The sequence below is a fragment of the Hydrogenovibrio sp. 3SP14C1 genome, assembly GCF_029625905.1.
Classification (GTDB): domain Bacteria; phylum Pseudomonadota; class Gammaproteobacteria; order Thiomicrospirales; family Thiomicrospiraceae; genus Hydrogenovibrio.
In genome coordinates this window covers 1-115,343 of the sequence record NZ_JARTLM010000004.1, presented here as the reverse complement: position 1 = coordinate 115,343, position 115,343 = coordinate 1, and the positions used below count along the sequence as shown (strand labels likewise).

Here is a 115,343-nt window from a genome sequence, read left to right as displayed (position 1 = left end):
ATGATGTTGAGCAGCTTGGAGGCTCAAAATGATGTGAGTGCTTTAACGGCCAAGGGCTTATCTGATACTTTGGAGGCTTTGTACGCTTTGCCCGATGCGTCAGAAGCCAGTCAAAAGGTAGAACTGATGACGATGCATAAATCGAAAGGTTTAGAATTCGATACGGTGATTTTACCCGGACTGGGGCGTCAGCCGCGCTCTGATGAAAAACAATTGCTGTCTTGGTTGTCTTTTAAAGGACAAAATGAATATTCATATTTGGTGATTGCGCCTTTTGAGCAAAAAGGAAAAGTGGCTCAAAAACAGCCAGGCCTGGCCAGTTTAATTAAGCGTTATGAAGAAATTAAGCAAAGCTATGAACTGGCTCGTTTGTTGTATGTTGCCTGTACCCGTGCCAAACAGCAACTGCATTTGTTTGGCAGTGTGAGCGTTTCTGAAAAAGCTTTTAATGGGGATGTGGCGTTGACGCCAAAGAAAAAGAGTTTGCTAGAGTGTCTTTGGCCAATAGAAAAACCCAAATTTGAAGTGCTGTTAAGAGAGTATCAATTTATTGAAGCAGAAGAAAATTCACAGGTGTTTTTACCAAAAATCAGTCGCCTGCCTTTGGAAAGAACAGGGTTTTGGCAAACTCAAATTGTGGAGTCAGACCTGGTTAAAACAGCTCGAACGACTGCAGTCACAGAAGATGATATGGTTGAGTCGTTTGATGCTTTTGTTGAGGCATCGCAAGCAGAGCAGGCATCTTCTTTGGAAGGCGGTATTTTGGCAAAAACGGTTGGGAATTTTGTGCATGCGGTTTTTGAGCAATGGGGTCAACAGGATCTTTCCGGTTGGGATGACACGAAGCTGGAAACACAAAGAGCACGCTATCAATATGGTTTAATGCAGATGGGCTTGAATCGTGAGTTACTGAAGACCGCATTGGAACGCGTCATGGTGTCTTTAAGCCATGCGCTACACAATCCCAAAGTTCGTTGGGCGTTATCACGAGAGCATGCCGAATCGGCTGTTGAATTACCTTTGAGCGCCAAAGAAGAAACCGGACAGTCCAACCATATTATTGATCGCACATTCGTGGACGAGCAAAATACGCGCTGGATTATTGACTATAAAACCAGTGTGTTTGATTTGGACAAGCCCGAACAGGATAAAAAAGCGTTTTTACAGTCTCAAATAGACGTCTACACGCCACAACTTGAACGATATGGTCAGCTGTTGGGGGTGATAGAGAATCGACCTCAAAAAAGAGTACTTTATTTCAGTTATTTAGACGAATGGATTGAGTTGGATTGATCCTGATTTACTGGCACCTTGCAGGAAATTGAAAATGACAAAAACGTTAGAACAAACACAACAACAGATTTTGAAACACCATGGTGGCGATGGTGCTCATGCGCGTCAGATGATTACCAATAGTTACGACCGACGACATGATGAGGCCTTTTGGCAGTTTTGGGATGATATGATGGCGCTGAACCATCAGCCGAAAGAAGGGGTGCTGGATATGGGAGCCGGAATCGGGCAGTTTGTGAAAGACTGCGCAGAACGTTATCCGGAGTCAAAAATTTACGGTATTGAGGCCGCACCTTACATGCTCGAAACTCCGCTTGAGTTACCTAACAATGCAACACTTTTGGTGGATGATTTGAATCAGCCTCAAGCGGAGATTGTAGCGGGCAGTTTGAGTATGGTCATGGCCAATATGGTGGTGCACGAACTCATTCAGCCAATTAAAATGTTTAAAGCGGCGTATGAGTGGTTAAAACCTGGTGGTCGATTGTGTGTGATTGACGTGGTTCGACAGCCATTGGAAAGTTATCTGAATCAACGTTATACCGACACTCTGGTGTGGGGAGACCAAACCACTGTTGCAGATTTGGAAGATGCGTTTGAACATTTTCAGGAACATAACCGTTATCACCCTGACGACATAGTGTTTATGTTGACGTTGGGTGGATTTAAGTTGATTGAGAAAACACCACAGCGAGACGGGCGCTTTGTTCGGATTGTGGTGGAAAAATAAACTACGTCAATCGCTTGTTTAACTCCAGAAGGCATCTTGCAGCCACTCCGGTTGAGGTTGACTGTTTTCAAAACAGAGCACATCAAATCGCATGTTGTACGCTTGGTAATCCGGGTGTTTCTGCAAATAGGTTTGGGCGCACTGAATTAAGCGTTGTTGTTTTTGTGGGGTGACAAATTCCGAGGCCGTTCCGTAGGCACTGTTTTGACGGTATTTGACTTCAAAAAAGATCAACGTGCGGTTGGCATCCAACCCTATTAAATCGATTTCACCGCCTTTACAGCGGAAGTTTTGAGCGACAACCTTAATGGCTTGAGTTTTTAACCAGACCGCGGCTTGCTGTTCTTTTTGCTGGCCAATCTTTTGACTGAACCAGCCCATGGTTATTCCATCATCTCTGTTGAATTAGCTTCCGCGTCTGTTTCAGGCGTCACGGGTTCTTGCTCTTCTTCAATTGGTTGTGGCGGTACATAAGGCGGCGCTTCGGTAATATAGCCATAACGATCATATTGCGCCCAAATAAAGGTATGATCAATGATATTGTCTTGCATTGATAGCCTACCGGTCATCCCACTGTTGAGGCAAACCCCCGGCGCAAGATCTTGCTGATTTAAAACCACGGTTAGGCTGTCCCAGCCAAAAGCCTCAAAAGGCGTTTTCAAAGGTGTTTCTTTCATTGCCGCCGTCATGGTAGGGAAAATAAGATGGCTTAAATCTTTATTCGGCGGCGTTTGCTTTAATTGAGCCGGTGTAAGCTTAGAAGAACCATATGTCGGCAGATTCAACGCAAAAAACTTGAACTGAGGTTTAAAGACGGCTAAACGCTCTGTACTTCCGATAAGAATAATCGAATCTAAGTCTTGTCTAAGGCGCGGAGTGAAGTGGATGGTTTCTTTAAAAAGCCATTTTAGATTGTTTTTACGCGCTTCACTTTCAGGTTCATTAATAACACTTCCTAAAGCTTCTCGTAAATTCGGTCGCCGAGTTGGGTAGGTTTTTAGAACAGCATGGTTATTTTCCATTTCATTCCAATTATATAAAATATGCTGTGCTAAATTGGTATCTGAAGAGGCTGTGCTGGTTAAAATACCAATGCGTTTAAAATCGTGATATTGAAGTTGTTGGGTAATTTGAAACGCTTCTGAATCAGATTTGAAATTGAATTGTTTGATGTTAGGATCGTTAACCTGGTTTAAGGCCAGTAAGTTTTCCGGCTTTAAGGGAGCTAAAGTTTCAATCGCTTCTTTGCGAAGAGGACCAATGACCCATTCAGCACCTTGGTGAATCGCCGTTGAGTAAGTTTGTTTCAGCTCACTCAGGTCGCTACTGTCATAAAAGCGAATGTGAGTGGTTGATTGATTTGAAAAATGATTTTTTAAGATGCCATTTCGGATTTGTAGGCTGATATTGGCATATTCACCACTGAATGGCAGTAATACCGCGATGTTTTTGATGGGAGTCGGCTGGTTAAGTTTATTTTGTAATTCTGGCAACAGGTGCTCAACGTAAAGTGCGGTTGGATAAAATTCACGTAAGTCGCGTAAAGCTTGTTTCTGCCAAATTGCCTTTTGTTGAGTCGCCTCTACTAAACGTAGCCAATTTTGTAAATCCGCATTATTATCAGCATTGTTTTTGAGTCGTTGCAAAGTCGTTTGAGGCAAGTTTTTGAACGTTGACCACACTTGGAATTCAATCGCCAATTGGTTTGCATCGTCCACTTCTTGCCATAAATCTCGACTTAAGTCGATGTATTCTTGCCAGGCCTGGTCATTTTTAGCGTCTTGAATCGAACTTTCTAAATAATTCAACTGGCTTGGGATTTTTGGTAGCGCATCTAAAAAGCCACGCTGGATTTCTTTTAAGCGCTCGGACTGTTTTGGTGTGGTGCTGCACCCTGTTAACAAAACAACGGTAAAGACGGCAAAAATTAATGTAATCTGTTTAAACATTTTTAATAAAATGACCTAAATGAATCGTGTTAACAATTATAACGGTTAATACGGTTGGAATCGAATTATAAACAAGAGTACCGCATGTCATACCAAGATGAAAGTAAAGATAAAATAGTTGAAAACACTCAAGGCAGACTCTTTATTGTCGCGACGCCTATCGGCAATTTGAAAGACATTACTTTAAGAGCGCTTGAAGTATTAGAAAATGTGGATTGGGTGGCGGCGGAAGATACTCGGCACTCTAAGAAATTATTACAACATTATGGTTTGAATAAAAAGCTAATTAGTTTACATGAGCATAATGAATTAGAAAGACGAAATGAGTTATTGGCGTTATTAAACGCCGGTGAACAAGGTGCGCTGATTTCGGATGCCGGCACACCGTTAATCAGTGATCCGGGGTATCATTTAGTCAATTTATTACGGCAGGAACATATTCAGGTTGAACCCATACCCGGCGCATCCGCAATGATTGCCGCGTTAAGTGCCGCCGGCTTGCCAACAGACCGTTTCAGTTTTGAAGGCTTTTTACCTGCAAAAAAACAAAAACGATTACACGTATTGGAAGGTTTAACGCAAGAATCGCGCACCATGGTGTTTTATGAATCGCCCCATCGATTGCTGGAAAGTTTAGCGACTTTTGTAGCCGCTTTTGGTAATGATCGGGAGATGGTGGTCGCGAAAGAACTCACCAAACAGTTTGAGTTATTCTTTTCTGGAACCGTTGCAGAGGCGTTACGTTTCTTTGAAACGAATGCAGATAAAGTCCGGGGCGAGTTTGTGTTTATTTTAAAGGGCGCTGAAGCGGCGGAACCAAACGCCATAACCGATGCCGATCAATTGATTCAATTGCTGCTTCAGCAGGCCTTGCCTGTCAAGCAGATTTCCGAGATTGTGGCCGGGTATTTAGGCTTAAAGAAAAAAGCGGTGTATCAAAGGGTTTTGGAGATAAAGTAATTTTTTTCCTTATTTTTGAAATTGGTTTATGATGTCGTAAATTCTTCATAATTAAGGTAACTAATTAATTTTAAAGCATAAAAATCTTTAAGGTTATTAAATCTCTTTTATTTTTAGCAAAATCACTTATCTATTCGTGTTTTAAAGCCTGTAAAATCGCATGGAAATAAAGTAGAATTGCCTAATGTCTTTAGAAAGTAAATGATGATAGGAAAGAATAAATAAATGTGCGGAATTGTCGGCGGCATTGCTGAAAGAAATTTGGTTCCAATTTTGTTGGAAGGTCTTAAGCGATTGGAATATCGAGGGTATGATTCCTCCGGCATTGCGGTTTTAGATTCCAATCAAGGCATTCAACGTGTCAGAGCGTTGGGGAAGATTAAAAGCCTAGAGCAAAAAATACAGCTCGATGAATCGCCTATTTCTGGGCAGGTCGGTATCGCCCATACCCGTTGGGCCACGCATGGCATTCCTGCCGAGAATAATGCCCATCCGCACATTTGTAATAATGAAGTGGCCGTGGTTCATAATGGCATTATTGAAAACTACCAGGCATTAAAACAGCTTCAATTGGAAAAAGGGTATCGTTTTACTTCTGAAACCGATACTGAAGTTGTTGCGCATTGTATTCACAAACAATTACAAAATTCTGAAACTCTGTTAGAAGCCGTTCAAAAAGCCATTGTCCATTTTGAAGGCGCTTATGCTATCGGTGTGGTATCTGTGCATGAACCCGATACGTTAATTGCGGCGAGAAAAGGCAGCCCTCTGGTGATTGGAGTTGGGATCGGTGAGCATTTTATTGCCTCTGATGTATCTGCTCTTTTACCCGTTACGCAAAACTTCATCTTTTTAGAAGAAGGAGATGTGGCTGAAATAAAGCGTGATAGCGTCGAAATCTTTAATGCGAAAGGTCAAAAAGTCGCACGTGAGGTTAAACAGTCTTCGGTCAGTATGCATGCGATTGAGCTGGGCGAGCATCGCCATTATATGCATAAAGAAATTTTCGAGCAGCCACAAGCGGTGACCGATACGCTGGAAGGCCGCATCACACAAGATCATGTCCTGGTATCCGCCTTTGGTCATGAGGCGGAAACTCTTTTTGAATCGATTCAACAAGTGCAGATTATCGCCTGTGGTACCAGTTATCATGCAGGCTTGGTGGCCAAGTATTGGTTTGAAGATATTATCGGCTTGCCTTGTCAGGTGGAAGTGGCCAGTGAGTATCGTTATCGAAATCCAGTTGTGTTAAATAACACCCTATTTGTGACCATTAGTCAATCGGGCGAAACAGCCGATACGCTAGCGGCATTGCAACAGATTAAGCAATTAAAAGCCAAAACACCCTCACGTCATGTTCAAACGTCGTCATCCTCGGGCTTGACCCGGGGATCTCCAATCCATAAAACAGGCCTAAACATTCCAACCCTCTCAATCTGCAACGTACCCGAATCCAGTTTAACCAGAGAGTCTGACTTAACGTTTTTAACGCATGCGGGTCCAGAGATTGGAGTGGCTTCCACCAAAGCCTTTACCACTCAGTTGGTGGCTTTGTCGTTATTGGTGACCGCCGTTGGAAAAACTTTAAATTTAATGTCTGAAACACAAGAATGTAAGATTGTTCATGGCCTACAAAAACTCCCAGGCCTGCTACAGAAAGCGTTGACACATGAAGACAGTATTAAGGAGATTGCACAAGGGTTTGCTGATAAAACCAGTGCTCTATTTTTAGGGCGCGGTACGATGTTTCCAATCGCACTGGAAGGGGCGTTAAAACTGAAAGAAATAAGTTATATTCACGCCGAAGCCTATCCTGCTGGAGAATTGAAGCATGGTCCATTAGCGCTGATTGATGAGCATATCCCCGTGATTGCCATTGCACCACATGATGATTTATTAGAAAAGCTTAAATCTAATCTACAGGAAGTTAAAGCGCGTGGCGGTCAGATGATCGTATTTGAAGACGAGAAGTCTTGTATAGGGTCTGAAGAAGGATTTGAAGTAATAAAAGCAACCTCTAACGTTGGGCGTATTACTGCGCCAATCACTTTTAATATCCCTTTGCAGCTATTGAGTTATCATGTCGCTTTGATTAAGGGAACTGATGTGGATCAACCACGAAATTTAGCAAAATCTGTAACAGTTGAATAATATGAACATTCAAATAACAATGCTTGAAAAAAAAATATTTTCTGGGAAAGAGGATAAAAGTATTTTAGAGTCTGCGTTAGATGCAGGTCTAGTGTTTGAGTACAGCTGCAAAACTGGGCAATGTGGTGTTTGCAAAACCACTTTATTGAGCGGTGAAATAGCTGAACTTCAAGATCAAATCGCTTTGACACTAGAAGATAAAAAAAATCACAAGGTTTTAACGTGTTGTTGTGCCCCTAAAACAGATATTTTAATTGATGCTGAAGATTTAAGTGCTTTACACGGTATTGAAACCAAAACACTGCCCGCAAGAATTAATGCAATTGAAAAGTATACTGCTGAGCATGTTGAAGTGACTTTAAGATTACCACCGAGTGCAAATTTTAAATTCCTCGAAGGACAGTATCTAGATGTATTGTGGAATAATTTACGCCGTAGTTATTCGATTGCCTCAACGGCAAATCAAAAAGAAATTACTTTGCTGATCAAGCGATTTGAAAACGGCAAAATGAGTGACTACTGGTTTAATAAAGCCAAAGAAAATGACCTGCTTAGAATTGAAGGTCCAAAAGGCACATTCTTTCTTAGAGATACATCAATGCCGTTAATTTTTCTCGCAACAGGGACAGGCATTGCACCGATCATCTCAATTTTAGAGAGCCTAGACGCAAACCAAGAGTTTAAGCAAAAACAATCCATTACAGTTTATTGGGGTAATCGCTATCCAGAAGCGTTTATTTGGCAACCAAGGTTTAAGAAGTTGGACATTAATTTTGTTAAGGTCTGCTCAAAACCGAATGAAGACTGGGATGATGAAAAAGGTTATGTTCAAGATGCAGCTTTGGCAGAACAATCAAGCATGGTAAGATCTGCCGTTTATGCTTGCGGGTCAAACGCCATGATCCAATCGAGTAAAGCGCAATTTATGAAAGCAGGCTTACCTGAAAAGCAATTTTATTCAGACGCCTTTGTTCAAAGTTATTAAAGATTACGAAAATAAAAGAGTGATAATATGAAAGCAGTGATTCTAGCCGGAGGACTCGGCACGCGATTGAGTGAAGAGACGAGTGTACGCCCTAAGCCAATGGTCGAAATTGGTGGTAAGCCGATTCTTTGGCATATTATGAAAATGTATTCCACGCATGGTATCAATGACTTCGTCATCTGCTGTGGTTACAAAGGCTATGTCATTAAAGAATATTTTGCTAACTACTTTCTGCATCAATCGGATGTCACCTTCTGCATGAAAAAAAATCAGATGGAAGTGCATGAAAAACGTGCGGAACCTTGGACGGTTACCTTAGTTGATACCGGGGAAAATTCGATGACCGGTGGTCGTTTAGGGCGAGTGGCGGAATATGTGAAAGACGAAGAAGCCTTTTGTTTTACCTATGGAGACGGCGTTTCTGATGTCAATATTTCTGAACTAGTTGCTTTTCATCAATCGCATGGTAAACAAGCGACACTTACGGCAACCTATCCTCCAGGGCGTTTTGGTGCCTTAGATATTCAAAACAATCAAATTATGCAGTTCAAAGAAAAACCAAAAGGCGATGGCGCCCTGATTAATGGTGGATTCTTTGTCTTATCTCCAGAAGTCCTAGATAGAATTAGTGGTGACACTTGTACTTGGGAGCAGGAGCCGTTAATGGGCTTAGCAGAAGATGGTCAGTTGATGGCGTTTCAACATGAAGGCTTTTGGCAGCCAATGGATACACTCAGAGATAAAATTCATCTTGAAGAACTTTGGCAATCAGGAAAAGCGCCTTGGAAAAACTGGGAATAAGGTATGAATGTAACCCCAGATTTTTGGAAAGACAAACGCGTTTATTTAACGGGGCATACTGGCTTTAAAGGCAGTTGGCTCTCGCTTTGGCTGGTTGAAATGGGGGCAACAGTAAAAGGTTATGCCCTCACACCGCCTACTCATCCCAGTTTGTTTGAAGAAGCTAAAGTCGCTGAAAAGATCGATTCAGAAATTGGTGATATTCGCGATTTTGAAACTCTAAAAGCCAGTATCATAAGCTTTAGCCCAGATATTCTTATTCATATGGCGGCACAACCCTTAGTGCGTTTGTCTTATAAAGAACCGCTTGAAACTTATGACACCAATGTGATGGGAACGGCTAAAGTCCTAGAAGCGGCAAGAAGTTGTGAAAATCTAAAAGCCATTGTTAGCGTCACCACGGACAAATGTTATGAGAATAAAGAATGGGTTTGGGGGTATCGCGAAGACGAGCCGATGGGTGGTTATGATCCCTATTCCAGCTCTAAAGGTTGTGCTGAGTTAGTTACTTCAGCTTATCGCCGTTCGTTTATGCAAGAGCAAGGTGTTGGTTTAGCTTCGGCTAGAGCTGGTAATGTGATTGGCGGCGGTGATTGGGCAGAAGATCGTTTGATTCCCGATATTTTACGTGCTTTTGAAAAAGATCAGCCTGTGGTGATTCGCAATCCAGCCTCAACACGTCCTTGGCAACATGTTTTAGAGCCTTTATCAGGATATCTTGTCTTGGCACAAAACCTTTATCAAAACCCGAAAAAATTTGCTGAGGGTTGGAATTTTGGTCCCTATGAGGATGATGCAAAGCCGGTGGATTGGATTTTAAACCACATGGTTGCTAACTGGTCCGGTGCCCGTTGGGAGTTGGATAAAAACGCCCATCCCCATGAAGCGGGTTATTTAAAGCTGGATATATCCAAAGCCAAAGCCAGACTGTATTGGCAGCCAACATGGCGCCTAGAACAAACCCTTGCCAAAATTATCCAATGGCACCAGGCTTGGTTAAATCAAGAAGATATGCAGACTAGATGCTTGCAAGAAATTAATGATTATATGAGAGACATGAATAATGAAAACCACTGATTCCTTAAGAAAAGAAATAGCAGAATTAGTTAAACAATATGCCGCACTGCAATATGTTGATAAACCTTTTGAAGCCGGAAAAACAGTGGTTCCCCCTTCAGGAAAAGTGATTGGTGAAACGGAATTGCAGTATATGGTTGAGGCATCTTTGGATGGCTGGCTAACGACAGGGCGATTCAATGAACAGTTTGAAAAAGAACTCGCCGAATTTATTGATGTTAAACATCTTATTACGGTCAATTCAGGCTCCTCAGCCAATCTCGTCGCATTTAATACGTTGACTTCACCAAAGCTTGGGCCAAGAGCGATTCAAAAAGGCGATGAAGTGATTGGTGTTGCGGCTGGCTTTCCGACGACGGTAAATCCAATTGTGCAGTTTGGAGCCGTACCGGTCTTTGTGGATGTCGACTTAAAAACACACAATGTTAATGCAGACTTAATTGAAGCCGCAATTACACCCAAAACCAAAGCCATAATGCTGGCACATACGTTAGGGAATCCATTTAACCTTGCAAAAGTAAAAGCGATTTGTGAGAAGCATCATTTGTGGCTCGTTGAGGACTGCTGTGATGCGTTAGGAGCCAAATTCGATGGCAAAATGGTCGGTACCTGGGGGGATATTGCCACATTAAGCTTTTACCCTGCTCACCACATGACTATGGGAGAGGGCGGCGCAGTTTTTACAAATGATGCGAAGTTGGCACTGATTGCTGAATCTTTCCGGGACTGGGGTCGTGATTGTTATTGTAAACCAGGGTGTGATAATACCTGTGGCACACGCTTTAATATGCAGCTCGGTTCATTGCCACAAGGGTATGATCATAAATATACTTACTCGCATTTAGGTTACAACTTAAAAATTACCGATATGCAAGCAGCCTGTGGTTTAGCACAACTTAAACGCCTACCGGAATTTATTGAAAAGCGTAATGCTAATTTTGATTACCTCAAAAACCGATTGGCCACTGTGACAGACTTTATTAAACTGACCGAGCCGACAGAAAATTCTACGCCTTCTTGGTTTGGTTTTCCAATTACAGTGAAGGCTGCATCGGGAGTGAGTCGTGTTGACTTGACGAAGTATTTGGATCAGCAGAAAATCGGAACAAGACTTCTATTCGCAGGGAATCTTACTCGTCAACCTTATTTTGAGAATGTCGATTTTAGAATTGTTGGAGAGCTTACGAATACAGATGTGACGATGAACCAGACATTATGGTTGGGTATCTATCCTGGTTTAGGAACGGAGCAGTTAGATTATATTGCGGAAAAATTAGAAGAGTTTTTTGGGGTTGGTTTTTGATGAAAGCTTCCGATGCTGTCGCACAAGTACTTGCAGCTAATAATGTAACTTATGGTTTTGAGTTGATTGGAGGAATGATTACTCATTTGGTTGATAGTATTAACCAACTGGGGCAGACACAGCTTATTTCTATGCACCATGAACAAGGAGCTGCTTTTGCTGCAGGTGCAATTGCAAGAGGTAGTGATAATAAGCAACTGGGGGTTGCATTGGGGACAAGTGGGCCAGGAGCCACGAATTTGATTACAGGGGTAGCTGACTGTTGGCTGGATAGTCATCCTTGTATATTTTTAACAGGGCAAGTAAATACATATGAACTGAAAGGAATGCGAAAAATACGTCAACAAGGCTTTCAGGAGCTTGATAGCGTTGCCCTAGTAAAAAGTATTACAAAATATGCCTCTCAGATAACTGATGTAACGCAGTTGATTCCTGAATTGCAGAAAGCAATTGATATAGCAAAAGAAGGCAGACCTGGTCCCGTATTGTTAGATGTACCGATGGATGTTCAACGAGCTGAGATCGATGAAACCGTCTTGTCTTATCTAGACGCGAAACCGCTAACTGAAGTAAACACAGCTAAGAGTAAGTATAATTTCAATGAAGTAGAGTCAGCTATTAATGGTTCAAAATCACCGTTGTTTTTGATTGGAGGCGGTGCTGTAAATAGCCCTTCATTTAATATGTGGTTAAAAAAAATAACCTCTTTAGGATTGCCATATGTTGCTAGTCTTAAGGGGGCTGAAAAAGTATTGGCATCGGATTTTTATTTTGGAATGATTGGTGCGTATGGCACAAGAACCGCTAATTATGCAATTCAAAACTGTGATTTATTAGTTGTGATTGGTAGTCGCTTGGATGTACGGCAAACAGGTGCTAAAGTCGATGACTTTGCAAGAAATGCAGAAATTATACAAATTGATGTTGAAGATGAGCAGTTAAATAATCGTGTCGAATGTGATCAAGTTCATAAAGTGGAATCGGAAGCTTTTTTTCAAGAGTTTTTAGGGAAGGATTTTATTTATAGAAACCATTCGAACTGGGTATGTAGCTTGCAAGAATATTTCAAGATAACATTTGTAGATGAATATTCCGATTGGTCCATGAGTCCATTTGAAATATTCAGTAAATTAAATGCGGCGTTCCAAGATCGTCAGGTTCAATATGTAGCAGATGTTGGTAATAATCAGATGTGGGCTGCTCATACTTTAAGACTGTCTAACGACCAGTCTCTTCACCATTCTGGCGGACTCGGTGCAATGGGATTCGCAATACCTACAGCTTTAGGATTGTATTATGCGACAAATGCGCCAGTTGTTGTGATAACGGGTGATGGTGGGGCTCAATTGAATATTCAAGAGTTAGATATCATTGCTAGAGAAAATTTGCCAATTCTTGTTCTTGTTTTTAATAATTATTCATTAGGGATGGTTAGAGGATTTCAGGAATTATATTTTGAAGGTAGAAACTCTTCAACTTATTGGGGTGGGTATTCGTCCGAGTTTACCAAGATTGGTCAGGCTTATAATATTGAATCGGTAGCAGTTAGTAATCTTCAAAGTTTTAATTTCCATTTAAATCAATTCATAAGTGACAATAGACCATATTTAATTGAAGTTATGATGCCTGATGCTCGTGAATGCCGTCCTAGATTGGAATTTGGCAATTCAATAGATGAACAATCACCGAAGCTTGTAAAGGATGCATTATTGTGAAAATTGCAATCTTTGGTGCATCAAGCCAAATTGCAAAAGACCTTATAGCCTCTTTTGTTAAGAATACGGACTACAGTTGCGATTTGTTTGTTAGACAAATAGAAACAATGCAAGCGTGGTTGTCGTCAATTGCTGAGAGTCGGTGTGAACTTTATACTTACGAAAGTTTTTCAAAAGAAAATGTTTATGATGTAGTGATAAATTTTGTTGGAGTTGGTGATCCAGCGAGAGCAAAGGAAATGGGCGCTAGTATTTTTGATGTGACTCATTACTATGACTCATTAGCACTTGATTACATTAAGCAGCATAAATCTTGTCGATACATCTTCCTAAGTAGCGGTGCTGTTTATGGTGGAAGTTTTGAGAAACCAATCACAAATGAATCCACTGCGAGCATAGATATTAATAACCTTGTTCCTTCAGATTGGTATGCCGTCGCAAAACTACATGCAGAAGCTAGGCATCGGGCGATGTCTGATTATTCAATTGTCGATTTGAGAGTGTTTAATTATTTTAGTCATGCGCAGGATATGAGTGCTCGGTTCTTAATTACAGATATTGTTCGAGCATTAAAGAATAGTGACGTGTTGAAGACTTCAGATTTAAATATTTTTCGAGACTTTATTACGCCAACCGATTTTTATCAGCTTATTCAGTGTGTAATTGATTGTAAACCAATTAATCAAGCTATTGATTGTTATACAAAAGAACCTATTGATAAACTAACCATGCTTGCTGATCTGTCAGATAGTTATGGGTTGAAATATGAGCTTGTAGAGCAAGCAGGTATTAATGCGACAGGTCTTAAAACGCATTATTATTCCTTAAATCGAGCTGCCGAAGAAGCTGGTTATGTTCCGCAGTTTACTTCAATGGATGGTATAAAGTCAGAGATACAAAAGGTTCTTCATTAATGAATCTACCAATAGATGACTTTTCTAATTTAATCCAAATGGCTCCTTTGGTGTCTATCGATTTGATTGTTGAGAGTCAGGGAAAGTATTTACTGGGCAAGAGGTTAAACTCACCGGCAAAAAACTTTTGGTTTGTACCCGGTGGAAGAATTTTTAAAAATGAAAAAATATCGGATGCCTTAGAAAGAATTGCCAAAAAAGAATTGAATATAGATGTGAATACTGTGTCCAGTTATTTTTTTGGTTCTTTTGAGCATTTTTACAATGATAGTTATGTTTCAGAGAAAATTTCAACACACTATGTTGTGTTAGCCTATAAATTATTTGCGGATATGGATATTGATGAGTTAGCGCTTCCTTTGGCAGAGCATAGCAAGTATCAACTTTTTACAATAGATGAAATTTTAGAAAATAATTGTGTACATAAACACACACAGGATTACTTTAGGAAACTTAAGCAATGAAGAAAAAAGCCCTTATTACTGGTGTTACAGGTCAAGATGGTTCCTATTTAGCGGAATTTTTATTAGAAAAAGGTTATGAGGTTCACGGCATTAAACGTCGAGCTTCTTCATTTAACACTCAGCGTGTTGATCATATCTTTCAAGACCCTCATGTTGATAATGCAAACTTTATACTGCATTACGGTGATTTAACTGATTCTTCTAACCTAACACGCATTCTGCAAGAAGTGCAACCGGATGAAGTGTATAACTTAGGCGCGCAATCGCATGTTGCTGTGTCGTTTGAGTCACCGGAATACACCGCAGATGTCGATGCAATAGGTACTTTGCGCTTACTAGAAGCCATTCGTCTATTAGGCTTAGAAAAGAAAACCAAATTTTACCAAGCTTCAACTTCAGAGCTGTATGGTGAAGTCCAAGAAACTCCTCAAAAAGAAACGACTCCTTTCTACCCGCGTTCGCCTTATGCCGCAGCTAAAATGTATGCTTACTGGATTACCGTTAACTACCGTGAATCTTATGGAATGTATGCCTGTAATGGCATTTTATTTAATCATGAATCCCCGCGCCGAGGCGAAACCTTTGTGACCCGAAAAATCACCCGAGGATTAGCCAATATTGCCCAAGGCTTAGAGTCGTGCTTGTATATGGGAAATATTGATGCATTACGTGACTGGGGTCATGCCAAAGATTATGTGCGCATGCAATGGATGATGTTACAACAAGACCAACCAGATGATTTTGTTATTGCCACGGGCGTGCAATACTCAGTTCGCCAGTTTATTAGCTGGTCGGCTGAAGAATTGGGGCTAAAGTTAGAATTTACCGGTGAAGGCATTCATGAAAAAGCCACCATTACAGCTATTGAAGGCGATAAAGCGCCTGCATTGAAAATAGGTGATGTCATTGTACAAATCGATCCACGTTATTTCCGACCTGCAGAAGTTGAAACTTTGCTCGGTGATCCAAGCAAAGCAAAACAAAAACTTGGCTGGACACCAGAAATCACCGTGCAAGAGATGTGTGCTGAGATGGTGTCTGAAGACTTAAAAGTCGCACAGCGCTATGCATTACTAAAACAAAACGGTCATGATATCCCGGTCTCGGTGGAGTAATAGTAAGTGAAATTGTTAATTACAGGTTCTGGCGGAATGGTTGGTCAAAATATACTGGAACACCACCTCGCTTCAGGTTATGAAATATTGACACCAAATCGTGCTGAATTAAATTTATTAGATGCATCAATGGTTAAGCGTTATTTATCTGAAAATAAACCAGATATGATTATTCACGCGGCAGGTGTTGTGGGTGGCATTCAGGCGAATATTGCTGAGCCAGTCAGGTTTTTGGTTGATAATATGCAGATGGGATTGAACATTCTGACTGCTGCAAAAGATGTTGGGGTTACGAAATTCTTGAATTTAAGCAGTTCCTGTATGTACCCTAGGGATGCCTTAAACCCTCTTGCTGAAGAATTAATACTTAAAGGTGAGTTAGAACCCACTAATGAAGGGTATGCTTTAGCTAAGGTCACGAGTACACGTCTATGTGAATATATACAAAGAGAAGATAGTAACTACCTATATAAAACCATTATTCCATGTAATTTATACGGAAGACATGACAAGTTTGATCCAAACCACTCGCATATGATTCCGGCTGTGATTCGTAAAATTTCTGAAGCGAAAGAGCAAGGCAAAGAAACCATTGAAATATGGGGAGATGGTCTTGCTAGAAGAGAATTTATGTATGCGGGAGACTTGGCTGATTTTGTATTTTATGCGATCCCAAGATTTGAGGAAATGCCTCAAAATATCAATGTTGGTTTAGGGCATGACTACACGATTAATGAGTATTATCAAGCTATAGCAAAAGTGGTTGGTTTTAAAGGTGAATTTGTTCATGACTTGTCGAAACCGGTTGGAATGAAACAAAAATTAATTGATGATTCCCTGTTAAAAGAATTCGGTTGGCACTATATAACCTCATTGGAAGATGGCCTAAACCAAACATTTGAATATTTTAAGGAATTTAAATAATGTCTAATTATTCATTAGCGAGTAGTACTTGGGATGAAAAAGAACTCGCCGCAATTCAAACCGTCATTGATTCAGATATGTTTACAATGGGTAAGCATGTTGCTCAATATGAACAGGATTTTGCAGCATTTTTCGGTTCAAAGTATGCATTAATGGTAAGTTCTGGTTCGACAGCGAATTTATTAATGATTGCATCATTATTTTTCACAAAGAATGAGTCATTAAAATTGCAACGAGGTGACGAAGTGATTGTTCCAGCTGTTTCATGGTCAACAACCTATTTTCCTTTGCAGCAATATGGTCTAAAAGTAAAGTTTGTTGATATTGATCGCGAAACCCTAAATATTGATTTAACGAAGTTAGAAGCAGCAATAACTGATAAAACAAAAGCTATTTTAATGGTTAACTTATTAGGTAACCCCAACGACTTTAATCAAATCAAACAGATGATTGAAGGTAAAAACATCACTTTATTAGAAGATAATTGTGAATCGATGGGGGCTACATACCAAGGTAAACAAGCTGGCACTTTTGGTGTAATGGGCACATACAGTTCTTTCTTTAGCCATCATATTGCAACAATGGAAGGCGGGTGTGTGGTGACTGATGATGAAGAGTTATACCATATTCTATTAGCAATACGAGCACATGGCTGGACTCGAAATCTACCTAAGCATAACCTGGTTTCAGGCACAAAGAGTGATGACCCGTTTGAAGAAGCCTTTAAATTTGTTTTACCTGGGTATAACGTGCGCCCGCTAGAAATGAGTGGTGCAATTGGTATTGAACAACTTAAAAAACTCCCAAGCTTTATTCAAGCTAGACAGGAAAATGCAAAATTGTTTGTGTCGCTTTTTAAAGACCATCCATACATTCAAATACAAAAAGAAACTGAAAAAAGTAGTTGGTTTGGTTTTTCGTTAGTGCTTAAAGAAAATTCACCTTATACGCGTAAGGAGATAGTCACTAAATTACAAGAAAACGACATCGAATGCCGGCCAATTGTAACGGGAAATTTCTTGAAGAACAAAGAGGTTTTGGAATACTTTGATTATGAAGTGGCCGGTTCTTTAGAGAGTGCCGAATATATAGATCAGTATGGTTTATTCGTAGGAAATCATCAAATTGATATTAAAGAAAAAATATCTGACTTACACAAGTTGCTATGTTGATTAATATGAGGATTTTGTATGTAGATCTTCAGTATGATTATGGAATCCAATCGAGAGGACTCAATTTAATCGGTCAGGATGGATTTAAGCATAGCTTTGAGAAACTGGGGCATGAAGTTGTTGGGTTTTATTATGATGACCTTCTTACGGATAAGGAATTATTGCAGCAGAAACTATTGGATGCAGCTGACCAAGTCAAACCCGATTTAATATTTTTTTGTTTGTATCAAGATCAATTCAAACATGAAACGTTAAAGTCTTTGAAAGAAAAGTATATAACTGTTAATTGGTTTGGTGACGATCAGTGGCGTTTTGACGACTTTACAAGGCATTATGCAAATGATTTTTCTTTGTGTATCACAACAGATGTATATTCACTAACTAAATATAAAGCAATAGGCCAAGACAATGTTTTTTTAAGTCAATGGGCTGCGATTGACGCGTATGAAGAATTTGAAGAAGCCAAGGCATATAAATATGATGTTTCTTTTGTCGGTGGTTATCATCCATATAGAGCGTGGTTTATAAAACAGCTAGCTCACAATGGAATTGCAGTTGAAGCATTTGGTAATGGATGGCCTAATGGTCCACTCAGTGCCGAAGCTATGACGAAGTTATTTTCAGAATCTAAAATTAATCTAAATATTTCTAATAGTAATAGTTATGATATCCGTTACCTTTTTTCTTCACTTAAATCGATGCTATTGATGCTTAGATCTAAAAAATCTAATAGCCAAATTAAAGCGAGAAATTTTGAAATCCCATTCTTCGGTGGTTTTCAGTTATCAGATTACGTACCTGCACTTGAAAGGCATTTTGATATTGGAAGTGAAATTGTTTGCTACTCAAACGTTGAGGAGGCAGCCTTACAAATTGAATACTATTTAAATAATGATTTTGAGCGAGAAAAAATCAGAAATCAGGGGCAAAAAAAATCAAGGGAAAATGACTCTTATGGGAATAGGGTATATCAAGTGTTAAATCAAATTAAACTGAGTCGATAATGCGTAATTTTTATAAAATTGTTGAAAATGATTATTTCGTATTGGTTTATTTAATTGTTATATCTCTATTGTTTTTTCACCCAAATTTGACAGGTCATGGTACGACAGGTTGGGATACACATGACCTAATTTTTGTAAATTTTTTATATTTTACAGATGCCATTAGCAGTGGATATATACCATTTTGGAATCCTTTTATCCAGTCAGGAGTTTTTTTTCCTAACTTGAACCTTTCTGGGTTGTTTACACCTTTTCAATTATTATTTGTTTTTCTAGCTCAAATATTCAATCCAGCTATTGTTTTCGAATGGATGGTTCAATCTTATATATTATTTGGCGGGATAGGAGTTTATCTCTATTTTAAAAAGATTGGGATTTCCTATCAGATAGCTGCTTTTGGAACTGTTGCATATGTATTAAGCGTGCTAATTACATTTACAGGTCAAATATCATTTGTAGTTTCACTTTCTGGTTTTCCATGGCTACTGTTATTTGTTCACCTTGTTCGTGAAGGAAGATATTCCTTTGTCCCAGTAGCCTTGATCGGTTCGATATCAGGATGTTTTCTTGTGGCAGGTTATCCATGGATGAATTTTGTCAATGGTGTTCTTGTTGTTTTGTATGCACTTTCCATTGGTGAGAAGCAAAAAACATTTTATATCCAAGTGTTTTTCATGTTGTGCTTCATGGCAATTATATATTTGCTATTTATGCTTCCAGGAATAATGGACTTGAAATTTAACTATTCATTGTTTAATGGGGACTTTATTAATGTTGAACCAAGACTGAGAAGTATGGGGGTTCAACCTGCAACATTTGGTTACCACAGTGTCTTTCAGGCACTGGTCAATGTTATTGACCCTAGGCTAGCTAGTTATAGAACATGGGTACAAGGTGTAGGTTTATTAGTAGGATTTGCTTTCATTCTGACACTGTTTTCAAGATATTTGAATGTTACAAAGAATCAAGTTTTTTGGTTTTTTGTTGGAGTGGTGGGGGTATTCTATGCCAGCTCTTTAAGTTTAGGTATAACGCACTACATTAATGAAATTCCAATATTCAACGCAAATAGGTGGATGGCGTTGGGACTTTTTTATACATGTATAGCACTAATTTTTATTACAACTTATCGTCTAGAAAAGACAAGTTATTTTTTAAAAACATATTTTGTTAAATATGCGTTTATTTTAATCTTAACAAATATTTTGTACTTTTTTTATGCATTCACCCCACACCTTAATGATAGTTTTTATGCCCAGAAAGTTGAAAATAGAGTTAAAAGTGTAGAGTTCACAGAAAATAAACGATTCATGGTACCTAATAACCCCAGTTTTTACAGCTTTAATGATGACTGGGTATTAAAAAAGATGCTGTATAACCATGGCTATAATAATTTAGGTAACCCTTGGTACTGGCAATTTAAAGGATTTGATTTTATAGAGGAAGTTGTTTCTGTGACGAGAGATGTTAAACAGAGCGATCCTTATCAAAGAATTTCAGCTGATACCGATAATACGTTTTATCCAAAGTATACAAAAAATATAACGTATTTTTTTCCGAGTTTTGGTGTTGATGATAGTTCAATAAATTTTAGTCTAGATGAGAGTTTTAACTATAAAATCAATAGTATACTTGTGTCCCCTAATGAGACAAAAATTGAATTAGTATCATCAAATAGTGCTTTAATTTCGTTTAATTCACCATATGCTCCAGGCTGGAATGTCTACATTAATGGAGAAAAACATAAATTAGTAAAAGTAAATGGAATCTTTATGGGGGTTGTGATTCCTAATAAAGGAAGCTATGAGGTTAAGTTTAGATTTGACCCCCTTACTGCGTACATTTCATTTAGCTTGGCCTACTTGATTATTTTTATTTTAATTATTATTTTGGTCTTGCAACAAAGAACCGTCCAAAAACAAAGATAATTATGTATATTAAGTATTTACTCGTAGGAGGGCTTAACACACTATTTGGTTATCTAGTAGTAATCGCATTGCTTTTTTTGGGAGTTCATTATGCTGTTTCGGTGCTAGTTGCGACTATTTTAGGGGTCGTATTTAACTATCGTTCTTATGGGCGGTTTGTTTTTAATAATAGGTCTTGGTCTGGACGTTACTTTATTCGTTTTGTAGGCTTTTATATGGTGTTATATTCCTTGAATGTAGTGATAATAGCAGTCATGAAATATTATGGTGTTAACTTGTATATTGCGAGTTTTATTGCAGTACTTTTAATTGCTGGTTTAGGATTTGTTTTTAATCAAAGGTATGTTTATGCAACAAAAATTAATTAGTATTGTAACCCCATGTTATAACGAAGAAGGCAATGTCAAAGAGTTATATGAGCAAGTTAAAGATGTGATTAGTGCTCAATTACCCGGTTATGATTATGAACATATTTTTATTGACAATGCATCTACGGATAAAACGCTAGATATTCTTAAGGAGATTGCTTCAAGGGATAAGCAATTAAAGATCATTGTTAATTCAAGAAATTTTGGACATATTCGTTCTCCTGTATATGGCTTAACTCAAGCATCAGGCGATGTTGTTATGCTGGTTGTTGCGGATTTGCAAGATCCACCTAGCTTGATTCCCAAGTTCATAGCTGAGTATGAAAACGGTCATAATATCGTGCTTGGAGTTAAGGGAAGTAGTTCTGAGCATAAGCTAATGTATAAAGTTCGTGAACTTTACTATTCGGTATTGCATAAGTTATCCGAAGTAGATGTGTTTAAAAACTTTACAGGGTTTGGGTTGTATGACAGGAAAGCCATTAATGCTCTGAAGTCGATTAGGGATCCTTATCCTTTTTTTAGAGGCATGGTCGCTGAAGTTGGGTTTAAAGTAAAAAAAGTAAAATATGATCAGCCTGTTAGAATTAGAGGGCTAACCAAAAACAACTTTTATACGCTTTATGATATAGGTATTTTAGGTTTAATAAACAATTCTAAAATCTTATTAAGAATGGCAATTTTTTTGAGCGTCATGGTAGGCATACTTTCATTTTTGATTGGATTGGTGTATTTAATCGTGAAAATAATTTATTGGGATCAAGTGCCTGTTGGGGTTGCTCCACTAGTTATTGGAGGATCGTTTGCGTTCGCTGTTTTATTGTTTTTTATTGGAATCTTAGGCGAGTATATTGGACAAATTTACACTCAAGTATTAGATAGACCATTAGTTTTTGAACAGGAAAGAATTAACTTTGATTAAAGCCTCAATTGTTGTTCCTAATGCTTACCAAGCAAATCGATTATTTGATTTGCATAATGCAGTACTTAATAGAGATAATTGTTTATATCCATTTTATTTACTAAAAGCAAAGTTGCTGGAGAAAGGGTATGACTTGGCGACGTCGGACATTCATCCTTCATCGAATTCCGATATTGTGTTCTATAATGAAATGCCTAAACAGCTGCCTCCGATAACCGAGCATGCTAAGTCCTACCTGTTGCTGTTTGAAAGTGAACTTATTCGTCCAGATAATTGGGATACTGAAAAACACAAGGCATTTAATAAAGTATTTACTTGGAATGATGATCTTATTGATAATGTAAAATATTTTAAGATGAACTTCTCTTTTATAATTCCAAAAAGAATTTCCAAGGACCTCTCAAAAAAAGAAAAACTGTGTACTTTGATTGCGGGAAATAAAAAAGTGAACCATTCTTTAGAGCTTTATTCTAAAAGAGTTGAAATCATTCAGTGGTTTGAAGCAAATCATCTGGATCAATTTGATTTGTACGGTATTGGTTGGGATAGTTATCATTTTTCTGGACCTAAGCTCATCAGAGCATTAAACAAAATCAAACCTTTGACGAGATTGTTGGCACCAGTTTTCCCATCATATCGTGGAAAGGTAGAGCAGAAAAAACCAGTTCTGGAAAAGTATAAATTTGCGATTTGTTTTGAAAACGCTAGAGATATTTCTGGGTATATTACAGAAAAAATATTTGATTGTTTTGTGGCAGGTTGTGTTCCAGTATATTGGGGAGCTGATAATATAGATAATCATATTCCTAATAGTTGTTATATTGATATGAGAAACTTTCCAAACTATGAGTCGTTATATAGTTTTTTAATAAATATGTCCGATCATGAATATGAGAACTATTTAAATGAGATCGAGTTATTTTTAGCATCAGAAAAAGCTGAGCGTTTTTCGGCAGATTACTTTGTGCGTACTTTAATCGATCAAACACTGATTAAATGAAAAAGTTAGGGCTGTTTTTACAATCAGATCTTTTTTTACTGGCTTTTGGCAAGTTGATACAAGTTTTATTGCTGTTTGCAGCCGTTAGAATTTTTACCACCAATCTTTCGGTTAACGAAGTTGGAAATTTGATTTTAATGCTCGCTGTAGCGACTTTTTTTGGTTTGGCATTAATAAATCCAGTTGGAAGTTTTCTAAATCGAAAATTAAATGAGTGGCTACAGCAAGGAACGATGCTTCAGCACTTTATTATTTTTAATTTTTATGTTCTTTTTGTCTCATTCATCGCATTTTTAACCCCTTTTGCGCTTATTTATTTGAATATAGGTAGCACTGTAACTACGATTTATTTCTCTATTGCCGTGAGTTTGTTTGTCTTTTTTAATACTTGGAATCAGACATTAATTCCATCGTTAAATTTGTTGTTCTATCGAAAAGCATTTATATTTTTTACTCTATTGTCAACAGTACTATATTTAGCATTAGCATCGTTTTTTATACTTTCTTATAATTCTTCTGCGTTTTGGTGGTTGGTTGGGCAAGCAGCGGGGTTAGGCATCGGTTTTTTATTGGCATTAATGTTTTTTTTGAGATTTGTGGCTAGATCGGAAAGTATCAGTCTTCCTAGCTTTAATATTAGAGATGTTGGAAATATTGCTCGATTTACTGTTCCATTATCGATAGCTACACTTTTATTATGGTCTCTTGGGAATTTTTATAAGCTGATTGTTGAAGCCGAAATTTCTGCAGAAGCACTCGCATATATCGGTCTGGGATTGACGTTAGCCGTGAGTCTTGCGGGTGCTGTAGAGTCATTAATGATGCAAGTATTTCATGCACATTTCTATAAAGGGTTATCTGATGCTCAGACACAAAAAGATAGAGAAAAAGTTTTTCAGGCATTTATCTCAAATACTATGCCGATGGTGACAGGAGCGTTGTTTGTGTTGATGTGCTTATCACCATATCTTGTTAACATTTTGGCAGATCAACGGTTTTCTTCGGTTTATATTTTCTTAATGTTTGGAGTAGTGATTGAACTTATAAAGATTTTTACTAATATTCTTAGTCATGCAGCTCACAGTGAATATAAAACACATAAAAATATTATGCCTTATTTTTGGGGAAGTTTAATAGGAGTGTCTGGCGTATTTGTTGCGATGAGAATCGACGAATGGCAAGCTGGCGTTGTCGCTACTTTAATCACGGCGTGGCTTGTTTCCTTTATTATCATGAAAAAATCTTCTCAGCGATTGTTAAGTTTTAATATTCCTTGGAAAGAAATTATAAAAGTTGTGCTTTATTTAATGCCGGTTGCGGTAATATCTGTATTTTTTAAAAATTGGGAACAAGATATCTTGTTATCTATATTGATAATTTTGGTTTCTGGTGTATTTGCCGCAATGGTTCTATTTAGGCAATATAATAAAAGTGAACCCAATGCCGTATAAGCCTTTAGTTTGCATATGTATACCTTGTTACAACAATCAAGATACAATTCATGACACATTGAACAGTATAGTTCAACAGGACTACGACAACTTTAAAATTAAAATATTCGATAATGCCTCAACCGACAATTCGAGAGAAATTGTTCGTAGTTTTATTGATCAAGGTTATCCAATAGAGCTTCATACAAGAGAGCAAAACGTATCGGGTGAGGAAAACTTTAATATCTGTATCAATGCAGCTGAAGGGTCATTTTGCGCGATATTCCACTCTGATGATGTGTATGAACCTGATATTATTTCTAGTCAAGTGGCATTCTTGACTGATAGAGAGAATTGCCAAGCGGTCAGTGTTCATGCAAAAATAATTAATGAGAATGGACAATATATCGGCGATAGAATGATTCCTGAAGAGTTACGGAGAAAGGCTTCCCAAGAAATCGAGTTGTCACGTGATGAATTGATTGAACTCTCATTCAAATATGGAAATTTTATAACTTGCCCGAGTGTTCTTTTTCGAACGGATATTTTAAAAAATCATATTAAAGAGTTTAAGGGGGGGGGGTTTAAGTCTTCTGCTGATTTGAATGTATGGTTTAGGCTGACAGAAAAGGGCAGTTTTGGGTTTATTAACCGTCCTTTAATTAACTACCGACTCTCATCTTCAAGCTTTTCGTATAATCTAGCTAGAGTTAGGAAAGATGACCATGATTTGTTTCTTGTGTTAGATGATTTCTTAAAGCACCAAGAGCAAGGGAATAATTCCAATGTCAGATTACAAAGCTATCGTAATTTTTTGTTAATGAAAGACAGAGCGAACACGAATCTTAATCGTTTGATTCTCGGGAATAAAGCATTTCAGGCCATGGAATTGGGAAAAAACTTTCCAATGGCTTTGCGTTCAAGATTTCATTTTAAATATTTCATGATCGCTCTGATAACAAAAGTGATTATTTCACTTCCATTTAAACAGCGTATTTCCATTTTAATGAAGCGGGTAAAATTTGGCAATGACTAAAAAATTAAGAATATTGCAGGTTGTTGGAGATCCCGTCGGTGGGATTCGCAAGCATATCCATGATATTTTGAATAGGTTAAATGTTGAGTTCGATTTTTTTTATATTTCTTCTAAAAAGGGTGATTCAATTTATTATGATGAAATTGATGCCATTAAACAAAAAATCATTAACCATCAAACTCTAAATATTTTGAAAAAACCATCAAAAAGTGATTTAACAAATATCTATAAAATTTATAAGTTTATTAAAAAATATCAAATTGACTTAGTTCATGGCCACGGAGCTAAGGGTGGGTTGTATGCCAGAATTGCCGGTAAGTTAGCGGGTTGTAAAGTGATATATACCCCTCATGGAGGGGTTGTTCATAGCATGTTTAAACCGGTTGAAGCAAAAGTATATAAGCTGGTTGAAAAAACGCTTTGTTACTTTACCGATTTAATAATCTTCGAATCAAATTATACTGCTGAGGAGTTTAAGCGTAAGTTTGTTTGCGGAAGCGTTGAAACGTTTGTTAACTATAATGGTGTAGAGTTGCCGGAAGTTTTTACTGAAAAACGAAAATGTATTAAATCCATTCCTAAAAAACTTGGTGTATTTGCCATGTTGAGAACAGAAAAAGGGCAGCATTTGGCCTTTCAGGCTGTTAAAGAATTATTGCAGGAAGGAGAATTGTTAGAGCTTCATTTTTTTGGTGATGGTGAGCTTAGAAGTACATTTGAAAAGGATGCTGGGGAATCAATGATGAAAGAAAGATTTTTTTTTCATGGAGAAGTCACCAATGTGTATGAACATATGACAAATATGGATTTTGTTCTCATTCCTTCTTTATTTGAATCATTTGGGTATGTTGCTGTTGAAGCCATGATGGTTGGAGTTCCTGTGATATCATCAAATACAGGTGGGTTAAAAGAAGTAGTTAATAGTAAACGTGGGTTTATTTTTGAACCTGACGATATTGAAGATATGAAAAGTGCAATTAGAGTTGCGATAACCTCTTCTAGCAAGATACAGCAAGAAATGATTTTAAAGGCTAAAAGACATGCCTTAGAATTATTTTCTTTGGATAGGATGTCGAAGCAATTAGGAGGTTTATACATGAATTTATTAGAGAAAGAATACATTCGATGAATCTTTTTTTATACCATGCTGGCCACTTAATTTTAGCCCTATTTTCTTTGAAAATTTTTTCAGGGAATAAGAGCCAGTTTTCCTTCTTTGAAAAGTTACTTATGCTATCCGTTGCTTTAATTCCAATTGGAAAGTTAGTTTACTTTCCCATTCCTGGCATGTATGGTTTAAAATTCGCGTTTATGTTTGGTTCTTTAGTCGCATTTGTATGGTTGATGTTTATTGGTGTCAATCGAAATACGAAGATTTTATTTTTTACATTTTTCTTTCCTGCGCTATCGCTGTTTTATATTCAGAATTATGAATGGATATTTCTATATCAACTTAATGAACAACAAACCGAAAGTTCATTGTTGAGAGTTTTTTCTTATCTTGCCCTTCTTTTGTATAGCGCCGTTATTTATACTTCAATCCTTAAGAATAAAGACATTTACACTAAGTTTGCTGATTATTTTGTTATTGGTACAGTTCTCTCTTCTTTTGTAGGTTTTTTTGTTTTTTACTTTGTTTTGAATGGAAGTCTTTCATCTGTAGACTTAGCTCCAATCTCAGCTGGAGTCCATATTGTAAATATTAGCGGCGTTAGTTTTTATAGGTTTAACCCTGGCGCGAATGTTAATGAATTTTCGATGATATTAGCATATGCCATTTTTCTCATGCCTTTTACTAGTTTTTCTAAAAAAACGAAATTGTGGTTAGCTTTGTTGTTCTTGTTATTGGAATTTTTGACTTTAACTAGAGCTGCATGGTTAGCTTTAGCAATTTCAGCTTTGTTTTCTTTTTTCTTTTTATCTCGTTTAAAACGTAATTTTAAATACTTATTTTTAACTGTTACAGCATTCGTTATAGTTTTTATTTTTATTTATCAAGTTTCTGATCAGGTACGCTTTTTATTTGAAAGCAGGACTACCATGGACATCGGTGCTTCAGGACAAGAAAGGCTGGAAAAATTTAACTATGTCTTTAACCAGCTATATGAAAGTAGTTTTAGACTTTTATTTGGTTATGGATGGGCAACTAATATGTATGTCCATAATGTATATTTACAGTTATTGTATGAAATCGGTTTGGTAGGATTGATATTCTTTATTGTTTCCATGTTTCTATACACAAGAAATGTTTTTTTTATGGCGAAAGGTGTTATGAAAGCTTCTCTTATTGCTTGCTTAGTTTTTATTACAGTCGTTTCGTTTATGCATCATATTTTATATCATATGCAAACTTGGTTTGTTTTGGCTTATGTTGCAGCCGTTTCATTAAATGCTAGGTATGCACGAACGGATGTTGATTAATTTATATTATGAATATTTTTGTTTTAATTAATCAATATAAGCTTGAGGGGTTTATTAAATACGCACTCTTGTTTTTTTTATTTTTATCAATTGTTTTAGGAAATCAAACAGCACAGATTGAATTTTTAGGCTTAAGAGAGTCGCAATGGGTTATTTTGATTTTGTTTCCTCTTGCTTTCTATTTAGTACTCAGAAAAGAACTGTATAAAGATTTTGTTGTTCAGATATTATTGGTATTTATTATTTTGGGTTTGTTTCAGGCATATAGAGCCTATGAGAGCATTGTTCCGTTAAAATTTTGGTTAGCTGCTTCAGGACTTTATTTGTACCCATTATTTTTCTTGATAAGTTTAGTAGCTTTCGATAAAAAAGATATAAAGTTGATTTTTAATACGATTTGGTTTTCAACATTAATTGGGATCACGTTATTTGTTGGGGAGTATTTTTATAGGACTGGTCAATTGCCTTTTCTGGTACGAACTTCATCAGATATGCTTCCAGTAATTTCGGCAGGATTAATAGCTTCTCTAATATATTGTTTAAGAATTAGTTTGAATAAATATTTGATCACATTGATTCCTTTACTCCTTTTTTCGGCTTTGATGTTTGTAAAAGGGGCTATGTTAGCAATAATAGCAACTTTGCTTTTTACACTATTTCGTCGTTTCTTAGGAATGGCGGTATTGTTTTCTGTAATTGTTGCAGCTTCCGTTGTATGGTTTATGACACTTCATATTGAAGAATATATTGTTTACGCCAATCAAGGAGATATATTTTGGTATAACGTCGTAACAAGGTTGTTAGTGTGGCAGGATTACTTCAAAGACTTTCTTTATTTTCCATCAAATTTTATTTTTGGTAGTGGTATTACGCCTTTTTTTTCAACCTCAATATATGAAAAATTAACGTTATCTTTATTTTCGGACTGCAGTGGAGTAATTCACTTTAATCCCCACAACTCTTATTTGTTAATGATTCATTTCTCTGGGGTATTGTCCCTTGCTTTATTTTTTATTTTTATTTTTAAAGTGCTTTCATTAAAATCCATAGTAATGGATAAGCAACTAAGTTTACTGATACCTCTCACTGTATTTTTTTTGATGCTCGCTATGACGACTCCTGTGTTTGAGTTGCATTATATGGCACCAATATTTTGGGTGTTGCTTGGCGCCGTTTATCGATATAGGCAATCAAATTAGTATATTTAATTTTGTTAAAAGGATATAAAGTTGATCAATATTATTTTATGTGGCGGGTCAGGAACCCGGTTATGGCCATTGAGCAGAACAATGTTGCCAAAACAATTTGTTCGTCTGTTTGATGGCTATTCTCTTTTTCAGGATACGGTCATTCGAAATCAATCCGTTTGCCGCCATTCTTTTGTGATCTCCAATACCGAACAGTATTTTTTGGCCGTTGATCAATTAAGTCAAATTTCATCGCTGCCTTCTCGTTTCTTGCTTGAGCCAGAGGGAAGGAATACAGCGCCAGCAATTGCTTTGGCGTGCTTAGCTTTGGATGAAGATGATTTGGTATTTGTCACCACCTCTGACCATTTGGTTAAGGATCAGAATGCATATGAAAATGCCGTGATTAAAGCAAAAAGTTTAGCTGAGCAAGGAAATTTAGTGACTTTTGGTATTCAACCTACCTATCCTGAAACAGGGTTTGGTTATATTGAAGCTTCTGGTAATGATGTTCTTTCATTTAAGGAGAAACCGAGCGTCAAGCTAGCTCGTTCATATCTTGAGGCAGGAAATTATTATTGGAATTCGGGTATGTTTTGCTTTAAAGCCGGTGTTTTTTTAGCGGAACTGCAACAGCATTCTCCAGAAATTTATGAGGCATCGTTGCGGGCTATGCGGTCTGCCAAAGAGGGGTGTGCTTCACAGGATGACAAGGTCATCAAAATTGATTTGGACGCTATGCAGTCCATTCCTGAAGACAGTATTGACTATGCCGTGATGGAAAAGTCAGATATGGTTAAAGTCGTTCCTTGTGATATGGGATGGTCAGATCTGGGTAGCTTTGATGCCTTGTATGATGAGGTAAAAGACGACTCGAATGAAAATGCGGTATTGCCTAGAATAGATAAGTCACCGGTGCCTATTTGTATTGACTCGAAAAACAACCTTTTGGTGACGAGAGATCGTCAATTGGCACTGGTTGATGTAGAAGATTTGCTGGTTGTTGATACTTCGGATGCGATACTGATTTCCAAAAAGGGTAGTTCTCAAAAGGTCAAGCAAGTCGTTTCCATGATCAAGAAACAATCTCCTGAGTTGGCTGAAATTCATCGTTTAGCGCATCGTCCATGGGGAACTTATGAGGTATTGATTGATTCTGAGCAGTATAAGGTTAAAAGAATTGTTGTGAAGCCCGGAAGTAAGCTTTCTTTACAAAAGCATTTCCATCGAAATGAACATTGGATTGTGGTTTCGGGAACCGCTACAGTCACGGTTGATTCAAATGTTTTTTTGGTTCGAGCAAATGAATCAACCTATATTCAGATGGGCCAAGTTCATCGTCTGGAAAATCAAGGGAAAATTGACTTGGTAATGATTGAAGTCCAGGTCGGAGAATACACCGGTGAAGATGATATTGTTAGAATAGAAGATATTTACGGTCGTTAATTCGGTTTTTGTTGTGTTGAGATTTTATAGGCCAGCTTTGCTGGCTTTTTTATGGAAGAGTTATGAAAAATTTATCATGTTTTAAAGCTTATGATATTCGAGGCAAGGTGCCGGAAGAGTTAAGTGAAGAGTTGGCTTACAAAATCGGTCGTGCGTTTGTGGCAGAGTTGAATGCTAAATCCGTCGTGGTGGGGTATGACATCCGCCTGGAAAGTGAGGGGTTGGCTGAGGCATTAAAGTGTGGGTTGACAGAGGGTGGTGCCGAGGTTTTGGATATTGATCTGTGCGGAACTGAAGAAGTGTATTTTGCCACTTTTCATCATGAAACAGATGGTGGTATTATGATTACCGCTAGCCATAACCCTAAGGGCTATAATGGCATGAAATTAGTGGCTGCAGGTTCAAAGCCCATTTCTGGAGATACAGGCTTAAAAGAAATTGAGCGCCGAGTGATTGAAGAAGATTTTAAACACTCTGATAGTGCGCAAAATCAGCCAGGCTTGGTTATTTCTGAAACTGATAAGTCTGCTTATATTGATCATTTACTTTCTTACGTTGATTTGTCGAAATTAAAGCCACTGAGAATTGTCATGGATGCAGGTAATGGTTCTGCAGGCGCGGTGATAAAGCAAATTGCTGAAAAGTTCCCCTTTAAGTGCTTTTTTGTAAATGAGGCGCCTGATGGGCACTTTCCTAATGGAGTGCCAAACCCTCTGCTTCCAGAAAATAGAAGCACAACCTCTGATGCTGTAAAACAACACCAAGCTGACTTTGGTATTGCTTGGGATGGTGATTTTGATCGTTGTTTTTTGTTCGATGAAAACGGTGATTTTATTGAAGGCTATTATCTGGTTGGACTACTGGCTGAAACACTTTTGGCAAAACACCCTGGAGAAAAAGTCATTCATGACCCTCGTTTGACATGGAATACAATTGACCAGGTTCAAAAAGCCGGAGGGATTCCGGTTCAATCCAAAACAGGCCATGCGTTTATCAAAGAGCGTATGCGATTGGAGGATGCTATTTATGGTGGGGAGATGTCAGCACACCATTATTTTAAAAAGTTTGCGTATTGTGATTCAGGAATGATTCCATGGTTGTTGATTGCAGAACTAATGAGCAAAACCGGAAAGCCGTTATCTTCTTTAATAAGCGAACGAATGGAAGCTTATCCATGTAGTGGTGAGATTAATTACACTGTCAATGATGTGTCTGCAGTATTAGAAAAAGTTATGGCACATTTTGCTTCGCAAAACCCACGAATAGATAAAACCGACGGTGTGAGCTTAGAATTTGATGATTGGCGTATGAATATTCGCGCCTCTAACACTGAACCCTTATTGCGTTTGAATATAGAAAGTCGTGGAGATAATGGTTTAGTTTGGGGGAAGGTTAAAGAGATAGAAACTTTAATTAATTAATTTTTAGGTTTTAAACACGCTTACTTTTTAGTAAGCGTTTTTGTTTATAAATCCTTTAAAAACTGTTAATACAATAATCTTAGTATCTAACCAAAGTGACCAGTTATTAATGTAATGTAGGTCGTATTCTACACGTTTTTCCATTTTTTCTAGAGTATCTGTTTCACCGCGCCATCCATTAATTTGCGCCCAGCCGGTAATGCCAGGTTTAACTAAGTGGCGCTGCATGTATTTAGGGATAAGCTGGCGATATTCTTCGTTATGTGCTATGGCATGTGGTCTTGGCCCGACAATACTCATCTTTCCTTGTAGCACATTTATAAACTGAGGTAGTTCATCTAAGCTTGTACGCCTTAAAAATCCACCAAGTGGTGTAATACGTATATCATTTTTCGTGGCCTGGTTAACTACGGGGCCGTTATCTTGAGTCGTCATTGAACGAAATTTATAAACTTTGATTTCTTCACCATTAAGGCCGTAGCGTTTTTGTTTAAATATGATTGGGCCTGTAGACGTTAGTTTTATCGTGATGGCAATACTGAGAAGTACTGGGCTGATGAGTATTAAGATGATAAAAGATAATATTACATCTTCAGAGCGTTTTAATATGCGAGCTGTTGTGCTACTTAATGGCGTATCAAAAACGCTGACAATAGGAATACCCTTTAAATCAGTCCATTTCGCATGCATTAAGTCAAATGTGAATAAATCAGGAATGAATTTAACGATGATCGCGCTGTCTGTAAGCTGGTTGAGTAATTGTTTAATTCTGCTCTCCGCTCTTAATGGCAGGCATATATAAAGCTCATCAAAACGCCCTTGCTGACTGGCTTTGAAAATTTCACTTGATGTCCCGAGTATGGGAAGGTTGTCAATTTTTTGGTTTGTTAGATTTGGGTTATCATCATAGAATCCAATGATCTGGTAACCGAGCCATGGATTGCTGTTAACAACTTGGGCAAGATGTTGACCTACCTTACCTGCACCAACAATGGCAATTTTACGATTATTGAAGCCTTTTGTTCGGAAATATATCAGTGCGATTCTAATTAAAAAACGGTAACCAATAAGGCTCACGAGTGTCAGCGTCGCCCAAATGAGTAGAACACCTCTAGAAAAATTTTCAGAATCTTTTAGAAGAAAGGCAAGGATGATTAAGAAGGCCCAGGTAATAATCCAAGCTTTAATAATGAGTTGTATGCTGTTAAAAATGGGGCGGCCACGCCAGTTTTGATAAATGCCGACCATTTGTGCCGCCGTTACAAAAATAAGCCCTCCGAGCATGCCTAACACAATGTAACGATCATGCCAGGGCACCTCATAAAGCAGCAAGCTTAAAGATAGGATTAAAAAAGGGAGGATTAAATCTGTTACACGATGAATCCAGACAAAACCGGATTGGTCAGGTTTGATGCTTTCAATCATTTTTTTGAGCTTTCGTTTCAATTAATTCTGCGTATTATAACGAAAAAGTATTGTTAATTAAGATTAAAAATAACAAAGCCTTTAGGGAAAAGAGATGGATGAAAGCCAGGCCTGCCCTGTGTGTCAACCGGCGGTTGATAAATTGAAGACTGGATTCATTAAGGGAATTAAAGCAGGTTTGTAATCCCCTCGAAAAATAACCGAGGTCAAAAGTAGAATTTTCTCGTAAACTACACGCAGGAGATTCTGCATTATGAAAAAGTTAGCAAGTTAGTCCGAAAAGTGTGGAAGTTAGATGTTTGGACAGTTCATTATGACGTTTAACTCGATAAAGTGTGATTTGAAACGGTTTGTTAAACAAGGTTTGATATGAAAATTCTTTTTTCCGGTTCCAATGCCTTTTGTAAGTGGTTTGGAAATGACATTGAACGCTATCCCAGTTTCAATGCTAGTCAAGTAGGGCGCAGGCCGTTGACTTCGGATGATGAGCGTATGTGTTGGCAGTGTCAGTATTATGAGCTTGGAAAATATTTTGGAAGTGGTGACAGAGGGCATTGTGTGATTGCGGTGGAAGCGAATACACGCATGACGGTTTTTATCCCGGTCTTTTCGGCGGATAAGGCGGACTTTGAAGTGCACTTTACTCAGTCTCTAGCCGAAGCGGTGGAGCACATGCTGGCCACAGACCCCAAAAGACGGTTCGAGAAAATGGCGTTTTTAGCCCAGCTGGAACAACTCGATCAACGCTTGGAAAGCTTTGAGTGGGTGCGGAACACCGACATGAGTGTGAATGGTCATGTGGCGGATGCCGAGCAATGGCTCAGTCAAGAATACAGAGAAGCTGGCAGCTTGATAAAGACGGATTTAGCCGGTCTGCAATTGCACTTGAACACCTTGCCTAAACGCATCAAAATCAGCGACCAGCCTAAACGTCATAAAAAGGTCATTCCCGATTTAGATTTTATCGATTATTGGGCGCGACAATTTTCAGAGTCGTTTTCGGAAGGCATTTCAAATACCTTGAATGACATACCTGTGCCTGAAGCAGGTTCACCCGCTGACGCTTCTAATGTGATTTGTATGAAAACCTTTAAGCAACGAAAGTCTTTAGATAATTAAAGGTAGCCTGTTTTTAAAGGGCTAAACGGGCTTTGCTGATTTTTTTGGGAAAGCGTTAATAAGTTTTGCGCCCGTTGAACGGGTTTTTTCTTTGAATGCCCGTCGTAAAAATACCCAGGCCTGGCCGTTTTTCGGTATACTTTTGATCAGAACAATGATTCGTAATTTTGATAAATAAAAGAGTTTAAGATTTATGGAAAAACAGCCAGTACGCCCGCATTTTGAAGAAAATGCTTCGATGGAGGATGAAATTGATTTATTTGAGCTTTGGAATGGTTTGGTTGAAGAGAAATGGACGGTTTTCTTGTCTTTTTTTGTCGTGGTCGCTTTGGGCGCCATTTATGCTTTTTCGGTGACACCGGTTTATAAAGCAACCAGTTATTTATTGCCGCCTACGAAAGAAGATGTGTTGCCGATGAATGAATTGAGTATTCTATTAAACGCTAACGCTAACGCTAACGCTAACGCTAACGCTTATACGGTTAAAGATGTGTTTGACGCATTTAAAACCAATTTGGAATCTCGGCAAAATTTAACAAAATTGTTTGATCAGCATGATTTAATTCAATTATATGAACCTGATTATGAAAAACTTTCTGAAAAAGAACAAATTAAAGCCTACAAAGATGCGTTTGATGAATTTGTTCAAAACTTTTCTGTGACGCCTTTTAATAAAGAATCGGATTTGGGTGGTTTCTCTGTAAGTTTAGCGTTACCTTTGCCAGAACAAGAGGTAGCAAAAAGAGTAAACGAATTAGTCACAATGGCTCAAAAAAAGACTGTTCAACAGCTTTATACTCAAATCCATGTAGAAAAAGTTACAAGGGAGCGTCAATTAAAACAAAAAATCGACAGTGCGCGCCAGGTGGAATTAGACCGTCGTTTGGATAAATTGGCGCAGTTAAACGAAGCCATTGCCATCACGCAAAGTCTGAATATCCAAAAGCCGATTTCCAAGGGACCGAGTTTGAATATTAATAATGTCAATAGCGCTGAGTCTCAGAGCTTTCCGTTATATATGCTGGGTTCAGATTTATTGATGGCAGAAAAGAAGGTGCTTGAAGCTCGGAAGAATGATGATCCGTTTATTGAAAATTTACGTGCTTGGCAGCAAAGCTTACAACAGTTGCAAAACTTAAAAATTGCCAAGGATGAGTTTGGTGTGGTCCGGATTGATGCGGTGGCGACTTATGCCGATAAAGTCAAACCTAAAAAAGCGTTAATTCTGGCCGTTTCCGGTGTGCTGGGGTTGATGTTGGGTGTGTTTATTGCACTGATTCGTCGTGCCATCAAAAACAGAAAAGCGACGTTAGCGGCCAGTTAGTCTAAAGGGTCGGGAAGTGAAAAGGAGGCATAGGCCTCCTTTTTTGTTTCAAGCGTGTCGGTTTTAGCTAACAAATTGAAATTATTTTCTTTTTCCGAATGTTTGTAGTAGTATCGTTTTTTGTGTTTAAGAAAAAATACTTATTTTGAGTATTCTTGAACCGTGTCTTTATTAAGACGATAGCGAAAACACTACATTTAAAATATTAGAAAAGGATACTTTCATGATTAAGTTAGTTGCACTTATGTTTGGTTTGTTTTTGTCGGTCAGTGTGTTGGCGGCGCCGGTGAATGTGAATAACGCGTCAGCTGAAGAAATGGCGGCTTCACTGAGTGGTGTTGGTCAAGTGAAAGCGGAAGCCATTGTGACGTACCGTAAAGCGCATGTCGATTTTAAAACGGTTGAGTCATTAGGCCAGGTAAAAGGCATTGGCGCTAAGACGATTGCCAAGAATAAAAAAGATATTTTATTGTCTGATCCAAAATAATCCATATGCGAATTTGTCATTGTAAAAGGGGGCTTTGCCTCCTTTTTGCGTTTATAGGATTCAATTTCTTTAGCTCATTGGCAGGTGCCGGTCCGCCCAAAATGCTGTTGTTGCAAACGTATCAGGAAAACCAAGCGGTGATCGGTTGGTGGATGAGTGAGAAGCTGGATGGCGTTCGAGCTAAGTGGAATGGAAAGACATTAATTTCCAGAGGAGGGCATGAGATTCAAGCGCCGAGTTGGTTTGTTGAAGACTTTCCGCCGTTTGAATTAGATGGAGAGCTATGGACGAAGCGACAAGATTTTGAAAATGTAGTCTCCATTGTTCGGCAACAACAACCGGATGATCGGTGGCATGCTGTTTCCTATCAAGTTTTTGAGGTGCCGAATCAAGCTGGCAATTTGATGGATCGTTTGGCTGTGCTAAAAGATTATTTGGTGGAACATTCATTGCCGCATGTGAAGATTATTCCGCAAACACGTATTAGAAGTGAGGCACATTTAAAAGCGGAATTTGAGCGGCTGACTGCCATGGGGGCGGAAGGGCTGGTTTTACGAGCGCCGAATCGGTTGCATGAAACCGGGCGAAGTGATCAAGCTTTGAAAATGAAAGCTTATGAAGATGATGAGTGTCTGGTGGTGGGGTATAAACCGGGAAAAGGTAAAATTACCGGGTTGGTTGGTGTTTTACGGTGTGATTGGCAGGGCAAGATGCGATTGTCGATTGGCTCTGGTTTAAGTTTGCAGGAAAGAAAGCATCCTCCTAAAATCGGACAATGGATTACGTTTAAGTACTATGGTCTGACGGGGTCTGGAAAACCACGCTTTCCTGTTTTTATGCGAATTCGGTTAGATCAGGGGTTGTGATGAGCTCGAATGTTTTACGCTGGTTAAAGATGCCGGATCTAGTCCGGCATGACGTGGATTTTGTTATTCTCGTTCACGCATGTCACTCCTGTTCCCACATGTCATTCCGGCCCCTGGTCATTCTGGTCTCCACACGTCATTCCGGTGCAGGCCGGAATCTCTTAAGGTGTGCATAGTCGGTTAGAGATGCCGGATCAAGTCCGGCATGACGGGGTTATTATTCTAATGTACATACGTCACTCATGCCTCTATTCGTCATTCTAGCTCCCACACGTCATTCCGGCGAAAGCCGGAATCTTTTATAATTTAAAAGCTTGATTAGCGAGGTTTTTTGATGAAGCAGCCCGCTGTTTATATTTTGACAAACCAATCAAATAAGGTTTTATATGTTGGCGTCACTTCGAATTTGTCCCAACGAGTTTACCAACATAAAAATCATTTAATTGAAGGTTTTACTAAGAAGTATAACGTTGATAAATTGGTTTATTTTGAAATTCATCAAGAAATGGTAAGTGCTATCGCACGAGAGAAGCAATTAAAAAACTGGCGTAGAGAATGGAAGGATGATTTGATTTCTGGAATCAACTCAAATTGGCAAGATTTATGGAATGAAATTATTTAGGTCAGACATAAGTTCAGCATAAAGTTGTTGTTGAAGATAGAGATGCCGGATCAAGTCCGGCATGACAAGGGTGTACGTCACCGGCGCCTACGTCATTCCCGCCCATTGCACGTCATTCCGGCGCAGGCCGGAATCTCTTAAGGTGTGCATAGTCGGTTAGGGATGCCGGATCAAATCCGGCATGACGGTTACTGTGGGTTAGAAATGCCGAGGTAAGTCCGGCATGACGAGAGGGGTTGGTATGACGTTATTAGGGGGCAGATTAAATCGCTACTATGCGCGATCTAAAGCGTAAAGGTGTCTTTGGCTTCGGCATGAATCAAAAAAGGTAACACGGTTTCAAACAGTGTTTCGGTTTCCCATTCTGTGTCACTGACTCGAGTGACTATCTGGGTTGTCATCACGTGATCTTGTCCTACCGTTAGTGCCAGACGCCCGCCTAAATTTAATTTTTGTTTGTAAGCTTCCGGAACACTGGCAACGGCCCCTGTTAGAAAAATCACATCATAATGCTTGCCATCGTCCCAGTTTTGAGCGGCATCGCCTTGTTCAAAATGGATATTGTCAAACGCTTTTAAACGTGTTTTTGCGGTTTCTTGTAAAGCAGGAAAAATTTCCACTGTCGTGACCTCTTGAGCGCTTTTGGCCAATAGGGCGGTGGTGTAACCTGACCCGGTTCCGACTTCCAATACGCTTTCATTTTCGGCGGTGTCCAAGGCTTGTAAAATGCGTGCTTCAATTCTGGGAGGCAGCATGGTTTGCCCTTCGCCAATGGGCAGTTCAATATCACTGTAAGCAAGCGCTTGCTGTGATTCGGCCACAAACTCATGGCGTGGCGTCGACATGAACAAGTCGAGTACTTTAGGGTCTAATACGTCCCAAGGGCGTATTTGTTGCTCTACCATGTTAAAGCGTGCTTGTTCATAGTTCATTGTTTCGTTCCTTTTAGGTTCTTATTTTATTGGCCAATGTCTCTGTATGGATCGGCGTTGCATTAAGCCATTCACCGGTTTGGGGTGTGAATAAAAATGGCTTGCCAAAAAAATAGGCGCTTAATTATAGCTGAATTTTATCGTGAAAAACAGGTTAATAGATTGTGCCTGTTGTGAAGCAATTCAAGAAGCAGAGCGGTTTGAGATGTGCCAGCTTAAGAAGCTTACTTTAAGCCTTTATTCTAAAAAACAGCCAGGCCAGGCTGTTTTTGTTAGTGATGGTTCAAAAAGTTGTCTTTAAGGGCTTTGTGTGGGGTTAGAGAGTTGCTCATTGTTTTTGAAAAAGGTATATTTTCTTGGGTTGCTGAGTTTGCGTCAAAGCCGTGAATATTGTTAAGGTTTTTGGAATGAGGTGTGTTAGCGTGGCAACGGTTAAAAAGTTAATTCTGTTCTGGTCAATTGAAAGGAATTTGATGACGTGTCAGCAGTTCAAGACGTTCAAGAAAAAAAACAAGCAAAGCCCAATGTCAGTCGAGTTATTTTAGAAAGATTAAAAGTATTGGATGATTTGCCACGCTTCCCTAATGCCTTGATGAAATTAGAGCAGATGCTCTCTTCGAATAAGGATGTTCATTTAGATGAGGTGGCCGCTTTAGTGGCACAGGACCCGCGTTTAACCGCCGGTATTATTGGTGCGGTTAATTCTGCGCGTTATTCGCCTGGTTATAATATTACCAACATCGAAGAAGCGGTTCAGCGTCTTGGCACTCAGGATGTGCGAATGATGGCGCACGCTATTAATTACCAATCGACGGTTAAAACCAAACCGCCTTTCAGTGAAAAAGAATTTATGCGGCATGCCATGCTGTCGGCTTTTATTGCACAGGCGTTGGCAAAAGCGGTTCACTTTGATCAGGGAGAAGCCTTTTTATGTGGCTTGATGCATGATATTGGAGCGTATCTACTGGCAATAGAAAGTCGTGAGAAGTATAAACAAGTAATTCAAGAGTCTGCAGGGGATGCGGCTTTTTATGTACAAGCTGAACAGTCTGTTTTTGGGACGAACCATGCTGTCTTAGGTGGGCGTTTATTGCAACAATGGCGTTTTCCGAAAGAGGTGGTGATGGGCGTTGCCATGCATCATGCACCGCATGCTGCGCCGGAAGAATTTCAAAATTACGCGTATTTAACGTATTTAGCGGAACAGGGCGCTTTCTTTGGTGGGCTCACCAATGGCGTTGTGACGCATAAAGGGGATGTTCCGACCGATACTTTATTGAATGGATTGGAATATTTTGGATTACCCCTTGAGCACTATAATGACTTGGTGCTTAGTGCGGCAGAATGGGCAAAAGAATCGAGTTTAATTTAAGTATGAAGCACGTCTTATGAAACAAGCTGTATCAAACCATAAAGTGACCAGTGCCGATGTGATTGATGCACTGGCAGAGGTAAAGCGCTTACCCAGTTTTTCCAAAATGTTGACGGAATTTGATCGTCTGGTTGATCAACCAGAAGGCACGCATGTGGATGAAGTGGCAGATTTATTGAAGTCCGACCCACGAATGATGGCCGGGGTGATTAAAACTGCCAATAGTGCAAAATACGCCCCTTCAGGTAAAAGGGTAACCGAAGTTGCCAAGGCGGTTTATTTGCTGGGTGTTAACGATGTTCGCATTATGATTGTGGCGTTGAGTTTCTTAGACATGTGCCAAAGCAAAGTGCCGTTGAATGAGACGGATTTTTTGAAACATTCGATGGTTTCGGCTTTTATTGCGCAGTCGTTAGCGCCTTATTTTAAGGTGAATGAGTATGAAGCTTTCTTGATGGGGCTGTTGCATGATATCGGCGTTTTTATTTTAGCGACCTATTCGGAGGCGGGGATTAAAGAGGTTGAAAAAAATTCTTTAGGGCGCGCAACACATTTAGTGTCAGCAGAAAGAAACATTTTTGGGGTATCTCATGCGAGTGTCGGGGCGAGAATTATTCAAAACTGGGAATGGCCGCAATCTATAGTGATGGGGGTGTTGGGTCACAATTCCCCTGAGCGTATTGAAAGGGCGTTTCAAAAAAATGCTTATTTAACGCTGTTAGCGGAAGCCGGCGCTTTTTATTTAGGGGTTTCCAATGGGTTGGTGGTGTCAGAAACCGGTATGTTGGGTGAGCGCTCCTTAGCAGTTTTGAAAAGAATTGATTTGTCAGAGGCGGATTTTAAGGGAATGATTGAGAAGGCTTTGGAAGATGCCGCTCAAACGGGCCTGTTCTAGTCGGTGATTTGAAGCCCTAAACGCGTTACTTTGACAGGGTTTCAGAACTTTGATATTCTGAATTTGATTGATAATTCTTTTTAATCAATACGTTAGTGTTTTTGAATGAACGCTTTAATGCGTAAAGGCGGTTGCAATGTTGAATAAATTTTTTATTTTAAGCTCGGTTCTTTTTTTATCGTTTCAAGTACAAGCGGCCCACGACCTTGATGTTAAAATCACAGAAAAACTGGCTGAAGTGACCGTCAAGCATAATGGACAGCCTGTGACCATTATGCGTAATCAAGATCAGCAGAATCAAATAGATGAAGATTTTGCTTTAACCTCGCGCGCTTGCCCGCCTTTTTGTTTACAGCCGATGAACTTATTGCCGGGCGTGAAAACGATTGGTGAGTTGGAAATGTTGGACTTTCTAAAACGAAAAGCGGCCGGGGATGATTCGATTTTAATCATTGATTCTCGAACGCCGGATTGGGTCGCGAAAGGAACGATTCCGAGTGCCACCAATATTCCATGGACAAAGTTGTTTCCTCAATCGTCTAGTTTTGAACCGCTTGAGGTGGAAGGGATTTTAACCTTTCAGTTTGGAGCGTCGGTTGTCGATAATATTTGGGATTTTTCGCATGCCAAAACGCTGGTGATGTTCTGTAATGGGCCTTGGTGCGGTCAGTCACCCACCAATATCAAAGCACTGGTGAGTATGGGGTATCCCGCGCACAAAATTTATTGGTATCGAGGCGGTATGCAAGCATGGCATGCCGCGGGTCTAACGACGGTCAGTCCGTAGCCTTTCTAATAACGTGTTGATAAGCCAAGTAAACCTATCGATAAAAAGCTTAATAAGGCCGCTTAAATAGCCTAATAAAATTAAATTATTATTGGGCTGTTATGCTATAATTTTTTGCTTCGTGAAAAAGTTGATCGCCGTGGCCTTACAAAGGCTGCCTGTCGCTGAGAGAGCTCAAGGCATTAAATGCCTCTTTGAGTTTTGTTTAAACCTGTTTAAAGATATAAAGAGTAGTTAAATCATATGCCTATCATTACCTTGCCGGATGGCTCGAAAAGAGCGTTTGAAGATGCCGTTACTGTCATGCAAGTTGCTTCCGATATCGGAGCAGGATTGGCCAAAGCAACGATCGCCGGTCGTGTGAATGGTCAATTAAAAGATGCGAGTGATTTAATTACGGATGATGCTGAATTACAGCTTATTACGCTGAAAGATGAAGATGGCTTACATATTATGCGCCACTCGTGTGCGCATTTGCTCGGTCATGCGCTGAAACAGCTTTACCCAGCAGCCAAAATGGCGATTGGACCTGTCGTTGAAAATGGTTTTTACTACGATATCGACCTGGAAGAGAAGATTACCCCGGAAGATTTGAAAAAAATCGAACAACGCATGAAAGAGCTTGCGAAAACAAAATATGAAGTCATTAAAGAAATGACGCCACGAGCTGAAGCATTAGCTACTTTCAAAGAACGCCAGGAAGACTATAAGATTGAGTTGATTGAAGACATGCCAGATGAAACAGCATTTGGTTTGTATCATCATCAAGAATACATTGATATGTGTCGTGGCCCACATGTGCCTCATATGGGTTTTATTAAAGCCTTTAAATTGACGCATGTGGCTGGTGCTTATTGGCGCGGCAGCTCAGATAATAAAATGCTACAACGTATCTACGGTGTCGCATTTGCAGACAAACAAGAATTAAAAGATTACTTGCATATGATGGAAGAAGCTGAAAAGCGTGACCATCGTAAGCTAGGGAAGCAGTTGGATTTGTTTCATGTTGATGAATTGGCGCCTGGAATGGCATTTTGGCATCCTAAAGGGTCAACACTGTATCGTGTGGTTGAAAACTATATGCGTCAGCAGTTGGTAGAGAATGATTACCAGGAAATTCGTACGCCGTTAATTATGGACCGTACTTTATGGGAAAAATCAGGCCACTGGGATAAGTTCAAAGACAATATGTTTACCACGGAAACAGAAAACCGTGATTATGCCGTTAAGCCAATGAACTGTCCGGGGCATATTCAGGTGTATAACCATAACTTGAGTAGTTACCGTGATCTGCCGATTCGTTTGGCTGAGTTTGGTTTGGTGCACAGAAATGAACCGTCCGGAACTTTGCATGGTTTGATGCGTGTGCGGTCATTTACGCAAGATGATGCGCATATTTTCTGTACACCAGAACAAATTAAAGAAGAAGTTCAAGCGTGTATTGATCTTGTTTTTAACACTTATGCTGATTTCGGGTTTGATAATATTCAAGTGAAATTCTCAACACGTCCTGAACAGCGCGTGGGGGAAGATGATGTTTGGGATTTGGCAGAAGAAGCGCTTGAGCAGACATTAAAAGACGCAAATTTAGAATATGCGTTGCAGCCAGGCGAAGGGGCGTTTTATGGCCCTAAAATCGAGTTTCAATTAAAAGACTGTATTGGTCGAGTTTGGCAGTGTGGCACGATCCAGCTAGACTTCTCGATGACGCAAGAAGAGCGTTTGAATGCGGTTTATATTGGAGCCGATAATGAAAAACATCATCCTGTAATGATTCACCGAGCGATTCTGGGATCATTGGAAAGATTTGTCGGTATTCTGGTTGAGCATTACGAAGGAAAGTTCCCGACTTGGTTAGCGCCGACTCAACTTGTTATTGCATCGATTGCCGATGTGCATAACGAATATGTTGCCGAATTCGCTAAAAAATTGAAAAAACAGGGGTTTAGAGTTGAATCGGACTTGAGAAATGAGAAGGTTGGGTTTAAAATTCGCGAACATACTTTACAGCGTGTGCCATACATTTTAGTCGTCGGTGACCAAGAAATGGAAAATGGTACCGTGAATGTACGAGCCCGTGGGGGTGAAAACTTAGGCAGCTTCTCATTTGAAGAATTGATCGATTTACTGTCTGAGGACATTTCCCATTTGGGTCGTATTGTTGAATCATAGTTTTTTATTAATCAGGAGATAAAGCTATCGCAGTTAGAAGAGGTCGTGGAAGACCGCAACAACCAGAAGCACCTAAGGATAATATCAACGGAAATATTTCTGCTAAAGAAGTTCGCTTAATTGATGCGGACGGAGAGCAAAGAGGGGTTGTTTCAATTGAAGAGGCCTTAGACGTCGCGAAAGAAGCCGAGTTGGACTTAGTTGAAATCTCTGCAAAGTCTAGCCCACCTGTTTGTCGCATTATGGACTATGGTAAATATGTTTACCAACAGCAAAAAAAGAAACATGAAGCGAAGAAAAAACAAAAACAGGTTCAGGTAAAAGAAGTTAAATTCCGTCCAGGAACTGAGCAGGGTGATTACGATGTTAAGATGCGTAATCTAATGAAGTTCTTGGAAAATGGCGATCGCGTTAAGGTCACTATCTGGTTTAGAGGGCGTGAAATCACGCATAAAGAACTGGGTATGAAAATGTTAGAACGAGTACGTGATGACATTCAGGAAGTTGCGACTGTTGAGCAAATGCCGAAGATGGAAGGGCGTCAACTTCAAATGATGGTTGCGCCAATCAAAAAACAATAAATTTCAATAAAGAGAGTTTTGATTACAAAACTGCCTTTTAGAATCTTGACCCTCAAGTAAAAAAGGGAAAAAACAATAACTGGGGTGGTCTTGAAAAAGTCATTACCGGTGCAGCTCTTCAGTGCTGTTTATTGTTAAGCGTTTTAAATCGTGTTGATTTAAGACATCGTCAAAACTGATGATAATCTCGGGAGACTGGGGTTATCTGGAATGGAGTTTTAGCAATGCCTAAGATGAAAACAAATAAAAGTGCTCAAAAGCGCTTTAAAAAAACCGGTTCAGGCCGTTTTAAGTGTAAGCAATCGCATCTTCGTCATATCTTGACCAAGAAATCAACTAAGCGTAAGCGTCATTTACGTGCTGCAAGCATGATTCATGATAACGATGTGGCAATGGTTCGCCGCATGCTTCCATACGCGTAAGGAGATTGACTGATGGCAAGAGTAAAAAGAGGCGTAATTGCACGCAAAAGACATAACAAAGTATTAAAGCAAGCAAAAGGGTATTACGGAGCTCGTAAAAAGATTTTCCGTGTAGCTAAGCAAGCTGTAATCAAAGCTGGTCAATATGCTTATCGTGACCGTCGTAACAAAAAACGTCAATTCCGTCGTCTATGGATTGCACGTATTAATGCGGCAGCACGTCTAAATGGTATGACATATAGCCGTTTCATTTCTGGTTTGAATAAAGCTGGTGTTGAAGTGGATCGTAAAGTTTTATCTGATATCGCTGTTCATGACGCAGCTGCATTCTCTACAATTGTAGAAAAAGCAAAGGCAGCATTAGCATAGATATTGTCTAAAGCATTTCAAGGAGCTTTGGAAGGATTCAAAACTGCTTAAAATGTGTTCATTAGCTTTCTTAGAAAGCTTTTGAGCAGGTTTTGGGTAAGTTGATTCACTCTAGAGCTCCTTTTTTATTTTTAAAATCACTTCCTTGAGTGACGTTAAAAATAACAAATACAGAGTAGGTTGGTTGATTCTCATAAGCCAACACCGTTTACCTTCACGTGTAACCGATGATCTCTGACATATCTCAATTTAAATATTTAAAGGTCTTTTAGATCATGCAAGAAAAACTGCAAGCTATTGTTGCGCAAGCAAAAGAAACCATTCACTCGGTTTCTGAGCTGGTGCATCTCGATGAGATTCGTGTTCAGTACCTTGGTAAAAAAGGGGAACTGACTGCGATGATGAAAACGCTTGGGCAGCTCTCTGCTGAAGAACGCCCTAAAGCTGGACAGATCATTAATGAAGCGAAACAGTCGGTTCAAACCTTTTTATCTGAAAAGAAAGCCGAGCTCGAAGAGTCTATTTTAGCCGCGAAGCTAGCTGGAGAAACCATCGATGTTTCTCTGCCTGGAAGAGGCTTGGATACTGGCGGATTACATCCCGTGACGCGTACTTTGCGCCGTATTGAAACAATCTTTTCCAAGGCTGGTTTTGATGTGGCGACTGGACCAGAAATTGAAGATGACTGGCACAATTTTGAAGCACTCAATATTCCTGAAACGCATCCTGCTCGTGCGATGCATGATACTTTTTACTTTGATGAAAGTACTGTTTTAAGAACGCATACTTCGGGTGTTCAGATTCGTACGATGGAAGATCAGGATGCACCGATGCGAGTTATCGCTCCAGGACGCGTGTATCGTTGTGATTCAGACCAAACCCATACACCGATGTTCCATCAGGTTGAAGGGTTGATTATTGAAGAGAATGCCAGTTTTGCACAGCTTAGAACTTTAATTATCGAATTTTTACGTCAATTCTTTGAAGATGAGAACCTAAAAGTACGTTTTAGACCTTCTTATTTCCCGTTTACAGAACCCTCTGCTGAAGTCGATATCGCTACCAATTTATTTGGCGATGGTCGTTGGATTGAAGTATTGGGTTGTGGCATGGTGCACCCGAATGTACTTAAAAATGTCGACGTGGATTCAGAAAAATATACCGGGTTGGCATTTGGATTAGGTGTTGAGCGTTTAGCAATGCTTCGTTATGGCGTGACGGATTTACGCCAGTTCTTTGAAAATGATTTACGTTTCTTAAAACAGTTCAAATAATTACCAGGCCTGGCGAGATAAAATATGAAAGTAAGTGAAAGTTGGTTAAGAGAATGGGTGAATCCTGAGTGGGATACAAACACCTTAGCAGAAGAATTGAGTTTAGCGGGCTTGGAAGTTGACGGGATTGAGCCTGTTGCGCCTGCCTTTACCCATGTCGTGGTCGCAAAAGTCATTTCAGTTGAAAAGCATCCTGACGCTGACAAGTTGAATGTCACTCAAGTGGATATCGGTGCAGATGAGCCCGTTCAAATTGTGTGTGGCGCAAAAAATGTTGTCGCTGGTATGAAAGCGTGTTGCGCAACAGTGGGTGCGGTATTGCCAGGTGATTTTAAAATTAAGAAAGCCAAGTTGCGCGGAGTGCCTTCAAACGGCATGCTATGTGGTGCAAATGAGCTAGGACTGCCGGATGATGGTGTCGATGGTTTGCATGTTTTGCCGGATGATGCCCCTGTCGGAACCGATTTACGCGAATATTTAGATTTAAATGATCAAGTAATTGATGTCGATTTAACGCCAAACCGTGCTGATTGTTTGAGCATTGCGGGGGTGGCTAGAGATGTTGCTGCCATTGGTCATGTTGCGTTTAAACAACCTTTTGAGAATGTCATTACGGATAAATCTGGTGATTGCCCTCAAGTGATTGATATAGCGGATGCGCATGCTTGTCCTAAATATTTAGGGTGTATTGTTGAGGATTACAATACTTTTGCACAGACACCTATATGGATGAAGCAGCGCCTCGAAAGAGCTGGTGTTTCTCCTAAAAATCTAACAGTTGATATCACTAACTATGTGATGTTGGAGCTAGGGCAACCAATGCATGCGTTTGATGCAGATAAGTTAAAAGGCAACATTCAAGTTCGAATGGCTCGCCCTGACGAAAAGCTGATGACTTTGGAGGAAAAAGAACTGTCTTTGACAGCTGATACGTTAGTGATTGCCGATGATAATGGTCCGGTAGCGTTAGCCGGTATTATGGGCGGGTTGGATTCTGCGGTTTCTGATACCACCTCTCGACTCTTTTTTGAGTGCGCGCACTTTGCCCCTTTGAATATTATTGGTAAAGCACGTCAATACGGTTTGCATACGGATTCTTCTCACCGCTTTGAAAGAGGTGTAGATGCTTTCTTACCTGAAAAAGCGCTTGAACGTGCTTTGCAATTATTTAGCGAGATTGCGGGTGGGCGTATTTCAAATATCGTCTCAGCCACCAATGAATTAGGACTGCATCAGCCGAAAGCGATTCAGTTGCGCCCTGAGCGGATTGTTAAGTTATTAGGTGTTGAGATCGATGATGCAGAAGTTGAAGGTATTTTCGAACGATTACATTTTAGTATAGAAAAAAATGCTTCCGGTTGGGCTTTGACTGCGCCAACATATCGTTTTGATATGGAAATTGAGGCAGACTTGATTGAAGAAGTTGGCCGTGTGTTTGGGTATAACAATTTACCTGAAACGGAAGTTCAGGCTCCGATGCGCTTGCCGACTTTACCTGAGTCTGAGCAAGAATTGTATTTGGTCCGTAAAGCCTTAGTCAATCGTGGGTTCCATGAAGTGATCACTTACTCATTTGTAGAAGAGAAGCTGCAACAGAAAATGGTGCCTGAAATCCCACATATTTGTTTACAGAACCCGATTTCGGATGATATGAAAGCCATGAGAACTACATTGTTCCCGGGGCTTTTACAAACCATTTCTTATAACCAGAAACGCCAGCAAAGCCGAATTCGTATTTTTGAATCAGGTTTAGTGTTTACTCGCCACAATGAACAGACACAGCAAACGCCAATGATTGGCGGCGCGATTGTCGGAGACTTAAATCCTGCGAACTGGTCTGGTGAAAACCGTCCGGTTGATTTTTATGATTTAAAGGGGGATGTGGAAACCTTGTTGGCGATGAGCCATGTTCAAGACAAAGTGCGGTTTGAAGCGTGTGAATTTACGATTTTCCATCCTGGACAATCTGCAGCATTGGTGTTGAATGGTAAGACGGTTGGTTTAATGGGGCAACTACACCCAGGCCTGGTTAAATCTGCCGGCGTTTCAGGCAAAGTTTATTTGTTCCAAATGGACCTGGCAACCATTATGGAAACAAAGGTGCCGGCTGCTCAACCTATATCCAAATTTCCAGAAGTGCAAAGAGATTTGGCTTTTGTTGTGGATGCTACGCTACCGGTTCAAGCATTATTAGATGCGATCAACAACGTCCAGTCCGATATTTTAAATGTGGTTGAGGTTTTTGATATCTATCAAGGTGAAGGGATTGATGAGGCGCAAAAAAGCATTGCGTTGACGCTTAAGATCCAACACCAGGATCGCACCTTGCAAGATGAAGAAGTCGATCAACTCGTTGATCAGGTTATCTTAAACGCAAAAGAGCGTGTTAAAGCGGAATTACGTTAAATAACACGCTTGCTTTTAGCGGTACTTGATTCTAAGTTTAATGAAAAAAGAATAAGAGAAAAGGGAAGTCACATGGCATTAACGAAAGCAGATATTGCAGAAACCTTGTCTGATAAATTTGGTTTTAATAAGCGCGAATCGAAAGAATTGGTTGAACAATTTTACGATGAAATGTCTGAAGTACTGGTCAAAGGGGAGCAAATCAAGCTTTCTGGTTTTGGCAATTTCGAACTGAAAGATAAGAGTGCCCGTCCAGGAAGAAATCCTAGAACGGGAGAAGATGTTCCCATTTCTGCTCGAAGAGTGGTAACATTTAAGCCTGGACAAAAACTACGAGCTCAAATTGATAACTATGGTACAGCCTAAATCTTTTGATTCTCAAAAGCAGTTAGAAATTGATTTGCCGGATAAAAAATATTTTACTATCGGCGAAGTCAGTGAGTTTTGCCAATTAAAATCTCATGTGTTGCGCTATTGGGAACAGGTTTTTCCGCAGCTCCAGCCAAATAAACGGCGTGGTAGACGGTATTATCAGAAGCGCGATGTACAGTTGGTCTTTGAAATAAAATCCTTGTTGCATGAACAGGGCTTTACCATTCCTGGTGCGAAAGCACGCTTGAATAAAGCAGATGGAGTGGTGGAGGATACAGCCGCCACTGAATCAGAAGGGGCTTTAAAGACGCTACGTCAAATTCGTTCAGAACTAAATGAATTTCAAACCTATATCAGCCAGCGGTATTAAATTTTTTTTAAAACCTTAAGACGGTGTTCGTCTATTTTCTTTCCATGAATTCATCATCATCTTCTTCTGGGGCGGTTTCAGGATATTTCAAACGCCAGACTCGGATAAATTTCTCATCGTCCAATCGTTGTTGTAACAAGGTCAAAGCCGCAATATATTGATCAATATACATGTAGTTCTGTTTTTTCAAACTTTGCCAAAGATGGCGGTATTTTTTCGGCAGGAAATCACGAAAATGCGGAATGAGTCCTTCTTCTGTTTCAGTTTCTTTAATGCGTCGCATAATATCAAGCCGGGCTTGGTATTTGAACTTTTGTTCATATTGATCAATCATTTTACCAATAACAAATAAGATGCCTGCCGATAGAATAAAGCTGATAATAAAATGATCCGTCAGAAAAGTCCCTAATAAGGTAAAGATAACCAAAAGGATGGCGGTCACGGGCATGGTCAAGACAAACAACCATGCATTGTTGCCTTTTAATTCATTAGTGCGCTGTTCTATATCAAAATCGTCCACATCGACAGCATGTAGTCGTTCCAACATTTCTTCTGCTGTTGGGGTTTGTGGTTCAAGTGGAATATCTTCTTGAAGCGCTTCATCTTGGTCGTTTGTTTTATCTGCCATAATTTACTTAGACCCTTTTTTAGGTGTGCAGTTCATCTTACATTTTAGCGTGTGACGGGTATTGTCTTCTAAGCAATAAGCGGTTAATTCCCCCCCCCATAAACAGCCGGTATCAGTTGAATGGATATTGTAAGCATCTAATGCGCCTAAAGTTGACCAGTGTCCAAAAAAAATTTCATAATCTTTGTTTTGTCGATTCGGGTGGCTGAACCACGGTTGGTATTTCGTTTGGTCATTTGGCTTGGGAGACATTTTTTGTTTAAAGTCTAATTTTCCTTTACTGTTACAGTATCGCATACGAGCAAAAGCATTCACAATATAACGGACGCGTTCCCAACCATCCAGTGTATCTGACCACTGTTTCGCATCAGAGCCAAATAAATGATGTTTAATGGCATCTTGCCATGAATCGGACTGTAAGACTGTTTCAACCTCTGCGGCACGCTCTAATGCTTCGGTGATCGACCATTGCGGTGGAATGCCTGCATGAACCATCGCGATAGGTAAAAAGTCATGTTTAATCATTAGGGGCTGGTGTCTTAGCCAGTTGATTAACTCTTCTGAATTGGGGGCTTGTAGAATATCAGTCAGCGTATCCGATTTAGATACATACGTTTCTAATCCAGCATAAGCTGCGAGTAAATGGAAATCATGGTTTCCTAACACCATTTGTGCTTTATCTTGTTCTTGCAGCTGTTTGACAAACTCTAGGCAAGCGAGTGATTTAGGACCTCGATTGACGATATCTCCTGCAAACCATAAAAAATCGGTATTTTCATTGTATTGGAGTTGCGTTAATAAAGCTTGAAGCTCATCAAAGCAGCCTTGTAAATCTCCAATAACATAGTTTGCCATAGTATTAAGCCTGTTCCTTATGATAGATATTCGCCAATGCAACGAACGATTCAATAGATACCTTTTCTGCTCGTACAGAAGGGTTCAAGCCGCAAGCTTCTATTTGTTCATCATTCAAGAAGCCTTTCAGGTTATTTCGCAAGGTTTTACGTTTTTGTGAAAAAGCCTGTTTGACCAGTTTGGCAAAATCTTTATCGTCTATTGCCTGGAAAGGTCTTTTCTGAAAAGGTCTTAAACGGACAATAGCAGAGTCCACTTTGGGGGGTGGGGTGAAATTTTCAGGCCCTACGGTCAATAAGTATTCTGTTTCACACGTGTATTGAATCATAACGCTGAGACGACCATAGGCCTTGATGCCTGGCTGAGCAGTCATACGCTCAACCACTTCTTTTTGTAACATGAAGTGCATGTCTTGGATATGGCGTGCGTACTTTAACAAGTGAAACAACAGCGGGCTGGAAATGTTGTAAGGTAAATTTCCAACAATGCGTAAATAGGCATTGTCTTTTTCAATTAACTGACTGTAGTCAAACGTTAACGCATCGGTATGATGAAGATTGAAAGCAGGGTTCTGTCCAAACCGTCGGGTAAGGGGGGCGATCAAGTCGTTGTCAATTTCAATAATATCCAGCTTTTGCACAATATCTAAAAGAGGGCCGGTTAAAGCTGCTTCTCCAGGGCCGATTTCTACTAGATGTTGATCTGATTTTGGCGCAATGGCGGCGATAATCTGTTGAATGACTCGGTCATTATTCAGGAAATTCTGCCCAAACCGTTTTTTGTGTTGATGTTTTGCCATCGTGTTTAGGTATCCTTTCCGGTCATTTCAATTGCTACATCGAGTGCATAGTGAAAACTATTAATATCAGCCTGGCCTGTACCGGCCAAGTTAAGCGCCGTCCCATGGTCGACTGATGTTCGAATAAAAGGTAGGCCTAGTGTAATGTTCACGGCATTGCCAAAGCCGACGTATTTTAAAACGGGCAGTCCTTGGTCATGATACATGGCTAAAAACGCATCTCCTATTTCCAGATTGCTTGGACTGAAAATCGTATCTGCAGGAAGAGGCCCCACTAAATCCATGCCTTCAGATCGCAATTTTTCCATGACAGGAGTAATGGTTTCAATTTCTTCTCGGCCTAAATGGCCATCTTCCCCTGCATGTGGGTTTAACCCCATGACGAAGATTTTGGGAGAAGGGATATTAAATTCATGCGTTAAGCTCTTATTCAGGATTCGAATAACGCTTTCTAACAGTTGCGGGGTAATGGCGTCAGGTATTTCTTTGAGTGGTAAGTGAGTGGTCACTAAAGGAACTCTTAATCCTGGTGTAGCTAACATCATCACCACTTGATCGGTATGGGTTGCTTCCGCCAGTAATTCGGTATGCCCAGTAAACTTTAAGCCTGCCTGGTTGATAATGCCTTTATGGATCGGGCCAGTAACCATTGCATCAAAGGTTTGGTTTTGACACAAGTCGATAGCCGTATGGAGCATTTGAAGCACATATTCCGCATTCTCTACATCCAATTGACCTGGAATAACTCGGGCATTCAAGGGAATTTCAATGACTTTGAGTTCACCCGCTTGGTTGGCACTGGGCGGTTGGGTTGGGTCGAATGTTGTTAGTTTTATTGAAAGCCCTATCTGAGCAGCCCGCTCTTCTAACAGAACTTTATTGGCAATCACAACCCACTCATAATCCCAATTTTGTTGAGCTAATTGAATGACTTGTTCCGGGCCAATGCCAGCGGGTTCACCTGATGTAATGACTAGACGATGCATGGTAAAAAAATTCCTTATCTTCAATTAATGGGCAGCGAATACTTAATTTGAGAGAGACTCTTCATGGCTCAGCTGCTTTTTCATGATTTCAGGATCATCTAGTCGAATGTCGATTAAAGCTTCATCTTTCAGTCGGCGTAACCAGATCTCATAGGTTTCATTCGCCTTTTTCATGCGCAATGTTTGCATGGCTTGCTTGCGTTTATCCTTTAAGGAAAGGTCTTGATTACGAATACCATCTAAGAAGAGGATTACCCATCCTTTTTCAGTGGCAAAAGGCTTAGCCGCATGGCCGGGTTGAATGTTAGCAATTGCTTGAAAATATTCTGGTTGCATTTCTTTTTCAGTCTGCCAGCCTAAGTTGCCATTGGCATTCACCGAGGCCGGAATATCCGAATATTTTTCATTGAGTTGCTTGAACGACTCTAAACTCGTCAAGCTTTGTGCTAGCTGAACCAATGTCGAACTCGGTTGTTGCTTTTTTTGCGCATCTTCGGATAAAAGAATAAAGCGGTAAAGATGGTACTGTTTAACAATTTGGCTGTTTTTATTACGCTTGCCTTGCAGCTGGATAATATGAAAGCCGACGGGGCTTCGAATGATATCACTAGTCTGACCCTGTTCCAGTTGGTTCACGGCATCGCTAAAGAAAGTCGGAATTTGATCGGTTCCTAGCCATCCCAAATCACCGCCTTGCAGAGCTTTGCTTCCTTCTGAATAACGAACGGCCATTTGACTAAAATCTTCGCCAGAACGAATTTTTTGTAAAATCTCTTCAGCTTTTTGTCGAGAAGCATCACGTTGGGCTGGGGTAGCTGATTCTGGCAGACTCACCATGATATGACCAAGGCGGTACTCGGTATCACTCTGTACGAGCGCTTGTCGCTGAATAAAGTTTGAGACTTCATCTTCCGTCACTTGCGTTTTAGAGAGGACTTCGACCTCACGCAATTTTTGAAAAAGCATTTGTTGTCGAATTCGTTCGCGAAAGTTTTCAAATCCATTCTGTTGAGACATGTTTAAGCGGTCTCTCAGTTCGATGACGGTCAAGTTGTTCTGTTTGGCAATTTCTTGAATTTGAGTAAAGAGTTCGTCATCGGCTATCTTGATGCCCAGCTGGTTAATTCGTTGTAGCTGTAAACGTTCTAAAATAATTTTGTCTAAAACTTTTGATGCGAGCTCATCGGGGTTAGTGACCGGAATGTTGCGAGCCTGTAAATCTTGTTTTGCAAGACTGACTTCTTTATCCAATTCACTTTTTAAAATAATGTTGTCATTGACGACGGCAACAACACGATCGAGCAATTTCTCTTGGGGGGCAGACCAAGCAAAAAAAGGCGTGAGAATAAAAAGAAGACTGATCAGTTTGAATACATTTGAAGGGGTAAGGTTTTTCATAAATAAAATAGTTTCGCCTAGATCTATATTGTTAGGATAATTCAATGAACGTTGCTTTGCTATTGTTACGCTTGAAGCTCGGCTTGTCAAAAATCGATTAAAAATTCAGTTTATTATTTAAATATTTTTTAAATGGTGTTCCGACAGAACTGAGCCCTTTAAATTCGATTAAATATTGGATGCTGTAATTATACAGGCCGTTATCGAGTTCAGTTTCTTTAATTGACAGCTCTGACGCCCAGCAGCAACTGTCATAGCGTAACGCATTTTGAATTTCGGTTTTACGCTCTTGAGTAAAGTTATAGTTGATATAACTGCCAAATGCCCACTTGTCATTGATTTGCCAGTTTAACCCGGCCGCCACGTTTTCTTGCTCTCCAGGTAAGTTGTTATTGGTGACGGTATTTGTCATTAAAAATTTAAAGCTAGGAGAGAGGTCGTATTTTAAACGATTATTCGCATTTGTTAGCTCGTAATTGTGATAGGAATATTGGCTGGTGGAAGCAAACTGGAAAGGCCCTGCAGTCATGCCCAGTTTGATAAAGTAGTCTGAAACATGTGCCGTATTTTGATTCAATTCTGTCTGGGTTGGTGTGTTATTTAGCGTGACTTTTCGATCATCTAAGTAAAAGATTTGTCCGATACCGGCTTCTGCAACAGGGCGACCATCTTGCTTTAAAAAACGAGTGGTTAAGGCCGCTGATACCTGGTTGGTATCACCAATACGGTCCATTCCCGAAAAGCGGTTGTAGCTGAACAGATTGCTGAAATCTAAGCTTTTATAAACCGTATCAAATAAAGGGATTTGAGATTGTTTTTGATACGGCACATAAAGATATTGTAACTCTGGCTCCAGTGTTTGAACCATGGCAAAATCACCAAGCGTTAAGTCCTTTTCAAATACGAGTCCACCTCTTAAAGCGTATTGAGCGACATTAATACTATGTTCCGAGCTTCCAGTATTGTTAAAGCCGTTGTCTTGCATGAAGTAATTGACTTTGTTGGCGACAATTTCCGCTTTCAAGTTGCCATAAGGTTTGAGAAGAGTGTATTGCGCGGAAGGCGACAGTACGGTTCTCAAAGCTTCCGGCTTGGTGTGGCCGGTGGTTGAAATTTGAAACTCGGTGGATTCGGCGGCCAGATTGATGCTGGTGTTTTGCAAAGCTTCTGACTGGAATGGATGAAAGTAGTTTAGCGTGATTTCAGGCCGCTTTTCATAATTGTAGGGCGCCGTATCTCTTAAACGTAAGTAGTCTAATAATTGAACACCTGCTTGCAAATTGCCTTTTGCATAATTGAGGTTGGCATAACGGGGTGTATAAGACACTGTGTCTAAAGTTGATTCTACCGGGATATCCGTATAAAAGTATTTATCCGATACCTCATGCCATAAGATGTTACTCGACACGCCTGACCCCCAGTGTTGATTGGCGATTAATTTACCACGCCAGCGTTGGTCGATTTTTTCGCCATAAGCCGGTTGTCCACTGGCGTCGATATAACTTAAGCCTTCTTTTTGGGTGATCTGGTCATTTAATCCAGTCAAGGTCAGTTCTGCATTATGATTCGGTTTTAAATATCGAAATTCATTCTCAACCACCCAGCCTCGGTCTTGCATTTTAAGAACGGTTAAGGTGTCATCATAGTTTGGTGCCAGATTAAAATAATAAGGGACCGCAACGTAGTTTTCCGCTGTTTCGCGTGTCAGAGAACGATAACTCCCGATGGTTGGAAATAAGAACCCACTCGCTCGCTCGTCCATCGGAAAATCAATATAAGGGGTGTAAAAAACGGGAATGGTTTGAAAATACAGCAGCGTATTGTATCCGTAGATGCGGCGACGATCATTATCGATGTCCAGCTGACCAAACTTAAGCTCCCAGTCATATTTGGTGTCGGTGACGACATTGCCATTGCGAGCCTGCCAACTGTATTCTACTATCGGGCAGGTGGTGTAGGTTGCATCATCCAGTTGGGCAAATTGTGTTTTCTGATTGATGTCGACTTGCTTGGCGGTACCGTGCGAGCGATTGGCGACAAACTGATATTTAGTGTCATTAATTTGAGCGGTTTTGGCTTGTTGGTCGATCCGTGCCGAGCGTCCGGTAACGATTAAATTTTTGCGGTGGAGCTGAACTTGGCCGAATATATTTGCTTCTTGTGTTTGACGGTTAAGACGAACATTATGGGATAAAACAACCAGGCCTGGCTGTTTTAAGACGACATTTCCTGTCAGCTTATAAGTAACGGCATTGGGTTGTTGTAACGTATCAGATTGAGCAGAACTTAATGAAGCCTCATTTGGAATGTTTTGAGGTGGTGCAATCCAATTGGGCAAGCACTCGGGCTTGGTTAGTGTCGTATTCAGTGGCATGATTGTGCCATTCGCTGCCGCATTCGCAAACTGCGGCCCCAATAAAATGAAGCATAACAAAAGTGGCAAAAATGAATGAGTGCGAATTGACATCCAGCTTTAAATCGTGAATTATGAATAATTTAGGTATTTTACCTGAAAGAACTAGGATAAGTTACCTTTCAACCATTAAAATATGACATCCATTTTCTCTGAAACTGCGATGGTTTTTAAACAAACGGTCACCCAAGAATTGAGACAACAACATGACTGAACGATTTCAGCAATTAGTAAGCTGGTTAAATACCTGTAAATTTTTAGAAAATACCGATTATACCCAACCGGAACCGGCTTCCAATGATGCCAGTTTTAGGCGGTATTACCGCATTTCGGTCACCCCGAATTCCGGTCAGTCTTTTACGGTGATTATTATGGATGCCCCGCCCGAGCATGAAGATTGCGAGCCATTTGTACGTATTGCCAATCAGTTAAGTCAAATGGGGTTAACCGTTCCGGATGTTTTGGAAAAGAACTTGCAGCAAGGGTTTTTGCTGTTGAAAGATTTAGGCAATGAAACCTATTTATCTCGTTTAACAGAACAGTCTGCTGAAACATTGTATCGGGATGCCTTGCAAGCTTTAGTAACGCTTCAAAAGAAAGGTAAGGCAGATGCAAAAACGTTGCCTGATTACAGCGTCGATTTATTAACGACCGAAATGAATCTATTTATCGATTGGTTATTGACCAAACACCTGGATATTGGTTTATCAGCATCTGAAAAACAAGACTGGCTTAAATTACAAAAACACTTAAGTGATTCTGCTCATAATCAGCCGCAAGCTTATGTGCATCGTGACTACCATAGTCGAAATTTAATGGTGATGTCAGAAGGCAATCCTGGGATTTTAGATTTTCAGGACGCTGTTAAAGGGCCGTTGACGTATGATGCTGTTTCCATGTTGCGGGATTGTTATATTACCTGGCCAAAAGAACAAGTCACGGAATGGCAGCGTGAGTATTTTTTGTTATTAACCAAAGCCAATATGCTTTCAAAGAATGACTGGTCTGGGTTTGTGAAGGCAATGGATTTAATGGGAATTCAACGCCATCTAAAAGCTTCCGGCATTTTTGCGCGTTTATATCATCGTGATGGAAAGGATGGGTATTTAAATGATATTCCAACCACATTGAATTATCTGTATGACGTTGGACAGCATTACCCAGAAATGAGGTCATTGGTGCGTTTGTTAGAGTCTAAAGTATTGCCCGCGATGGAGAGAGGCGTTTAGGTGGAAAAAAAAGCACTTTCTCATTATAAAGCAATGATTTTGGCAGCAGGCAGAGGCAATCGGCTGCGCCCGTTGACAGACCAGTTGCCAAAGCCATTAATGGATATCCACGGACAAGCATTGATTGAATACCATCTGCATGCCTTATCTCGCGCAGGCATCGATCAAGTGGTGATTAATCATGCTTGGTTAGGTCAAAAGATTGAAGCGGCGCTTGGTACAGGGGAAGCTTATCAAATTGAGATTACTTATTCTCCCGAACCGGAAGGGGGATTGGAAACCGCGGGCGGCATTCTGCAAGCATTGCCGTTATTAACAGACGGAAACCAGCCTTTTTTAGTCGTCAATGGCGATGTGTTCACGGACTTTGATTTTTCTGCATTGGCGAAAAGCACTTTACCAGAAGGATGCTTAGCGCATTTAATTCTTGTGCCCACGCCGTCGTTTAAAGCGCAAGGGGATTTTGGCTTGGATAAGGAAGGCAAGGTGCTTGCAACCGGAGATTATACTTTTTCAGGCATCAGTTTATTACATCCGGACTTGTTTTCTGGAATCACGCCGGGATTTGTGCCTTTAGCACCGGTTTTAAGAGACGCGATACACCAAGGCAAGGTTACTGGAGAAGTTTATTCTGGACGATGGGATGATATCGGAACCATTGAACGTCTGGAAACTGCACGCGAAAATGGTTTAAATTAATAAGCATAATAGAACAATTTGACTTGGCTTTTATTCAATCAAGCGTATATTAATAAGTGAGTAAGATAATAATCTTCCTTCCAAAAGGAAATTAAACCTAAGTATTTAGCGTATTTACAACAGGAAAAGTAATGAGCCACAAGCATAAAGTTATTATTGAAAAAGTATTTTCTCATCCAATCGCAACGAACCTTGATTGGAAAAAACTCGCTGCAACTTTAGAGCATTTCGGTGCAAAGATTGATGTTTCGAATGCGAACAGAGCGCACATTATTTTAGACGATGCGGAATTGATTTTAAGTTTGCCACATCATGCTCATGAGTTGACTAACAAAGAAGATGTCACGAAATTACGCCATTTTTTAGAGGCACAAGGTATTACACCGGATAGCCTATAAGACGACGTGTCGAGGTTGAGTTGAAAAAAGGGAAGCTTGCTTCCCTTTTTGTTTTTTGGCGCTACAATATTATTCATACCGAATGGGGCGAATAATCAGGGGTTCAACGCCCCAATGTAGATAACAAAGGAAATTTTATGTTGTTTTTAGTGTCTCCCGCTAAAGCGCTTGATGAAACGGCTGCGCCAGAACAGGTCGAAAAAACATCGCTGGCTTTTGGAAAACAAACACAACAATTAATGGCAGAGCTTAAGAAGCTTGGCCTGGTCGATGTTGCGCACTTAATGCATCTGAGCGATAAGTTAGCAGACTTGAATTATGAGCGTTTTCAAGCGTGGCAATATCCTTTTGATGATACCCTGTCAAAGCAAGCGGTGTTGTTGTTTAAGGGCGACGTGTATCAAGGTTTGGAGGCAAGCTCTTTAACCGCTGAAGGACTTTCTTATTTGCAGGCACATTTACGGATTTTGTCAGGATTATATGGTTTGCTAAAGCCGCTGGATGGTATTTTGCCTTACCGTTTGGAAATGGGAACCAAGTTTCAAAATGCGAAAGGAAAAGATTTATATGCCTTTTGGGAAGAGCAAATTACAGACTTATTGAATCAACAATTAGCAGAGCAAGATAGCCGTATTGTGGTGAATTTAGCTTCAAATGAATATTTCAAAGCAATTAAAAAGAAAAAATTAAATGCCGAAATCATCACACCGCAGTTTAAAGATTGGAAAAATGGTCAGTATAAAATGATCAGTTTTTACGCCAAACGCGCGCGTGGTTTAATGGCGCGTTATGCTGCGGTCAATCAGATTGAGCAAGTTGAAGATTTAAAGTACTTTGATTATGACGGCTATCAGTTTGCACCTGATTTATCTTCTGAAAAGGACTGGGTGTTTACCCGAAAACAAACAGACTAACGTTTGGTATCTCTTTCAAACTAAAAACCGCCAGGCCTGGCGGTTTTTTTATGTTACTTGATTGATGATATTTCATTGCAATGTTTGGCTGGGTTCCTCATCAGCGGATGCTTCAGCAAAAAGATGATCAATGTCTTCTTTGGTGTAACGTAAGTGAAAGTTACAAATCTCATTGTGAATGACGATTTCACCTTGTTCTTCTAATATTTTATGTGCTTCTGCTTCGCCTAAGGACAGAATCATGTTGTCTACTTTCGATTTGTCTTGAGGGCAGTCATAGTCAATCTCTTCTGGCGAAAAAAGTTCAATCACTTCTTCATGAAAAAGTCGGTGCAGCAAAGGCTCTGCTTCAAGCTCAATCAGTTCTTCATCGGTTACGGTATCTGTCAGCAAATGGATGCGCTCCCAGCCATCTTCGTCGTGATCATCGGTGGTGGGCATTTTCTGAATCAGCACACCACCAACACCTGCGTCGTTTGCAGCCAGCCACAGCTTTGATGGTTGTTGTTCTGACTGGCTGAGAAATGCTTCAAAAGCCATGGCAATACTGTTTTCCTCACGCGGCACATAAGACTGGAAAAAACTCTGTGTTTGAGTGTTTTCCATGGTCACCAATATTTGTCCATCGCCCAACAGTTCATCTAGAGACGCTTGATTTGTCAGTGTTGCGTTGGTTTTTGCGACTCCTCGAATTTTTAAATCGTGCGTGGCTTCGACCAACAACAGGTTGACCGGGCCACTGCCTTGAACTTGAATCGATACCTTTCCTAAATGTTTCATGCCATTCGCCAGCATAATTGCAATGGCGGTTAATTCCCCCAGTACCTTAGTCAGCTCGGGGGTGTAATGACGTTCAGCAATCATTTTCTGCCAGGCCTGGTCAATTTGTAAGTGTTGACCACGAATATTCAGGTCTTTAAAAAGGAAGCGTTGAATATGATCTTGCATAATGTCTGTCCTGTCAAAAGGGAAGGGTTATTGAAATTGACCCTGTGCTTGCAGGTCGGCATGATATGACGAACGAACCATTGGGCCTGAAGCGACATGAGTGAATCCCATTTCTAATCCAGCTTCTTCAAGTTGTTTGAACTCTTCTGGTGTCCAATAGCGCTGTACGGCTAAATGGAAGTCAGAAGGTTGTAGGTATTGTCCGACCGTAAGCATTTCAACATCATGCGCTCGGAGATCTTGCATAACCTGTATGATTTCATCAAAGGTTTCTCCAAGACCCACCATTAGACCGGATTTGGTTTTCGTTTTCGGCACCATTTTTTTAAATCGCTTTAACAAGTCCAAAGAGGCTTGATAATCTGCGCCAGGGCGAGCCTCTTCATAGAGTCTCGGTACTGTTTCTAAGTTGTGATTGAGTACATCTGGTGCTTGTTGTGCCAAAATATCAAGTGCCACCGTGAGTCTGCCTCTGAAATCCGGAACCAACGATTCAATTTGGATGTCCGGCATTTTGTCACGAATCTCACTTGTGCAGTTTTTAAAGTGGGTGGCACCGCCGTCACGCAGATCATCTCGGTCAACCGAGGTAATCACCACGTAGTTCAAATCCATTGCTTGAATAGTTTCTGCTAAGTGTCTAGGTTCGTCTTGGTTCAGCGCCAGTGGACGTCCATGAGTGACATCACAGAAGGGGCATTTTCGAGTACAAATGTGTCCCATAATCATAAAGGTGGCTGTCCCATGTCCAAAACATTCTCCTAAATTTGGACAAGAAGCTTCTTCACAGACCGAGTTCAATCCCTGTTTACGTAGGACTTGTTTAAGCTCTTTCACGCGACCGATGTGTTTGGCTGAAGGCAGTTTTGCTTTAATCCAACTGGGTTTTTTCAATTTAGGTTGTGTTGGGTCTGGGCGGTTCTTCAGTGACTTGGTTTTGTACTCTCCCTTGGACATAGATTCATTGCGTGCTTTCAAGCTGTTTGCTTGAAGTCCGGAAATCGAATCGAGAGAAATTTCTTGATATTGGGAAGTACTCATAAACTGAAAAGCCAAATAAAATAAAGAAGTTATTATAGAGCTTAGTAGGATTTATTCAAGAAAGCATCCATAGAAAGCATTCGTAGAATATTGCTAAATGGGTTGTGGGGGCGACTGACTGATTTGCGGCTGTAATTGATGGGACAGTGTTTTAATCAGTTCTTTCTGGGCAGCTTTAAGATCTGGTGTTTGGATTAAACTGGATACTTGTGTTATTTTGATGCCTTCTAAACCACATGGAGTGATCCAACTAAAGGGGGTTAAATCCATGTCAAAATTGAGTGCAAGGCCGTGGTAGCTTTTCTGTTTACGGATTTTCAGGCCTAAAGACGCAATTTTTTTACCATTAACATAAACTCCTGGCGCATCTGAACGGGCTTCGGCTGGAATATCTAACGTAGATAAAAACTCGATAATCGCCTTTTCCATACGATGAACTAAGTCGCGAACACCTAATTTGGCACGCTTCAAATCAAGTAGTACATAGATAACGATTTGACCGGGGCCATGATAGGTTACTTGCCCCCCTCGGTCGCTTTGGATGATAGGGATATCTTGTTGTAGTGCAAAGGTTTGAAGATGTTTTGCCTGCCCGTTTAAGCCTTGGGTGTAAACAGGGGGATGTTCGACGACCCAAAGTTCGTCAGGTGTCGTTTCTGTGCGTTCATCTGTAAAACGTTGCATGGCTTCCCAGGTTGATTCATAAGGTTGAATCCCGAGGTATTTGATCTGGAGCGACATTTTCGAGTTGGCTACAGGGTCATTAAGATTTCTGGGTGCTGCTTCAGTTCGCCGTAAATATTATGTAACTGTTCCAAGCTGGTTGCATGGAAGGTAATGTTAACGGAAATAAAGTGCCTACCTTTTGAATCTCTGATGGATATGTCATCCCTAGACACATCTGGAGCATATTTTTGGGTTATTTCAAAAACGGTTTCAATCAAAGTGCCATTGTTTTTACCCATCGCTTTCAGCTTGTAATCACAAGGAAAATCAATTAACGACTCTTTATCGGGGGTGTGTAAATCGACAGTCATAGCAAGGTACTCGTTTGTTAAGTTAGTTCTTGAATAAAACGTTGTTTGGTTTCTTCAAAATACTGCTGGATTTTCTGCCAGACAGGCCCAGGGTTTCCGTTACCGACAGGGATATTATTTAATTCCGTCACAGGCAGTGCATCTTTGGTTGAACTGGTCAGCCAGATTTCATCCGCTTCTTCTAAGTCAGATAATGTTAGATCTGTCTCTGTAATAGACAATCCATGCTCTTGTGCTAAAGATTGAATAACGGAGCGAGTAATCCCTGGAAGAATCCGCGTGCCATTTTTAGGGGTGAATAATCCACCATCTTTTACTATAAATACGTTATTAGAGGTGCCTTCAGCAACGCAGCCTTGACGGTCAATAAGGATGGCATCATCTGCCCCTTGGTGTTTCGCAGCCATTTTCATCATAATGTTTGGCAGCAGCGTGATTGCTTTAATATCGCAACGTAGCCAACGAATATCATCCAATGTAATGGCTTTGATACCATTGTTGATAATGGTTTCTGATACAGGCTTTAGCTCATTAGTGTAGGCATACAGGGTCGGAGTCAGGCAATCCGCTGGTAAATGATCTCGTTGCATTTGAACGCCGCGGGTGACCTGCAAATAAATATATTGGTTTTCCCAGGGATGCATGTCGATTAGTTTTTGTAACATATTCTTCCAAGCATCATCTTCCAACGGATTAAGAATAGAGGTGGCTTTTAAGCTATTTTTAAGTCGTTCTAGGTGGGCTTGGAATGTAAATAATTTCTTGCCATAAACCGGGATGACTTCATATACGCCATCCCCGAATAGAAACCCTCGGTCTTGAGGAGAGATTTGTGCTTTCTCAATGGGGATGTACTCCCCATTTAAATAGGCAATTTGCCCTGTTTTAGGCATGTAAAATTCCTTAATTAAAGACCAATCAGGTCAAATAAACTTTTAAAAAGAAGTTTTATTTGGTCAATAATTTTTTTGAAGAATGAGCCTTCCTCAACTTCAGATAAAGCGACAAGTGGTCTTTCTTCAATGGTGTCACCATTTAAGGTAATAAATAACTTTCCAAGTTGTTTTTTCTCAGCAATGGGCGCAATGATTTCCGGTTGGATTGAGGATTCAATTTTTAAGTTTTTGTATTGGCCACGAGGAATTGTAACGTAAAGATCTTCGTTTAAGCCAAGCCCAACAAAATCTTGTTGTCCCTCCCAGATACGGGCATCATTCAAACGTTGTCCATTGTCATACAATTTGTGCGTTTCGAAAAAACGGAACCCGTAGTTCAGTAGTTTTTGGCTTTCTTGAATGCGTGTTTTGGCCCCATCTGTTCCTAAGACGACAGAAATTAAACGCATGTCATCACGCTTCGCTGAGGCGACTAAGCAATAACCTGCAGATTCAGTGTGTCCGGTTTTTAGGCCATCAACAGAAGGGTCTTGCCATAGCAGTTTATTTCGGTTGTACTGGGAAATGCCATTAAACGTGAATTTCTTTTGAGAGTACCATTTATATTCTTCTGGAAATTTGGTGATCAATGCTCTGGCTAGAATTGATAAGTCTTCTGCAGTTGTATAGTGATCAGGATTTGGTAACCCTGTTGCATTCGTGTAATGTGTGCCGGTCATGCCCAAGGAAGCCGCATATTTATTCATGAGCTCAGCGAAGACTTCTTCACTGCCTGCAATATGTTCTGCAAGTGCGACACTGGCATCATTACCTGATTGGATGACCATTCCTTTTATCAGGTTTTGAACGGAAACTTTCTTTCCAACTTCAATAAACATCTTCGACCCAGGCATTTTCCAAGCTTTAGGGGAGATGGTGACCATGTCATCTAAATGAATATTGCCGTTGGCCAGTTCATTGATGACGACATATCCTGTCATAATTTTTGTTAAGCTGGCAGGCTCAACACGCATTTCAGGCTTGTTGCTGGCGACAATCTTGCCACTATTGAAGTCAATTAGGATATAAGCTTCTGCTGCCGTTTTTGGTGCGGAAGGCACCACATGCGGAATTGGGGCAGCTGGTTGAGATTGGATTGTTTTTGCAGCAGAAGGCAAAGCAATCGCGAAAAGTGTGAAAAATAAACCTAAAATTTTAATCATTGAGACGTGTCTTTAAATGCTATTAATAATTTTAATAATTTAACACACTTCGGCTTAAATCAAAAGAGACGAGAGGTGATTAAACCGGGGTTAATGATGGATAAATCATGAAGAAATATAAACAAGTCTTTTTCAATTTAAGAGGTTAAAAGTTTTTTATGAGTGTGGATGGACATTAATATCCCAAAACTGACCATCAAAGTGACTAATGAACTTCCGCCATAACTTAAAAGAGGAAGGGGGAGGCCGACAACCGGTAAAAGCCCACTGACCATACCAATGTTAACGAAGACATAAACAAACAGTGTCATGACAAGGCTTGCGGCCGTTAGCCGGGCAAAGTTTTCTTGTGCTTGAGATGCGATATAAAGCCCGCGACCAATCACAAAAAGATATAGCAATAGCAGTCCGGTAACGCCAATTAATCCAAATTCTTCAGCTAGTACTGAAAAAATAAAATCCGTCGTGCTTTCAGGTAAAAATTCCAGGTGCGCTTGTGTGCTGCCCATAAATCCTTTACCTTCCAACCCGCCAGAACCAATCGCTATTTTTGATTGAATAATATGGTAGCCAGTACCTAATGGGTCAGACTCTGGATCTAGAAAGGTTAAAACACGTTGTTTTTGATAGTCATACATGTAGAAATTCCAAACAATCGGCAAGCTTGCGGCGACCAGGCCGACAGCTGATAATATCCAACGCCAAGAAAGCCCCGCAAAAAATAAAACGAATAGACCACTCATTGCAATCAAGATTGAAGTACCTAAGTCTGGCTGAATAATAATAAGTCCGGCAATCAGGCCAACCAAACCAAGCCCGATAAGCATTTTTTTATTTGGGGGCGGTAATGAGTCATGTGCGAATAACCAGGCAATCATCATCGGTAAAGCGAGTTTCATGATTTCTGACGGTTGAAAACGGAAAAAACCTAAATCTAGCCAGCGTTTTGCGCCTTTCCCGATGTCGCCAAATAATAGAACACTGATAAGCATAATGGTTCCAATTCCAAACACCCAAGGGGTGTAAATTCTTAGAAGATTCGGTGGGATTTGGGCAAAAACAAGCATTAAGATGAAAGCAAATCCTACTCTAATAAGGTGGCGAGATAAAACTTCTTGATCAGCGCCAGACGCGCTGAAGACGATTAAGCTTCCAGTTATGATTAATAAGAAAATCCCCAGCATTAACCAGCCATCCAAGTGAAGCGAAACAAGGATGCCACTGTTTTTACGGTAAACTTTTTCTCTTGCGGGTAGATCAATTTTCATCTTGTAGCTCAGATAAGTAGTATTTAGTGATGTCCACTGCGACTGGCGCAGCTTTTAACGTCGAGTTTTCTATAATGACACTGATTGCAATTTTGGGTTTTTTGACAGGGGCAAAGCCTATAAATAAAGAATGGTCTCGGAGGCTTTTTTTAATGTTCTCTTCATCATATTCTCCTTCATTTAAACTGAAGACTTGTGCTGTTCCTGTTTTGCCAGCCATTTTGAAAGGAAGGTCGCGCCCATATCGTCGAGCTGTCCCTCTTGGGCTGTGTAATACATCCATCATTGCTTTAATGACTTTTTCCCAGTTTTCTATATTCTGGATTGGGATTTGTTCTTTTTTAACATATTCTTTGTCTTTCAATAAGTGAGGTTCAATGATCTCGCCTCGGTTAGCCATGATTGAAATGGCTTTTGCCAGTTGCAGCGGGGTGCTTAAAAAGTAGCCCTGACCAATTGCCGCAATAATGGTTTCCCCTTTATACCAGGTTTGGCCTTTGACGCGTCTTTTCCAGGCTTTAGATGGCAAGATACCGACTGATTCATTGTATAAGTCAATTTTTGTATGATGACCAAATCCAAATGGATAAAGCGAATCATGAATCAGGTCGACCCCCATTTTTAAGCTGAGTTCATAAAAGTAAGTATCACAAGATTGTTCGATCGCATCATTCATATCAACCAAACCGTGACCTTGTCTCTTCCAGTCGCGGTAACGATGGTCTTTAAATTCAAGAAATCCAGGATCGAAAATCTTTTTATAGGGAGAGATAATATTGTTTTCAATTGCGGCTAAAGCCACAAATGGCTTAATGGTGGATCCAGGAGGATATTGACCATTAATCACTCGATTGATAAGAGGTCGGTTGTGGTCTTTTAACAATTCTTGGTATTTAGTTTGACTGATGCCATCGACAAATAAGTTGGGGTCATAGCCTGGAGTACTGACATAGGCAAGTATTCCCCCTGTCTTGGGGTTAGTCACCACTACAGCAGCTTTTTTACCATCTAAATATTTTTCAATGTATTGCTGTAGTCGAATGTCGATCGTAAGCTGAATGTCTTTTCCCGGTTTTGCAGGAACGCTTTCTAATTTTTGAATAACTCGACCACGAGCGTTGGTTTCAATTTGCTGTAACCCTGGGGAGCCATGTAAGATGGATTCGTAGTATTTTTCTACTCCGAGTTTACCCATGACATCCGTGCCGGCATATTTAGATTCACTGAGTTGGGTAAATTCTTTTTGGTTGATTTTACCAACATAGCCGATGGCATGAACGGCAGATTCTTTAAAGGGGTAAGTGCGTTTTAGTTTGGCAACCAAAGTGATGCCAGGAAATTGATAGCTATGACCGGCAAATCGTGCGGCTTCAATTTCTGTAAGTGTGTAGGGTAAATATAATGGACGATATTTACTGCCCACTTTAACTCGCTCAAGAAAACGTGAAAGACGTTCTTTCGGAAGATCGGGGAGTAAGTTTTGAAGGAGCGAAAAACTGTCTTGAAGATTTTCTATTTTATCTTTGGAAAACTTTAAAACAAAAACAGGCTGATTGTCCGCTAATAAAATATGGTTGCGATCAAAGATTCGACCTCTAACAGGAGTGATCGCTTCGACTGAAATACGATTTCCTTCAGACATGGAGTGGTAGTGTTTGTAGCCCACCCACTGTAGGTAGCCCATGCGAACCCACAGAAGTAAGAAAAAAATAAGTGTAAACCCTAAAGCAAAGTAGATTCGGTTGCGAAAAAGTCTTTTTTGAAAAAAGATTTCACTTTCAGTTTGGTACCGGTGTTTATTTTTCATACCCATTAACTAAAGACAGAACGGTGAGTCAATTTATGCATGATTTGAGTTAAAACTGGCCAGATAAGAATTGCCAAAAGCGGTTCGGACCAGTAATAAAATAATGCATTTCCCTTTAAGACAGGATGAAATATAAACCAGCTCATTACTTGGAATAAAATGAAATAGCTCCCGACAATAATAGATTGTTGCCAGAGAGGGTACCCCTTAAATCTTAGTCTTGATCGAAGCATCAAGAAAGTGATGGTGACAAAAATTAAGCTATGAGAACCTAACGGTGTGCTCATTGAAGCATCAAATAGAAGACCAAGCACAAAAGCTGAAAATAAATGGGTTTGATTGAGAATTTGAGTTGACCAGAATAGCAGAATCAGTAGCGTCAAGTACGGTATGAAGTTAACATTGAAGCTTAAAATCATCATGCTGTCGATAACGACAGAAATAAAATAACTGAATATAAATAGCCATTTAATGTCGGAAAACCGGAGAGAGAAAACTTTATCGGACATCGGTGTTCTCCGGTTTCTTTGACAAGATGAGTACCTTTTGAGATAGGTTTAAATCTGCCATTGGGCGTGCAAAAATTTCATAGTAAGGCTCACCCTTTAAAAGGTTGACCTTAGTTACAATAGCGACAGGGTGTCCTTCGGGAAAGATATTTCCTAACCCAGAGGTTTCAATCAAGTCCCCTTCTTTTATTGAGCTGGAAGTGGGGATGAACATCAGGGATAGCTGGTTATGCCCTAAACCGTTCAGAATGCCGCGTTGGCCTGTTCTCTGAATGCGCACCGGAACTTGGATGTCTGGGTCTGTGATTAGTTGTACACGTGAAGATGACGGGGTTAATGAGGTAATCTGTCCAATTAACCCTTTGGCATCAATGACGGTCTGGTTAATTTTAACCCCGTCTAAAGAGCCTTTGTTTAACGTGTAAAAGTGCGCCAAAGGTGTTTCGCTATAGGAGTTTACGTTGGCAATTTGAACACTAGAAGAACTCATCTGGCTTGCCGTTCCGAGTAGCCGGTTCAATCGGTTAATCTCTAGTTTGAGTTTGCCCATCTGTTGTTGCTGTGCCTTGAGAAGCAGATTTTCAGTTTCCAGTTGCTGGTTGCGCATTTGCAATTGGTTGATTGTGGTGTAGTCTTGTTGCATCCAATTGTAGATGTCTAACGGCAATGTTGCTGTTCGCTCAATTGGGTCGATTGTAGTTAAGAGCAAATTACGAAAATTGGAGAGTAAATGGCTGTAATGATCCATTACCATTAAAGCAATACTCAGAATAAAGAATAAAAGGAACTGAGTTCCTTCTTTTTGGGGAGAAGTCGTGCTGAGGTTAATAGCCAAGCTCCCTAGCCATCAAGAAGCTTGTTATTCTTTTGAAAAATAAAAATATAAGATCGTTCATTTTAGTCAAAAGAAAAGACATCAATCCCTTTTTCATCCATTAGCTCTAGTGCGCGACCACCACCTCTAGCAACACAAGTCAGTGGGTCATCAGCGATAATAACTGGCACGCCTGTTTCTTCAGAAAGCATGATGTTGATATTGCGTAACAGCGCACCACCCCCCGTTAAAACAATGCCGTGTTCTGCAATGTCAGCCCCTAATTCTGGTGGAGTATGTTCTAAAGCAGTTCTGACCGCGCTCACGATTGCCGAAAGAGGCTCCTGTAATGCTTCTAGAATTTCGTTGCTGTTAAGGGTGAATCGCCGAGGAACGGATTCGGCAATGTTTGCACCGTGTACTTCAAGCGTATCTGGTTCAATTTCATGATAAGCGGTTCCGATTTCTTTTTTAATTTTCTCTGCCGTTGCTTCCCCGATAACCATGCCATAGTTACGGCGAACATATTTAATGATAGCATCATCAAATCGATCCCCACCTACTTTAACAGAGTCTGACCAGACGATACCATTCAAGGAAAGTGTCGCAACTTCCGTGGTGCCCCCTCCGATATCAACAACCATTGACCCAGTTGCTTCACTGACCGGCATTCCAGCACCGATGGCAGCTGCCATCGGTTCTTCGATTAGGTAAACCTCACGTGCCCCAGCACCGGCTGCAGATTCGCGAATCGCGCGACGCTCAACTTGTGTTGAACCACAAGGAACACACACTAATACACGAGGACTAGGCTGAAAGAAGCGTGCTTCATGAACTTTTCGAATAAACGATTGAAGCATTTTTTCAGTGACTTCAAAATCAGCGATTACCCCATCTTTCATTGGACGTATTGTTTGAATTTTTTGATTTTCTTTCCCCAACATTCTTTTGGCGCCTTCACCTACTGCAACAATTGAACGTGAGTTAGAACCTTGACGGTTATTCATAATCGCAACAACAGACGGCTCGTTTAGAACCATACCCTTGCCGCGAACGTAAATAAGCGTGTTCGCTGTTCCTAGGTCGATAGAAAGGTCGTTAGAAAAGAGTCCGATGATTTTACGAAACATTGAGGTTAGTCCTTAAAAAATAGCTAGTTTTAGTGGTTTCGAGCAAAGTTCAAGCATAAGCAGCATATTTGAAATAGCGCAATTTTCTGTAATTGTCTTTTAGCTTAAAGCAAACTTCAAACGAATTTAATGTACTTCATTAAATCCTTGTTATTTAAATCGGGAAAAATACCCAGAAAAATAACTAAAACATTTTATATCAAACTGGGGTGGAAAAGTCATCTATTTGCACCCAGAAATTTCATATAAACAGAAGATGTTTCTTTATGACAAAATCCTGTTTTTAAAATTGGGGTCAATTTTCATGTCTAAAGAGGGGGAACACAGGTTTTTTAAGCATTGTCTCTTTTTGAAAATGGCGAAATGTGGTAACTTAGTAAGGTTTAAAATTTTTTAACTGGAGAGTTCCCGTGTCTTTAGAAAAATCTGAAGTCGATACCATTTCACGCCTTGCAGCTATTTCGGTTGATGCCACAGAAGTTGATCAATTGACGGCTAAAATTTCTAATGTTCTTGACCTTTTTCAAAGAATGGAAGCGGTGGATACTACGAATGTAGAGCCGATGTCTCATCCTTTGGATCAAGTTCAAAGATTAAGAGAGGATGTGGTGACTGAAACGGATCACCATAAACAGTATCAAAAATTAGCGCCCGCAGCAGAAAAAGGCATGTATTTAGTGCCGCAAGTAATTGATTAAGAGACAGAGACAAACATAGATGCATACTTTATCTGTTAAAGAGATGAGCGAAAAGCTCCGTAATAAAGAAATTACCAGTGTTGCACTCACGCAGCACTATTTAGATCGTATTGACCAGTATGATGGCGATTTAAACGCCTACGTCACGGTTACGCCAGAATTGGCAATGGAAATGGCGAAGCAAGCTGATGACATGATTGCTGAAGGCAAAGGTGGCTTGTTAACGGGCATTCCTGTAGCACACAAAGATATCTTTTGTACTTTAGATGTGAAAACCACCTGTGGTTCAAAGATGCTGGATAACTTCATTGCTCCTTATGATGCCAAAGTGGTTGAAGAATCCAGAAAGCTGGGAATGCCTATTTTAGGCAAGACCAATATGGATGAGTTTGCAATGGGGTCGTCTTCAGAAAGCAGTTATTATGGCGCGACTAAAAATCCTTGGGATTTGAAAGCGGTTCCTGGTGGTTCCTCTGGTGGGTCTGCTGCGGTTATTGCGGCTGGTTTAGCGCCTTTAGCAACCGGTTCGGATACGGGGGGCTCTATTCGCCAGCCAGCTTCTTTCTGCGGTATTACTGGTATTAAACCAACTTATGGTGCGGTATCTCGTTATGGCATGATTGCCTATGCTTCCAGCTTTGACCAGGGTGGACCGATGACGCGTTCGGCTGAAGAATCTGCCTGGATGCTGGATGTGATGGCTGGGTTTGATGAGCGTGATTCAACCAGCCTTGAACAACCTAAACAAGATTATGTTTCGACATTAAATAACGACATTAAAGGCCTGAAAGTGGGCGTTCCTGCTGAATATTTTGAAGCGGGGCTGGATGAAGGTGTTGAATCAAATATTCGTGCTGCGATTGCTGAGCTTGAAAAACTGGGTGCAGAGATCGTTGAAGTGAGTCTGCCGAATAAAGAGTTAGCGGTTCCAGCTTATTATGTTTTAGCACCAGCGGAAGCGTCTTCGAACTTGTCGCGTTTTGATGGAGTGCGTTACGGTTATCGTTGCGAAAATCCGACAGATTTGAATGACTTGTATACACGTTCTCGCTCAGAAGGGTTTGGCGCGGAAGTGAAGCGTCGAATTATGGTCGGGGCTTATGCCTTGTCTGCCGGGTATTACGATGCTTATTATTTGAAAGCACAAAAGTTACGCCGAATGGTGAGAGATGACTTTGTTAAAGCGTTCGAACAGTGTGATGTGATTGTTGGGCCCGTTGCGCCAACCCCCGCTTTCAATATCGGGGAAAAATCGGATGATCCTGTCAGTATGTATTTAGCGGATCTTTATACGATTCCTGTCAACTTAGCAGGGATGCCTGCCATGTCTGTCCCTGCCGGTTTCTCAAATGGTCGACCTGTGGGTCTTCACTTAGTCGGGCCTTATCACAGTGAGGCGAAGTTGCTGAATGTTGCACACCAATATCAGCAAGTGACGAATTGGCATCAACAAATGCCAGAAAGCTATCAATAAGTGGAGAGAGATAAAATGACTTGGGAAGTTGTAATTGGTTTAGAGATTCATGCTCAGTTAACCACTAAAACTAAGATTTTTTCAGGCTCCTCCATTTCGTATGGAGCGGAGCCAAATACACAGGCAAACTTACTGGACCTTGGTATGCCGGGGCAGTTACCCGTATTAAACAAAGCGGTGATTCCTAAAGCAATCAAACTTGGGTTGGCGATAGGGGCAGAGATTGGTCGTCGTTCGGTGTTTGATCGTAAAAACTATTTTTATCCAGATTTACCGAAAGGGTATCAAACCTCACAGTTTTCTTTTCCGATTGTCGATAAAGGCGGTGTCGTTGAGATTGAAGTGGAAGGCGAGACCAAAAAGATTGGCGTCACGCGCGCGCACTTGGAAGAAGATGCTGGGAAATCGATTCATGATGCTTTTCCTGGGCAAACCGGTGTCGATCTAAACCGTGCCGGCACGCCGTTGTTAGAAATTGTTTCTGAGCCGGATATGCGCTCAGCTAAAGAAGCGGTAGCCTATGCGAAAAAAATGCATGAACTGGTGCAGTATTTAGGTATTTGTGACGGCAATATGCAGGAAGGGTCTTTTCGTGTGGATTCGAACGTGTCAATCCATAAGCCAGGAACCCCATTCGGAACACGTGCAGAATTAAAAAACATCAACTCTTTCAAGTTTATTGAGCAAGCTATTGAACTTGAAATCGAGCGCCAGATTGAGGTGTTGGAATCAGGTGGTCAAGTAGTTCAGGAAACGCGTTTATATGATGCGGATAAAAATGAAACCCGTTCTATGCGAGAAAAAGAAGAAGCGAATGACTATCGCTATTTCCCTTGCCCTGACTTGTTGCCGGTGGTTATTACGGAAGAGGACATTGAAGCGGTTCGCGCAGAAATGCCTGAAATGCCGGATGCAAAAAGAAAGCGTTATGTCGCGGACTTTAATCTGTCAGATTATGATGCGGCTTTCTTAACTGGATCGCGCGCGATGGCAGAGTATTTTGAGGCGGTTGTTGCTAAAACAAATGAAGCTAAAGTTTCAGCAAACTGGGTCATGGGCGAGTTGTCGAAATCTTTGAATCAGAATGGGTTGGATGTTGCGGATTCCCCAGTGTCAGCAGACATGTTGGCCGGTTTGATTGAGCGGATTCAAGATAATACGATTTCAGGTAAAATCGCGAAACAGGTATTTGATGCGATGTTGTCTGGTGAAGGCTCAGCGGATGAGATTGTTGAGAACAAAGGTTTGAAGCAAATTACCGATTCATCGGCGATTGAAGCGTTGGTAGATGACGTGTTAGCTAATAATACGGCGCAAGTTGAAGCTTATAAAGGCGGGCAAGAAAAAATGTTCGGTTTCTTTGTCGGTCAAGTTATGAAAGCCTCGCAGGGGCAAGCGAACCCGGCGCAAGTCAATCAGATATTGAAAGATAAGTTGAAATAATGCGTTGTGTTAAAAACGGCCAGACCTGGTCGTTTTTCTTAGATTATGAAGCAATTGTGACTCTATAGAATAATTTACTTGAAAGTCTATAAAAAAACCTTATATTAATCATTAGCAATAGTTGATGAGACTAGCGTCTTTTTGTATTACCTAATTAAAGTCGTTTTGACGAGCCATTGGAGGTTTAAATTAAATGAAACGAATTGGTTTATTTTTATTAACAAACATCGCGGTTTTGGCTGTGGCCATGATTACGATGAACCTTTTGGGTGTGGGCAGCTACATGCAAGGGACCAGCCTTGATTTAGGGAATTTATTTGCCTTTGCCGCAATCATTGGGTTTGCGGGGTCTTTTGTCTCTCTTGCCATGTCTAAATGGCTGGCCAAAATGTCAGTGGGCGCTAAGGTGATTAAAGAGCCTCGTAATGCCGATGAGCAATGGTTGGTGGATACCGTGCGTCGTCAAGCAGAAAAAGCGGGTATTGGTATGCCGGAAGTGGCAATTTATGAAGGCGCGGAACCGAACGCATTTGCAACGGGAATGACGAAAAACTCTGCATTGGTGGCCGTGTCGACCGGTTTGTTGCGTCATATGCGCCAGAATGAAGTTGAAGCGGTTCTAGGGCACGAAGTTGCGCACATTGCCAATGGCGATATGGTGACGATGGCGTTACTACAAGGTGTGGTGAACACCTTCGTTATTTTCTTCGCGAAGATTGTCGCCTACGTTGTTGATCGTGTTGTTCTGAAAAATGAAAGCGAAGGGCATAGTATTACCTTTATCGTTGTGGATATTGCGGCGCAAATCTTATTCGGTATCCTGGCAAGTATGATCACCATGTGGTTCTCGCGTAAGCGTGAGTTTCATGCCGATAATGGCGGTGCGTATCTGGCGGGTAAAGAAAATATGATTGCGGCGTTACAGCGTTTGCAAACGATGCAACCGGGTGAGTTGCCCGATCAAATGGCGGCCTTTGGGATCTCAGCAAGACCGTCTAATATTGGGGATCTTTTCCGTTCGCATCCACCATTGGAAAAGCGTATTGAAGCCTTACGTGCGACAACGCAAGATCAGCTTAAGGTAGCATAAACGCTATTTTTTGAGTAGATGAAATAAAAAAGCCCCGATATCGGGGCTTTTTTTATAGCTTAAAGAAACCCAAAAACAGCCAGGCCTGGCTGTTTTCATGACACTAGGCTGATGACTCCAAGCAAGCGGCTGCTTCTGCTTGTATACGTTTTATCATGTGGTATAGCCCTGTGGAACGATTGGCTGAAAGGTGTTGTAATAATCCAATCTCACCAAGGAATTCCAACGGAGCATTCGTAATCTCCTGTGGGCTTCGACCATTATATATTTTAAGCAGTAGTGCAATAAGCCCGGAGACAATGGCAGCATCTGACATGGCTTCCATATACAAAATACCGTCTTTTTCTTCGATATGAATCCAAACCTGAGATTGACAGCCATGGATACGGTTTTCTTCTGTTTTATATTCTTCAGGCATGTTTTGAAGTTGTTTGCCCATATCGATTAAATACTTATAACGATCCTTCCAGTTTTCAAAGTGAGTAAACCGTTTAACTAAGTCTGCTTGGACTTCAGATAAGGTCTTTTCCGCTGGTGCGTAATTCATAATGCTCCACATCAATTTGCTTTAATTGAATCATTTTAACAAAAAAAATTAGCTTTCGGAGTGAGAAGCCATTGGTCTGATCAGACGCGTCTTTTAGCATTTGGACTAACGTAAGATGTATTCGATTGGGACCTGAATGGTTTTGGGGCTTTGTCGCATTTCTTTCGGAAACGGTTTGTATTGATACGCCATGGTATGGCGAATAATGTTTAACGTTGCCTCATTTAAGCTCTCGTAATACGTGCGTTTCACAATTGAAAGATTTGAGATATGACCATCCGGGTAAAGTGTAAATTGTATTGTCACTTCGCCTTGCTGATGACGCCGCTTGGCTCTTTTGGGATAGTTTTTTTGGGCGAGTGTCGCTAAGTAGCGTCCCAATTGTTTGGTGTAGATCGCCTCGGCATTAATCTGTTCTGCCATTGAATAAGGGTTGGGGCGACGCCGTTCTTTTTTAACCACAGGTTGCTTTGTCGTGGGCGTTTTTATGGATTGTGGTTCAGGCTTTGGTTCAGGCTTTGGTTCAGGCTTTGGTTCAGGCTTTGGTTCAGGCTTCGGTTCAGGCTTCGGTTCAGGCTTCGGTTCAGGCTTCGGTTCAGGCTTCGGTTCAGGCTTTGATTCAGGCTTTGATTCAGGCTTTGATTCAGGCTTTGATTCAGGCTGAGCGACAAACATTGCGGTTGTCACGGCAACAGGTGCCAACTGGCTACTTTGTTGTTGTGATTGAAAGGTATGCCATAAAAAGAAGCCGATGATGCTGTAAATGCTTGCTGTGATGCCGAAAGCAAGCGTGGCTGGTTTACCCATTCTGTTTCCTTGTCAGAATGTTTAAGTTGCTTAGGTGGTATTGCTTCATTAAATCAATGAGGCTGGTGAAGTGTCCGAATTCAGCTTTTTGATCAACACGTATTTCAATGGGGTCCTCCGGGCTTACATTCTCTAATGCAAGGCTAAGTGTCGCGAGTGTGGTTGTTTGATCGTTCAGAAAAAACTGGTTGTCAGCATTGATGGCAATGCGAAGAGCAGTTTTATCGTCGGGTTTATAGGTGCTGGTTTGTTGGGTTTCTGGCAAGTCGATATTGAGCTTGTCTTGAACGATAAAGCTGGCGGAGGTCAGCACGATGGCTAATAAGACCAACATGACATCAATCATCGGAATAACATTGATTTGATCAAATCGTTTCATAAGGCTGTGGTTCCCGAGTAAGACGTTTTAGGTGCGTGAAGAGGCAGACTTTTTTTGGTGCGCTTGATATTCCAGTTCAATCACATCTACTTTTCGTAACAGGCCGTTGTAGATAATAATGCTTGGAATCGCAAGCGCAATGCCGCCAGCGGTCGCTTTGAGAGCGAGTGCCAATCCCATCATGATTTGTCCGGTTTCGATTTGATTATTAAGCCCCAATTCATAGAAAGTAACCAAAATACCGAGTACGGTGCCTAACAAGCCAACGTAAGGGGCATTGGAGCCAATGCTGGCAATGGTGGTTAAGTTATTCGTGCTGGCGACCTTTAAGCTTTCTAAACCGTCATATTGGTTGAGTTGTAGACGAGAGAAAAAGAGTTTCCGTTCAATGGCGAGCCAAACCATAATAAAACTCATCAAGCCCAGGATGCTAAAAACGGTGATATCTAAGTACAGTTTTAAAAATTCCATATTGTTTGCCAATTTGCTGTGTAAGGTATTTGAATTAACCGACTATTATAAAGTAAATCAATTTACATATTTTTAAGAAACCTTGAAGTTTGTTTGGTTGATAGTCTTTGTTTTTAATCAAAAACACTAATGGCAGTGTGGGTTGGCTTTGACTATAATACGGTTCACTAAATTATTAGAATAATGGGTGCAGATTTTAGCTTGTTTTTGTGAGTGGTCAAAAACAGTTGATCTAGCCGTACGAAGGATAAAAGGAAAATATTATGAGTGCAATGGGGCGTCGTGACCTGTTAAAAGGGATGTTTGGGGTATCAGTGGGGATGGTCGGTATGTCGGCTTTAAATCCTTTGTATGCAAATGGATTAGCAGAGTTTAAAGGTCCTGACGTACCCGATGTGGATGCGATAAAAGTGACGGATCGTTGTTATTATATTCCGGCAATGGGTTCAGAACCGACACCTGACAACTACGGTATGTTCAGTAATCCTGGGTTTGTTGTAACCTCTGAAGGGGTGGTTGTAATTGATACAGGAAGTTCGGTGCAAATTGGTGAAATGGTTTTGCGTCAGATTAAAAAAGTGACTGATAAGCCTGTCGTTAAAGTGATCAATACTCACTACCATGGTGATCATTGGTTAGGAAACCACGCTTTTGTAGCGGCGAATCCTAATGTCGAAATTTATTCTCACCCTGCGTGTCAAAAAGTTTTAAAAGCAGGGCAAGATAAATTCTGGTTTAGTTTTATGCAAACGAATACAGATAATAAAATCACTGGAACGGTGATTACCTTACCGACCAAATCTTTAAATGGCGGCGAAACAATCAAAGTTGGTGATACGACATTAAAGATTCACCATTTTGGTAAGGTGCATACCGAGTCTGATATCGCAGTTGAAGTCGTGACTGATAAGACAATGTATATGGGGGATATGGTAATGCGCCGTGTTGCGAATATGGCAGACGGTTCTTTTGTAGGGTCTATCAAAGCGCTGAGTGAAGTTGAAAAGATGCCGGTTGATAACTTTATCCCAATGCATGGTAAGCATGAAGGGGTTCAGTTGATTAAAGATGGAAAAGACTTTATGGATATTCTCTATACGAAAGCAGGAGAGTATTACGAAGAAGGTCTATCAGATTTTGAAATGAAGCCTAAAATTATGGCAGAACCTTTTATGAAAAATGTTGCGAGTCAGTGGCCAGGATATGAATCCACAATCGGTAAATTTATTGTGGTGGCCATTCAAGAGTATGAAAAGAACTTATTTTAATGCTTGAATTCAATTGATTCGGTCTTGAAAACCGACTTATTAAAGTCGGTTTTTTTATATCTTAATTTTACGATTAAGCCAAAAAATCTAATACTTTATCGAGTCCGCCACGGTTGATTGCCACATCTGATTGCGCTTGAACGGTTGGTTTTGCATGATAAGCGATGCTTAAACCCGCTTCATTCATCATCAACAAGTCGTTGGCACCATCACCAATGGCAATGGTCTGATCGAGATCAATACCTAATTCGTTACAGATTTCTTGTAAAAAAGCCGCTTTGGCTTCGGCACCGACGATATCGCCTTGGACTTTCCCTGTTAAGCATTCGTCTTTTTCATCTAACACATTCGCTCTAGCATAGTCGAGTTTTAGTTGTTTTTTCAAACGGTCAGTGAAAAAAGTAAAGCCTCCAGACACCAATGCAAAGGCGATGTTTTTTTCTTTAAGTCCTTCAATCCACGTTTCCGCACCAGGGTTTAAAAACAATCTTTCATCGAATACTTTTTGTAAAGCCGATGTGCTGAGGCCTTTTAACAAAGCAACGCGCTTGGTCAAAGAGGATTCAAAATTGAGTTCACCGCGCATAGCTGCTTCGGTGATTTCGGAAACCTGGGGTTTTAAATCCATCATGTCTGCAATTTCATCAACGCACTCAATCCCGATTAGAGTTGAATCCATGTCACTGATAAGGAGCTTTACGTCTGCAGCATTAAAATGCTCAGGAAGGATGTTCATATCAATGGATAATTTTTCTGACAGTTCAGCGACTTTTTCGGCAGAGCATTCCTCTACAGTCACGCGAAAATGATTGTTTACTTTTTCAGGAACCGCTAGGGCGCGCTTGATCTGGTTACTTTGTTCGAAGTTTAAAGCATTTTCATGAATAATAATTGTCGTCATTTAGCGGAATCCATTTTTTGAGAGGGCACTATTTTAGTCTTTGAAAGCAGATCCTGCAAAGTTTGCTTTTTGGGTGACAAAAAAAGCCCAATCCAGCCAACCGGAAAAAGTAAGATGCCCATAATGAATCTAAGGTTGGCGTTGTGACGCGTCATGATGTAATCATCTTGCCGTATCAGTCTTAAATGCCACACTCTTAAACCGGGTGTTTGTCCATTTAGAACCCAAAAGTAGGTCAGGTAAACATAAGTGATAGCCAGTAAGTAAACCTGAAATGAAAGTAGGGCAACAGGTCTTTCATGAAACCCTGCCCCTTGCCAGATGACAAACGGAAGGGTTGCCACAAACCAAACAGCACAAAGCAATAAGAAGTCGTATAGGAACGCAAAGAGAATTTTGAATGATTGCATAGAACTAAATTGAAAACTCTATTTTCTGTAAAGGTAGAATAATAATCTATTTGGTAGATTTTCTCAGTAAGATATACATAATTTCATAATGAATTGGGGTGTGTTATGAATCTTCAAGATGACGGTCTTTCTTGGGTTTGGTTGTTGAGTGGTGGATTAATTTATCTCTTGGCAATGATTTGGAGTTTACGAACCGCGCCTTGGCATAAAGTTTTAGATAAAGAGTCACAGCATGTTTTTCTGGCGGTGACTGTTATTGTTTTTCTTTTATGGAACTCCGGGGCTTCGATTGGCAGTGGACTGACGTTTCATTTATTGATGGCAGCGTTGATGACTTTAATGTTTGGTGCACAGTTTGCAATGATTTCAATGAGTCTAGCACTATTAGGTGTGACGATTCTAGGCAATGCAGGGTGGTTGGCTTTTGGGTTGAATGCTGTTCTGATGGGGGTGGTTCCGATCTTGATTGTTTGGTGGATTGCGATTTGGGCTTATCATCATCTGGAGCGTAATTTCTTTGTTTTTATCTTGTTGAATGGTTTTTTGGCGGCAGGTGTGGCATCTATTGTGGCGTTAGTGCTTTCCGCAGTGGTGATGACATGGAGTGGGGTGCAGTCAATTGAAACACTCGAGCAGTCTTTTATACCTTATATTCCGTTGATGGCTATTCCAGAAGGGTTTACTAATGCAATGTTATTATTAGCTTTGGTTTTGATGAAGCCTGAGTGGGTGAGCTGTTTTACGGATGAGCAGTATTTGGATGGCAAGTAAGAACGGTAGACATAAAAAAACCGCCAGGTCTGGCGGTTTTTAATAATGATGAAACGGATTATTTAGTCCAAGCTGGCTTTAAGTCCGCATATTCCTTCATTTGGTGAACTTCTGCTTTAGCTGTTTTAAGAGCTTCGTTCGCATATTTCATAGCGGCTTTATCATCGCCTTTTTTCTTAGCTTCTTCAGCTTTTGCAATGTAATGGTCTACATAAGCTTTTTTCATTTTCTTTTGCTTCCAAACATAACCATTTTTCTTAGCAATTGCATGTGTAGATGATGCTTCAGAAATGACACTATCATAAGATGATGCCGATTTAGATTGGTTACTTGAACATGCGCCTAAAGACAAAGTTGCAACAACAGCAGCACTCACTAGTAATTTTTTCATGTATATCCTCCAAGTTGAATAAGCTTATTTTATTAAAATTCTTAAGCCTGGACTTATTCTAATCATATTCTCGCACGAATAAAAGTTAAAAAACGTAGTTTTTATATCGTTTTTTTACAAATTTCGTATGGGTGTATAACTTATTAAGTTTACCCGGACGCTGTCAATCCTTATAATGTACACTATCACGTTAAAAATCGTATTTTACTTAGGTTTTTTATTTAAAAAACGTTTATAAAGCAATGTTTTTATTTAAAAATTTAGTATTTTCTTTGCTTTGAAGGTAAACGAACAAAAAATACTAATTGACCTATAAATTTTATAAAAGGTAGAAGAATATGCGCATCCTGCAAGAAGCCCTTACATTTGACGATGTTTTATTGGTGCCAGCACACTCGAATGTGTTGCCATCTGATGTTTCATTAAAAACTCGTCTAACCCGTAATATTGAATTGAATATCCCATTTGTTTCGGCTGCGATGGATACGGTGACAGAGGCGCGTTTAGCGATCTCTATGGCGCAAGAGGGTGGTATCGGGATTGTTCACAAAAACATGACAATCGCAGAACAAGCAGATGTGGTCACAAAAGTTAAAAAATATGAGCACGGTGTAATCTTGGAACCGATCACGGTTCAAGTGAATGATACGGTTCAGCAAGTGCTGGAAAAAACAAAGCAAAACCGAGTCTCTTCTGCTCCTGTCATGGATGGAGAAGATTTGGTCGGCATCGTGACCAGTCGTGATTTAAGATATTTAGTTGATTTGGCACAACCGGTTTCTCAAATTATGACCCCAAAAGATCGTCTAGTAACGGTGAAAGAAAAAGTGAAACGTGAACAAGTTTTAGAATTGTTGCACGAGCATCGTTTAGAGCGACTACTGGTGGTTGATGATAATTTTAAATTAAAAGGCATGATCACTGTTAAGGATATGGAAAAATCTTCAGAGCATCCTTTTGCCTCGAAAGATTCTAATGGGCGTTTGCGTGTTGGAGCAGCGGTTGGAACCGGTGCTGAAACGTATGATCGTGTTGCTGCTTTGGTCAAAGCTGGCGTGGATGCCATTATTGTTGATACGGCACATGGTCATTCACAAGGTGTCTTGGATAAAGTGAAGTGGGTTAAAGATAACTATCCACAAATTGATGTCATTGGCGGTAATATCGCGACAGCAGAAGCTGCTCTTGATTTGGTTAAAGCGGGTGCTGATGCGGTTAAAGTTGGGATTGGTCCAGGGTCGATCTGTACAACGCGTATTGTTTCAGGGGTCGGTGTACCTCAGTTAAGCGCGATTGCGAATGTTGCTGAAGCCCTAAAAGACAAAGGGATTCCGTTAATTGCAGATGGCGGGATTCGTTTCTCGGGTGATGTGGCTAAAGCCTTGGTCTCCGGTGCATCAGCTGTGATGTTAGGGAGTATGTTTGCAGGAACTGAAGAGTCTCCTGGCGAAGTTGAATACTATCAAGGTCGTGCCTATAAATCTTACCGTGGCATGGGATCTTTAGGGGCTATGTCACAGAAAGAAGGATCTTCGGATCGTTATTTCCAGTCGTCAAATGCAGCTGATAAGCTCGTACCAGAAGGTATTGAAGGGCGAGTGGCTTATAAAGGGGCTTTGGCACCTATTATTCATCAGCTAGTGGGTGGTATTCGTTCGAGTATGGGGTATACCGGTTGTAAGGATATTCAAGAGTTTAATACCAAACCTTATTTTGTCCGCGTATCTGGGGCAGGTATGGCGGAAAGCCATGTACACAATGTCCAGATTGTTAAGGAAGCGCCAAACTACCGAGTTTAATGCATTTTCACAACTCAAATTTTTACTGCAAAACACACGATTACTTTATTTTTACTGGATAACTTATGTCACAACACAACATTCATGAACATCGCATTTTAATTCTAGACTTTGGGTCACAATATACTCAGTTGATCGCTCGACGCATCCGAGAGCTTGGAGTGTATTGTGAAGTAGAGCCATGGGATATTGATGTTGAGGATATTGTTAAGTTCGGTGCGCGAGGCATTATATTATCTGGTGGTCCTGAAACAGTAACGGGGGATGATGCCCCTGTTGCGCCTGAAAAAGTATTTGAACTAGGGGTACCTGTTTTAGGGATTTGTTATGGAATGCAAACCATGGCAGAGCAGTTAGGCGGTAAGGTTGTGAACGCCACGGAGCATGAATATGGTTATGCGCAGGTTCGAGCACATGGCCATACCAAATTGCTTAAAGATATTGAAGATCATGTGACTCCTGAAGGGTATGGCATGCTTGATGTTTGGATGTCACATGGTGATCGTGTTGAGGCCATGCCGGAAGGATTTAAGTTGATGGCGTCTACTGGTAACTGTCCAGTTGCCGGTATGGCGAATGAAGAAAAAAACTTTTATGGAATTCAATTCCATCCTGAAGTAACCCATACCACACAAGGTCAGCGCATGATTGAGCGTTTTGTGGTGGACTTGTGTGGTTGTGAAAAACTTTGGACCACTGAAAATATTATTGATGACAGCATTGCTCGTATTCGTAAACAGGTTGGTTCAGATGAGGTTCTGTTAGGACTCTCTGGTGGTGTTGATTCTTCCGTAGTGGCTGCCTTATTGCATAAAGCGATTGGTGAACAGCTGACATGTGTGTTTGTTGATCACGGCTTGCTGCGTCATCAAGAAGGGGATCAGGTGATGTCCATGTTTGCTGAAAACATGGGGATTAAAGTGATTCGCGTGGATGCAGAAGAGTATTTCATGAATGCGCTAGCAGGTGAAGCTGATCCTGAAAAGAAACGTAAGATTATTGGTCATGCCTTTATTGAAATGTTTGATCAAGAATCGGCTAAATTGACTGGTGTAAAATGGCTGGCCCAAGGTACTATTTATCCTGATGTGATTGAGTCGGCGGGCTCTAAAACAGGGAAAGCGAAAGTGATTAAATCGCATCATAATGTCGGTGGTTTGCCGGAAGATATGAAGCTGGAATTGCTGGAGCCTTTAAGAGAATTGTTTAAGGATGAAGTACGCAAGCTTGGCGTGGCATTAGGGTTACCTTCTGATATGGTTTATCGCCATCCTTTCCCTGGGCCTGGTCTTGGGGTTCGAATTTTAGGAGAAGTCAAAAAAGAATATGCGGATATTTTGCGGTTGGCTGATCATATCTTTATCGAAGAGTTAAGAGCCGCGGATCTGTATGATAAAACCTCGCAAGCCTTCACCGTCTTCTTGCCAGTGAAGTCTGTTGGTGTGGTTGGTGATGCCCGCCGTTATGATTATGTGGTCTCGCTTAGAGCTGTTGAAACGATTGATTTCATGACGGCTCGTTGGGCGCATTTGCCGTATGATTTCTTAGAAAAAGTCTCTAATCGTATCATCAACGAAATTCCTCGGATTACACGAGTGACGTATGATATCTCTAGTAAACCACCTGCTACCATTGAGTGGGAATGATTTTAAAACGCCTCTTAAAGCACCCGCTCTAAGAGGCGTTTTTATATACACCTCGCATTTTAAATATGATGACCGTTTCTGAATTGCTTTCCACTGCGGATCAAGATCACTTTTGGATGAATCATGCCTTATCGTTGGCAGAAAAAGCCGAGCAACAAGGTGAAATTCCGGTTGGCGCGGTGTTGGTTAAAGGAACTGAGCTCGTCGCAGAAGGATGGAATCAAACCATTCAAAGTCATGATCCCACTGCACATGCCGAAGTGATTGCTTTGCGAAAGGCGGGGCTTGAAGTGGGCAATTATCGTTTAAATGATTTAACACTTTATGTGACGTTAGAACCTTGTCCGATGTGTGCAGGTGCAATGATTCATGCACGAATAAAAAGATTGGTCATCGCGGCCAAAGATTTTAGAACAGGCGCTGCAGGTTCTCTCATCAATTTGGTGCAAGAACCGAGACTAAATCACCAAGTTAAAACAGACTTTGGTGTTTTGGAATCTGAAGCCAGCGAAATGCTCAGCGGATTCTTTCGAAAAAGGCGGCTTGAAAAGAAAGAAGCCCGCCAAAAGTCGCTTGAATCGTGAAACAAATACTTGCCACTTATTTGAATAAATGCGAGTATAACTGCTACTAAAAGAATAATGACAAAAGCAAAAATTAATCGCAAATAGGTTTTGCCGAATTATGCAAAAAAGTGTGGATCCAGCTGAAGGAATAACAACGTATAAGATTTTACCGGGTGAATTTTACGTTACAAAAGATAATGAACGTATTGAAACCGTGCTGGGTTCTTGTATTTCTGCTTGTGTCAGAGACCCCGTTACAGGTGTAGGGGGGATGAATCATTTTATGCTGCCAGTCGATAAAAACGCTACCGGCGCTTCTGAACTTTCGGATGCGAATCGCTATGGCAACTATGCGATGGAAAATTTAGTCAACGCATTGCTTAATGCAGGCGCCAAAAGAGAGCGGCTTGAATTCAAATTATTTGGTGGTGGACGGATTATGAGTTCAACCACTAATATCGGTTGGTACAATATTGGCTTTGCTTTTGATTATATCTACACCGAAGGGTTTAAAATTGTTTCGCAGGATATTGGTGACGTCTATCCGCGAAAAATTTTATATTACCCAAATTCGGGTAGAGTCAGAGTTCGGCGTTTGAATGCGATGCATAACCAGTCATTAGCCGCTGAAGAAAGCCGTTATATTAATACTATTGGATCAAAGCCTGTTGAGGGTGATGTAGAACTTTTCTGAGGAAACCACACTTATGGACATGATGGAAACTTTTCGCCAAACTTATCTTGAAGAAAGTTTTGAAGGGTTAGATGTGATGGAAGCAGGTCTTTTGGATCTGTCTCCAGGAACACCTGATAATGAAAAAATTAACGAAATTTTCCGTGCAGCCCACTCGATAAAAGGTGGTAGTGGTACTTTTGGGTTTACTGAGATCATCGATTTCACGCATGTTCTAGAAACACTTTTAGATGAGATGCGCGATGATCGTAGGGATGTCACTCAAGAGGCAACTGATACTATGTTACAGGCAGTCGATGTGCTTAGAGACATGATGACACGATTGCAGAATCATGAAGAAATTGATGAAGTGCGCGCAAGTGAAGTTCAGAAAGATATGGAGACGATTCTGAATGGCGGCAGTTCAGAAAGTGAATCGGAGCAGCCTGCTCCCGAATCTCAGGTTTCAGAAAATACTCAAATAGCTTCTCAATCCTCATCTGGTTCTTGGGTAATTGATATTGTCCCTGAAAAAGAATTATTACAGACAGGTAACGAGCCGATTCGAATTTTCCGAGAATTGGAAACTTTGGGTGATATTTCTGTTTCTGTGGATGATTCGGCGTTACCAGATGTAGCGGATCTGAATCCTGAAGATTTACATTTAAAATGGCAAGTGACGCTGACGGGTGAAGGCATTGATGAAGAAGATGTCAAAGAAGTTTTTGAATGGATCGATGGTGATGGTGCTGAAGTCACAATTACTGCGCCAGCAGTAACGGCTGATTCTTCAAGTGAGAATGCTGAGTCTACCCCGCAACCTGCTCAAGATACGCCTTCTGCAGAACCTCAAACGACAGCTACGCCTCCAAAACCAGAAGCGAAGAAGTCAGCGCCGGCTGCTAAGCCAGCGCAAGCTGCTAGTGCTCCTAAACAGGATAGTTCGATTCGTGTCGATTTAAGTAAAATTGACCAACTGGTGAACCTGGTTGGAGAACTCGTGATTACGCAGTCAATGTTGAGTCAGTTCGGAGAACAAGCTGAGCATAATGAAGATTCTGATTGGGCAGATAAGCTCAAGGAAGGGTTAACCCACCTTGAACGACATACTCGTGACCTACAAGAAAGTGTTATGAATATTCGTATGTTACCGGTGAGTTTCGCCTTTAATCGTATGCCTCGTATTGTGCATGACGTCAGTAAAAAATTAGGTAAATCCATCAACTTGGTCATGGAAGGCGAAAATACAGAGCTGGATAAAACCATGTTGGAAGCCTTGACTGATCCGTTGGTCCATATCGTCCGTAACTCGATAGACCATGGTGTGGAATCACCAGAGGTTCGAATGGAAGCTGGTAAGCCAGAAACTGGCACAGTCAAAATGGCAGCCTTTCATCAAGGCGGCAATATTCTGATCCAAATCACCGATGATGGTGCCGGGATCAATGCTGATAAAGTCAGAGAAAAAGCCATTGAGAAAGGGGTGATTGAAGAAGATCATAAAATGTCTGAAGAAGAGATTATTGATTTGATTTTCCATCCAGGTTTCTCTACCGCTGATGTGATCAGTGATGTTTCTGGTCGAGGTGTGGGCATGGATGTGGTGCGTCGAAATATCCGTGGTCTAGGCGGGTCTGTTGAAGTTAAAACGGTTAAAGGGGAAGGTAGTGTCTTTACAATTCGCTTGCCGTTGACATTGGCCATCCTAGATGGGCAATTGGCGAAAGTCGGTTCAGAAACGTATGTTTTCCCATTGGTCTCAATTGTTGAATCTATTCAGGTTGATAAATCGTTAGTGAAAGGCATCGCAGGGCAAACGGAGCTGTATAAATTAAGAGATAATTATATTCCGGTTATTCGTCTTCATCAAAAGTTGGGTATTAAAGATGCCAGATCAGACTTGGAAGAAGGGCTACTTGTTGTTGTTGAAGATGGTGGAAAACGTGCCGGTATTTTCGTTGACGACTTGCTTGGACAGCAACAGGTCGTTATTAAAAGTTTAGAAAGTAATTTTATGAAAATTAAGAGCATTGCCGGAGCTACTATCTTAGGCGATGGTACAGTTTCATTGATTTTAGATGTGACTGAAACTTTGGCCTCTCATAAGGGCGGTAATCTTCAGTCAAACGCTGCTTAAACATTAACGATAATAAAAAGAATAAGAGAGTTCTATGCCATTCGCATTAGGTGCAAAAGAAGTTCAAGAAACCATAATGGTTTTAAATTTATCCGTTGCTCAAATTGAGTTGTCAATTTCAGAAGGGGATAATTCAGTTAATACTTTGATTGATTCATTTACTTATATGTCAGAACACATTGAAGCGATTGAACTATCCAGTCAAAAGATTGCTGAGATGTCGAATGAAGTTGAAGGTATCGCCGAACATAACCAGTCCTTATTAGTTCAAACCAATGACTTGGCTCAAAAAATGCAACAAGCCATTATCGCGTTTCAGTTCTATGATAAGTTAAGTCAACGATTAGATCATGTTTCTCATGGCTTGTCAGGCCTGGCTGAAATTGTGTCGCATGAAATGCATGCCAAAGATGAAGCTCAATGGAAAGCTTTTAAATCTGAAGTCCGTAAAGGGACGACGATGCGAGAAGAAGAGGAATTGTTTGAATTGATTTTTGATCAGGAAAAACCTGCTGAAGAAGCAATCGAAATTATGAAGGGTCGAATGCGCGATAGAATGAGTTCTGCGGAAGAAATTGAAGAAGAGATTGAGTTTTTTTAAAAGTTAAACAGTTTATGAATTGAGTAAGTAAAGCGCCTTATTAGGCGCTTTTTTTATTCATTCAGAAAAATATATTAGCAATTTACGATTTTCTTAATTTGACCATAAAAAAATTGAATTTTTAATCCATCAAAAAATTTATAAAAATAGAGGTCCTTTTAAAAAGATAAATGGATACTCTACATGAAAATTAAGTCTCTTTGGTTAGCAGGTTTGCTAACGGCTTCTTTAATGGCATCTTCAGCATCAGCCTTTGCAGCTGATTATATGCCTTTTGTTTTGGGGTCAACATCTTCTGACTCTGTTTCAGTTGTGGCTGATAAAACGAAATCTACGTTGACTGAAAATGGATTTGAAGTGGTTGGTACTTATAAGCCAAATGCTGATACAGAAGTGATTATCGTGACCAATGAAGCGTTAAAAAAACTGGCTGCACAGTCTAAGAATGGTGGTTTCGGTGCGATGGAGCGTGTATCGATCGTTAAGCGTGGCGGTCAAACTGAAGTTTCTTATACTAACCCTGTGTATATGTGGAATGTTTATCGCATGGAAGGGAATGTTGAACCGGTTCAAGCTGCGATGGAAAAAGCACTTGGAAAGCAGAAAGAGTTTGGTGCAGAGTCAGCTTTAAGCGCAGAAGAATTAAGAGAATATCACTATAAATTTATGATGCCTTATTTTGATGACATCGATGAATTGGCAGAATATGACTCTTATGATGAAGCCGTTAAAACAATTGAATCTGGATTGGCAGCTGGTAAAGGTGGCGTTACAAAAGTTTACCGTATTGATATTCCTGGTAAAGAGATGTCTGTTTTTGGTGTGACTTTTGCCAAAGGAGAAGGGGCGGATAAAAATATCTTAGCGCAAATTGATCAAAATGGCGCATCGCATGCTGCTCACTTACCTTATGAAATTTTGGTAAATGGTGATGAAGCACTTGCTCTAAATGGTAAATTCCGTATCGCGATTAACTGGCCAAGCCTTTCTATGATGGGATCGGGTAGTTTTATGTCAATTGCAAATGCACCTGACGAAATCAAGTCTGCGTTAGAAGCTGCCACGGAAAAATAAGCTAGAAACAACTTGGTTTATGTTTTAGAAAAGCACCTTTTTAGGTGCTTTTTTTGTTTGAGGTGGATTAAAGAAAAAAATTATGGTTTTTACTTGAAAATAGCCAGGCCTGTCCCCATTTAGAAGTTAACTTTTTCAATGGTTATGTTTAATAACCGTTTTACCCATTCGTGATTTTATGCTTAAACGTTAAGTTAAGGAGAAATATTCAATGAGCCATACGGAAACTCATGCATTTCAAACTGAAGTGAACCAGTTGTTAAAACTGATGATTCATGCCCTATACAGTAATAAAGAAATTTTTTTAAGAGAGCTGGTTTCAAATGCTTCTGACGCACTGGATAAACTACGTTTTGAATCGGTTTCGAATGATGCTTTATCTGAAGGGGAATCTGACCTAGCGATTGAAGTCGGGTTTGATAAAGAAGCTAGAACCGTATCGATTATTGATAATGGGATCGGGATGACGCGTGATGAGGTGATTGAAAACATAGGGACAATCGCTAACTCCGGAACGAAAAAATTCCTTGAAAATATGACGGGCGATCAAGCGAAAGACAGTCACTTGATTGGGCAGTTCGGAGTTGGTTTCTATGCGTCTTTCATTGTTGCGGATAAAGTGACTTTGACCACTCGTAAAGCAGGAGATGAAAAGTCTGAAGGAACGCGTTGGGAGTCGACAGGGGAAGGCGAATATACGCTTGAGACCGTCGAAAAAGAAGTAAAAGGGACTGAAATTACACTTCATTTGAAAGAAGACATGGATGAGTTCTTAGATGATTTCAGATTAAAAAACATCGTCACCACGTATTCTGACCATATCAATTTCCCCATTAAAATGTGGCAAGTTAAGCTGGATGAAGAAGGCAAAGAAACTGAAGAAAAAACGCTAGAGCAAGTGAACAAAGCCACAGCGATTTGGACACAGCCTAAATCAGAATTGTCGGATGAAGATTACAATAATTTCTATCAAACGATTTCTCATGACTATGAGAACCCTCTGGCACATATGCATAATAAAGTAGAAGGGACTCTGGAATATACTTCCCTACTTTATCTTCCTAAGAAAGCGCCGTTTGATTTGTACGATAGAGATCGCCGTTATGGTTTAAAGCTTTATGTTAAGCGTGTCTTTATTATGGATGATGCTGAGCATTTAATGCCGACCTATTTACGTTTTGTCCGCGGTGTCATTGATTCAAATGATTTACCGTTGAACGTTTCACGTGAGATTTTACAAAGTAACCGTGTTGTGGATAAGATTCGTTCTGCGTCGGTTAAACGTGTATTGGATCAGTTAGCTAAGCTTGCGAAAGCTGAAGATCAATCGGACTACGAAACTTTCTGGGATCAGTTTGGTAACGTCATGAAAGAAGGGGTTATCGAAGACTTTGCGAATAAAGATAAAATCGCAAATTTACTTCGTTTTTCTTCTACGCATGACTCTTCAGGACCGACTCAGCGTGTGTCTTTACAAAACTATATTGATCGCATGGGAGAGGATCAAGAAGCGATTTACTATATTACCGCCGATACCTATGCAGCGGCAACTGGAAGTCCGCATCTTGAAATGTTCCGTAAGAAAGGGATTGAAGTCTTGTTACTGACCGATCGTATTGATGAGTGGTTGGTCTCTCACCTGACGGAATTTGAAGGGAAGCAACTTAAATCGGTTACGTCGGCAGATTTAAAAGAGTTTGATGAAGAAGCAGAAAAAGATCTATCTGAAGAAGACAAAAAAGCGCGTGAAGCTTTAACTGAAAAAGTGAAAAAGGCGATTGAAGATCAAGTATCAGATGTGAAAATCACCCTTCGTTTAACGGACTCTCCAGCTTGTGTGGTCTCTGCGGAAGGCGATATTTCAGCTCATATGGCTCGTATGATGGAGCAAATGGGGCAGGCGATGCCAAAACAGAATCCTGTATTAGAGCTGAACCCTGAGCATGCTTTAGTGAAAAAGCTAGATAGCTTGGAGGACGAGTCAAAAATTAAGGAGTGGTCTTTATTCTTGCTGGAGCAAGCGCAATTGGCAGAAGGGGATCAATTAGAAAAACCAGCTGACTTTATTAAACGAATGAATGTGTTATTAAGTGAAGTGATTTAAGACAGCTCGTCTTATTGTATTTCACTAAGTAGAGTGAAAAATAGTAAAAGCCTCAACTTGTTGAGGCTTTTTTTTAGAATTCAGTATGAAACTGAAGCCCTATATTTTGGTCGAATTTGTCAGAATAGGCGCTGATCTTGAGTTTATTCACATTAAGGTAAATCCCTTTTGCAAAATTATCTTGTGATTCATTAAGCGTTTCACTCTGATAGTATAATCTGCCGTCCCCTACCGATCGTGGAAGGGTCATATCGATATTCAGGTCGGATATGGTATATCTTCCAATCATCCCTGCCTGTACGTGTTGAGATTTCAAAAAATCAAGTTTTAAAAAAGCTGCCTTTTGATTTACTGTCATGGTTTCGAATAATGCGTCGCCTTGATATTTTTCAACGGAATATTCAATACCGGTTTTAATAAGGCCGGATTCAATCGTAGCTCTTATTCCATTAGCGATGCGGTTATTAGCACCATAAAAAGCATTTGTGTGGTGCTCGGTGGAAGCAAAATATTTTACCCCCATATTTTTATATTGAAATGACGTGATAAACCCGGTGGCATCCTCTAAAGAAGAATTTATCTTCTGACTGTTGTATTGGTTCATTGCGTTGGTACTAAACCCAATTTGATAATCTTCTGTTGTTAGCAGAATGGTTTCAAGTGTTCTATTTTGCGAAAACAGGTTATAACCGAAACCATTAAATCCTAAGACAGGACTATCAACATTATAGTGTGTGGTTTGTTGTCTAAAGCCGAGCTGTATACCGTTTTTTAAATTCATAATACTCACTGGAGCAGGCATGACGGCTTCAATAAGTTTTTGAGAAAAATAGGTTTCAGGCGGTGATGTTTGCGTCGCAAAAGTGGCTTCAAAATCTCGGTGATATTGATCAACAAAAGCAGCATCAAATTGTAAAGTGGAATACCCAGCAGGTAAGGTTATGGACGCAGCCTCAAGTGGGAGAGTTGCATTTTTGATGTCAAAACTGGCAATGCCAACAGGAGAATAGGCCGCCTCTAAATCCACCATGCCTTGTCCGTGAGTGGCTGGAGAATAATAGGGAATATTTTTATTGGCGGTATCCAGTAGTATTTGCGCTAGGTCATTAACCCCCGTGGTTGACCAGCGTTGTTTCATTAACGCCAAAGCACCTGAAACATTCGCGGTTGCGCCAGATGTTCCGATGGAAATACCTCCGACAATTGTGCTGTCTCCTGGTGCCACCAAAAAACGGCTTTGATATTCGACGCTATTGCCTGGTGTGTTGGAATAAGAGGCCAGGGTTGCATCAAGGTTGACGGCGCCGACAAATAGGATGTTGTCCGGTTGTAACACAACGATATCCGCATAGTTGGTTTCATTAATGGGTGCATCAAAATCGATTCCTTGATTGCCTGCAGCATGAACAATCACCGTATTGGTGGCATCGATTTTATCGATAACGGTTTTTAATGTATTTCCGAATGAATCGCTACTATAGGCCTTTGGGAAGAGAATCGGGGACTGTGAAAAAGAGAGATTGACGATTCGAGCATTATGGTCTATGGCTCAGTTGGTTGCCATGACCTGGTCGCCTGTGTCGGTATAGCCGTCTTTTGAAATCACACCATGGATCATCGTAGCCCCTGGTGCAAGCCCAACAGATTGAGAGCCGATGATTTCAGATATGTGTTGTCCGTGATTGTCTCCGCCTGAGTCATAAGTATAAGTCGCTGACGTTTTATTCAACTGGTCGTCATAACGTTGGTTTTCAAGTAGAGTGACATCAAAATCAACCTTGCTAGGATCTTCAATACCGGTGTCTAACACTGCCACTGTTACGCCGGAGCCATCATAGCCATTATCCGACCAGATCGCTGATTTAATGAGTTCTTTGTTATCAGCAGCAACTGGATAATAAGCTGGTGATGTCGGAACCGTACCGGAAGAGCCTCCGCTGCTACAAGCCGATAATAAACTCAGACTACTGAGGCAGACAAGAAGAATAGTCCAAGCTCTCTTTTTATTGGTGTTCATAAAAGAGAATCCTTTAAGGCGAACAAATCATAATGTAGTTATTGTATCTGTTTGTGAGACACTTACACATTAAGCTTTATTTATCGTCGCATAACACGCAGCGCTCGTGTTTTATTTTATGTTGCTGATAATCCAGAATATTTTCAATAGTAGTTTGGGTAATATTGGTTAAAGCTTCTTGAGTAAAAAATGCTTGGTGGCCGGTAATTAACACATTTGGAAAGGAGACTAAGCGTTCAAACGCATCATCTTGGATGATTTCTTCCGAGTGATCCTCAAAGAACAAGTTTTCCTCCTGTTCATAAACATCAATGCCCAAGTACGCGATTTTTTCCGATTTAAGTCCGGTAATTAAAGCATCCGCATCCATCAAAGCGCCACGGCTGGTATTAATGAGCATGACGCCATTTTTCATTTGAGCAATGGCTTCTGCATCAATGATATGGTGTGTTTCTGGCAATAACGGCATATGCAAAGAGATAATGTCGCTTTGTTGATATAAAGTCTCCAAAGAGACGTATTCCGCGCCATATTCAATCGCTTGTTGGTTTGGGAAAGGGTCATAAACCAATACGTTCAATCCTAGACCGGTTAATATTCGGATCATTTCTAAGCCAATACGGCCTGTTCCCATAATGCCAGCCGTTTTTTGAAACATATCAAATCCCAGCAATCCTTCAAGCGCAAAGTTACCGTCTCTGATGCGGTTATAAGCACGATAGGTTTTTCGATTCAAGCTCATCATTAACGCCAAAGCATGTTCAGCCACCGCCATTGGAGAGTAAGCAGGGACGCGTAAAATCGTAAGACCATGCTGTCGAGCGGCTTCAATATCCACATTGTTAAAGCCTGCGCATCTTAATGCAATAAGTTTGACACCGTATGATTCTAGTTGTTGAATAACCGCTTCTGATAGATCGTCATTTACAAAAACACAAATGGCTTCAAACCCTTGTGCAAGTGGAACCGTTCTGTCAGATAAATGTGCTTCTAAAAAGACAAATTCAATAGGGTGAGATTCACTGTGATAATCAAAAAACTTTTTATCGGTTTTGGTTGCGCTAAAGAAGGCTATTTTCATACTACTTTCCTTTGTCATTGATGCGCCGGTTGAGCGGTTTGATAGCACTCGATATCCTTTTAAGACATCATTTGGAGAGCAAAGACGCTATCATCTTGTTTTTAATCTCAAAAAACAGCCAGGCCTGGTCGTTTTTTACCCGAATTTATGCCACAATAGCGCTCAATTTTATCTCGCTGTCTTTTCTATTGGCACAGCACTTTATATCTTTAAGGATTTTGTTTTGATTTCAACTGCAAATATTACCATGCAATTTGGCGAAAAGCCGCTTTTCGAAAATATCAATATTAAGTTTGGTAACGGTAACCGTTATGGTCTGATTGGTGCGAACGGTTGTGGGAAATCAACCTTTATGAAAATCTTGGGGGGCGACCTGACGCCATCAGCCGGTCAGGTTATGTTGGACCCAACGGATGTTTTGGGGAAATTGAAACAAGATCAGTTCGCTTATGAAGCGTATTCAGTAGTGGATACGGTCATTATGGGTGATACGCAGCTTTGGGAAGTCAAAAAAGAGCGTGATCGTATTTACAGTTTGCCGGAAATGTCAGAAGAAGATGGTATTAAGGTCGCTGAGCTGGAAGTGGCGTTCGGTGAAATGGATGGGTATACCGCTGAGTCACGCGCAGGTGAGTTACTGTTGGGGCTAGAGATTCCAGTAGAACAGCATTTTGGGCTGATGTCCGAAATCGCGCCCGGTTGGAAGCTTCGTGTTTTGTTAGCGCAAGCGCTGTTTGCCAACCCGGATATTTTGTTGCTGGATGAACCGACTAACAACTTGGATATTAACACTATCCGTTGGTTAGAAGGGGTGTTGAATGAACGTAAGAGCACCATGATTATTATCTCGCATGACCGTCACTTTTTAAACTCAGTTTGTACTCATATGGCTGATTTAGATTATGGTGAGTTGCATATTTATCCAGGTAATTATGATGAATACATGTTTGCATCCACTCAAGCACGCGAACGTTTGCTTTCAGATAATGCAAAGAAACAAGCTCAAATCAATGACCTTAAAAGCTTTGTGAGTCGTTTCTCTGCGAATGCATCGAAAGCAAAACAAGCAACGTCACGCCAAAAGCAATTGGATAAAATTGAACTGGAAGAAGTTAAACCTTCTAGTCGAGTTAATCCGTTTATTCGCTTTGAACAAGACAAAAAGCTATTCCGTTTGGCGTTAGAAGTTGAGCATTTAACCAAGTCATATGATGAACTAAGCATCTTTAAGGATATGAATATGATGCTTGAAGCGGGTGAGAAACTGGCTGTTTTAGGGCCTAATGGAGTTGGTAAAACCACCTTTTTGAAAACTTTGGTGGGGGATACGGACATCGATTCAGGTAAAGTGAAATGGTCTGAGAATACCCAGATTGGCTATTATGCTCAGGATCATGCGCATGACTTTGAAGAGGATTTAACACTGCTCGATTGGATGTCACAATGGAAAGCTGAGAAAGATGACGAACAATCCGTTCGCGCGGTATTGGGAAAGATGCTGTTCTCTCAAAAAGAAATCGATAAGTCGGTTAAAGTCCTTTCCGGGGGCGAGCAAGGTCGCATGCTGTTTGGTAAGCTAATGCTACAAAAACCGAATGTACTGATTATGGATGAACCCACCAACCATTTGGATATGGAATCGATTGAGTCTTTGAACCAGGCGTTGGAAGAGTTTGAAGGCACGGTGATTTTTGTCTCTCATGACCGTGAGTTTGTATCCTCTTTGGCAACGCGTTTATTGTTGATGTCGCCAGACGGCGTTGATATCTATCAAGGCAATTATGAAGCTTACTTAGAAGAAACGGCATAAAGCACTCTGAAACTGTTTTAGTGACTATAAAAAAGCCGCAATCATGGCATCATGATTGCGGCTTTTTTGTTTTGCATAAAATAAATGTGCTTTAGCTTTTATTTTTGAGCGCCTGGTGGATATTGTGCCAACAATTTTTTAACCACTTTGTTGACCAACTCAGTGGTTTCCTCTGAACTCAAGTGATCTTCCAGATAAGTGGTGCTGGTTCCTCTCCAAAGCAGCTTTTGGTTGGTGTCTAAAATGTCGACCACCAATCTACCTTCTTCGTATTGTTCCACATCTGGGGATGTCTGGAAGCCGATTCCACCAAAACTTCCTCCACCAAAGGTACCAAAGCCAATAGAGGTGCTAACAGGTTGAGAACGGATTTTAGATTTGGTGCCAATATGATAAGTAATAAACGCATCAGGATTTTGAGTGACAAACTTATAGTCTTTTGCTTGCATTTCATTGGTAATCGCATTTTCAACACGTTTGGCAATTAATGGATTTTTCTCAGCAAAATCGGATGCTTTAGGGTCTATTTGTTTATCGTTAGGTACCCATTGCAACGTTTTTATGCTACCAAAATTAGCTTTATCATCATAGTCTTGGCTCACTTGAATGCCAGAACAGCCACTCAATAGAGTCAAAATAGATAATATCCATACAACGTTTATAATTTGTTTTTTCATACGAAAGAATCCTTTTTTGGTTATTTTCATTCTAAACCAACTGCAGGGTTAAGCAAAGAGGATGCGTTTTAAAATACCCTGACTTTGTAATTTATCGTTTAATTGGAAGTTGTTTCTGGGTAATAAAATAACTGCCAAGGACGATAGGAACCCCGCCTAATATTTGTGCCCATGTTGGAACGTCGTCTAAATACCAATAAGCGAGTAAAATCGTTAACAACGGCGAAAAAGCATAAAGCGCATTCACTTTGGTAATGGGTAGAAGGTGTAGCGCTTCAACCCAAAGCATTTTGGAAATAAAGAAAACCAACCCCCCTGTTAAAAGAATCCATAGCCACTGCGTTTGAATCATTTGCCAGCTTGGAGTCGATTCGAAATAAAACGCCAGTAAATAAATAAAAGGCAGTGCGATTAACGTTCGCACCATGAGAATGGTTTCGCTGGAGACGAACGAGCGTGCACGCTTTTGATATAAATTGGCAAACGGCGCGATAATCGCCGCTAATAACGCTAAACCGTCCCCCAAGTTCAAGGTAAATTTATTAGGGAATAGAATAATAATCGCCCCAAATGTCATTAAGACCACACCAATTAAGTGATTTTTATCTAACACTTCACCGGGTTTTCGACCTAGAAACAAATAGCTGAACAGTACCTGCAAGAAAAGAATAATAGCGACATGGCTGGGCGAGGTGGTTTGCAGTGCTAAAAATATCAGACTGAATAAGCTGGTGATAAATAAACTGGTGAGTGCTAAGTTTTTATAAGCTGCTGTACGCTTTAGCTCGACGAATCTGCCGCGTATGACGAACCAAAAAACCAGAAAAACAGCAGCGACCACCAAGCTGTAAAAATAAGCATGCAATGCGCCTAAGGCGGCCACGGTAAAAAAAGCAAAAATCGGGAAATGGGCTTCAATAATGGATAGTAGAAGGGTGTAAGTTTCCCCTTTGAGTTGGGTTTTATTTTGCGTCTGTGTGGCTTGGGAGTCGGTCATGTCTGTACTTTGCTTAGGTGTTGATCTCGGAACTGCTGAAAAGACTTAACAATATCATATTGCTCTGCATTCGGTCGACTGTTGTTTGCCCAAATATGACGTATTTCCTCTTGAGTGACTACTTCTAGCAGAGCATCAACCCAGGCCTGGGTATTATTCGCTTCGATAATTTTGCCACTATCTTTTTGAAGAAGGCTCTGAGGTCCACCTTTATCTGAAACCAAACATCCCAACCCACTTGCTTGTGCTTCCATAATGACTTGGCCCAAAGTATCTGTGGTAGATGGGAAAATAAAACAGTCGGAGGAGGCGTATAGCGCTGACAGTGTTTCTCCTTGAACCGGTCCGATAAAGTGAATATGAAAGGGACGCATTTTGTCGGCCCATTTTCGGTAACGTCCTTCACCCACCAGAATTAAGTCCGCTTTTAAATCAGGGTGGGTTTGGTATAGCGTTCGCCAAACTTCCAACAGAAAGGGGATGTTTTTTTCGATATTGATGCGCCCAACATAGAGTATTTTTAACCGTTCATCCGTTAAGTTAAACTTTTTCCAGACCGAAGGGGAACGGTAATCTGGATGGAATCTTTGCAGATTGGTTCCCGGAAAAAGGGTGGATAAACGCTTTGAAGGTAGTTTAAGATCTTTCTGTAAGATGTCTACATAGATATTTGACCGAGAAAAGATGTGCTCAAAGTGTTGATAAAATCTGGTCATGGTTTTATCGGTTTGTTTTTTGGCCCAGGAAGATCGGGTTAAGTCGTGTAAGTAGGCTGGAAAATCGGTGTGATAGGTTCCAAATAAAGGAACCTTTAATTTCTCGGCTTCTTTTTTTGCCGCCCAGCCAAAAGGGCCTGGCGTTGAAATATGAACATGGTCGGGCTGTTGTGCAGTTAAAAATTGCCGAATGGCTTTGCGATTGGGGAGTACTAAATCAAGTTCTTGGTAGAAAGGCATGAGGATTTTGAAGTGATAAGGTAAATTATGAATGTAAGGCGTGTCTGGAATCGGCTTTGAAGTGGCGGTTGCAATTTGCAGTTCAAAGTCTGTTTCTTGGTTTTGGTAGGACTGCTCTCCCATATCTTGAATAAAACGGGAAACGCCATTCAAATCCCCTAGCGTATCGGTAAATAAACACACCTTCATTATTTTGCTTCCTTGTCAAAATCAACCTGAAAGGAATTATTTTAGAAGGTTTTGAAAAAGCAATATGACAGCTTATTGAAAGCTTTTTGACAGAAAAATCACCAGGCCTGGATCTGGTTTTCTAATAGGTATTAGCGTTAAAAAGGGATAACCAAGTCGCCAAACCCCCAGATGAAGGTGCCTAAGATGACGGTGACATGGGTCATTTGAAATTTTTTACGATGCCATTTTGAAGGGCTTAAATCTGGAATGTCATCTTCCGCAGAGATTTGATCTAATTTGGCATACAGCCGTCCCAGTTCTCCATGGAGTAGGGTGTATTCACTCATGACAGCTAATAAAACAACCAAGCTACCAAAGCGACTAAACCAGGTGGGTTCTATTAAAACTCCCATTAAAGCACCGATAAATCCAACGACCCAGGCGGCGACTAATAATAGTAAGGCTTTATTTTTCGGCATAGCCATCTCTTTGATACTGAATAAGGCTTTATTCTAAAGAAATGTCTTCTTGTTTTGTAATAAATTTAAGCCTCTTCTGGTATTACGGCGAGATGGTCCAGAAATTGTTGTGCAGCACCTTGCCAGGTGTATTCTGGAATTGAATCAGCGATGTCCCGTCGATTGTCCAGTAAGAGAGCTTTTTCGACAGCCGTTTTCAAATTCTGATCTAAGAAACCATTTACTCCTTGGGTAATGATGTCTTTCGGCCCTGTTACTGGAAAAGCCGCCACGGGGGTTCCTGATGCGATGGCTTCGATATTGACGACCCCAAATGTATCGGTTAATGAGGGAAACACCAATACATCGGCGTTGGCATAAAATTCTGCCAATTCCGAGCCTTGTTTCGCACCGACAAACGCTACATCAGGGTAAGCTGTTTTAAGGTTGTCTAGGTCAGGGCCCTTTCCAACCACGATTTTTTGCCCGGGAAGGTTGAGGTCTAAGAAGGCGGTTATGTTCTTTTCCGGCGCCACGCGCCCGACGTATAAATAACGAGGGGCACGTTGTTGGGGGTCTGTTTGAGCTTTATAGGGGCTGAAAAGAGTTGTATCGACTCCACGTGTCATTAAGACTAGGTGGGGAAACCCCTTGTCTGTTAACTCCGACAGAATTGAGGGCGCCGGCACAAAAGTGTTATATGCCGGTCGGTGAAACCATTTTAAAAGATGGTATATCCAGCGTGTAGGGATGGGAAAACGTTCATGAATATATTCGGGATATTTGGTGTGATACGCTGTCGTAAAAGGCAAATGGTGTTTTAAAGCAATACGTCTTGCCTTCCAGCCTAAAGCTCCTTCCGTAGCTATGTGTATTGCTTGGGGTCTGAAATTCAATATTCGCTGTTCCAATCCGGATGCTCGCCATACAAAGGGAATTTCTGGGTAAGTCGGTAAGGGCATTCTTTGGTAATCGTTCGGATGGATCACATCGACTTCAATCCCGCTCATCTCAAGTTTTTTAACAAGTTGTGTTAGGGTTGTCACCACACCATTCATTTGGGGTATCCATGCATCCGAAACCAATGTCAGTCGTTGAATGCCTTTTGCATCTAAAGTATGGCTGAGCGGGAGAGTTTGATCTAGTTTATTCGTCATAGAACCACTTTTAAAGGCGTTAAATTATCGTATTTGTATTGCGATTGTTTTTCTTATACCGTAAACCGGTTATTTGAATCTAAGATGAATGAAATATGAAAATTAGTTTAATTTCAGTCATTTAATTGTCACTAAAGCGTCATTTTTTAAGAAGTCTGCCTCGCTAAACTTGCCCAGAATTATCAAAAGTAGATGGATCATTTATGAAAGATACGCCTTTGTCGATCATGCCAGACTGGATGGAAAACATAGAAGCCGATGACTTAATCGTTGCAGAAAATAATCATCAAACTGCACATTACCGGAGCATTTTCATTTCCGATGTCCATTTAGGTTCTCGCGGAGCCAAAGCCGATTTCTTATCAGAATTTTTGAAATACAATCAATGTGAGAAGCTATATTTGGTTGGAGATATCATCGATGGTTGGCGTTTGAAAAAGCGCATTTATTGGCCGCAGGCGCATACGAATGTCATTAGACGTATTTTGACCAAAGCAAAGCGAGGAACGGATGTGGTGTTTGTGACGGGCAATCATGATGATTTTTTGCGCCGTTATTCGGGCGTAGATTTTGGAAATATTTTGTTAACGGACGAGGCGGTGCATAAAACCGTTACGGGTGAAAAGATACTGGTGATTCATGGAGACAAGTATGACAGTGTCATTCAAACTCAAAAATGGCTTGCGGTGATTGGCGACTGGGGGTATGAAAGTTTAGTGGTTGTGAATCGTCACTTTAACCGTCTCCGTCAAAAGTTTGGATTGGGATACTGGTCTTTATCGGCGTTTATTAAACAGAAAGTTAAATCTGCCGTTTCTTTTATTACAGCTTATGAGGAGGCAGTGGTGCATGATTGTCAAAAACGCGGATTTAAGGGAGTCATTTGTGGCCATATCCACCATCCTGAAATTCGAGATATTGAGGGTGTTGAATATCTGAACTGTGGAGACTGGGTGGAATCTTGTACCGCGATTGTTGAAACTCAGGACGGGGATATGAAGTTGTTAAAATGGGTTGAAATTGGACACCAAAATAATTAATGCTGTATCGAAAAAAGCAGTAAGGAGTTTTGAATGAAACCAGGTCATAGAGGGCTGGTCCGTATTTTCAAAGCAGCAGGATATTCATGGCAAGGCATTAAAGCTTGCTATAAAAATGAAGCCGCATTTCGGCAAGAATTATTATTACTGTTGGTTCTGACACCTGTCGCAATGTGGTTGTCTAATGAAGCCGTCGAGTTTATTTTGCTCATTGGTTCGGTCATTTTGTTACTGGTGGTTGAGTTGTTGAATACCGCGATTGAAATGGTGGTGGATCGACATGGTCAGGAATGGCATGAGTTGTCTGGACTGGCAAAGGACATGGGATCCGCCGCTGTGTTTGTCATGATGGGACTCTGCTTATTAGTGTGGGGAACTTTAATTCTTTCTCACTTTCACTGTAGTTTGTTTTAATGTAAATGAGCCAGGATTATTTTCGAGCTGTAATCCAAATTAAGTGATAACCGAATTGGGTGAGAACCGGTCCTTGTATTTTCCCAATCTCGGCATTAAACACGACATCATCAAATTCAGGAACCATCTTTCCTGGGCCGAAAATCCCTAAATCGCCACCAACTCGACCGGAAGGGCACATGGAGTGCTCTCTGGCAAGTTGATCAAACTCTTCAAAGTTGTTGATTTTATCTTTAAGAGCTAAACATTCGGCTTCAGTTTCAACAAGAATGTGTCGTGCTTTTGCTTTTGTCATTTGATTTTTTGAGTCAGCTTAAAACCCATACCACTTAAAAACAACCAGGCCTGGGTAAAATCACCGTTATTCCTCGCCGTAAGTTTCAGCGTGTCTAAATTCACTGATACGTTTTAACAGGAACTCTAGTTCAGCGTGTTTTTCTTCTTTTTCATTGACCTTTTCTTCCATAAAATCGACAACATTTTTATGGAGTTTGAGCTTGTTTAAGGCGTTGACATTAGTAATCCCGCCCGGGTTTAACACATTCACTTCTAGAATTTTATCGCCAATCATATCGACACCCACAAAATACAACCCATCAGCCGCCAACTTGGGACCTATTTTGCGACAAATCGCCATTTGGGAATCGGTCATTGTGTATTTGTGAGCCGTGCCGCCAATCTGGATATTAGCTCGCACATCACCTTCAGGCGGTTTACGGTTATATGCCCCGATAAACTTCCCGTTCAGCATCAATACACGCACATCACCATCCTCTGCACCCTCAATGTACTCTTGAACAATGACGTAACTTTTGTTTTGGCTGTCGATATAAAAATCCAGAATGGAGTTGATACTCGTCTGGGCATTCTTTTCCAACACGATCACGCCGTGCCCGCCAGATGCGTTTAGCGGCTTGAGAATGACGTTATTACCAGGCATATCATCAATACGTTGGCGAATGTATTCTTTGCTCTTGGAAACATGCGTAATCGGTAAAAAGTTGTTATTCGGATCATTGAATGTGGTGGTATACAGCTTGTTGTTTGCTTTACGCATCCCATCCACATCATTGATGATAACGACTTCATTTTTTACCGAATCCAAAAAGTTGAAAACCATCGGGTCAATCGGTGGATCACGACGGAACATAATGCAATCTAACCCATGTAGCGGCATCATTTTTTGTTCGAATTTCACTTTTTTGTAAAATTGTAAAATGTTATCCGGGATTTTTTCCATCGGCAATATACGTTTTACATACCCATGTGTGACATTATTACGAACCGTTAGGTTGCTGGGATAAAGAATCGAAACCTTATGGCCACGTTCCAAACATTCTTTGATAATACGCAATGTTGAATTTTTGGCCGGAGTAATTGTTTCCCATTCTTCAAAAATGAAACCAATATTCATAAAAATGTCCTTACATTAGGTTGAGTCTGAAGTCGAAAAAAACCGACTTGATTGGAAATGATTCGCTTTTTTTGCTTAGCAACAGTCACGTGACGATGGATTAAAAGCTGGTGTAGCCAATGAATTTCTGACAAGTTTTTTTGTTCCTATACCTGCGAATTCTGACGGCTTTTAAGAAAAATGTAAACCTAAATTTTTAGAAAAAAAATGCAAAACGACCCGGTTGGATCGTTTTTATGTAATTGTTTTTGGAAACAAAGAGTTATGAAAGGTTTTAGGCTTCAGAAACTGATTGAATGAGTGCGGAGCCGGAAAAGTCTTGCTGTATTTTTTCAGGGTGTTGGAATAACTCTGGAATCTCTGATGAAGTGTGATGTGTTTGGTCATAAATAAAGATCCCGATTTTATCATCGACTTTTAAAAAGCCGGTTTCACCAAATTCGGTATAACGGGTGGCGCCTAAAGTCACAATGATTTGTTCGGGGTAGTTGGCTTGTTTTAATAAATCGGTCAGGTTTTCCAGTGGGCCGAAGTCGGACTGATTGTTTAAGGTACTGACAATCCATCTAGACAGCTTTTGATAAAAATAGTTGTAGCCGAGTACTGGGCTATCGACTCCATATTGCTTGATCTCATTGTCCCGTTTAAGATAAGAAGTAATATGGTAGTTATCTAAAATACCGCCTTTTTCAAAACGATCGATTTCAATCCACTGGTTGGAAAGCCCTGTAGATGCTGTGCCCCAGTTTTTTTTCTGACTGATTTTTTTGGCATTCGGGCGACGAATGGAACAGTCATTAAAAGCAGAGAAAGCTTTTGCTTTAACCTGAGTCACTTGTTGCTCATAGTAGGAGACATCGAATAACACACAAATTTCCGGTTCCATTTGCAAATTAATGGGACGCGAAAAATCTGCTTGAATGCTTTGGTTTGAAAGCGGATAAGTACCTAAATAGGTAGAGTTGCCTGGGATATAAATTGGAAACATGCCTTTGGGCGCATTTTCTTCTTCTGTCTGAATATTGACAAAGTCAGCATCTTCTCCTGCCTGACCTAAATGCTCGGCAAAATTACCGGCAATGCCAAAAACGGGAAGGGATTGAAGTTGTTGTTGCGTAAGGGTCATGGGTCTCCTAAAAAAGTAAGTTCTGTAATTGTCGACGATAGGCTTTAACCAATTCAGGGTGGTCATCTTGTAGCATCTCAAAAATTTCGATGAGGGTTTTTTTCGCCACACCATCTTGATAGTCTGGCGCTACAGAAAAGAGTTTGAGCAGACAGCTCATCGCTTTTTCGGGATGGTTGTGTAGCATCAGGTATCCCGCTAGATGGTAGAGCGCTTCTGCATTATTGGGATCGTTTTGTAAGGTTTTTTGCACGGTCTCGATGTCATCTGCATTCGCGACTATTTGCGTAAACTTAAATAAAGCTTGTAAAGACTTTCCTTCCTTGGAGTGCTTCGCTTCATCCGGCAGCTTTTCCATTAAGGTTTCTGCCTTGTCTAAATGACCGCTTTGAAAGTACATTTTCGCCAAATCTAAATGGATACGGTAGTTATTCGGGTTTGCTTGAGAAGCTTCGCCGAGTAATTTAATCGCGTGATCATATTCTCCGGCACTAAACGCTTGCTGTGCTTGTTGTCTTAAGTCTTCAGAAAGATCCGACTTTAAATAAGGTTCCAAAGCGTCTCTGAAAGCAGAAGCGGGTTGTGCGCCTTGTAGTTCTTGTACTTCTTGACCTTGATGAAAAATTTTAAAGCTGGGAATGCTTCGAATTTGGTATTTTGCTGCGAGCTCTTGTTGTTCTTCAGTATTTACTTTTGCCAGAATAAAGCGCCCAGCAAGATCATGTGCCAGTTTTTCCAATATGGGCATCACTTGTTTACAAGGGCCACACCAAGGTGCCCAGAAATCAACCAGCACTGGAACGTGCATAGAGTTGTTCAGTACCATCTCGTCAAAATTGTCTTGAGTGACATCGATAATCATTGCTTCCATTTCGTTTATCCTTTGGTTCTTATTCTGTTATTCGGATGCCTTTTTAACTGTATGGGTGACTTCATACAATTTTTCAAGAGCTTGCCTCGGGGTCAAATCGTCAACCGATAATGCTTTAAGGTCTGTTAATAACGTCTCTAATGCTTCAGGCAAAGCTGGTTGGGCGAATAAATCAAACTGCTGTACGGATTCCGTTGACGTAACTGTGTCGGATGATTGCTGAACAGCGGTTTGGTTTTCTAAACGATGCAAGTGTTTTTTGGCTTTATCAATTACAGCGGTAGGGACACCGGCTAGGGCTGCCACTTGTAAGCCATAGCTTTGAGAGGCCGGACCTTCTTCCACTTGGTGCATGAACACAATTTTATCCTGGTGTTCAATTGCACTGAGGTGAATGTTAACTGTATTGCTGAACTGTTCCACTAATGTGGTCAGTTCGAAATAGTGCGTGGCAAACAGGCAATATCCTTGAATGCTTTGCGCCATTTGTTCGGCAATGGCCCAAGCGAGTGCAAGCCCGTCAAAGGTTGAGGTACCGCGTCCGACTTCGTCCATCAGAATTAAGGACTCCGGTGAAGCATGGTGCAGAATGTTCGCAGTTTCCGTCATTTCAACCATAAAGGTGGAGCGTCCGGACGTCAGGTCGTCCGAAGCACCGATGCGAGTGAAAATGCGATCAATTGGCCCAAGCGTCGCCGACTCAGCAGGCACAAAACTTCCCATGTACGCCATGATCGCAATCAAAGCGGTTTGACGCATAAAGGTGGATTTACCGCCCATGTTGGGTCCGGTGATAATCTGTAACCGACGCTGTTCATCAAAACAGGTATCGTTCGGGATAAATGGTTGGTTCGATAACGCTTCGACGGTTAAATGTCGACCTTGCTTGATGTCAATTCCCGGCTCAGGACTTAAGGTCGGACGGGTTAAGTTAAGATTCACCGCCTGGCGGGCTAAAGAGGCCAGTACATCGGTTTCGGCTAAAGCTTTTGCAGTGCGTTGTAATGCTTGTAAATCTTGGTTTAAACGTTCCAAAAGTTGTTGATACAACCACTTTTCACGTGCCAGTGCTTTCTCGTTGGCGCTAAGAACCTTGTCTTCAAATTCTTTCAGTTCTGGTGTGATATAGCGTTCTTGTGCTTTTAAGGTTTGGCGACGGACATAATCTGCCGGCACTTTATCGGATTGGAGTTTACTGACTTCAATGTAATAGCCGTGCACGCGGTTATAACCCACCTTTAAAGTGGTGATGCCCGTACGGTCTTTTTCACGCGCTTCCAATGCCAGTAGATAGTCACCCGCTTGATTTTTAAGGTTGCGTAATTCATCCAGTTCGCTGTCATACCCTTCGGCAAACACACCGCCATCTCGCATCAACATTGGTGGCGATTCAACCAACGCCGTATCCAGCTGGCTGGCCAGTTCGGGGTAAAGCCCTAATTGTTTTGATAAATGTCGCCATTTTTCGGCTGTTTGTTGTTTCAGTAACGCTTGTAGATCGGGTAATTGGTTTAACGAGCGACCTAAATGCAGAATATCTCGAGGGCGTGCGGAATATAAAGAGACACGGCTTAAAATACGTTCCAAGTCGCCAATGGGTTTTAATGCACCGCGAAACTCTTCACTGGTATGCTGATTGATAATGTCTTCAATCGCGTCTAGGCGGTCATTGAGGATATTACGATTTCGTAAAGGTTGATTGAGCCAGCGATTCATCAGTCGGCTGCCCATGGCAGTTGTTGCATTATCCAATATCGCAAATAAAGTGTGGTTTTTACCGCCGGTGAGGTTGGTATCCAGCTCCAGATTGCGACGACTCATAGCATCTAATGCCAGCGCATCATCAGTTTGGTAGGTTTGCAGACTGAACACATGAGCAAGTGTATTTTGCAGCATGGCTTGGGCATAATGCAAAATAACGCCAGCAGCACTGATGACTGCAGGGAGTTGGTCACACCCGAAGGCCACTAAGTCTTGCGTGCCGAAATGGTCAACCAAGCGTTTGCGACAACTGTCCTTCTCGAAGTGCCAGCTTGGATAATCGACCAGGCCAGGGCAATTTTGGATACTTTCAGGAAGATTCTGTTTGAATAATGGATCATCCGGTAAGATGATTTCAGCTGGCTTGAGTCTTTCTATCTCCGCACTTAACTGAGCGGCATCAGGAAGCAGGGTGGCTTCAAAACGTCCGCTGGCAACATCCAAAGTGGCCAGCCCGTACTCGTCTTCTTGTTGGCAAATTGCGGCGAGCAAATTTTCAGACTTGTCTTCCAATAAAGCGTCTTCTATCAAAGTTCCCGGCGTGATGACTCGCACCACTTTACGTTCAACTGGGCCTTTTGAGGTTGCTGGGTCGCCAATTTGTTCACAAATTGCAACCGATTGACCCAGCTTCACTAATTTGGCTAAATAGCCTTCGGCAGAGTGATGGGGAATGCCGGCCATCGGAATAGGGTTGCCCCCTGATTTTCCTCGAGCCGTAAGCGTTATTTCCAATAATTCAGATGCTTTGACAGCATCGTCATGAAAGAGCTCATAGAAGTCACCCATGCGATAAAACAATAATTGGTTTGGATAATCTGCTTTAACAGCAAGATATTGCTGCATCATAGGGGTGTGCTTGGTTGTGTTAGCCATATTGCTCTTTGTTGATAAAAGTTTCGGTTTAAGGTTGGCCCGTTTTGGGTCGTAATGCAGTTATTTTAGCGACCTATTTTAGCGGAAAAACACTTCTTTTATACGAGATTATGATTTTTAACCTCTGTAAAAAATGTGCAAAAAAAGGTATGCTAATCGATAAAGTAAATTCTATCAATAAGGAGCCTTCTCCATGTTAAGCCGTTCTAGTCTCGAATCCTTGGTTGCAGAGGTCGGGAATGCGTTAAAACAACATAATAAACTGATTGTAACGGCGGAATCTTGTACGGGGGGGTTGATTGCAGAAGCGTTGACCAGCGTAGCGGGTAGCACAGCTTGGTTTGACCGTGCTTATATTAGTTATAGTTATGAGTCCAAACGGGAAATGCTTGGTGTGCATGAAAATACGATCCAGCACAAAGGTGCAGTCAGTCAAGAGTGTGTGGAAGAAATGGTGATTGGTGCCCTTCAGGAATCTCACGCCACGGTCAGTGTCGCCTGTAGTGGAATTGCCGGCCCAGGCGGCGGAACCCCCGATAAACCGGTAGGAACGGTGTGGATTTCATGGGCAATGCAAGGTCATGATGAAGTGGTTTCCAAGCTTTATCATTTTGACGGCGATCGTAATGCAGTTCGTGAGGCATGTACGGTAGAAGCTTTGAAAGGTGTTTTGTCAATTTTAGAAGATGTCTGAATGCTAAGATAGTGCTTGTGAATATCGATATAAAAAAGATGTTAAATAGTCCTAATTATGGGATAATCAGTGCCCAATAAATTTTGAGCCTTTGTGTTTGTTTTTGATCAAAAATTAAGGTTTTTGAAAAAAACAAAACAAAGGTTTTTTAATGTGGTTTTTCAGCAAGGTCACGATACTTAACGAAATTAAGTATCGCCCTAAATGTAACAGGAACGGTGAATAGTAATGGATGAGAATAAAAGAAAAGCGCTTGACGCGGCTTTAGGTCAAATTGAAAAACAGTTTGGTAAAGGTTCCATCATGCGAATGGGTGACAATGGTGCCATCCGTGATATTGATTCTGTTTCAACTGGTTCTTTAGGGTTGGATGTCGCATTAGGGATTGGCGGGTTACCGCGTGGTCGTGTGGTTGAAATTTACGGACCAGAATCTTCCGGTAAAACGACGTTAACCTTGCATGCGATTGCTGAAATGCAAAAAATGGGTGGAACCGCAGCTTTTGTTGATGCCGAGCATGCATTGGATCCGATTTACGCAGAAAAGTTAGGGGTAGATGTCGATAACTTATTGGTCTCTCAACCTGACACGGGTGAGCAAGCATTGGAAATTACGGATTCTTTGGTTCGCTCCGGTGCGGTTGATATTGTCGTCGTGGATTCGGTAGCCGCTTTAACGCCGAAAGCGGAAATTGAAGGCGATATGGGAGATTCTCATATGGGCTTGCAAGCGCGTTTAATGTCGCAAGCGTTGCGTAAGTTGACAGCCAATATCAAACGCACCAATACCTTGGTGATTTTCATTAACCAGATTCGTATGAAAATTGGGGTAATGTTTGGTAACCCTGAGACGACAACAGGTGGGAATGCGTTAAAATTCTACTCTTCTGTCCGTTTAGATATTCGTCGTATTGGTGCCATTAAAAAGGGTGATGAAATTCTGGGGAATGAAACACGTGTCAAGGTCGTTAAGAACAAGGTTTCACCACCATTTAAACAAGTTGAGTTTGATATTTTATATGGACAAGGGATTTCTCGTGAAGGCGAAGTAATTGACTTGGGCGTGAAAGAGAAGTTAATTGAAAAAGCTGGTGCTTGGTATAGCTATCAAGGTCAAAAAATTGGTCAAGGTAAAGACAACGTGCGCCAGTTCTTAAAAGATAACCCTGATATTTATGAAACCCTTCAGGTCCAAATTAAAGAGCGTTTGATGCCAAAACCAAAAGCGTCTAAAGAATCTGAAGCAGTAGACGAAACAGGAACGGAATAAAGTTAGACGCTAGTCTTCTCCCGTAAAGAGAGGCGGAATGGAAAGCGAGCAAGACGAACGACAGGAGCTGGCGAAACAGCTGGAAAGCCGAGCGGTATACCTGTTATCGATGCGTGAACATGGTCGCAAAGAGCTGGCGAATAAATTGTTTCAAAAGTTCGCTGAGGTTGAAAATTACCCAGGCCTGGTCGATTTTGTGCTCGATAAATGTGTTGAGAATAATTGGTTGTCGGATGAGCGTTATATTGAAGCCTATGTTCGACAAGCCATGGAAAAAGGCCAAGGGCCTTATAAAATTCGGCAGACTTTACGACTGCGAACCTCTCGTGAAGACTTGGTTGAAGTCCACCTAGCGATGGAAGATTCCGACTGGGCGGACTTGGCAAAAGAAGTATTACAAAAAAAATATGGCAAGTCTTCTGGTTCATTAGAGCGAAAAGAACAAGCCAAACGAATGCGGTTTCTTCAATCTCGTGGTTTTAGCCAATCGCAGATATGGAAAGCATTTAATTAAATACATAATAAGATTGCACTCTGAACGTAGAAAAACAAAATTAAAAAACACGTTGGCGCAATCTTTAAGCTCACTAGAGCACGACAAAATTTTAGATTTAGACCCTTAGGAAACTTAATATGACCAGTGCAGAACTCAGAAAAGCATTTTTAGACTTTTTTGTTAAGCAAGGCCATACTGCTGTGCATTCAAGCCCAGTCGTGCCAGGAAATGACCCAACGTTACTGTTTACCAACGCAGGAATGGTTCAGTTTAAAGAAACCTTTCTAGGTCAAGAGACCCGGGATTATCAGCGTGCAACCAGTGTGCAGCGTTGTATCCGTGCGGGTGGAAAACACAATGACTTGGAAAATGTCGGGTATACCGCCCGCCACCATACCTTCTTTGAAATGGTAGGAAATTTCAGTTTTGGCGATTACTTCAAGCGTGAAGCCATTCAATATGCTTGGAAGTTTTTAACCGAAGAACTTGGCCTGCCTGAAGACAAACTTTGGATTACAGTCTTTGAAGAAGATCAAGAAGCCGAAGATATCTGGCTGAAAGAAATGGGTGTGAGTGCAGAGCGTTTTTCTCGCTGTGGTGCGAAAGACAATTTCTGGTCAATGGGTGATACTGGACCTTGTGGTCCTTGCTCTGAAATTTTTTACGATCATGGTGCTGATGTCGCAGGAGGGCCTCCGGGATCTCCTGATGAAGATGGCGATCGTTACATCGAAATCTGGAACTTGGTCTTCATGCAATTTGACCGTTCAGAAGATGGCACCTTAACACCGCTTCCAAAACCTTCTGTTGATACAGGGATGGGCTTAGAGCGTTTGGCAGCCGTGATGCAAAACAAGCATAACAACTACGACATTGATTTATTCCAAGCCATTGTTAAAAAAGCCTCCGCCTTGACTAGAGAAAAAGAGCTGAGTAATAGTTCTTTGCGCGTCATCGCCGACCATATCCGTTCTTGTGCGTTTATGATTGTGGATGGTGTTTTGCCTTCAAATGAAGGTCGTGGTTATGTGTTACGCCGTATTATTCGTCGTGCCATTCGTCACGGCTACAAGTTAGGGCAAACCAATGTCTTCTTTCATAAATTAGTTCCAGTGCTTGTAGAGCAGATGGGGGAAGCTTATCCTGAATTAGTTAGTGAGCAAGCAAACGTTGAGCGTGCTTTGAAGTTAGAAGAAGAGCGCTTTGCAGAAACACTTGAAAACGGCATGAAGATTCTGGAAGAAGATATTGCACAATTAACCGGATCTGTAATCAGTGGTACAACGGCATTCAAATTGTATGACACCTATGGTTTCCCGTTAGATTTAACGGCGGATGTGGCTCGTGAGCGTAATTTGAGCGTTGACGAAGCTGGCTTTGAGAAAGAAATGGAAGCGCAAAGAGCCAGAGCGCGTTCTGCCAGCAATTTTGGTGCTCAGAGCAAAAATAAAGTGGATTACACAGGAAGTACTCACTTTATTGGGTATGAGCAGGATGAAGCCGAAGCGGAAATTGCAGCCATTTTTGTTGATAACGCTTCAGTGAGTAAAGCTTCCGAAGGTCAAGAAGCGATTGTAATTTTGAATCAAACGCCGTTTTATGCTGAATCAGGTGGTCAGGTAGGCGACCAGGGAAGCCTGACTGAAGGCATGAACAGTTTTCATGTCGATAACTGTCAAAAACAAGGTGCTGCATTCCTGCATATCGGTAAAGTGACTGCAGGATCAATTTCAGTTGGAAAAAATATTCTAGCGCATATTGATGTGAAAGCCCGTCGTGCTTCAGAACGTAATCACTCTGCAACGCATTTGCTTCATGCCGCTCTAAGAACGGTTTTAGGAACGCATGTGGGACAAAAAGGCTCTTTGGTGCAGCCTGAAAGATTGCGCTTCGATTTCTCGCATTTTGAACCTATAACGGCTGAACAATTGCTGGAAATTGAACAGTTGGTCAACCACAATATCATGTTGAATGCTCATGTGGTGATGGAAGAGATGGATATTGAAGCCGCTAAAGCTAAAGGGGCGATGGCACTATTTGGTGAAAAGTATGGTGATGTGGTTCGTGTGGTTGATATGGGGGATTTCTCTATTGAGCTATGCGGTGGCACACACGTTAACTGGACCGGTGAAATCGGACCTTTTCGTATAACTTCCGAAAGCGGGATCGCTTCTGGTGTGAGACGTATTGAAGCAGTCACAGGGGAAGCGGCTTGGCAAACTATTTATGACATGGAGCAAAGTGTATTAAATATTGCCGCCAGCCTTAAAACAGATAAACAACAAGTCGAATCAAAAGTCACACAGTTAGTGGCCGAGCAAAGAGAGCTTGAGAAGCAATTAAAGCAATTGCAATCTAAATTGGCCTCCTCTCAAGGGGATGACTTAGCTAGCTCCGTGACGGAAGTGAATGGGGTGAATGTTTTGGCTGCCCAACTGGAAGGCGCGGATGTTAATACATTGCGTGAAACTCTTGATAAGTTAAGAGATAAGCTTGAGCCTGCTGCCATTGTGCTTGCCGCTGTAGAAGGCGACAAGGTGTCTTTGGTTGCTGGGGTTAGTAAATCCATTACCGCGAAAGTGAAAGCAGGCGAGTTGGTGAACCATGTTGCACAACAAGTCGGCGGTAAGGGGGGCGGACGTCCTGATATGGCACAAGCCGGTGGGAAAGATCCGAGTAAATTAAAAGAAGCCTTGGCTTCAGTAAAAGAGTGGGTCGCAACCGTCGCTTAATTGTCAGAAAGGCTTTTTAAAAAGAAGCCACAAGATTTAATTTTTCGAGGTTGAGGTCTTTGGTTTAATACACAAACCAGATACAAATAAAAAAGCATGAGTTGTTTTGCTTTATTGAAAAAAACCGCGCAACAGATTAGCTGTTACGCGGTTTTTTAGCTAAAGCCATTCTTTTTATGGGTTTTTTAAATCGGGTTTTAAAATGGTTTCGTTAAGAAGGCATCATTATAAATGGCATTAATTGTTCAAAAATATGGCGGTACCTCGGTTGGTAACGTAGAGCGCATCCAAAATGTCGCCGATAAAGTCGCAAAGTTTATTGATAAAGGACATCAGGTTGTTGTCACACTGTCTGCAATGAGTGGTGAAACGAATCGTTTAACAGCGCTTGCAAAAGAAGTTCAGGAGCAGCCTTCACGTCGTGAGATTGATGTGTTGTTAACGACGGGTGAGCAAGTAACGATTGCATTGTTAAGTATGGCATTGCAACAAAAAGGCTATGACGCCATCTCTTATACCGGGTGGCAGGTTCCAATCAAAACCAATGATATTCACTCTAAAGCACGTATTGAAGAAATTGATTCCGATAAAATTCGAAATCAACTTGATCAAGGAAAAGTTGTGGTAGTCGCTGGGTTTCAAGGTGTAACGCCAGAAGGGGATATCACAACACTGGGGCGTGGTGGATCGGATACGACCGCTGTCGCCCTAGCAGCAGCGTTAAAAGCAGATGAGTGCCAGATTTATACTGATGTGGATGGTGTTTATACAACCGATCCACGTGTGGTGCCAGAAGCCAAACGATTAGACGTAGTGACATTTGATGAAATGCTTGAACTCGCCAGCTTAGGAGCCAAGGTGCTGCAAATTCGTTCTGTTGAGTTTGCCAGTAAATATAAAGTGCCTTTACGAGTGCTTTCATCAATGAAAGAAGGGGGTGGGACGCTTCTCATCTCAGAAGAAGATTTTGAGGATTTAGACATGGAAAAACCATTGATTTCAGGGATTGCATTCAGTCGTGATGAAGCGAAGCTCATGATTTTAGGTGTGCCTGATAAGCCAGGTGTGGCTTATCAAATTCTAGGACCAATTTCAGATGCGAATATTGAAATTGATATGATTATCCAGAACCAAAGTGTTGATGGAACCACTGATTTTACTTTTACGGTTGCTCGTGGAGACTTACATGCAGCCCAGAAAGTGTTGGAAAAAACAGCCGAATCATTAGGTGCAAGAGAAGTCATTTGCGACGATACGATTGTTAAAATCTCAATGGTCGGCGTAGGCATGAAATCACATTCCGGTATCGCAAGCACCATGTTTAAAACACTGGCGGATCATAATATTAATATTCAGATGATTGGAACCACAGAAATTAAAATTTCAGTGGTGATTGAAGAGTCCTTTTTGGAAGAGGCAGTTCAATCGTTACACACAGCGTTTGAGTTAGATAAATAAAAGAAAAATTACTTTTCTTTTATTAAAACTAAAACCCAGCATGGCTGGGTTTTTTTATGTCATACATTCAACTCGTAAGTGCAACGTTCTTATTCCAAAACACCTCATTTGGTGTTTTGTATCCTAAACACTTTCT

107 protein-coding genes and 1 pseudogene (1 of these 108 running past the window's edge) are annotated in these 115,343 nt (G+C 40.8%); 68 read left to right on the top strand and 40 right to left on the bottom strand.

Translation table 11 applies throughout. From position 1 onward, the window contains the following. Together P8629_RS04520 and P8629_RS04515 are read left to right on the top strand one after the other, a co-directional pair. Positions 1–1,293 carry the end of a UvrD-helicase domain-containing protein gene (locus tag P8629_RS04520; RefSeq protein ID WP_278164874.1) on the top strand. Its footprint begins 2,250 nt before the window's first position, so 1,293 of the gene's 3,543 nt are visible here — the last part of the coding sequence; the start codon falls outside the window, past its left edge; it ends in the stop codon at positions 1,291–1,293. Positions 1,294–1,327: 34 nt separating this feature from the next. Next, on the top strand, positions 1,328–2,023 hold the full coding sequence (locus P8629_RS04515; RefSeq protein ID WP_278164872.1) for a class I SAM-dependent methyltransferase: 696 nt from the start codon (positions 1,328–1,330) through the stop codon (positions 2,021–2,023). Between the two features lie 18 nt (positions 2,024–2,041). Here the strand turns inward: P8629_RS04515 and P8629_RS04510 are convergent, their stop codons facing one another. After that, positions 2,042–2,404: a YraN family protein gene (locus P8629_RS04510; RefSeq protein WP_278164870.1), complete on the bottom strand. Its 363-nt coding sequence runs from the start codon at positions 2,402–2,404 to the stop codon at positions 2,042–2,044. Between the two features lie 2 nt (positions 2,405–2,406). Continuing rightward, positions 2,407–3,972 (bottom strand): penicillin-binding protein activator, encoded by a 1,566-nt coding sequence (locus tag P8629_RS04505; protein ID WP_278164869.1) that lies wholly within the window; start codon positions 3,970–3,972, stop codon positions 2,407–2,409. Between the two features lie 84 nt (positions 3,973–4,056). On the opposite strand from P8629_RS04505, the gene rsmI reads away from it, so the two are divergent. The 24 genes from rsmI to P8629_RS04385 all read left to right on the top strand — a co-directional run bounded on the left by rsmI (position 4,057) and on the right by P8629_RS04385 (position 31,716). Further along, on the top strand, positions 4,057–4,932 hold the full coding sequence (gene rsmI, locus P8629_RS04500) for a 16S rRNA (cytidine(1402)-2'-O)-methyltransferase (RefSeq protein ID WP_278164867.1): 876 nt from the start codon (positions 4,057–4,059) through the stop codon (positions 4,930–4,932). Positions 4,933–5,157: 225 nt separating this feature from the next. Continuing rightward, positions 5,158–7,083: a glutamine--fructose-6-phosphate transaminase (isomerizing) gene (glmS, locus tag P8629_RS04495; protein WP_278164865.1), complete on the top strand. Its 1,926-nt coding sequence runs from the start codon at positions 5,158–5,160 to the stop codon at positions 7,081–7,083. A 1-nt stretch (position 7,084) separates the two neighbouring features. Beyond that, the gene (locus P8629_RS04490) at positions 7,085–8,068 is read left to right on the top strand and encodes a 2Fe-2S iron-sulfur cluster-binding protein (RefSeq protein WP_278164863.1); all 984 of its coding nucleotides are present in this window, start codon (positions 7,085–7,087) and stop codon (positions 8,066–8,068) included. Between the two features lie 27 nt (positions 8,069–8,095). Beyond that, complete coding sequence (gene rfbF / locus P8629_RS04485) at positions 8,096–8,869, top strand: glucose-1-phosphate cytidylyltransferase (protein ID WP_278164862.1); 774 nt, start codon at positions 8,096–8,098, stop codon at positions 8,867–8,869. Between the two features lie 3 nt (positions 8,870–8,872). Further along, positions 8,873–9,946 carry a CDP-glucose 4,6-dehydratase gene (rfbG, locus tag P8629_RS04480; RefSeq protein ID WP_278164860.1) on the top strand — a complete coding sequence of 358 codons (1,074 nt, stop codon included), beginning with the start codon at positions 8,873–8,875 and terminating at the stop codon, positions 9,944–9,946. After that, positions 9,933–11,249 (top strand): lipopolysaccharide biosynthesis protein RfbH, encoded by a 1,317-nt coding sequence (gene rfbH, locus P8629_RS04475; protein ID WP_278164859.1) that lies wholly within the window; start codon positions 9,933–9,935, stop codon positions 11,247–11,249. The genes rfbG and rfbH overlap by 14 nt, the downstream gene beginning before the upstream one ends. Beyond that, a complete protein-coding gene (locus tag P8629_RS04470; protein ID WP_278164857.1) occupies positions 11,249–12,964 on the top strand; it encodes a thiamine pyrophosphate-binding protein in 1,716 nt (571 codons plus the stop codon). The genes rfbH and P8629_RS04470 overlap by 1 nt, the downstream gene beginning before the upstream one ends. Next, a complete protein-coding gene (locus tag P8629_RS04465) occupies positions 12,961–13,878 on the top strand; it encodes an NAD-dependent epimerase/dehydratase family protein (RefSeq protein ID WP_278164855.1) in 918 nt (305 codons plus the stop codon). Before P8629_RS04470 ends, P8629_RS04465 begins: the two co-directional genes overlap by 4 nt. Next, positions 13,878–14,342 (top strand): GDP-mannose mannosyl hydrolase, encoded by a 465-nt coding sequence (locus P8629_RS04460; protein ID WP_278164853.1) that lies wholly within the window; start codon positions 13,878–13,880, stop codon positions 14,340–14,342. The genes P8629_RS04465 and P8629_RS04460 overlap by 1 nt, the downstream gene beginning before the upstream one ends. Next, positions 14,339–15,457 (top strand): GDP-mannose 4,6-dehydratase, encoded by a 1,119-nt coding sequence (gene gmd / locus P8629_RS04455; RefSeq protein WP_278164851.1) that lies wholly within the window; start codon positions 14,339–14,341, stop codon positions 15,455–15,457. The genes P8629_RS04460 and gmd overlap by 4 nt, the downstream gene beginning before the upstream one ends. A 6-nt stretch (positions 15,458–15,463) precedes the next feature. Continuing rightward, positions 15,464–16,381: a GDP-L-fucose synthase family protein gene (locus P8629_RS04450; protein ID WP_278164849.1), complete on the top strand. Its 918-nt coding sequence runs from the start codon at positions 15,464–15,466 to the stop codon at positions 16,379–16,381. Continuing rightward, positions 16,381–17,553, top strand: coding sequence for a DegT/DnrJ/EryC1/StrS family aminotransferase (locus P8629_RS04445; protein ID WP_278164847.1), 1,173 nt, complete (start codon positions 16,381–16,383; stop codon positions 17,551–17,553). The genes P8629_RS04450 and P8629_RS04445 overlap by 1 nt, the downstream gene beginning before the upstream one ends. 5 nt (positions 17,554–17,558) lie before the next feature. Continuing rightward, positions 17,559–18,557, top strand: coding sequence for a CgeB family protein (locus P8629_RS04440; RefSeq protein WP_278165019.1), 999 nt, complete (start codon positions 17,559–17,561; stop codon positions 18,555–18,557). Next, positions 18,557–20,485, top strand: a complete 1,929-nt coding sequence (locus tag P8629_RS04435; RefSeq protein ID WP_278164845.1) for a YfhO family protein — start codon at positions 18,557–18,559, stop codon at positions 20,483–20,485. Before P8629_RS04440 ends, P8629_RS04435 begins: the two co-directional genes overlap by 1 nt. Before the next feature lie 2 nt (positions 20,486–20,487). Next, entirely contained in the window at positions 20,488–20,853 is a 366-nt protein-coding gene (locus tag P8629_RS04430) for a GtrA family protein (protein ID WP_278164842.1), read from the top strand. Beyond that, the gene (locus tag P8629_RS04425) at positions 20,834–21,775 is read left to right on the top strand and encodes a glycosyltransferase family 2 protein (RefSeq protein ID WP_278164840.1); all 942 of its coding nucleotides are present in this window, start codon (positions 20,834–20,836) and stop codon (positions 21,773–21,775) included. Before P8629_RS04430 ends, P8629_RS04425 begins: the two co-directional genes overlap by 20 nt. Beyond that, the gene (locus P8629_RS04420; RefSeq protein ID WP_278164838.1) at positions 21,768–22,775 is read left to right on the top strand and encodes a glycosyltransferase family 10 domain-containing protein; all 1,008 of its coding nucleotides are present in this window, start codon (positions 21,768–21,770) and stop codon (positions 22,773–22,775) included. Before P8629_RS04425 ends, P8629_RS04420 begins: the two co-directional genes overlap by 8 nt. After that, positions 22,772–24,226 (top strand): hypothetical protein, encoded by a 1,455-nt coding sequence (locus tag P8629_RS04415; protein ID WP_278164836.1) that lies wholly within the window; start codon positions 22,772–22,774, stop codon positions 24,224–24,226. The genes P8629_RS04420 and P8629_RS04415 overlap by 4 nt, the downstream gene beginning before the upstream one ends. Then, positions 24,216–25,241, top strand: coding sequence for a glycosyltransferase family 2 protein (locus P8629_RS04410; RefSeq protein ID WP_278164834.1), 1,026 nt, complete (start codon positions 24,216–24,218; stop codon positions 25,239–25,241). The genes P8629_RS04415 and P8629_RS04410 overlap by 11 nt, the downstream gene beginning before the upstream one ends. Then, positions 25,234–26,370: a glycosyltransferase gene (locus P8629_RS04405; protein WP_278164833.1), complete on the top strand. Its 1,137-nt coding sequence runs from the start codon at positions 25,234–25,236 to the stop codon at positions 26,368–26,370. Before P8629_RS04410 ends, P8629_RS04405 begins: the two co-directional genes overlap by 8 nt. Next, positions 26,367–27,662 (top strand): O-antigen ligase family protein, encoded by a 1,296-nt coding sequence (locus P8629_RS04400; protein ID WP_278164832.1) that lies wholly within the window; start codon positions 26,367–26,369, stop codon positions 27,660–27,662. The genes P8629_RS04405 and P8629_RS04400 overlap by 4 nt, the downstream gene beginning before the upstream one ends. A gap of 8 nt (positions 27,663–27,670) precedes the next feature. Continuing rightward, positions 27,671–28,861 carry a hypothetical protein gene (locus tag P8629_RS04395; protein WP_278164831.1) on the top strand — a complete coding sequence of 397 codons (1,191 nt, stop codon included), beginning with the start codon at positions 27,671–27,673 and terminating at the stop codon, positions 28,859–28,861. A 30-nt stretch (positions 28,862–28,891) separates the two neighbouring features. Further along, a complete protein-coding gene (locus tag P8629_RS04390; protein ID WP_278164830.1) occupies positions 28,892–30,295 on the top strand; it encodes a mannose-1-phosphate guanylyltransferase/mannose-6-phosphate isomerase in 1,404 nt (467 codons plus the stop codon). A 62-nt stretch (positions 30,296–30,357) separates the two neighbouring features. Then, the gene (locus P8629_RS04385; protein ID WP_278164829.1) at positions 30,358–31,716 is read left to right on the top strand and encodes a phosphomannomutase; all 1,359 of its coding nucleotides are present in this window, start codon (positions 30,358–30,360) and stop codon (positions 31,714–31,716) included. 27 nt (positions 31,717–31,743) lie between these two features. On the opposite strand, the gene P8629_RS04380 is transcribed toward P8629_RS04385, so the two are convergent. Continuing rightward, a complete protein-coding gene (locus tag P8629_RS04380) occupies positions 31,744–33,141 on the bottom strand; it encodes an undecaprenyl-phosphate glucose phosphotransferase (protein ID WP_278164827.1) in 1,398 nt (465 codons plus the stop codon). A gap of 369 nt (positions 33,142–33,510) precedes the next feature. Between P8629_RS04380 and P8629_RS04375 the strand changes: the two genes are divergently transcribed. From P8629_RS04375 to P8629_RS04355, 5 genes are all read left to right on the top strand, one after another. After that, positions 33,511–34,260 carry a hypothetical protein gene (locus P8629_RS04375; RefSeq protein ID WP_278164825.1) on the top strand — a complete coding sequence of 250 codons (750 nt, stop codon included), beginning with the start codon at positions 33,511–33,513 and terminating at the stop codon, positions 34,258–34,260. A gap of 193 nt (positions 34,261–34,453) precedes the next feature. Next, positions 34,454–35,584 (top strand): LPS O-antigen chain length determinant protein WzzB, encoded by a 1,131-nt coding sequence (locus P8629_RS04370; protein WP_278164823.1) that lies wholly within the window; start codon positions 34,454–34,456, stop codon positions 35,582–35,584. A gap of 223 nt (positions 35,585–35,807) precedes the next feature. After that, a complete protein-coding gene (locus tag P8629_RS04365) occupies positions 35,808–36,071 on the top strand; it encodes a ComEA family DNA-binding protein (RefSeq protein WP_278164821.1) in 264 nt (87 codons plus the stop codon). A 5-nt stretch (positions 36,072–36,076) separates the two neighbouring features. Further along, entirely contained in the window at positions 36,077–36,937 is an 861-nt protein-coding gene (locus P8629_RS04360; RefSeq protein WP_278164819.1) for a DNA ligase, read from the top strand. 334 nt (positions 36,938–37,271) lie between these two features. Then, on the top strand, positions 37,272–37,559 hold the full coding sequence (locus P8629_RS04355) for a GIY-YIG nuclease family protein (RefSeq protein ID WP_278164817.1): 288 nt from the start codon (positions 37,272–37,274) through the stop codon (positions 37,557–37,559). 284 nt (positions 37,560–37,843) lie between these two features. On the opposite strand, the gene P8629_RS04350 is transcribed toward P8629_RS04355, so the two are convergent. Continuing rightward, positions 37,844–38,491, bottom strand: coding sequence for a protein-L-isoaspartate O-methyltransferase family protein (locus P8629_RS04350; protein ID WP_278164815.1), 648 nt, complete (start codon positions 38,489–38,491; stop codon positions 37,844–37,846). Positions 38,492–38,969: 478 nt separating this feature from the next. Between P8629_RS04350 and P8629_RS04345 the strand changes: the two genes are divergently transcribed. The 11 genes from P8629_RS04345 (at position 38,970) to P8629_RS04295 (ending at position 49,511) form a co-directional block, all read left to right on the top strand. Further along, positions 38,970–39,863: an HDOD domain-containing protein gene (locus P8629_RS04345; RefSeq protein ID WP_278164813.1), complete on the top strand. Its 894-nt coding sequence runs from the start codon at positions 38,970–38,972 to the stop codon at positions 39,861–39,863. A 16-nt stretch (positions 39,864–39,879) separates the two neighbouring features. Then, positions 39,880–40,758: an HDOD domain-containing protein gene (locus tag P8629_RS04340; protein ID WP_278164812.1), complete on the top strand. Its 879-nt coding sequence runs from the start codon at positions 39,880–39,882 to the stop codon at positions 40,756–40,758. Between the two features lie 136 nt (positions 40,759–40,894). Further along, positions 40,895–41,545: a rhodanese-like domain-containing protein gene (locus tag P8629_RS04335; RefSeq protein WP_278164810.1), complete on the top strand. Its 651-nt coding sequence runs from the start codon at positions 40,895–40,897 to the stop codon at positions 41,543–41,545. A gap of 243 nt (positions 41,546–41,788) precedes the next feature. Beyond that, the gene (thrS, locus tag P8629_RS04330; protein WP_278164808.1) at positions 41,789–43,717 is read left to right on the top strand and encodes a threonine--tRNA ligase; all 1,929 of its coding nucleotides are present in this window, start codon (positions 41,789–41,791) and stop codon (positions 43,715–43,717) included. Between the two features lie 26 nt (positions 43,718–43,743). Then, positions 43,744–44,298 carry a translation initiation factor IF-3 gene (infC, locus tag P8629_RS04325; RefSeq protein WP_278165018.1) on the top strand — a complete coding sequence of 185 codons (555 nt, stop codon included), beginning with the start codon at positions 43,744–43,746 and terminating at the stop codon, positions 44,296–44,298. 224 nt (positions 44,299–44,522) lie between these two features. Beyond that, positions 44,523–44,720 (top strand): 50S ribosomal protein L35, encoded by a 198-nt coding sequence (gene rpmI, locus P8629_RS04320; protein WP_011371086.1) that lies wholly within the window; start codon positions 44,523–44,525, stop codon positions 44,718–44,720. Between the two features lie 12 nt (positions 44,721–44,732). Next, complete coding sequence (gene rplT, locus P8629_RS04315) at positions 44,733–45,089, top strand: 50S ribosomal protein L20 (RefSeq protein WP_278164801.1); 357 nt, start codon at positions 44,733–44,735, stop codon at positions 45,087–45,089. A 275-nt stretch (positions 45,090–45,364) separates the two neighbouring features. Then, positions 45,365–46,363, top strand: coding sequence for a phenylalanine--tRNA ligase subunit alpha (pheS, locus tag P8629_RS04310; RefSeq protein ID WP_278164799.1), 999 nt, complete (start codon positions 45,365–45,367; stop codon positions 46,361–46,363). Between the two features lie 24 nt (positions 46,364–46,387). Beyond that, on the top strand, positions 46,388–48,769 hold the full coding sequence (pheT, locus tag P8629_RS04305; RefSeq protein WP_278164798.1) for a phenylalanine--tRNA ligase subunit beta: 2,382 nt from the start codon (positions 46,388–46,390) through the stop codon (positions 48,767–48,769). Between the two features lie 72 nt (positions 48,770–48,841). Next, positions 48,842–49,135 (top strand): integration host factor subunit alpha, encoded by a 294-nt coding sequence (locus P8629_RS04300; RefSeq protein ID WP_011371082.1) that lies wholly within the window; start codon positions 48,842–48,844, stop codon positions 49,133–49,135. Next, a complete protein-coding gene (locus P8629_RS04295) occupies positions 49,122–49,511 on the top strand; it encodes a MerR family transcriptional regulator (protein WP_278164795.1) in 390 nt (129 codons plus the stop codon). Before P8629_RS04300 ends, P8629_RS04295 begins: the two co-directional genes overlap by 14 nt. A 31-nt stretch (positions 49,512–49,542) precedes the next feature. On the opposite strand, the gene P8629_RS04290 is transcribed toward P8629_RS04295, so the two are convergent. The 6 genes from P8629_RS04290 to P8629_RS04265 form a co-directional block, all read right to left on the bottom strand. After that, complete coding sequence (locus P8629_RS04290) at positions 49,543–50,139, bottom strand: hypothetical protein (RefSeq protein ID WP_278164793.1); 597 nt, start codon at positions 50,137–50,139, stop codon at positions 49,543–49,545. 3 nt (positions 50,140–50,142) lie between these two features. Continuing rightward, on the bottom strand, positions 50,143–50,994 hold the full coding sequence (locus tag P8629_RS04285) for a symmetrical bis(5'-nucleosyl)-tetraphosphatase (protein WP_278164791.1): 852 nt from the start codon (positions 50,992–50,994) through the stop codon (positions 50,143–50,145). A 4-nt stretch (positions 50,995–50,998) separates the two neighbouring features. After that, positions 50,999–51,793: a 16S rRNA (adenine(1518)-N(6)/adenine(1519)-N(6))-dimethyltransferase RsmA gene (gene rsmA / locus P8629_RS04280; protein ID WP_278164789.1), complete on the bottom strand. Its 795-nt coding sequence runs from the start codon at positions 51,791–51,793 to the stop codon at positions 50,999–51,001. Between the two features lie 5 nt (positions 51,794–51,798). After that, positions 51,799–52,779, bottom strand: a complete 981-nt coding sequence (gene pdxA, locus P8629_RS04275; RefSeq protein ID WP_278164787.1) for a 4-hydroxythreonine-4-phosphate dehydrogenase PdxA — start codon at positions 52,777–52,779, stop codon at positions 51,799–51,801. Between the two features lie 42 nt (positions 52,780–52,821). Then, a complete protein-coding gene (locus P8629_RS04270) occupies positions 52,822–54,177 on the bottom strand; it encodes a peptidylprolyl isomerase (RefSeq protein WP_278164785.1) in 1,356 nt (451 codons plus the stop codon). 97 nt (positions 54,178–54,274) lie between these two features. Beyond that, positions 54,275–56,644, bottom strand: a complete 2,370-nt coding sequence (locus P8629_RS04265) for an LPS-assembly protein LptD (RefSeq protein WP_278164783.1) — start codon at positions 56,642–56,644, stop codon at positions 54,275–54,277. Between the two features lie 152 nt (positions 56,645–56,796). Between P8629_RS04265 and P8629_RS04260 the strand changes: the two genes are divergently transcribed. From P8629_RS04260 to yaaA, 4 genes are all read left to right on the top strand, one after another. Beyond that, positions 56,797–57,819: an aminoglycoside phosphotransferase family protein gene (locus tag P8629_RS04260; RefSeq protein ID WP_278164777.1), complete on the top strand. Its 1,023-nt coding sequence runs from the start codon at positions 56,797–56,799 to the stop codon at positions 57,817–57,819. 33 nt (positions 57,820–57,852) lie between these two features. Further along, positions 57,853–58,518, top strand: coding sequence for an N-acetylmuramate alpha-1-phosphate uridylyltransferase MurU (gene murU, locus P8629_RS04255; RefSeq protein WP_442908690.1), 666 nt, complete (start codon positions 57,853–57,855; stop codon positions 58,516–58,518). Positions 58,519–58,649: 131 nt separating this feature from the next. Continuing rightward, positions 58,650–58,916, top strand: coding sequence for a hypothetical protein (locus tag P8629_RS04250; RefSeq protein ID WP_278164773.1), 267 nt, complete (start codon positions 58,650–58,652; stop codon positions 58,914–58,916). 137 nt (positions 58,917–59,053) lie between these two features. Continuing rightward, the gene (gene yaaA / locus P8629_RS04245; protein WP_278164771.1) at positions 59,054–59,830 is read left to right on the top strand and encodes a peroxide stress protein YaaA; all 777 of its coding nucleotides are present in this window, start codon (positions 59,054–59,056) and stop codon (positions 59,828–59,830) included. Between the two features lie 72 nt (positions 59,831–59,902). Here yaaA and hslO read toward each other — a convergent pair whose 3' ends face one another. The 11 genes from hslO to P8629_RS04190 form a co-directional block, all read right to left on the bottom strand. Then, a complete protein-coding gene (gene hslO / locus P8629_RS04240; protein ID WP_278164769.1) occupies positions 59,903–60,778 on the bottom strand; it encodes an Hsp33 family molecular chaperone HslO in 876 nt (291 codons plus the stop codon). 27 nt (positions 60,779–60,805) lie between these two features. Further along, on the bottom strand, positions 60,806–61,819 hold the full coding sequence (lipA, locus tag P8629_RS04235; RefSeq protein ID WP_278164767.1) for a lipoyl synthase: 1,014 nt from the start codon (positions 61,817–61,819) through the stop codon (positions 60,806–60,808). Positions 61,820–61,912: 93 nt separating this feature from the next. Continuing rightward, positions 61,913–62,560: a lipoyl(octanoyl) transferase LipB gene (gene lipB / locus P8629_RS04230; protein ID WP_278164765.1), complete on the bottom strand. Its 648-nt coding sequence runs from the start codon at positions 62,558–62,560 to the stop codon at positions 61,913–61,915. An 11-nt stretch (positions 62,561–62,571) separates the two neighbouring features. Beyond that, positions 62,572–62,856, bottom strand: a complete 285-nt coding sequence (locus P8629_RS04225) for a YbeD family protein (RefSeq protein WP_278164763.1) — start codon at positions 62,854–62,856, stop codon at positions 62,572–62,574. A gap of 17 nt (positions 62,857–62,873) precedes the next feature. Beyond that, positions 62,874–63,749 (bottom strand): D-amino acid aminotransferase, encoded by an 876-nt coding sequence (locus tag P8629_RS04220; protein ID WP_278164761.1) that lies wholly within the window; start codon positions 63,747–63,749, stop codon positions 62,874–62,876. Between the two features lie 14 nt (positions 63,750–63,763). Beyond that, the gene (locus tag P8629_RS04215) at positions 63,764–64,954 is read right to left on the bottom strand and encodes a D-alanyl-D-alanine carboxypeptidase family protein (RefSeq protein WP_278164760.1); all 1,191 of its coding nucleotides are present in this window, start codon (positions 64,952–64,954) and stop codon (positions 63,764–63,766) included. Between the two features lie 137 nt (positions 64,955–65,091). Continuing rightward, on the bottom strand, positions 65,092–66,222 hold the full coding sequence (gene rodA / locus P8629_RS04210; RefSeq protein WP_278164758.1) for a rod shape-determining protein RodA: 1,131 nt from the start codon (positions 66,220–66,222) through the stop codon (positions 65,092–65,094). Next, on the bottom strand, positions 66,212–68,029 hold the full coding sequence (gene mrdA, locus P8629_RS04205; RefSeq protein ID WP_278164755.1) for a penicillin-binding protein 2: 1,818 nt from the start codon (positions 68,027–68,029) through the stop codon (positions 66,212–66,214). The genes rodA and mrdA overlap by 11 nt, the downstream gene beginning before the upstream one ends. Before the next feature lie 5 nt (positions 68,030–68,034). Continuing rightward, positions 68,035–68,538, bottom strand: coding sequence for a rod shape-determining protein MreD (gene mreD, locus P8629_RS04200; RefSeq protein ID WP_278164753.1), 504 nt, complete (start codon positions 68,536–68,538; stop codon positions 68,035–68,037). Continuing rightward, a complete protein-coding gene (gene mreC / locus P8629_RS04195; protein ID WP_278164751.1) occupies positions 68,528–69,373 on the bottom strand; it encodes a rod shape-determining protein MreC in 846 nt (281 codons plus the stop codon). The genes mreD and mreC overlap by 11 nt, the downstream gene beginning before the upstream one ends. Positions 69,374–69,435: 62 nt before the next feature. Then, the gene (locus tag P8629_RS04190; RefSeq protein ID WP_011371051.1) at positions 69,436–70,482 is read right to left on the bottom strand and encodes a rod shape-determining protein; all 1,047 of its coding nucleotides are present in this window, start codon (positions 70,480–70,482) and stop codon (positions 69,436–69,438) included. A 410-nt stretch (positions 70,483–70,892) separates the two neighbouring features. Between P8629_RS04190 and gatC the strand changes: the two genes are divergently transcribed. The 4 genes from gatC (at position 70,893) to htpX (ending at position 75,187) form a co-directional block, all read left to right on the top strand. After that, on the top strand, positions 70,893–71,180 hold the full coding sequence (gene gatC, locus P8629_RS04185) for an Asp-tRNA(Asn)/Glu-tRNA(Gln) amidotransferase subunit GatC (RefSeq protein ID WP_278164746.1): 288 nt from the start codon (positions 70,893–70,895) through the stop codon (positions 71,178–71,180). A gap of 19 nt (positions 71,181–71,199) precedes the next feature. Then, positions 71,200–72,654, top strand: coding sequence for an Asp-tRNA(Asn)/Glu-tRNA(Gln) amidotransferase subunit GatA (gene gatA / locus P8629_RS04180; protein WP_278164744.1), 1,455 nt, complete (start codon positions 71,200–71,202; stop codon positions 72,652–72,654). A 15-nt stretch (positions 72,655–72,669) separates the two neighbouring features. Further along, entirely contained in the window at positions 72,670–74,097 is a 1,428-nt protein-coding gene (gene gatB / locus P8629_RS04175) for an Asp-tRNA(Asn)/Glu-tRNA(Gln) amidotransferase subunit GatB (protein ID WP_278164742.1), read from the top strand. Between the two features lie 193 nt (positions 74,098–74,290). Further along, a complete protein-coding gene (gene htpX / locus P8629_RS04170) occupies positions 74,291–75,187 on the top strand; it encodes a protease HtpX (protein WP_278164740.1) in 897 nt (298 codons plus the stop codon). Positions 75,188–75,290: 103 nt separating this feature from the next. On the opposite strand, the gene P8629_RS04165 is transcribed toward htpX, so the two are convergent. From P8629_RS04165 to exbB, 4 genes are all read right to left on the bottom strand, one after another. Continuing rightward, positions 75,291–75,734: a SufE family protein gene (locus P8629_RS04165; protein ID WP_278164738.1), complete on the bottom strand. Its 444-nt coding sequence runs from the start codon at positions 75,732–75,734 to the stop codon at positions 75,291–75,293. 105 nt (positions 75,735–75,839) lie between these two features. Continuing rightward, positions 75,840–76,541 carry an energy transducer TonB gene (locus tag P8629_RS04160; protein WP_278164737.1) on the bottom strand — a complete coding sequence of 234 codons (702 nt, stop codon included), beginning with the start codon at positions 76,539–76,541 and terminating at the stop codon, positions 75,840–75,842. After that, positions 76,534–76,920 (bottom strand): ExbD/TolR family protein, encoded by a 387-nt coding sequence (locus tag P8629_RS04155; protein ID WP_278164735.1) that lies wholly within the window; start codon positions 76,918–76,920, stop codon positions 76,534–76,536. Before P8629_RS04155 ends, P8629_RS04160 begins: the two co-directional genes overlap by 8 nt. A 27-nt stretch (positions 76,921–76,947) precedes the next feature. Beyond that, on the bottom strand, positions 76,948–77,391 hold the full coding sequence (gene exbB / locus P8629_RS04150) for a TonB-system energizer ExbB (RefSeq protein WP_278164734.1): 444 nt from the start codon (positions 77,389–77,391) through the stop codon (positions 76,948–76,950). Positions 77,392–77,654: 263 nt separating this feature from the next. Between exbB and P8629_RS04145 the strand changes: the two genes are divergently transcribed. Then, positions 77,655–78,659 carry an MBL fold metallo-hydrolase gene (locus tag P8629_RS04145; protein WP_278164732.1) on the top strand — a complete coding sequence of 335 codons (1,005 nt, stop codon included), beginning with the start codon at positions 77,655–77,657 and terminating at the stop codon, positions 78,657–78,659. A 73-nt stretch (positions 78,660–78,732) separates the two neighbouring features. On the opposite strand, the gene serB is transcribed toward P8629_RS04145, so the two are convergent. Together serB and P8629_RS04135 are read right to left on the bottom strand one after the other, a co-directional pair. Continuing rightward, the gene (serB, locus tag P8629_RS04140; RefSeq protein WP_278164730.1) at positions 78,733–79,560 is read right to left on the bottom strand and encodes a phosphoserine phosphatase SerB; all 828 of its coding nucleotides are present in this window, start codon (positions 79,558–79,560) and stop codon (positions 78,733–78,735) included. Next, positions 79,557–79,970: an RDD family protein gene (locus tag P8629_RS04135; protein WP_278164728.1), complete on the bottom strand. Its 414-nt coding sequence runs from the start codon at positions 79,968–79,970 to the stop codon at positions 79,557–79,559. The genes serB and P8629_RS04135 overlap by 4 nt, the downstream gene beginning before the upstream one ends. Positions 79,971–80,075: 105 nt before the next feature. Here P8629_RS04135 and P8629_RS04130 point away from each other — a divergent pair, with 105 nt between their 5' ends. Next, positions 80,076–80,741 carry an energy-coupling factor ABC transporter permease gene (locus P8629_RS04130; RefSeq protein ID WP_278164726.1) on the top strand — a complete coding sequence of 222 codons (666 nt, stop codon included), beginning with the start codon at positions 80,076–80,078 and terminating at the stop codon, positions 80,739–80,741. A gap of 58 nt (positions 80,742–80,799) precedes the next feature. Here P8629_RS04130 and P8629_RS04125 read toward each other — a convergent pair whose 3' ends face one another. Further along, on the bottom strand, positions 80,800–81,132 hold the full coding sequence (locus P8629_RS04125) for a hypothetical protein (RefSeq protein WP_278164724.1): 333 nt from the start codon (positions 81,130–81,132) through the stop codon (positions 80,800–80,802). A gap of 338 nt (positions 81,133–81,470) precedes the next feature. On the opposite strand from P8629_RS04125, the gene guaB reads away from it, so the two are divergent. From guaB to htpG, 8 genes are all read left to right on the top strand, one after another. Next, complete coding sequence (gene guaB, locus P8629_RS04120; protein WP_278164722.1) at positions 81,471–82,931, top strand: IMP dehydrogenase; 1,461 nt, start codon at positions 81,471–81,473, stop codon at positions 82,929–82,931. A 65-nt stretch (positions 82,932–82,996) separates the two neighbouring features. Further along, entirely contained in the window at positions 82,997–84,577 is a 1,581-nt protein-coding gene (guaA, locus tag P8629_RS04115; protein WP_278164720.1) for a glutamine-hydrolyzing GMP synthase, read from the top strand. Between the two features lie 65 nt (positions 84,578–84,642). Next, the gene (gene tadA / locus P8629_RS04110; RefSeq protein ID WP_278164719.1) at positions 84,643–85,161 is read left to right on the top strand and encodes a tRNA adenosine(34) deaminase TadA; all 519 of its coding nucleotides are present in this window, start codon (positions 84,643–84,645) and stop codon (positions 85,159–85,161) included. A 100-nt stretch (positions 85,162–85,261) separates the two neighbouring features. Continuing rightward, entirely contained in the window at positions 85,262–85,837 is a 576-nt protein-coding gene (gene cheD / locus P8629_RS04105; protein WP_278164717.1) for a chemoreceptor glutamine deamidase CheD, read from the top strand. A gap of 13 nt (positions 85,838–85,850) precedes the next feature. Further along, positions 85,851–87,953, top strand: coding sequence for a chemotaxis protein CheA (locus P8629_RS04100; protein ID WP_278164715.1), 2,103 nt, complete (start codon positions 85,851–85,853; stop codon positions 87,951–87,953). A 34-nt stretch (positions 87,954–87,987) separates the two neighbouring features. After that, positions 87,988–88,554, top strand: coding sequence for a hypothetical protein (locus P8629_RS04095; protein ID WP_278164713.1), 567 nt, complete (start codon positions 87,988–87,990; stop codon positions 88,552–88,554). 183 nt (positions 88,555–88,737) lie between these two features. Next, complete coding sequence (locus P8629_RS04090; protein ID WP_278164711.1) at positions 88,738–89,628, top strand: hypothetical protein; 891 nt, start codon at positions 88,738–88,740, stop codon at positions 89,626–89,628. Positions 89,629–89,839: 211 nt separating this feature from the next. Next, positions 89,840–91,732 (top strand): molecular chaperone HtpG, encoded by a 1,893-nt coding sequence (htpG, locus tag P8629_RS04085; protein WP_278164709.1) that lies wholly within the window; start codon positions 89,840–89,842, stop codon positions 91,730–91,732. A 73-nt stretch (positions 91,733–91,805) separates the two neighbouring features. On the opposite strand, the pseudogene P8629_RS04080 reads toward htpG, so the two are convergent. Next, a pseudogene (locus P8629_RS04080) lies at positions 91,806–93,749 on the bottom strand (S8 family peptidase). Positions 93,750–93,825: 76 nt separating this feature from the next. Continuing rightward, positions 93,826–94,830: a 2-hydroxyacid dehydrogenase gene (locus tag P8629_RS04075; RefSeq protein WP_278164707.1), complete on the bottom strand. Its 1,005-nt coding sequence runs from the start codon at positions 94,828–94,830 to the stop codon at positions 93,826–93,828. 223 nt (positions 94,831–95,053) lie between these two features. Between P8629_RS04075 and P8629_RS04070 the strand changes: the two genes are divergently transcribed. Further along, positions 95,054–96,640, top strand: a complete 1,587-nt coding sequence (locus P8629_RS04070; RefSeq protein WP_278164705.1) for an ABC-F family ATPase — start codon at positions 95,054–95,056, stop codon at positions 96,638–96,640. Between the two features lie 98 nt (positions 96,641–96,738). On the opposite strand, the gene P8629_RS04065 is transcribed toward P8629_RS04070, so the two are convergent. The 5 genes from P8629_RS04065 to P8629_RS04045 all read right to left on the bottom strand — a co-directional run bounded on the left by P8629_RS04065 (position 96,739) and on the right by P8629_RS04045 (position 101,056). Continuing rightward, positions 96,739–97,317, bottom strand: a complete 579-nt coding sequence (locus tag P8629_RS04065; RefSeq protein WP_278164703.1) for a DUF4136 domain-containing protein — start codon at positions 97,315–97,317, stop codon at positions 96,739–96,741. A gap of 91 nt (positions 97,318–97,408) precedes the next feature. Further along, on the bottom strand, positions 97,409–98,314 hold the full coding sequence (locus P8629_RS04060; RefSeq protein ID WP_278164701.1) for a DMT family transporter: 906 nt from the start codon (positions 98,312–98,314) through the stop codon (positions 97,409–97,411). Next, positions 98,311–99,459 carry a glycosyltransferase family 4 protein gene (locus tag P8629_RS04055; protein ID WP_278164699.1) on the bottom strand — a complete coding sequence of 383 codons (1,149 nt, stop codon included), beginning with the start codon at positions 99,457–99,459 and terminating at the stop codon, positions 98,311–98,313. The genes P8629_RS04060 and P8629_RS04055 overlap by 4 nt, the downstream gene beginning before the upstream one ends. A 137-nt stretch (positions 99,460–99,596) precedes the next feature. Then, on the bottom strand, positions 99,597–99,920 hold the full coding sequence (locus P8629_RS04050) for a hypothetical protein (RefSeq protein ID WP_278164697.1): 324 nt from the start codon (positions 99,918–99,920) through the stop codon (positions 99,597–99,599). Between the two features lie 65 nt (positions 99,921–99,985). Then, on the bottom strand, positions 99,986–101,056 hold the full coding sequence (locus tag P8629_RS04045) for a glycosyltransferase family 4 protein (RefSeq protein WP_278164696.1): 1,071 nt from the start codon (positions 101,054–101,056) through the stop codon (positions 99,986–99,988). Between the two features lie 203 nt (positions 101,057–101,259). Here P8629_RS04045 and P8629_RS04040 point away from each other — a divergent pair, with 203 nt between their 5' ends. Both P8629_RS04040 and P8629_RS04035 read left to right on the top strand, forming a co-directional pair. Next, positions 101,260–102,096: a UDP-2,3-diacylglucosamine diphosphatase gene (locus P8629_RS04040; protein ID WP_278164695.1), complete on the top strand. Its 837-nt coding sequence runs from the start codon at positions 101,260–101,262 to the stop codon at positions 102,094–102,096. A gap of 33 nt (positions 102,097–102,129) precedes the next feature. After that, entirely contained in the window at positions 102,130–102,510 is a 381-nt protein-coding gene (locus P8629_RS04035; protein ID WP_278164693.1) for a diacylglycerol kinase, read from the top strand. Between the two features lie 16 nt (positions 102,511–102,526). On the opposite strand, the gene P8629_RS04030 is transcribed toward P8629_RS04035, so the two are convergent. The 5 genes from P8629_RS04030 to mutS form a co-directional block, all read right to left on the bottom strand. Beyond that, on the bottom strand, positions 102,527–102,805 hold the full coding sequence (locus P8629_RS04030; RefSeq protein WP_278164691.1) for a peptidylprolyl isomerase: 279 nt from the start codon (positions 102,803–102,805) through the stop codon (positions 102,527–102,529). Between the two features lie 66 nt (positions 102,806–102,871). Then, positions 102,872–103,924, bottom strand: a complete 1,053-nt coding sequence (gene gshB / locus P8629_RS04025) for a glutathione synthase (RefSeq protein WP_278164689.1) — start codon at positions 103,922–103,924, stop codon at positions 102,872–102,874. A gap of 274 nt (positions 103,925–104,198) precedes the next feature. Further along, positions 104,199–105,050 carry a DUF5718 family protein gene (locus P8629_RS04020; protein WP_278164688.1) on the bottom strand — a complete coding sequence of 284 codons (852 nt, stop codon included), beginning with the start codon at positions 105,048–105,050 and terminating at the stop codon, positions 104,199–104,201. 7 nt (positions 105,051–105,057) lie between these two features. Continuing rightward, positions 105,058–105,921, bottom strand: coding sequence for a thioredoxin (gene trxA, locus P8629_RS04015; protein ID WP_278164685.1), 864 nt, complete (start codon positions 105,919–105,921; stop codon positions 105,058–105,060). A gap of 27 nt (positions 105,922–105,948) precedes the next feature. Further along, entirely contained in the window at positions 105,949–108,558 is a 2,610-nt protein-coding gene (mutS, locus tag P8629_RS04010; protein ID WP_278164684.1) for a DNA mismatch repair protein MutS, read from the bottom strand. 193 nt (positions 108,559–108,751) lie between these two features. On the opposite strand from mutS, the gene P8629_RS04005 reads away from it, so the two are divergent. The 5 genes from P8629_RS04005 (at position 108,752) to P8629_RS03985 (ending at position 115,207) form a co-directional block, all read left to right on the top strand. Continuing rightward, positions 108,752–109,252, top strand: a complete 501-nt coding sequence (locus P8629_RS04005) for a CinA family protein (protein ID WP_278164682.1) — start codon at positions 108,752–108,754, stop codon at positions 109,250–109,252. Positions 109,253–109,480: 228 nt separating this feature from the next. After that, the gene (gene recA, locus P8629_RS04000) at positions 109,481–110,521 is read left to right on the top strand and encodes a recombinase RecA (protein ID WP_278164680.1); all 1,041 of its coding nucleotides are present in this window, start codon (positions 109,481–109,483) and stop codon (positions 110,519–110,521) included. A gap of 37 nt (positions 110,522–110,558) precedes the next feature. Next, complete coding sequence (locus P8629_RS03995) at positions 110,559–111,035, top strand: regulatory protein RecX (RefSeq protein ID WP_278164678.1); 477 nt, start codon at positions 110,559–110,561, stop codon at positions 111,033–111,035. Between the two features lie 119 nt (positions 111,036–111,154). Beyond that, entirely contained in the window at positions 111,155–113,749 is a 2,595-nt protein-coding gene (gene alaS, locus P8629_RS03990; RefSeq protein ID WP_278164677.1) for an alanine--tRNA ligase, read from the top strand. Positions 113,750–113,980: 231 nt separating this feature from the next. Further along, a complete protein-coding gene (locus P8629_RS03985) occupies positions 113,981–115,207 on the top strand; it encodes an aspartate kinase (protein WP_278164675.1) in 1,227 nt (408 codons plus the stop codon). Positions 115,208–115,343 lie beyond the last annotated feature (136 nt).

What these genes read in the sequence shown, in the direction of transcription:
- P8629_RS04515 (WP_278164872.1), top strand. Translation starts at nt 1,328, where the DNA reads ATGACAAAAACGTTAGAACAAACACAACAACAGATTTTGAAACACCAT.
- P8629_RS04510 (WP_278164870.1), bottom strand. Translation starts at nt 2,404, where the DNA reads ATGGGCTGGTTCAGTCAAAAGATTGGCCAGCAAAAAGAACAGCAAGCC.
- P8629_RS04505 (WP_278164869.1), bottom strand. Translation starts at nt 3,972, where the DNA reads ATGTTTAAACAGATTACATTAATTTTTGCCGTCTTTACCGTTGTTTTG.
- rsmI (WP_278164867.1), top strand. Translation starts at nt 4,057, where the DNA reads ATGTCATACCAAGATGAAAGTAAAGATAAAATAGTTGAAAACACTCAA.
- glmS (WP_278164865.1), top strand. Translation starts at nt 5,158, where the DNA reads ATGTGCGGAATTGTCGGCGGCATTGCTGAAAGAAATTTGGTTCCAATT.
- P8629_RS04490 (WP_278164863.1), top strand. Translation starts at nt 7,085, where the DNA reads ATGAACATTCAAATAACAATGCTTGAAAAAAAAATATTTTCTGGGAAA.
- rfbF (WP_278164862.1), top strand. Translation starts at nt 8,096, where the DNA reads ATGAAAGCAGTGATTCTAGCCGGAGGACTCGGCACGCGATTGAGTGAA.
- rfbG (WP_278164860.1), top strand. Translation starts at nt 8,873, where the DNA reads ATGAATGTAACCCCAGATTTTTGGAAAGACAAACGCGTTTATTTAACG.
- rfbH (WP_278164859.1), top strand. Translation starts at nt 9,933, where the DNA reads ATGAAAACCACTGATTCCTTAAGAAAAGAAATAGCAGAATTAGTTAAA.
- P8629_RS04470 (WP_278164857.1), top strand. Translation starts at nt 11,249, where the DNA reads ATGAAAGCTTCCGATGCTGTCGCACAAGTACTTGCAGCTAATAATGTA.
- P8629_RS04460 (WP_278164853.1), top strand. Translation starts at nt 13,878, where the DNA reads ATGAATCTACCAATAGATGACTTTTCTAATTTAATCCAAATGGCTCCT.
- gmd (WP_278164851.1), top strand. Translation starts at nt 14,339, where the DNA reads ATGAAGAAAAAAGCCCTTATTACTGGTGTTACAGGTCAAGATGGTTCC.
- P8629_RS04445 (WP_278164847.1), top strand. Translation starts at nt 16,381, where the DNA reads ATGTCTAATTATTCATTAGCGAGTAGTACTTGGGATGAAAAAGAACTC.
- P8629_RS04440 (WP_278165019.1), top strand. Translation starts at nt 17,559, where the DNA reads ATGAGGATTTTGTATGTAGATCTTCAGTATGATTATGGAATCCAATCG.
- P8629_RS04435 (WP_278164845.1), top strand. Translation starts at nt 18,557, where the DNA reads ATGCGTAATTTTTATAAAATTGTTGAAAATGATTATTTCGTATTGGTT.
- P8629_RS04430 (WP_278164842.1), top strand. Translation starts at nt 20,488, where the DNA reads ATGTATATTAAGTATTTACTCGTAGGAGGGCTTAACACACTATTTGGT.
- P8629_RS04425 (WP_278164840.1), top strand. Translation starts at nt 20,834, where the DNA reads ATGCAACAAAAATTAATTAGTATTGTAACCCCATGTTATAACGAAGAA.
- P8629_RS04415 (WP_278164836.1), top strand. Translation starts at nt 22,772, where the DNA reads ATGAAAAAGTTAGGGCTGTTTTTACAATCAGATCTTTTTTTACTGGCT.
- P8629_RS04410 (WP_278164834.1), top strand. Translation starts at nt 24,216, where the DNA reads ATGCCGTATAAGCCTTTAGTTTGCATATGTATACCTTGTTACAACAAT.
- P8629_RS04405 (WP_278164833.1), top strand. Translation starts at nt 25,234, where the DNA reads ATGACTAAAAAATTAAGAATATTGCAGGTTGTTGGAGATCCCGTCGGT.
- P8629_RS04400 (WP_278164832.1), top strand. Translation starts at nt 26,367, where the DNA reads ATGAATCTTTTTTTATACCATGCTGGCCACTTAATTTTAGCCCTATTT.
- P8629_RS04395 (WP_278164831.1), top strand. Translation starts at nt 27,671, where the DNA reads ATGAATATTTTTGTTTTAATTAATCAATATAAGCTTGAGGGGTTTATT.
- P8629_RS04385 (WP_278164829.1), top strand. Translation starts at nt 30,358, where the DNA reads ATGAAAAATTTATCATGTTTTAAAGCTTATGATATTCGAGGCAAGGTG.
- P8629_RS04380 (WP_278164827.1), bottom strand. Translation starts at nt 33,141, where the DNA reads ATGATTGAAAGCATCAAACCTGACCAATCCGGTTTTGTCTGGATTCAT.
- P8629_RS04375 (WP_278164825.1), top strand. Translation starts at nt 33,511, where the DNA reads ATGAAAATTCTTTTTTCCGGTTCCAATGCCTTTTGTAAGTGGTTTGGA.
- P8629_RS04370 (WP_278164823.1), top strand. Translation starts at nt 34,454, where the DNA reads ATGGAAAAACAGCCAGTACGCCCGCATTTTGAAGAAAATGCTTCGATG.
- P8629_RS04365 (WP_278164821.1), top strand. Translation starts at nt 35,808, where the DNA reads ATGATTAAGTTAGTTGCACTTATGTTTGGTTTGTTTTTGTCGGTCAGT.
- P8629_RS04360 (WP_278164819.1), top strand. Translation starts at nt 36,077, where the DNA reads ATGCGAATTTGTCATTGTAAAAGGGGGCTTTGCCTCCTTTTTGCGTTT.
- P8629_RS04355 (WP_278164817.1), top strand. Translation starts at nt 37,272, where the DNA reads ATGAAGCAGCCCGCTGTTTATATTTTGACAAACCAATCAAATAAGGTT.
- P8629_RS04350 (WP_278164815.1), bottom strand. Translation starts at nt 38,491, where the DNA reads ATGAACTATGAACAAGCACGCTTTAACATGGTAGAGCAACAAATACGC.
- P8629_RS04340 (WP_278164812.1), top strand. Translation starts at nt 39,880, where the DNA reads ATGAAACAAGCTGTATCAAACCATAAAGTGACCAGTGCCGATGTGATT.
- P8629_RS04335 (WP_278164810.1), top strand. Translation starts at nt 40,895, where the DNA reads ATGTTGAATAAATTTTTTATTTTAAGCTCGGTTCTTTTTTTATCGTTT.
- thrS (WP_278164808.1), top strand. Translation starts at nt 41,789, where the DNA reads ATGCCTATCATTACCTTGCCGGATGGCTCGAAAAGAGCGTTTGAAGAT.
- rpmI (WP_011371086.1), top strand. Translation starts at nt 44,523, where the DNA reads ATGCCTAAGATGAAAACAAATAAAAGTGCTCAAAAGCGCTTTAAAAAA.
- rplT (WP_278164801.1), top strand. Translation starts at nt 44,733, where the DNA reads ATGGCAAGAGTAAAAAGAGGCGTAATTGCACGCAAAAGACATAACAAA.
- pheS (WP_278164799.1), top strand. Translation starts at nt 45,365, where the DNA reads ATGCAAGAAAAACTGCAAGCTATTGTTGCGCAAGCAAAAGAAACCATT.
- pheT (WP_278164798.1), top strand. Translation starts at nt 46,388, where the DNA reads ATGAAAGTAAGTGAAAGTTGGTTAAGAGAATGGGTGAATCCTGAGTGG.
- P8629_RS04300 (WP_011371082.1), top strand. Translation starts at nt 48,842, where the DNA reads ATGGCATTAACGAAAGCAGATATTGCAGAAACCTTGTCTGATAAATTT.
- P8629_RS04295 (WP_278164795.1), top strand. Translation starts at nt 49,122, where the DNA reads ATGGTACAGCCTAAATCTTTTGATTCTCAAAAGCAGTTAGAAATTGAT.
- P8629_RS04290 (WP_278164793.1), bottom strand. Translation starts at nt 50,139, where the DNA reads ATGGCAGATAAAACAAACGACCAAGATGAAGCGCTTCAAGAAGATATT.
- P8629_RS04285 (WP_278164791.1), bottom strand. Translation starts at nt 50,994, where the DNA reads ATGGCAAACTATGTTATTGGAGATTTACAAGGCTGCTTTGATGAGCTT.
- rsmA (WP_278164789.1), bottom strand. Translation starts at nt 51,793, where the DNA reads ATGGCAAAACATCAACACAAAAAACGGTTTGGGCAGAATTTCCTGAAT.
- pdxA (WP_278164787.1), bottom strand. Translation starts at nt 52,779, where the DNA reads ATGCATCGTCTAGTCATTACATCAGGTGAACCCGCTGGCATTGGCCCG.
- P8629_RS04270 (WP_278164785.1), bottom strand. Translation starts at nt 54,177, where the DNA reads ATGAAAAACCTTACCCCTTCAAATGTATTCAAACTGATCAGTCTTCTT.
- P8629_RS04265 (WP_278164783.1), bottom strand. Translation starts at nt 56,644, where the DNA reads ATGTCAATTCGCACTCATTCATTTTTGCCACTTTTGTTATGCTTCATT.
- P8629_RS04260 (WP_278164777.1), top strand. Translation starts at nt 56,797, where the DNA reads ATGACTGAACGATTTCAGCAATTAGTAAGCTGGTTAAATACCTGTAAA.
- murU (WP_442908690.1), top strand. Translation starts at nt 57,853, where the DNA reads ATGATTTTGGCAGCAGGCAGAGGCAATCGGCTGCGCCCGTTGACAGAC.
- P8629_RS04250 (WP_278164773.1), top strand. Translation starts at nt 58,650, where the DNA reads ATGAGCCACAAGCATAAAGTTATTATTGAAAAAGTATTTTCTCATCCA.
- yaaA (WP_278164771.1), top strand. Translation starts at nt 59,054, where the DNA reads ATGTTGTTTTTAGTGTCTCCCGCTAAAGCGCTTGATGAAACGGCTGCG.
- hslO (WP_278164769.1), bottom strand. Translation starts at nt 60,778, where the DNA reads ATGCAAGATCATATTCAACGCTTCCTTTTTAAAGACCTGAATATTCGT.
- lipA (WP_278164767.1), bottom strand. Translation starts at nt 61,819, where the DNA reads ATGAGTACTTCCCAATATCAAGAAATTTCTCTCGATTCGATTTCCGGA.
- lipB (WP_278164765.1), bottom strand. Translation starts at nt 62,560, where the DNA reads ATGTCGCTCCAGATCAAATACCTCGGGATTCAACCTTATGAATCAACC.
- P8629_RS04225 (WP_278164763.1), bottom strand. Translation starts at nt 62,856, where the DNA reads ATGACTGTCGATTTACACACCCCCGATAAAGAGTCGTTAATTGATTTT.
- P8629_RS04220 (WP_278164761.1), bottom strand. Translation starts at nt 63,749, where the DNA reads ATGCCTAAAACAGGGCAAATTGCCTATTTAAATGGGGAGTACATCCCC.
- P8629_RS04215 (WP_278164760.1), bottom strand. Translation starts at nt 64,954, where the DNA reads ATGATTAAAATTTTAGGTTTATTTTTCACACTTTTCGCGATTGCTTTG.
- rodA (WP_278164758.1), bottom strand. Translation starts at nt 66,222, where the DNA reads ATGAAAATTGATCTACCCGCAAGAGAAAAAGTTTACCGTAAAAACAGT.
- mrdA (WP_278164755.1), bottom strand. Translation starts at nt 68,029, where the DNA reads ATGAAAAATAAACACCGGTACCAAACTGAAAGTGAAATCTTTTTTCAA.
- mreD (WP_278164753.1), bottom strand. Translation starts at nt 68,538, where the DNA reads ATGTCCGATAAAGTTTTCTCTCTCCGGTTTTCCGACATTAAATGGCTA.
- P8629_RS04190 (WP_011371051.1), bottom strand. Translation starts at nt 70,482, where the DNA reads ATGTTTCGTAAAATCATCGGACTCTTTTCTAACGACCTTTCTATCGAC.
- gatA (WP_278164744.1), top strand. Translation starts at nt 71,200, where the DNA reads ATGCATACTTTATCTGTTAAAGAGATGAGCGAAAAGCTCCGTAATAAA.
- gatB (WP_278164742.1), top strand. Translation starts at nt 72,670, where the DNA reads ATGACTTGGGAAGTTGTAATTGGTTTAGAGATTCATGCTCAGTTAACC.
- htpX (WP_278164740.1), top strand. Translation starts at nt 74,291, where the DNA reads ATGAAACGAATTGGTTTATTTTTATTAACAAACATCGCGGTTTTGGCT.
- P8629_RS04165 (WP_278164738.1), bottom strand. Translation starts at nt 75,734, where the DNA reads ATGAATTACGCACCAGCGGAAAAGACCTTATCTGAAGTCCAAGCAGAC.
- P8629_RS04160 (WP_278164737.1), bottom strand. Translation starts at nt 76,541, where the DNA reads ATGGGTAAACCAGCCACGCTTGCTTTCGGCATCACAGCAAGCATTTAC.
- P8629_RS04155 (WP_278164735.1), bottom strand. Translation starts at nt 76,920, where the DNA reads ATGAAACGATTTGATCAAATCAATGTTATTCCGATGATTGATGTCATG.
- exbB (WP_278164734.1), bottom strand. Translation starts at nt 77,391, where the DNA reads ATGGAATTTTTAAAACTGTACTTAGATATCACCGTTTTTAGCATCCTG.
- P8629_RS04145 (WP_278164732.1), top strand. Translation starts at nt 77,655, where the DNA reads ATGAGTGCAATGGGGCGTCGTGACCTGTTAAAAGGGATGTTTGGGGTA.
- serB (WP_278164730.1), bottom strand. Translation starts at nt 79,560, where the DNA reads ATGACGACAATTATTATTCATGAAAATGCTTTAAACTTCGAACAAAGT.
- P8629_RS04135 (WP_278164728.1), bottom strand. Translation starts at nt 79,970, where the DNA reads ATGCAATCATTCAAAATTCTCTTTGCGTTCCTATACGACTTCTTATTG.
- P8629_RS04130 (WP_278164726.1), top strand. Translation starts at nt 80,076, where the DNA reads ATGAATCTTCAAGATGACGGTCTTTCTTGGGTTTGGTTGTTGAGTGGT.
- P8629_RS04125 (WP_278164724.1), bottom strand. Translation starts at nt 81,132, where the DNA reads ATGAAAAAATTACTAGTGAGTGCTGCTGTTGTTGCAACTTTGTCTTTA.
- guaB (WP_278164722.1), top strand. Translation starts at nt 81,471, where the DNA reads ATGCGCATCCTGCAAGAAGCCCTTACATTTGACGATGTTTTATTGGTG.
- guaA (WP_278164720.1), top strand. Translation starts at nt 82,997, where the DNA reads ATGTCACAACACAACATTCATGAACATCGCATTTTAATTCTAGACTTT.
- tadA (WP_278164719.1), top strand. Translation starts at nt 84,643, where the DNA reads ATGATGACCGTTTCTGAATTGCTTTCCACTGCGGATCAAGATCACTTT.
- cheD (WP_278164717.1), top strand. Translation starts at nt 85,262, where the DNA reads ATGCAAAAAAGTGTGGATCCAGCTGAAGGAATAACAACGTATAAGATT.
- P8629_RS04100 (WP_278164715.1), top strand. Translation starts at nt 85,851, where the DNA reads ATGGACATGATGGAAACTTTTCGCCAAACTTATCTTGAAGAAAGTTTT.
- P8629_RS04095 (WP_278164713.1), top strand. Translation starts at nt 87,988, where the DNA reads ATGCCATTCGCATTAGGTGCAAAAGAAGTTCAAGAAACCATAATGGTT.
- P8629_RS04090 (WP_278164711.1), top strand. Translation starts at nt 88,738, where the DNA reads ATGAAAATTAAGTCTCTTTGGTTAGCAGGTTTGCTAACGGCTTCTTTA.
- htpG (WP_278164709.1), top strand. Translation starts at nt 89,840, where the DNA reads ATGAGCCATACGGAAACTCATGCATTTCAAACTGAAGTGAACCAGTTG.
- P8629_RS04075 (WP_278164707.1), bottom strand. Translation starts at nt 94,830, where the DNA reads ATGAAAATAGCCTTCTTTAGCGCAACCAAAACCGATAAAAAGTTTTTT.
- P8629_RS04065 (WP_278164703.1), bottom strand. Translation starts at nt 97,317, where the DNA reads ATGAAAAAACAAATTATAAACGTTGTATGGATATTATCTATTTTGACT.
- P8629_RS04060 (WP_278164701.1), bottom strand. Translation starts at nt 98,314, where the DNA reads ATGACCGACTCCCAAGCCACACAGACGCAAAATAAAACCCAACTCAAA.
- P8629_RS04055 (WP_278164699.1), bottom strand. Translation starts at nt 99,459, where the DNA reads ATGAAGGTGTGTTTATTTACCGATACGCTAGGGGATTTGAATGGCGTT.
- P8629_RS04050 (WP_278164697.1), bottom strand. Translation starts at nt 99,920, where the DNA reads ATGCCGAAAAATAAAGCCTTACTATTATTAGTCGCCGCCTGGGTCGTT.
- P8629_RS04045 (WP_278164696.1), bottom strand. Translation starts at nt 101,056, where the DNA reads ATGACGAATAAACTAGATCAAACTCTCCCGCTCAGCCATACTTTAGAT.
- P8629_RS04040 (WP_278164695.1), top strand. Translation starts at nt 101,260, where the DNA reads ATGAAAGATACGCCTTTGTCGATCATGCCAGACTGGATGGAAAACATA.
- P8629_RS04035 (WP_278164693.1), top strand. Translation starts at nt 102,130, where the DNA reads ATGAAACCAGGTCATAGAGGGCTGGTCCGTATTTTCAAAGCAGCAGGA.
- P8629_RS04030 (WP_278164691.1), bottom strand. Translation starts at nt 102,805, where the DNA reads ATGACAAAAGCAAAAGCACGACACATTCTTGTTGAAACTGAAGCCGAA.
- gshB (WP_278164689.1), bottom strand. Translation starts at nt 103,924, where the DNA reads ATGAATATTGGTTTCATTTTTGAAGAATGGGAAACAATTACTCCGGCC.
- P8629_RS04020 (WP_278164688.1), bottom strand. Translation starts at nt 105,050, where the DNA reads ATGACCCTTACGCAACAACAACTTCAATCCCTTCCCGTTTTTGGCATT.
- trxA (WP_278164685.1), bottom strand. Translation starts at nt 105,921, where the DNA reads ATGGAAGCAATGATTATCGATGTCACTCAAGACAATTTTGACGAGATG.
- mutS (WP_278164684.1), bottom strand. Translation starts at nt 108,558, where the DNA reads ATGGCTAACACAACCAAGCACACCCCTATGATGCAGCAATATCTTGCT.
- P8629_RS04005 (WP_278164682.1), top strand. Translation starts at nt 108,752, where the DNA reads ATGTTAAGCCGTTCTAGTCTCGAATCCTTGGTTGCAGAGGTCGGGAAT.
- recA (WP_278164680.1), top strand. Translation starts at nt 109,481, where the DNA reads ATGGATGAGAATAAAAGAAAAGCGCTTGACGCGGCTTTAGGTCAAATT.
- P8629_RS03995 (WP_278164678.1), top strand. Translation starts at nt 110,559, where the DNA reads ATGGAAAGCGAGCAAGACGAACGACAGGAGCTGGCGAAACAGCTGGAA.
- alaS (WP_278164677.1), top strand. Translation starts at nt 111,155, where the DNA reads ATGACCAGTGCAGAACTCAGAAAAGCATTTTTAGACTTTTTTGTTAAG.
- P8629_RS03985 (WP_278164675.1), top strand. Translation starts at nt 113,981, where the DNA reads ATGGCATTAATTGTTCAAAAATATGGCGGTACCTCGGTTGGTAACGTA.